The sequence below is a fragment of the Shewanella basaltis genome, assembly GCF_023283885.1.
Lineage (GTDB): Bacteria > Pseudomonadota > Gammaproteobacteria > Enterobacterales > Shewanellaceae > Shewanella > Shewanella basaltis.
This window is the reverse complement of record NZ_JAKILA010000006.1, coordinates 57,672-173,014: the sequence shown is the minus strand read 5'-3', so window position 1 is coordinate 173,014 and position 115,343 is coordinate 57,672. Positions and strand designations below refer to the sequence as shown.

Here is a 115,343-nt window from a genome sequence, read left to right as displayed (position 1 = left end):
AATATCTTTACTAAAGACGATGGCACCCAAAGCCAGTTGTTTTTAAATTACATTGCAGGCTTGCAGACTTATATTCCAGAATTATTGCCGCTGATGGCACCCAATGCTAACTCGTTCCGTCGTTTTTTACCGGGCACTTCAGCACCGGTTAACTTGGAGTGGGGCGTTGAAAACCGCACCTGCGGGCTGCGAATTCCTGAATCTTCGCCACAAAACCGTCGTATCGAAAACCGTATACCAGGTGCCGATGCTAACTGTTATTTAGCGATAGCAGCGAGTTTGTTATGTGGCTTTATTGGTATGGATAAAAATTTACGTCCATCGACACCTGTGAGTGGGCGTGCAAATGAAAGCCGTACCAATAACGAAAACTACTTACCTGTCACATTAGAAGAAGCGCTAATGGTCATGCAAGAAAGTGAAGCCTGTATTGAATATCTTGGTCAGTCGTTTACCACAGGATTTGTGGCAGTAAAACAAGCTGAGCTTGAGAATTTCCGTCGTGTTGTGAGCTCGTGGGAACGTGAGTTTTTGTTATTAACGGTGTAATCATCGTTTTGTATCAACACGTTATTGGCAATGTGAAATGTTAATGGGCCTATTTAAAACGATAGTGCTCTTGGTTGTGAATAAGCAGGTAACCATGATTTTGTTACCTGCTTAAAAGGAAACAAATATGTCGACTTCATTACTCACCCAACAGCAACAGCTTGCTGATTTACAAGCGGCTGATAAGCAACATTTTATTCACCCGTTTACTGACTCAAAAGGCTTAGCCGAAAAAGGCACTCGTGTTATTGAGCGAGCCCAAGGTGTGTATTTATGGGATGTGATGGGGCATAAGCTGCTTGATGCCATGGCAGGCCTGTGGTGTGTTAATGTGGGGTATGGCCGTCAATCTATTGTGGATGCCGTTGCTAAGCAAATGCAACAACTGCCGTTTTACAATAGTTTCTTTCAATGTTCACATCCGCCTGCAATTGAGTTAGCCCAAAAAATAGCATCACTTGCGCCACAACATATGAATAATGTGTTTTTTACTGGCTCAGGTTCTGAGTCAAATGACACCAATTTACGTATGGTTAGACGCTATTGGGACCTTAAAGGTAAACCAAACAAAAAAACCATTATTAGCCGAGTCAATGCATATCATGGCTCAACCGTTGCTGGCGCCAGTTTAGGTGGCATGTCGGGCATGCATGAACAAGGTGACTTGCCTATTCCAGGGATTGTGCATATTGCTCAACCCTATTGGTACGCTGAAAGTAAAGGGCTATCACCAGACGCCTTTGGGTTACAAGCTGCACAAGCACTGGAGGCCAAAATTCTTGAACTTGGCGAAGACAATGTCGCGGCATTTATCGCTGAGCCTTTTCAAGGCGCAGGTGGGGTGATTATTCCGCCATCGACATACTGGCCAGAAATTAAACGAATTCTAGCTAAATACGATATTTTATTTATTCTCGATGAAGTGATCAGCGGCTTTGGCCGCACGGGCAAATGGTTTGCTGCACAATATTTTGATTTACAGCCCGATTTAATCTCTATCGCCAAGGGCATGACCTCTGGTTATGTGCCAATGGGTGGCGTAATAGTGTCAGACAAAGTGGCTAATGTGATTAAGCAAGAATGTGGCGAATTTACCCATGGTTTTACTTACTCAGGGCATCCGGTTGCCGCTGCCGCAGCTTTAGAGAATATCCGCATTATTGAACAAGAAAAACTCGTTGAGCGCGTGGCAACAGACACATCACCTTATTTACAGTCGGCCTTGCAACAGTTAGCCGAACACCCATTAGTGGGGGAGGTGCGTGGCATTGGATTAGTCGCTGCGATTGAACTGGTTAAAGATAAGGCCACTCATCAACGGTTTGATTCGAATATGGCGGTGGGCATGTTTTGTCGCGATGCTTGTATTCATCATGGGTTGGTGATGCGTTCGGTAGGCGATACTATGATTATTTCGCCTCCATTAACCATTAGTCATGCCGAAATTGATGCGTTAGTGGCAATGGCCACCCAAGCATTAAACGACACTTATCAATATGTGCAAGCTAAATGACGCCGATGATGGTGAATGAATATTGTGAAATTGTGATTTTTTAACCAAAAACATTTCTACCATCTGGTAATCGAAAATGTTTTTGATAAAATCCGCAAAATTATGGGAGCGGATGCCGTTGCTGTAATCATACCGATGCATAGTTAAGTGGTAGCATTGGATAATTTCTTTCAGTAGAAGGAAGATTTTACACGCTGGTATTACAGCGAAAAAAACGAATGTCAGTGACAGTCTGACCATTATCCAAAAGGGAGAAAGTATGAAGCTACGAAACAAACTATCCACATTGGCCCTCATCACTGCAAGTGTGTTTTCGAGCACAGCGATTCAGGCCGAGGAAGTGGTCAAAATGTATAACTGGTCAGATTATATCGCCGAAGATACATTAGCTAATTTCGAAAAAGAAACTGGCATTAAAGTGATTTATGACGTGTTTGACAGCAACGAAGTGTTAGAAGCTAAGTTACTGTCTGGCCGTAGTGGCTACGACATTCTTGTGCCGTCAAACCACTTTTTAGCAAAACAGGTTATTGCTGGTGCATTTCAAAAATTAGACCGCAGCAAGTTGACTAATTATGCCAACTTAAAGCCTGATTTAATGAAGCAGCTGCAAAAAGCCGATCCTAACAATGAGCATGCAGTACCTTATTTATGGGGTACAAATGGTATTGGTTACAACGTTGATAAAGTCAAAGCGGTCATTGGCGAAGATGCCCCATTTGATTCTCTTGAGCTTATTTTCAACCCTAAATATGCAGAAAAAATTGGCTCTTGTGGCTTTGCAATGCTCGACTCTGCAGATGACATGTTGCCGCAAGCATTAATTTACTTAGGATTAGACCCTAACAGTAAAAATGCAGCTGACTATGAAAAAGCCGCAGAAGTATTGGCTAAAATCCGTCCTTACGTGACGTATTTCCATTCTTCTCGTTATATTTCAGACTTAGCAAACGGTGACATTTGTGTTGCATTTGGTTTCTCTGGTGACGTATTCCAAGCCGCAGCGCGTGCAGACGAAGCGGGTAACGGCAATAAAATTGGTTACTCTATCCCTAAAGAAGGTGCCAATTTATGGTTTGACATGTTAGCCATTCCACAAGATGCAACTAACATCGAAAACGCCCATAAACTGATTAACTACTTATTACGCCCAGACGTAATAGCACCTATCAGTAACTATGTTGCTTACGCTAACCCTAACGTACCAGCGCAAGAACTGGTAGACGAAGCCATTCGTAACGACCCTGCCATTTACCCACCACAAGCGGTAATTGACAATCTGTACATTGGTGACATTCGTCCGTTGAAGATTCAACGTGTGGTGACACGCGCTTGGACCAAAGTGAAGTCAGGCAAATAATCTGATGCACTAGGGCGAGGTAACTCGCCCTACTTTTTACACTTGTTTGTATACTTTATTTGGCTAATTTAGCCTATTTACAAAATGGTTAACTGTGTGCGTAACAACACTTTTTGATCGTTATGGTACACATACTCCAAAAGGCGGAGCAGTATTATGGGAAACACCTCGGGCGTCACTAATAAACCAAGCACAAAGACGCAAGAACAAGTCCTGGTTAAGATTGATCGTGTAAGCAAGCTATTTGACGATGTACGTGCAGTAGATGATGTTTCATTGACCATAAATAAAGGTGAAATTTTTGCCTTGTTAGGTGGTTCTGGATCAGGTAAATCTACTTTGTTACGCATGTTAGCAGGCTTTGAAAAACCGACCGCAGGGCGTATTTTTCTTGATGGTGTCGACATTACTGATATGCCACCGTACGAACGTCCTATTAACATGATGTTTCAATCTTATGCCTTGTTCCCGCACATGACGGTTGAGCAAAATATCGCATTTGGTCTTAAACAAGACAAAATGCCAAAAGCAGAGATTGAAGTGCGCGTAAAAGAAATGCTTAAACTGGTGCACATGGAAAAATTTGGCAAACGTAAGCCGCATCAGTTATCGGGTGGCCAGCGTCAGCGTGTGGCCTTAGCACGCTCACTTGCTAAGCGTCCTAAACTATTATTGCTTGACGAGCCAATGGGCGCGTTAGACAAAAAACTGCGTACCCAAATGCAATTAGAAGTGGTCGATATTTTAGAAGCCGTAGGCGTGACTTGCGTGATGGTTACCCATGACCAAGAAGAAGCCATGACCATGGCTGGTCGTATTTCAATTATGCATGAAGGTTGGATAGCGCAAACCGGTAGCCCAACAGACATTTACGAGTCACCAGCCAGCCGAATGGTTGCAGAGTTTATTGGTACGGTTAATTTATTTGAAGGTGAGATTATTGCCGATGAAGTTGACCACGCCATTATCAAATCAACCACGTTAGACCGTGAGTTTTATATTGGCCACGGTATTTCAACCAGCCTTGAAAATAAAAACGTCTTTTTGGCACTGCGCCCAGAAAAAACCATTATTACTCGTGAAAAACCAGCTAGCGAATACAACTGGGCTCACGGTGTTGTTCACGACATCGCCTATTTAGGTGGTTTGTCTGTGTATTACATTAAGCTTAAAAACAATCAAATAGTGCAATGCTCAATGATTAATCGCGAACGCCGCGCTGACCACCCAACGTGGGAAGAAGAGGTGTACATCAGTTGGGAAGACAGCAGCGGGGTTGTATTAAACTCATGAAGAATCCACTGAATATGATCAAAGGACGCCATTTGACCATGGGGGTGCCCTACCTGTGGTTATTGATGTTTTTTGCGTTGCCGTTTGCCATTGTGCTCAAGTTGAGTTTTTCTTCTGCCGCAATTGCGATTCCGCCTTACGAAGCAACATTTAGCTATGCAGATGAAATGCTCAATATTGCACTGAACTTGGGTAACTATTTGCTGTTACTGCAAGACTCAATGTACTACATGGCGTATCTCACCTCATTAAAAATGGCGTTTGTAGCAACGTTAGGGTGTTTAATTTTAGGGTTTCCGATGGCGTACGCCATTGCTAGAGCACCTGCACGTATACAAACGGTGTTATTGTTACTGGTAATGTTACCGTCTTGGACATCATTTTTAATCCGTATTTACGCCTGGATGGGGATTTTAAGCAACAATGGCTTAATTAATAATGCCTTAATGTGGTTAGGTGTTATTTCAGAGCCCATCCAAATGCTCAACACTAACTTTGCGGTATATATCGGGATTATTTACGCTTACTTGCCGTTTATGATATTGCCCTTGTACGCAACGTTAGTGAAATTAGATTTAAGCTTGATTGAGGCGGCGTCTGATTTAGGCTCAAGTAGCTTTAACACTTTTTGGAAGATCACCTTACCATTGTCAATGGGCGGTGTGATTGCAGGCTCTATGTTAGTGTTTATTCCTGCTGTTGGTGAGTTTGTTATCCCTGAGTTGTTAGGCGGCCCAGACTCATTAATGATTGGTAAAGTATTGTGGCAAGAGTTCTTTAACAACCGTGATTGGCCTGTAGCCTCGTCACTTGCCATTGTGATGTTAGCGCTGTTAATTATTCCAATCACCTTATTCCACCGTTATCAGTCACGTAACATGGAGAACGATGTATGAAGAAGTTAAGTTTCTCTAAAGTGATGTTGTGGTTTGGTTTACTGTTTTTATATGCGCCAATGTTTATTTTGGTCATTTACTCATTTAACGAATCAAAACTGGTGACAGTATGGAGTGGGTTTTCGCCAAAATGGTACGGTGAATTATTTCAAGATACGCAAATACTTGAAGCCGTGTGGACCAGCCTACGTATTGCTTTTTACAGTGCGACCATGGCTGTGATTATTGGCACCATGGCAGCTTTTGTGATGACACGCTTTCGTCGCTCTTGGGCCAAGCTAACCTTGTCTAATATGATCACCGCGCCTCTGGTTATGCCAGAGGTTATTACCGGTTTGTCGTTATTGCTGTTGTTTGTTGAAATGGCCGACTTACTTGGTTGGCCAGCCGAGCGTGGCATGTTAACCGTATGGATTGCTCATTCTACGTTTTGTGCGGCTTATGTTGCTGTGGTTGTGTCTTCACGTTTGCGCGAGTTGGACTTGTCAATTGAAGAGGCCGCAATGGACTTAGGTGCTACACGATTAAAAACCTTCTTTTTGATCACAGTGCCGATGATTTCACCCGCCCTTATTGCAGGGTGGTTTTTGTCGTTTAGCTTATCGTTAGATGACTTAGTGATTGCCAGCTTTGCATCAGGCCCAGGCTCGACTACGTTGCCTATGGTGGTGTTCTCGTCAGTGCGTTTAGGGGTATCACCTAAAATTAACGCCTTGGCAACGATTATCATTTTAAGTGTGTCTTTAGTCGCGTTCTTATCTTGGTATTTAGCAAGGCGTGCAGAGAAAAAGTCTAGAGAAGCGATGGAGTAATAGCGTTTATTACTTATACCAAGGCCACGCTCACAGAGTGTGGCTTTTTTTTAACATGTTCACCGCTCTGGGTGTTAAATATATTACACAAAGTGTCAATAATTATGTTTTATAAGCTAGTTTTTAAATAGGCTTAAGTGTACGATGAAGTAGTTATTTTTTGTTTTGAACCCACAAAGGAAGCGCTATGTCCGCCACACCTCACGCTAGTTCATATTATGCTGCGTCGGCTAATGATAAAGTCGAACGCCCTCGTTTAGAATCTTCAATAGAAACCGATGTTTGTATCATTGGTGCGGGATATACCGGGTTGTCATCGGCGCTGCATTTATTAGAAAGCGGCATGAAAGTGGTCATCCTTGAGGCTGCTCGTATTGGTTGGGGCGCATCGGGCCGAAACGGTGGGCAAATTGTTAACTCATTTAGCCGAGATATCGACACCATTGAAAACGTGGTTGGTAAAGAGCAAGGCAAATTATTTGGTCAAATGGCGTTTGAAGGCGGCCAAATTATTCGTGAGCGTATTGCCAAATATAATATTGACTGTGATTTAAAAGACGGTGGAGTGTTTGCCGCCCTGAATGCCAAGCAAATGGGCCATTTACAGTCACAGAAAAAACTGTGGGAAGCACACGGTCACCACAATCATCTAGAGATGCTCGATAAAGACGGCATTCGTAATGTGGTCAATACTGATTTATATGTCGGTGGATTGCTAGATAAAAGCGGCGGCCACATTCATCCGCTCAATTTAGCTTTAGGTGAAGCGCGCGCGGTTGAGTCATTAGGTGGTTTCATTTTTGAAGATTCCGCAGTGATTAAAGTTGATGACGGCGAATCGCCGATAGTTCACACCGCAAAAGGGCAAGTGAAATGTAAGTTTGTGGTGGTTGCTGGTAATGCCTATTTAGGTAAGTTATTACCCGAACTGCAAGCGAAATCAATGCCGTGCGGAACTCAGGTTATTACTACGGAGCCCTTGTCAGACGATGTGGCTGCCAGTTTACTGCCTCAAGATTACTGCGTAGAAGACTGTAACTATTTACTCGATTACTACCGCTTAAGTGGCGATAAGCGACTCATATTTGGTGGTGGGGTTGTTTATGGCGCCCGCGATCCGGCCAATGTTGAAGCGTTAATTATGCCCAAGTTGTTAAAAACCTTCCCTCAGCTCAAAGGGGTTAAAGTGGATTACGCCTGGACGGGTAACTTTTTAATGACACTGTCGCGTTTACCACAAGTGGGCCGTATTGGTCATAATATTTACTACTCACAAGGCTGTAGTGGTCATGGGGTCACTTATACCCATTTGGCAGGTAAGTTAATTGCAGAAATGCTTAATGGTCAAGCCACAAGGTTTGATGCTTTTGCGGCATTACCACATTACCCATTCCCAGGTGGGCACGCACTGAGAGTGCCGTTTAGTGCATTAGGTGCTTGGTATTACACCATGCGTGACAAGTTTGGTGTTTAGCCTTAATTCAGAGTAGATGCGGGTTTAAGGAACAGTTTTAATCGAATGAGTAGGAGAGCGCTGTGATTTTAAATGATCCAAGCTTATTGCATGAGCAATGCTATATCGACGGTGTTTGGGTTGGTGCCGACAGTGGTGAAACTGTGGCTATCCATAACCCTGCCAACCAAGAGTTAATTGGTCATGTGCCTGTGATGGGCGCAGCTGAAACTCAAGCCGCAATCACTGCAGCAAACCAAGCATTACCAGCCTGGCGAGCGCTAACAGCAAAAGAGCGCAGCCAAAAGTTGCGTCGTTGGTTTGAGTTAATGCACCAGCACGCAGATGACTTAGCGTTAATGATGACCACCGAGCAAGGTAAACCTTTGGCAGAAGCCAAAGGCGAGGTGACTTATGCCGCCTCATTTGTTGAATGGTTTGCTGAAGAAGCCAAGCGTATTTATGGCGACACGATTCCTGGGCATCAAGCCGATAAAAGGCTGACAGTGATTAAACAACCTGTTGGCGTGACAGCAGCAATAACGCCATGGAATTTCCCTGCGGCCATGATCACCCGTAAAGCCGCCCCCGCACTTGCAGCAGGTTGCACCATGATTGTTAAACCTGCGCCGCAAACGCCTTTTACCGCACTAGCATTAGCTGAACTTGCTCATCGTGCAGGTATTCCTGCTGGTGTGTTTAGTGTGGTCACAGGTGATGCTATTGCCATTGGCAATACACTTTGCAAAAGCCCGGTAGTGCGTAAGTTGTCGTTTACGGGCTCAACAGCTGTTGGCATAACATTAATGGAGCAATGCGCGCCAACGCTTAAAAAACTGTCGCTTGAGTTAGGCGGCAATGCACCGTTTATTGTATTTGACGATGCCGATATTGACGCCGCAGTTGAAGGCGCCATGATTGCTAAATATCGCAATGCTGGGCAAACCTGTGTATGTGCTAACCGTATCTATGTTCAGGCAGGCGTGTACGAGCAGTTTACGCAAAAATTTGCCGCCGCAGTGGCTAAGCTCAATGTGGGTATAGGCACAGATGACGGGGTGAATATTGGCCCGTTAATTAATCAAGCCGCAGTGGCAAAAGTACAAAGCCATTTAACCGATGCTTTGGCCAAAGGAGCCAGCGTTGTGGTTGGCGGCAAGCCCCACAGTTTAGGTGGTTTTTTCTTTGAGCCTACGATTCTACGTGATGTTGACAAGTCGATGCTGGTTGCTAAAGAGGAAACCTTTGGCCCATTAGCGCCGTTATTTAAATTTGACACGGTTGACGATGTTATCAAGCAGGCTAATGACACCGAGTTTGGCTTAGCGGCGTATTTTTATGGCCGAGACATTTCACTGGTCTACAAAGTTGCAGAAGCGCTTGAGTATGGCATGGTGGGCGTAAATACCGGATTAATCTCGACCGAAGTTGCGCCCTTTGGTGGTATTAAATCCTCTGGGTTGGGCCGAGAAGGGTCTAAGTTTGGTATTGAAGAATACCTAGAAATGAAATATATCTGCATGTCAGTGTAAGGGAGTGGGTTATGACTAAAACAAACGATGGACTAATGGCGCGTCGCCAAGCGGCTGTAGCGCAAGGTGTTGGGCAAATTCACCCTATTTTTACTGAACGTGCAGAAAATGCCACAGTGTGGGATGTTGAAGGCCGCGAATATATCGATTTTGCGGGTGGTATTGCCGTGCTTAATACGGGCCACTTACACCCTAAAGTGAAAGCCGCGGTTGCAGCACAGTTAGATGCTTTCTCACACACCTGTTTTATGGTGTTAGGCTACGAAAGTTACATCGCAGTATGTGAAAAACTCAACCATTTAGTGCCAGGTGATTTTGCGAAAAAAACAGCCCTATTTACCAGTGGTTCAGAAGCCGTTGAAAATGCGGTTAAGGTTGCACGAGCCTACACTAAGCGTGCAGGTGTGATCGCATTTACCTCGGGTTACCATGGGCGTACTATGGCGGCGTTAGCGTTAACCGGTAAAGTGGCTCCGTACAGTAAAGGCATGGGATTGATGTCGGCCAATGTGTTTCGTGCAGAGTTTCCGTGCGAAATGCATGGCGTATCTGAAGATGATGCGATTGAGTCAATTGAACGTATTTTTAAAAATGATGCAGAACCGAGTGATATCGCTGCCATTATTTTGGAACCTGTACAAGGTGAAGGCGGTTTTTATGCCGCGACACCTTCATTTATGAAGCGTTTGCGTGAACTGTGCGACAATCACGGTATTGTATTGATTGCTGACGAAGTGCAAACCGGTGCGGGTCGAACAGGCACATTCTTTGCGATGGAACAAATGGGCGTTGCAGCAGATATTACCACCTTTGCAAAGTCGATAGCGGGCGGTTTTCCATTATCAGGCATTACCGGTAAAGCTGAAGTGATGGACGCAATTACTGCAGGTGGCTTAGGTGGCACCTATGGTGGGAGTCCGTTAGCCTGCGCCGCTGCGCTTGCGGTGATTGAAGTGTTTGAACAAGAGCAGTTACTGACTCGTGCAAATGATGTTGGCCAAAAGCTCAAATCGGCATTAACAGGTATGCAAGCAAAATATCCGCACATTGCTGATGTTCGTGGTTTAGGCGCGATGATTGCCATCGAGTTAATGGAAGACGGCAAACCTGCGCCACAATATAGTGCAAAAATTTTGGCTGAAGCACGCAGCCGAGGTTTGATTTTATTGTCTTGTGGTACCTACGGTAATGTTATCCGCGTTTTGGTGCCGCTAACGGCGCCAGATGCGCAAATTGAGGCTGGATTAGCAATAATGGACAGCACATTTCAAACCGTGTTTACGTCTTAATGTGCTGTTTGAAAAACAATCAATTAAATCCCGCTTTTAGCGGGATTTTTTGTGTGTTTTACGATATGTTTTTAAAAGCTGACTACACTTAAAAAGTCGTGTAAACATTGGGAGTTTATTTAAATGAAAGCATTATCCATTCGATCAAAGTTGTTATGGATCACCTCGGCACTGTTTATTGCCACTGTCGTTTCACTCTCAATCAGTTTATGGATAGTGCTAAAAGATAAAAATAATACGCTAGCCGCCGAAGTTGAAGTGGCTTTACAGCAAGAAATTAACGATAAGTTATCGGCTAGAGCTGGTGAGTATGGGGAGCGCGTTGCAGGTTTTATCAACGAGGCGTATCGCATTCCGTACTCATTTACTGGGTTGATTGAACAAACATCAAAAACCGATCCGATAACCCGCGAACGACTCGAATTATCGCTTGCGGCAGTGCTACAAAAAAACGCCCAAGTTTCGTCTATGTATGCTCAGTTTGAACCTAATGGTTATGACAATCTGGACGATGTTTACCGTCAAGGTAGTAGTCACAGTGTGCCTAATGCCGGCACTTTAGAGATATATTACACCCGAAGCGATGACGGCACTGTTGAGCAGCAGTCGATTGATGATGCAGCCGAAAAGTATAACGATAACCTGAATGAATTTGGCGTACGGGAAGCCGAATGGTACTTGTGTGCCAAAGACAGCAAAAAACCGTGTTTAATGGAGCCCTACTTATACGAAATCTCACCGGGTAATAACGCCTTAATGACTTCGCTTACTGTACCTGTGTTGGTCGATAATCAGTTTAAAGGCTTGGTGGGTGTCGACATTAACTTACCGTTATTTCAAACCATGATTATGCAGTTGTCTAAAAGCCTGTATCAAGGACAGGCGAAAGTCACCCTAGTGAGCCAAAAAGGGTTTGTCGTGGCGGCAAGCCATTATAATAAATTTGCAAGGCCACTGAGTGAGTCGGTAAACCCTGTGTTGGCCAAAAAATTATTAGCATTAAATAACACCTCAGGTTTTGTTAACGAGCCAGACAGCATTGCTGTGGGATACCCTATTGCCATTCCAATTGCCAATGCAACCTGGTCACTGATTATTGAAGTGCCTAAAAGTCAGGCTTTTGTTGCGGTCAATAATATGAATGACGCCATGACCGAAATGGAAATGTCATTAGGCGGGCTTTTACTCATGATTGGTATTGCCGTGACCGTGATTGCTGTGGTGATTATTAGTCTGGTGATCCGCAGCATTATTGCGCCGCTAAACATGATCCAAACCAGAGTGGAAAATCTTGCCAGTGCTGAGGGGGACTTAACACAATCTGTTGATGTAACAGAGCATGCAGAATTAATTGCCCTAGGCCGTGGCATTAATGCCTTTATTGCAAAACTGCGTCACTTAATCTCAGAGTTAAAAATACTGGCAGACAGTTCACAGCAAGAAAGCATAAAGTCGGCCGATATTGCCAAACACACTCGTGAAAGTGTGAACCGTCAGTATAGCGAAATCGAAAGTGTGGTCACCGCTGTCAATCAAATGAGCGCAACAGCGCTTGAGGTTGCAAAAGCGTCAGAACAAACCGCGATGGAAACCGAGTCGATGACCATTAATGTCAAAGACGGTGAGTCTCGCCTCACCCAAGCAATGCTATTTGTTGAGGGGATGTCTAAAGAGTCAGAGCAGGCGCAGCATGCCGTTAATTTGGTGTCGCAAAGCAGTGCCAACATTAGCCGTATTTTAGAGGTCATCAGCGCCATTGCAGAGCAAACAAACCTATTGGCGTTAAATGCAGCCATTGAAGCGGCCCGTGCTGGAGAACAAGGTCGAGGTTTTGCGGTTGTCGCTGATGAGGTGAGAACATTAGCCTCTCGAACGCAAAAGTCTACTGATGAAATCAGCACCTTAATTGATGCACTGCAAAAAGAAGTAAAAAATGCCTCGAGTATTATTGATAAAGGGGCGCAGGGGGCAAGCAAAGCGGTTGAGCAAACTCAATTAGCTTTAGAGTCGTTAAATGCAATAGTGGCTAAAATTGATGAAATATCCAGTCAGGTCACGCATATTGCAACCGCCGCTGAACAGCAAAGTGCTGTTACTGAAGAAGTCAGCCGAAATATTACCGGTATTTCAGATTCGGCCTCAGAGCTTTCACAGCTTGCCGACGAAGCTCAACAAAGTAGTGACAGTTTGGCAGAACTTGTGCGTAAACAACACCAACAGCTTGGTCGTTTACGCACTTAAATTCATCTTTGTTTGCAAAAGTCAGCGCAGATGTCATGGGCTTTATAACGCGAACAAGTTGTTTTTATCTCAATAAGCCCATTAGTTAAGTGGGGTTAACATACAAAGGTGGCTAATGGGCCACCTTTGCTATTATTATCACGGCATACCTTACCGACTAAAATAGATCGACCCAAATCTAATGTCAGAATTTATCGCACCGCCCTGTCATGGTGTCATTGAGGTGTTATACCAAGATGAACATATCCTACTTATTAACAAACCGTCAGGTTTGCTAAGTTTGTCGGGTAAGCACCCGCTAAATAAAGACTCAGTACATTATCGATTAGTACAAGACTTTCCCAGTGCGACCTTATTGCATCGCCTTGATTTTGGTACCTCTGGCATTATGCTGGTGGCACTAAATAAACAGGTGAATGGCTTATTAACTCAGCAGTTTCAGCAACGCACTGTCAGTAAGTCTTATACTGCTGTGTTGCACGGAATGCTAGCCACAGACGAGGGCGAAATTGATTTACCTATCGCTAAAGATGACGGCAACTTTCCTTTGATGAAAATTTGTCACCAAACCGGAAAGCCTGCTCACAGCCACTATCGGGTGATAAGCCGAACCAACAGTGAGGAGCCGCAACAATCATCTACTAAGGTGGCGTTTAGCCCCATCACAGGACGCACGCATCAGTTACGTATTCATAGTCTTTTTTTAGGGCATCCTATATTGGGCTGCGATTTATACCGTAATGCAGTGTCACAGCAAATGTCAGCTCGATTGCTTTTGCATGCAACCACATTAACATTTACTCATCCTGTCACATTTGAGACCATGAAAGGGATTTGTCCAAGCCCTTTTTAATTAAAACAGATGCAAGCCTTAATAAAACTGGTGCATAATCAATCTATTAATTTAGTTGAGAAAGGAATATTAGCATGGTGATTTCATGGTCTGACTCATTAGCCTTGATTGTTTTTTTAATCAGTTGGGTTGGATACACCAGCTTTGCGAGACGAAAAGCTAAAACCACCAATTGTATTGCGAGGGTGATGCATCAACAGCGTATTTTATGGATGTCGCAGGTGATAGCCAAAGAGGTGAGGGTCGGTGAAGCTGCTTTACTGGCAAATCTGGAACGCAATATTGCTTTTTTCGCCTCGACAACGCTTTTAGTATTGGCCGGTGTGTTGACGTTATTTTCGCAAGTTGAAAAGCTGGAAACCGTCATTGCCTCTATTCCGTTTACCGCGCCACCTAATCACGCTTTGGTGCAAGTTAAGTTAGGCATGTTGGCGGGGATTTTTGTGTTAGCGTTTTTTCAATTTACCTGGTCTATGCGTCAATATGGTTTTGTTAACGTGATGATTGGGGCTGTGCCGCTTGATAAAACCGGTACAGATAAAAACTTACTTGCTTATGCTAGGCAAATGGCTGTAGTACAAGATCAGGCTGCTCATTCTTACAATTATGGCTTACGTTCTTATTACTATTCAATGGCTGCGTTGTGTTGGTTTATTCATCCATGGATGTTTATTTTTGCCAGTTTATTTGTTGTGTACACCCTATACCAACGAGAATTTAACTCTAAAGCGGTTATTGCGATAACCGCCGCACAAGCGCATTTAGAGAAAAATCCCCTGTATGTGCGTAAGGGGTAACTAGGGCCTGTTGATCTTTCAAGGTTATTTTTGCAGCGAATTGTTGGTCTTTTATACAAGGCAGAGACTTTGAAGTGTAGTTATTCTACATAAAAAGTCGATAACGCAGTAAAAATGACCAACAAACGCTGCCCACAGGGTTCGGCTAAAAACGTTTTACTCTTTGTTGAATAGATTTTGCTTAGGTGGCTAGGCTTCAATCCATTCGCCTCGATTAACACGTTTTTAACTCGAACAAAATTCAACCAGCAAAGATCAACAGGCCCTAGGCAAATCATTAACACCACGCCACATTAAACTTGGCGTGGTTTATTTTTTTGTAGTTTTTTTTGTAATGTTAACCCATGTATATAATGCCAAGTAAATGATGCGCATAAACTCACACCAAACAATGTGTGGAGTACACTAGCAAAGAGTTGACTGTCTTCTGAGCCTAAATAATATAAACCAACGCCAGTCAGTGCTAATAATAATAAACTCATGGACTGTATTACGCCGCTATAATGATTGCGTTTTTTTCGCCAACCAGCCCGGATGTGGCTGTGCCATAATGCCCCTAAAAGCATCAGCAATGTCCAACCCGTTAACACATGTATCACAGCGCCTGGTAACCGATATGAGTAAGACAATTCAATTGGGACTTGCCATTGTAATTTAAACTCTGCAACCCAAGGCAAAAGATAAAATCCGGAGAGTATGGCTGCAAACATAGCTGCCACTAATAACCAAAAAAACCAATTAGGGTAACCACTTAAATGCTTCATTGAGTAAAATCCGCTTGTTAAAATTGAATCACTTTTCCGCAAAGTTTATCAATCAAATGATAGGATTGCTTGGGTAACATTGCAGCGACTTTAGTCAGCGCATCTGCTCGCCAAGCGTATTTAGCCTGAACGGAGATGACAGTGGGCGTTGTCCATTGCGTATTAAGTTCGTTGTTGGCAATAATCTGGGCCGGATAGTCTTTATCAAAACAATTTGAAACTTGCGAGCTTGCCAACGCACTATTTATCAATAGTGTTGGTTCGCTAAGCCCATTGGCGGTGCGCTGCTTAACTGGTAGCTCAACAGAACCAAACACTTTTAAATCACCGCCGGCATTGACCCAGCCATGTTTGACTCCATAACGTTTTAATGTCGACACCGCCATATCAACGGCAAAACCTTTCGCAATACCATCTAATGTCACTAGTACAGGGCGAGACAGTTTGGCATATTGATGGCTAAGCTGAATGTCTTGCCAGGTGCCTTGCGGCAAAAAGGTATGTTCAACCAGGTGAGGTAACGCACCTGAGTTTACAAGTTCACCACCCACTGTACAGTTGAATCGATTATCAGTTAACCGACCTAAAACACGACTTAAATGAAGTATACGGATCCCATCACGACTGAATGCACACCATTGTCCCGGTGAACGGTTTAGCTGAGTTAGCTGACTCTCTAGCTGGTGAAAGCTAAGTTGTTGACTAATTGACTCAATACGTGAAAATGCTGCCATGATGGCAGCATTGCATTGTTGTGTATTTAAATCACTGGTGGTTTTATTATCTGGTACGATGGCGATTTCAACCAGGGTGCCCAGTAAAGGCTTTGCACGTCTTATCATGTTAGGCAGCAGATGATAAATAGAGTTTATGTATCACTAATAAACGCTTTACACCGTCTAACAAATTACGGCAGCTGAGGGTGGCACCACTGATGTTTGTTACATCTTCATCAAGTTTAAAAGGATCGGCTAAGGTTTTACCATTGAACTGACTTCTCCAGCTTTGCTCGCGAACTTGTCCACCGTGGGTTTCACGGTAACTTAACACTTCCATCCCCATGACTTCGCCTTGAGGATTAATGCTTACTGCATAGGTGATGTATTCATGCTTACCAATAACATCATCGACAATAAACCACCCTGCAAGTTCGCCATTTTGTTCTACACGCCAAATAGGTTGGTTGTCTTGGCGTTGTCGAGTGCCTGCAAGATCTTTAATTTCAGATTTAGCATCACTGCTAAATAAACGAGACTGGTCTTGGAACGTGGCTGAGTCTGAAAAGAGCAAAGCTTGTGCTTGGGGGATGGTTAAATAGTCTGCACTGTAAGCTGGAGCCATAACAACTGCCATAGGCACAAACCATAAACTATTTAGATAATTATTAGCCATAAACACCTACTTGTGTCACTAATGAATAGATAAAGGCTCATCTTAGATGAGCCTAAAATGGGCACATTGACTTAGAAGTTGAATGCCACTTTTAATCTAAATTCTTGCTCAGTTTTTTCAATTAGATGTAAATCGGTATCTTCTTGGCCTGCAAATTGTTCGCCACCGCCAGCAAGTTGCGGTAACCAGGTTAGCGTGGCCCACCAATCTTGATTTCCATAGTGAATAGAAGGGCCAGCAAACCAAGACCAGCGCTCTTGTCCTACTTCAGTTTCAAACTCTGTTTCGTATAGCACTTCAGCACTGACAAACCAGTTAGGAGCAAAACGATAGCTTAAGCCTGTACCAAACTTCAGTTCAATTTCCATCTCAGCGTCGGTAGGCCAATCAAAATCTTCTGGTAAATTGTCGATATAGGCGCGTTTTGCATAAGTACTTTCCATGCCCATATTGCCAACCCATATCAGTTCGCCTTCAAGGAAGTATTTTTGCGTTTGTAAGCCTAAATCAAGTGATAGCGTGTCTTTATCTTGGCCAGAATGCTTGTCAATCCAGTCGTAATCAAGGTTCATCGACATAGATAAACCAATATCATCTTTTGCTGGGCTTAAAAACATGTAGCTCGCACCTACTTCCATACCAGAAGAGGCAAATGAGATATCTTTTTCGGTAGGTAAGTAACCGTCAATAATTAACCCTGAGGTGTCTAATGACATGAACTTAATTGAACTAGACAGCGATAATTGATTGCTGTAGCCATATTCAAATTCAGTTTCATAATCTAATGCTTGATAACTACCTTGCTCTTTACCATCTCGAAATGTCAACTTTTGATATAACTCGATAGCATCTTTAGGCAAAGCCTCAGCTCCTTTTACATAGCCGAATAGATCTTCGCCAGCACTTGCTGTATTAACTGCACTTAAACCTAATATCACTAATGAAAGCTTACAGACTTTATTTGCTGAGACACGCATCATTTCCCAAATCTCCAAGAAAGGGTATTAATTTCGAGCAAATCTTATTTAATTAATATTATTAATGCAAACTAGTATCATTACTGCCTTTGCTCATAAAACGATATAAATAATCGTTAAAATAAGTTTATTTATATAAAACAAGTTGATAAAAAATTTAAATTTTAAGGTTAAATTAATCTAAGTGGTTATTTATTGAGCAGTTGGGTGCTTTGATTATGCTTTCGTAAGGTGTTTTGCCGAGTTTTCTAAAGGATAGTGCATGTTAATTTAACTGCTGGTGTTTGTAGCAAAGTCACTTTGTAGAGGGAAGACGTAAGGGGAAGAGGGGGTTATAAAGTCGCATTTACGAAAAAGCCGCAGCAATAAAACATTGCTGCGGCTTATCTGAATTGGTGGCCCCTCCCAGACTTGAACTGGGGACCTGACGATTATGAGTCGTATGCTCTAACCAACTGAGCTAAGGGGCCGACTTAAGATAGTCGTCACTATCGAAAGCGGGTGAAAGTATACGAAGTTTGTAAGCGCTTGTCACCCGTGTTTTGAGTACTATTTACTTATCTTGTTTCAATTGGTTATCTGTTAAGCAGTTTTGTTGCTATTAGCATGAGTTAAGCTGACTTTAGTACCAAACCTTAAACATTTTATCAATCCGCATTAATCTGTGATCATTTATTTATCTTGATTGATATACTTTTGCTATGACCAATAAAAAACCTGCCGAAGCAGGTTTTTTGTCACGTTTAATTCAAAAAGCTTATTCGTCTAGGAACGACTTTAAGATTTCTGAGCGAGAAGGGTGGCGTAACTTGCGTAACGCTTTGGCTTCAATTTGACGAATACGTTCACGTGTTACGTCAAACTGTTTACCCACTTCTTCTAATGTGTGGTCAGTGTTCATGTCGATACCAAAACGCATACGCAATACTTTTGCTTCACGGGCCGTTAAGCCTGCTAATACTTCATGAGTCGCGTTTTTTAGGCTTTCGCTAGTCGCTGAGTCTAATGGTAACTCGAGGGTTGTATCCTCGATAAAATCACCTAAATGCGAATCTTCATCGTCACCGATTGGGGTTTCCATTGAGATTGGCTCTTTAGCGATTTTGAGTACCTTACGGATTTTATCTTCAGGCATCATCATACGCTCAGCTAATTCTTCAGGAGACGGCTCGCGGCCCATTTCTTGAAGCATCTGGCGTGAAATACGGTTCAGCTTGTTGATGGTTTCGATCATGTGTACTGGAATACGGATCGTGCGTGCTTGGTCTGCAATCGAACGCGTAATCGCCTGACGGATCCACCAGGTTGCATACGTTGAGAACTTATAACCACGACGGTATTCAAACTTATCAACCGCTTTCATCAAACCAATGTTACCTTCTTGAATTAAGTCCAAGAACTGTAAACCACGGTTGGTGTATTTTTTAGCAATAGAGATAACCAAACGTAAGTTGGCTTCTACCATTTCTTTTTTCGCGCGACGTGCTTTCGCTTCACCGATTGACATACGACGGTTAATGTCTTTGATGCCAGCGATGGTTAAATCGGTTTCTTCTTCAATTGACGCGAGTTTACCAACACAACGTGCAACGTCTTCTTCGACCATGCGAAGACCTTCAGCGTATGGCTTGCTGCTGGCTTTTTCTGCGTTAAACCAATCTAGATTCGTTTCGTTGCCTGTAAATGCTTTAATGAAGTTTTTCTTCGGCATTTTGGCTTGTTCAACACACAATTTGATCACTAGACGTTCTTGAACACGAACACGATCCATCATGTTGCGCATGCTTTTTACTAGACGGTCAAACTGTTTCGGAACGAGACGAAATTCTTTAAATAGTTCACCGATAACAAACAATGAACCAATGGCTTCTGGGTGATCACGGCCTTTCTCTGCAATAATGGCAAGGCTTTTTTCGTAAGCTTCTCTCAGTTGAGTAAACTTCTCTTTAGCTTCTTCAGGATCAGGACCTTTGTTGCCTTCTTCCTCTTCATTATCGTCATCGTCGTCATCATCGTCATCATCGTCATCATCGTCATCACGATCATCGTCAGATAATTCTGAGCCAATGTTAGTTGCTGTTGGTGCAACATCTTCTTCGTCAGGATTGATAAATCCAGAGATAATATCAGACAAACGCAACTCGTCGGCTTCGTACTGGTCGAATTGCTCTAAAATCATAGCGATAGCTTGAGGGTATTCACTCACAGAACTTTGTACTGTGTTAATACCTTCTTCGATACGCTTTGCAATAACAATTTCGCCTTCGCGAGTCAGCAGTTCTACTGTACCCATTTCGCGCATGTACATACGTACAGGGTCTGTGGTACGGCCTAACTCACTTTCTACGGTTGCGAGCGCTGCAGCAGCTTCTTCTGCGGCATCTTCGTCTGTGTTGTCTTCCGACATCATCATGTCATCGGCATCTGGCGCTTCTTCAAAAACGCGGATACCCATGTCATTTATCATCTGGATAATATCTTCAATCTGATCAGAATCGACCATGTCTGCTGGTAAGTGGTCGTTCACTTCAGCATAGGTTAAGTAACCTTGCTCTTTACCTTTAGCGAGCAACAGTTTGAGTTGCGACTGCGGAGTGTGATCCATAGATATCATCCAAGTTTGGGTAACTGATAAAACGATAGGCCATTTAGCTATGCTAAGTGGCGCGCAAATCGTCAATTATAACTGTGCAGACTAATCTTAGCTAGTCCGTGGTACCGTTTTGTACGCAGATTATTAATTAATAACTGGGTACTATTTTGCAATGCCTTTCATTATCGCAATCAGCTTTGTCAGTTGAATTTTTTCAACTTTGGTCAAAGTCTGTTTAAGGCTTAGCTCTTGATATAGTTGTTCAATATATTGATTATTCAACCATACCAAGGTTTGCTTAAACTCGGGCAATACGTTCTCATCCGCCACTTGATGGTCCCATTGGGCTAACTTTGTTAGAGTGCTCTTTTGTTCATGCTCTCTATGTAGTTCAAGTAGTTGTGCGCTGTTTAACGATTGTTCTCGAGTCATTTCTAGCAAGTGTGCTAGTAATTCTATACCAGGCATTTGAAGCCGCTCTAATGCGGGTTGTTTTTGTAAACCAAAACCAAGACTCGGGTTTTGTACAAGCAGGGCGATGGCTAACCTTAAAGGGGTTCCACGGCCTTGTATGCCTTTTGCATTGAGCGGTTTTGCCTTGTTAACGGCAAAACCCAGTTTTTTCTTTAAATCTTCGCTACTGTTCATGCCCAATTTGTGTGCTAGGTTTTCTAACAATAAATTTTGCAGGACAGTGTCTTGTACCTTTTCTATTAGTGCAATGGCTTGCTTAGCCAATGCGCCTTTGTCTGAGCCATGGTTACTGCTTAATGTGTCGAACAAAAACTCGGGTAACAGCATGGCTTGTTGCATTAATGCTTCAAATGCGTCTTTGCCAATCTTTCTGACCATGGTGTCAGGATCTTCGCCTTGCGGCAAAAACATAAATTTAACCTGGTCACCGGGTTTGAGTAGCGGCAGGGCTGTTTCGAGTGCACGCCATGCAGCTTCGCGACCGGCTCTGTCGCCGTCATAACAACAAATGACTTGCTTTGCACTACGCACTAAAAGCTGAAATTGTTCAGCTGTGGTTGAGGTGCCTAATGACGCTACTGCGTAATCTACCCCAAACTGTGCCAGGGCGACTACATCCATGTATCCTTCAACAATTAAAACGTGTTGTGGATCGCGATGTTTCTGTTTGAGTTCATATAAACCGTAAAGCTCATTACCCTTATGAAATATGGGCGTTTCTGGAGAATTCAAGTATTTGGGGGTGCCTTCACCCAAAACCCTTCCACCAAATCCTACAACGCGGCCTCTGCGGTCACGGATCGGAAACATCAATCTGTCACGAAAACGGTCATAACGCTTGCCGTTGTCGTTGGCTATTAGCATGCCTGCTGTGAGCAATTTATCTTGTGCTGCTTGGTTTTGTCTGTAACGCCCGAGCAAACCATCCCAGCCATCTGGAGCAAACCCAATCCCAAATTGTGCAACTACGTCATTTGATAAACCACGAAATTCGAGGTAGTCGACGACCTTTTTCTTATCTGGATGCTGCCTTAACTGACTTTGATAAAAAAGGTTGGCCTCTTCCATCAGTTCATATAAGTCGCGGCTTAGCCCTTGGTCGGGCCTTTTACCTGTGCCTTGCTCTCTTGGAACGTCCAATCCAAGTTGTCCAGCAAGTTCTTCAATGGCATCAACAAATTCTAGTCGGTCATATTCCATGACAAAGTCAATTGCATTGCCATGGGCGCCACAACCAAAACAGTGATAAAACTGTTTGTCTCTACTGACGGTAAAAGAGGGTGATTTTTCGCTATGAAAAGGACAACAGGCCGAATGATTTTTGCCGGCTTTTTTCAACGGAACTTTGCGATCGATTAGATCGACAATGTCAATGCGAGCTATAAGCTCATTGATAAAATCACGAGGTATCGCCATTGATTGCTATTTTTCTCGAATTTACTTTATCAACTGATTTAAACAAACAAGCCGTGCAAGTGCACGGCTTATTCAACATTAAAAGGCGATTACTTCAATTTAGCGCGTATCATAGTGCCAATGGCACCTAAATCTGCACGACCTTGAACTTTCGATTTTAATGCTCCCATTACTTTACCCATGTCCGCCATGGTTGCTGCACCTACTTCAGTGATAGTCGCATCGATAATCGCTGCGACTTCGTCTTCTGTAAGTTGTTTTGGTAGAAAAGTCTCAATAACTTGAATCTCTTCTGCCTCCGCTGCGGCCAACTCCGGACGTCCGGCTGCTTCATATTGAGCAATCGAGTCACGGCGTTGTTTGACCATTTTGGTTAATACAGCTATTGCTTGGTCATCAGTTAGAGATTCGCGGGTGTCCACTTCAATCTGTTTGATGGCGGCAAGTGCCATACGAATTGTCCCCAAGCGCACTTTATCTTTAGCGCGCATGGCTTCTTTCATTTGGTCTTTTAGCTGTTCGGTTAAGTTCATAATGAGATTAGTATAAACGTACGCGACGTGCGTTTTCGCGAGAAAGCTTTTTAGCTAAACGCTTAACTGCAGCAGCTTTTGCACGCTTACGAGCAGTAGTTGGCTTCTCGTAGAATTCACGAGCACGCACGTCAGCTAAAATACCAGCTTTTTCACAAGAGCGCTTGAAACGACGAAGAGCTACGTCGAATGGTTCGTTTTCACGTACTTTAATAATTGGCATACGCCATCACCCCTTAGGTGTAGTTATGTTGGTTGGCTAAGTCTACGGTTTAATACTGTCTGCCATAGGTAAAACAAATAACAGCACATTAAACAGCAGCATCTCAACTCAAACCAAAGGCTATTTAAAATGGTGCGGAATTTTACACCGAGCGACGACCATTTGTAAACCCCTGATTGATTTTCTCTTTGCAACAAGGGTAAGGCTATCATTTTTTTATAATTATCGGCTTTAATACTGAAATGTTGGAGTATTTAAGCTGACGCGGGTAGAATTAGCGGCCATATTTTTAATGAAGACGAGAGATTATGCGGGTTATAGGTATAGAGACTTCTTGCGATGAAACTGGGATTGCAGTGTATGACGATAAGTTAGGCTTAATGTCGCATGTACTTTATAGCCAAGTTAAGTTGCACGCCGATTATGGTGGTGTGGTGCCTGAGCTCGCATCTCGTGATCATGTTCGAAAAATAGTGCCATTAATTAAACAGGCCTTAGCAAAAGCTAATTCGAGTTTAGATAATATTGATGGCATAGCTTACACAAAAGGCCCCGGGCTGATTGGCGCTTTACTTGTCGGTGCGTGCGTTGGTCGTTCATTAGCTTACGCTTGGAACAAACCGGCTGTAGGTGTGCATCACATGGAAGGTCATTTGCTGGCTCCAATGTTAGAAGACGATGCGCCAGAGTTTCCATTTATCGCGCTTTTAGTTTCTGGCGGTCATTCGATGTTGGTGCAAGTTGAAGGCATTGGCCGTTATCAGGTGTTAGGTGAGTCTGTTGATGATGCCGCTGGTGAGGCTTTTGACAAAACGGCTAAATTGATGGGACTTGATTATCCGGGGGGACCACGCTTAGCTAAGTTAGCCCAGCAAGGATTGCCAGCAGGGTATAAGTTTCCACGGCCTATGACAGATAGACCCGGTTTAGATTTTAGTTTTTCTGGATTAAAAACCTTCACAGCCAATACTATTGCGGCAGAGCCAGATGATCAGCAAACTCGGGCTAATATTGCTCGGGCGTTTGAAGAAGCGGTTGTTGATACATTAGCCATTAAGTGTAAGCGAGCCTTAAAACAAACCGGTTATAAACGGTTAGTGATAGCCGGCGGCGTGAGCGCCAATACACGCTTGCGTGAGTCTTTAGCAGAAATGATGACTAACTTAGGCGGTAAAGTGTATTACCCGCGTGGTGAGTTTTGCACCGATAATGGTGCCATGATTGCTTATGCAGGCTTACAACGTTTGCGGGCTGGGCAGATTGAACCATTGTCGGTTAAGGGGCAACCTCGCTGGCCTTTAGATACCTTACCCGCAGTTGATTAGCACCATTGTGAGCGGCAATAAAACCTAACTCTTTTTAGTTGAGTTAGGTTTTTTTATGGTTTTTTTTCGCGACACTTTAGACTCTTCGCCAATGCGTAACCGGCCAATATTGTCTTTATGACGGATTAAAATCAGTGTTGCTAACATGGCAACAGGCAGAATAAATCGGTCATCTAGCCACCAGGTGTAAAAGGGGGCTGAGGTCGCCGCGGCCATTGCTGCTACCGACGAATAGCGTGTAAGCAGTATGAATACAATCCAGGTGACTATGAGGCATAGGGCTAAATCGCCACCGATAGGGGCCATTGCTCCAAATGCTGTCGCGACCCCTTTACCGCCCTTAAAGCCAAAAAAAACAGGGAATATGTGCCCGAGGCAGGCGCTGACGGCAATAAAGCCTAGGGATGCCGCATCAAGTCCGATTTTATAACCAAGGTAAGATGGCAGAGCGCCTTTGAGCATGTCAAAAAAAAGCACTAATGCTGCCGAGCTACCACCACCGATGCGCAGCACATTGGTGGCACCAGGGTTACCAGAACCGCTGGTGCGTGGGTCGGGCAAACCTCTTATTTTACAAACCAATACGGCACTTGAGATCGAGCCGGCTAAATACGCGGCGATGATCATCAATATTGTGACAATAACGGTGTTCAAATTGGTTTCCTTACTCTTCTTGGGGTATCATCGCGCATGCTTTTATTAGACAGTGATGTTTTGCTATCTGTTGATACTGTCTTCACGTTAACATGGTTAGTTTATTCATGTTAATGGCACAACAGCGCCTATCCTACTGCTTTAATTCATTAGGAAAAAGGCCAAATGTGTATTATTAAGCATATAATCGACAATTAAGTTTGATTAGGATGATCTTAGGGTCTTTTTAACTGGTTTAAGGTGAATAGTTGCATGGATAAGGTGCTCATACGTCAGTTAGCCATAGAAACCGTCATCGGTATTTATGAGTGGGAAAAAAAGCTCAATCAAACATTGCTGATTGACTTAGACATGGCCTGGGACAATCGTCTCGCTGCTGCAAGCGATGCTTACGAACATGCGCTGTGTTACGAGACCGTTTCGAATCGATTGACGGCATTAATTACTGAAAAACCAATAGAGTTAATTGAAACCGTTGCTGAAATGATTGCGCAATGTTTACAAGAGGAATTTAATGTTCCTTGGGTTAACGTTGTCGTGATGAAACCAGGCGCTGTACCTAACGCTGCCTCAGTTGGTGTTGAAATTGAGCGTGGATATCGTTAAGTGTTTTCTTTTTATCGTATTAGCAACTAGGTCTGTCGATGGCACGCATTTACATTAGCTTAGGGACAAATATTTCTCCTGAGCAACACCTTAAAGCTGGTTTGCTTGATTTGCAGCACTATTTTGGCCGATTACAGTTATCGCGCGTTTTTGAAAGCGAGGCAGTTGGCTTTAAGGGGACTAATTTTTTAAACATGGTTGCCGCCGCACAGACCGAGTTAAGCATTGCCGAGGTGGTTGCTACGTTTAAACGTATTGAGCAAGCAAATGGTCGCATTAAAAGTGAGAAAAAGTTTAGCCCGCGAAGCCTAGATATCGATCTACTCCTGTACGACAATATGGTTTGTGACGAGCCTGTTGAATTGCCTCGTGGCGAGATTTTATTTAATGCGTTTGTGTTATGGCCCTTGGCTGAAATTGCCCCTAATGTAAACCATCCCGTAGTGCACAAAAGTTATCATGCTCTTTGGCAAGAATATGACAAGCAAAGTCAGCATTTGTGGCCGATTGATTTTGATTTTCCAAGTGAACTACAAACAACAGTGATTTTATAACCTTTTATAAGTGATTCTCCACAAGGACAAATATGGACACGCTTCAAGTTATTTTTTTGGCTTTAATTCAAGGATTAACTGAGTTTTTACCTATTTCTAGCTCGGCACATTTAATTTTACCGTCACAACTTTTGGGCTGGTCAGATCAAGGGCTTTCATTTGACGTTGCGGTTAACACTGGTTCACTGTTTGCGGTGGTGATTTACTTTCGACATGACATAGTGACCTTAACAAAATCTTGGTTTGGCAGTCTAGGTGGCACACAAAGCCAAGAAAGTAAGCTAGCTTGGTGGATTATTCTTGCAACCATTCCTGCAGTGATTGTCGGTTTTACTGCCAAAGATTTTATTGAAACCCACTTTAGAAACACATTGGTGATTGCCATCACAACCATAGTGTTTGGTTTATTACTGTGGGTGGCTGATCGTATGTCAAAAGCACAGTTAAATGAGTTTCAAATGGGCTGGAAAAAAGCGTTGTTAATTGGTTTTGCTCAAGCGCTGGCATTAATTCCTGGTACTTCACGCTCTGGTGCGACAATGACTGCGGCCCTAATGCTCGGTTTAACCCGTGAGGCAGCGGCACGGTTTTCGTTTTTAATGTCGATCCCTGTCAGTTTTGGTGCTGCAATATTAGTCACAAAAGATTTACTTGAAAGCCCTGCCGCAATTGATTATCAGGCTCTTGGATTAGGCATAGTGGTATCATTTATTGCTGCGTATGTATGTATTCATTACTTTTTAAAGTTTATTAGCCAAATCGGCATGACCCCCTTTGTGATTTACCGTCTATTATTAGGTGGCGTGTTACTGGCTATGCTTTATCTTTAAGACAACACGCTCTAGTACACTTTATTAACGGGTAGCAATACCCGTTTTTTGTTTTTATTATGGATAACGTTCAGTTATCTCGAGTTAAGGTTAACGATGACTCTTCCGCTTTTATGTCCGGTTTGCTCGGCTCCACTAACACAACACCTTGCATCGTGTGGCTTGTATTGTGCTAATAAACACCATTTTGACAAGCATGCACAAGGTTATTGGCCATTATTGAGTAATACCAAAACCAAACCTCAAGTATTGTCGCGTCAACAAATGCGGGCGCGACACTTTTTACTGGAATCTGGGATATTTGCTCCCTTAATGACACAATTACAGCAGATCTTATTGGATTTGTTAAAAACCTCAGAGCAACAGGATTTTGAGCATCTCGATTATCAATGTGCAGATGGCTATTATTTGCGTCAGTTAGTGCCTGCAATTGCTGGATCTGATATTGCTTGTCAGCATTGGGGCATAACCGATGCCGAAAACGCAATATTTGCAGCGGCTAAAGCACAAACGCCTGCAAAGTTAATTTTGGCTGCATTGAAAAAGTTACCTTTTGCGAGCCAGTCAATCGACTTGATCACCGTATTCGACTCAGCATTAAAAGGAAAAGAATGTATTCGAGTACTAAAAGACAATGGTCGAATGCTGATATTGCAGCCCGGGGTGCGTCATTTATGGCAAATAAAGCAGCAAGTCTATCCTGATTTGGTTGAAAAGCCGTTGCAACTCAATTTACCTAATGAGCTAGAGATTGCAGCGCAACATCAGGTTAGTTTTACGCAGCCCGTAGCAGGTGATCAGGCGTTAACGCTATTAGATATGTCTGTATTTGGGTGGCGAGCAAATGATGAGTTAAAGCATCGTATTAAGTCTACCGCGATACCTTCACTCGAGTTTGACTGGCAAGTGGTTGTGTTGAAAAAGCGCGAATAAAATAAAAACAGGAATACACCATTGCGCGTGAGTAAATGATGCCTTCGCGAGAATTTAACAGGACTTATACCAATTCCAGCAATTATCTGGTCATTCAGCGGGAATTCTGTGTCTTCTAGACAAGCAATAGGATTGTAGGCATAGTTGCTCTCGACAACCGCACCTGCGTTGTTCTACCTCCTGCGTCCATGCAGTCGTCGACAACTGCTCCTGCGTTGTTCTAGCTCCTGCGTCCATGCAGTCGTCGACAACTGCTCCTGCGTTGTTCTACCTCCTGCTTCCATGCAGTCGTCGACAACTGCTCCTGCGTTGTTCTACCTCCTGCGTCCATGCAGTCGTACGTCAAAATGCTATTAAGCAGTATAGAAGGCACTGAAACCCGCCTTGTAGGAGAAACTCAGACTTTCCATTTCTTTGTTGCATCGCCTTAAAAGGGAATAACCATTCCTTCAACAATGCGCCTCAAACTAAAAAGTCTGAGTGGCTCTGATTGGTCACATAATTAATGGAAATGGTATTAGACAAGGCAATGACTGAATGAGTCGTTATCCTCTTACGAAGTCATGCAACGCAGTGTAAGCCCTTTTAACACTCGCCATTTATTAATGCGCAATGGTATTACATTGCTTGATTATTTAGTGGGAGTGTTGTGTCTTTCAGTTAAATCATCGGGGTGCAGGCCAGACAAACAAGATGAGATTGGGTGTTTATATGGTAGGCTTTGACAGAGATGAAGTCTTATTGCAGTAAAGCGAGATATGACAGAAATAGATATGCTTTAAGCTTATAACTGTATTTTACACAAATAATTAAGGCTTGACGTTGATATCTACCTAGGTAGTAAGTCAACAATCAAGCCCTAATAATCAACCTATTAATATAAGCTAATTTTTAATAGCAATTCTTACTTTTTGTAAGAAGAAGCCATGTTGTCTAAACGGTCGTTAGCACGTTTAGCTTCGGCTTGTGCGTCCATAGAAGCTGCTTTAGCGCCTTTAACATCGGCAGATAGCTTGCTTTGCTCAGACTTTAAAGAACCAACTTCTGCTGATAGTTGATCAACTTTGTTACCTAGGTTTGCTACGCTTTCTTCTAAAGCGGTAGTGTTAGCACAACCACCTAATAAAGCAGTCATCGCAACACCAGCAATCATCAGTACTTTTTTGTTCATGGGTAAATCCCTTAATATATAGGTTGTTAAATAGTGCATCGGCGTGTGCCTTTGCAACGGCGTAATTATGTCACAGTTTTTTTTATTTGCTAGAGGCAAACAAAATAATATTCACTTAAAATAGCGAAAAAAATGAAAATTGCAAGTATGTAAGCTGTAAAGGACTATTATTTATCGATTTTATATAAATTTTAGTGATTTATTGCTTATATACCGTTAAAAAGGCATTTTTTCGTTTTTTATCGTAAACATCGAGATACCTTTTTAACATGTTTGATTGTTTAGGGCTAGTCGAAATTTTAACTCATTAACACATTGAATTCGTTTGAGTTGTAGTTGCTGTTTTATTTCAGCCCCTTGAAACCCAGCGGCAATAATCGTCTGTACGTCGACCTGTGCTGCTGTTTGGAAACATTGCTGTAAGTATTCCGCTTGGGGATATAGCGCCTGTTCAAATCCTGTACGGCCTCTAATATCGCCGTGGCAGCATACTAATAAATCTGTCAGCCGTTGTGGTTTTCGCCATAAATCAGCCTTGTCGAACAGTTTGATTATCGTCTCGGCTTTAAGTTCAAACGCATTATGAATATTTTGATGTTGGTCGCTAACAAGTAGTGCTAAATCTCGATATTCATTGGGTACTTTGATCCTAGCGCAAAGTTTTTTTATGAGAGGTAAGCCTTTTTGCCCGTGACCATAATGTTTTGGCCAATCTTGAACGGGGGTGAGTGCTTTACCTAAGTCATGGACGAGAGAGGCAAAACGGACGGCTTTATTACTTGTTAGTAAGCTTGTTTGCTGAAGCACCAATAACGTATGGATACCTGTGTCAATTTCTGGATGCCATTTCTCAGGTTGAGGAACACCAAACAGTGCATCAATTTCTGGAAATAACACTGTTAGCGCTTGGCATTGTCTTAATACTTCAAAAAAGACCTGCGGGCTTTGACTTGCTAACGCTTTGTCACATTCTTGCCAAACACGTTCAGGTGTAAGATGATCCAACTCACCACTAGCAGTAATGTCGGTCATTAATTGCATGGTTTCTGCGGCAATCGTAAAGCCTAAATGATGAAAACGAGCGGCAAACCGTGCAACACGTAACACCCGCAATGGATCTTCAACAAATGCCGCTGACACATGACGAAGTATTTTAGCGTTAATATCGGCTATGCCATTGTATGGGTCGAAAAGCGTGCCGTGTTCGTCTTGGGCTATGGCATTAATGGTTAAATCTCGGCGTAAGAGGTCATCTTCAAGAGTCACTGCTTTGCTGGCATCACAACTAAAGCCCTGATAACCATTACCTGTTTTACGCTCTGTTCTTGCTAATGCATATTCTTGCTGGGTTTGAGGGTGTAAAAATACCGGAAAGTCTTTGCCTACTTGCTGATAACCTTGAGCTAGCATTTCTTCAACACTGCTGCCCACAACCATATAGTCTTTATCGACAACAGTTTGATTAAGAAGGGTATCGCGTACGGCCCCGCCTACTAAATAAATCTTCATGGCGTACCACAACGTGTAATAATAAGTGGCTTAAATATTATCAGAGTTAGATTTTCACGGCTAACTTTTGACAAGTAATGACACAAGCATTAACGTGAGCCGTCAGTTACAAATAAGGATTTTTGGTCGAATGTATAAAGCCTTCTATGGATTAAATGATAATCCGTTTTCAATTGCGCCTAACCCACATTATATGTTCTTAAGCGATCGTCATCGTGAAGCGCTTGCGCATTTGACTTATGGCCTTGGGGAGACGGGCGGATTTGTTTTGTTAACGGGTGAGGTTGGTACCGGAAAAACGACCGTTTCTCGATGTTTATTGGAGCAAATACCAGACAATACCGACACCGCGTTTATTCTTAACCCTTCGCTCACAGAACTTGAGTTGCTGGCCACTTTATGTGATGAGTTAGAAATCGCTTATGGTGACAACCCCACCTTAAAACAGTTAACTGATTTAATCAGTATGTATTTACTGAATAATCATAAAAATGGCCGTAACACTGTGTTGATTATTGATGAAGCGCAACACTTACGTTCTGAGGTGCTAGAGCAACTGCGTTTACTGACTAATTTAGAAACCAATACCAAAAAATTATTACAGGTGATTTTGATTGGTCAGCCTGAGTTACAGCAATTACTTAAACGCCAAGACCTGCGCCAATTAGCACAGCGTATTACCGCCCGATATCACTTATTGCCACTTAATAAAGAAGAAATTGCCCTGTATGTTCAGCATCGCTTGCAGGTCGCCGGCCGACATGAGCCCTTATTTACGCGTAAAGCGATAGCGGCATTACATAAACATTCTGGCGGCATTCCGCGCTTAACCAATTTATTATGTGAGCGCGCATTAATGGCAGGGTACGGCCAAGTTAAGGTGCCAATAGATCATAAAATGGTGGATCAGGCTGCAGTTGAAGTACTCGGTGATATTGATGTCTCTCATGATAAGCGTTGGCCTTTTGTTGCCGCAACAGCACTTGTATTAGCATTTGGTTTATCTTTTTACTGGTTTAATCGCAGTAATATTGATGAAAATAGTAATGTTGCAACGCTATCGCCAAAAAACGATGAACAAATCATCACGCCAGCTAGTGAAGAGATAAAGGCTACGTCTCAGGTCGTCGCGCAAGCCAAACCGGCGGTTAATGCCCAACAGCAAATATTGCATCAGGCGATGTTACAAAGCCGCAGTATCGACAATGCGTTTGCAGGATTGTTTGGGTTATGGAATAAACAACCTATTATTGGATTATCGGCTTGCCAGGCTGCACAGCAGCAAGCGCTAGCCTGTTACCAGCAACAGGGTAATTGGCACAGTATTATGCGACTAAATTATCCAGCAGTTGTGTATTTACAGGATACGCAAGCCAATGTGTTTTATGGCGTAATTGTTGAGCGCCAAGCCGAACAGATTTTACTGCAATTGGGTGAACAACAATTTTGGGTAAATAAAGATTGGTTCGATCGCCACTTTAGCGGTACTTTCGAAATTTTGTGGCAACCTGACAGTGTATTGCCCCGAGAAATTGGCCAGTCATCGAGTTTGTCACAGGTGCAATGGCTTGAAAATAGCCTTGCACGGGTTAATCAACGACCGGCAAGATTATTGACTCGGTTTGATAACGAGTTAGAGCAACAACTGATGAGCTTTCAGCGTCAACACGGTTTAAAGCCGGACGGCATTGCTGGTAATCAAACCTTAATTCAGCTTAATTTGTATTTAAGTCAGCAAGGCCCAAGGCTAAATAGCGCTGAGGTAAACCGTTAATGTCTATTTTATTGGATGCCGTCAATCGTAAAAAACAGCAGCATGGCGAGGCGGTTGATTTACTGTCGCTCCCTCCCATTCAGTATTCTTCTCGTGCACCTAAAAACAGCCAATTAAATAAATACACACTACTCGTTGCTGCGATTGTTTTTGGCATTGGTGCCGCTTGGGGGATGAGTGTTCTATTACACACACCAGGGGCAACGCAGGTCATATCACCAACTCAAACCGAGTCTGAGCGGGTGGCGTCTCCTGCAGAAACCACAAGTGCTGTTACTGTCGCGGTCACTCCCGTTGCGGCAGTGGCATCGGCTAATGACGATATTCGTTTAGCGGGTAAAGTGGCATTGCCAATTGCAAAGCCATTTAATCATTTGGATAGCCAAGCAGAAACGGCGAATCGCAACAACGCCTTTGTTGAGCCTGTTGCAAACCCTAATGCCTATTCAAACGAGCTTGATGTGGCGGTTCAGTATAGTGAGCCTGACATGATCGCCGTAGAAGCAGAGTCGGTTCAACGCCAAGTAGCTAATGAGCAGGAAGAGGCCATAATATTGGGTGCCAATGCTAATCGCCGGGGCTTAGCTGAACTTGAGGCGTTGCGCTTACAGGTAAATGCCGCGGCAAAAGATGTTGATTTTGCTTCTGTAAAGCAGCCTTCAACTGATGATCGTAATAACTTGATTGCCGCATTTGAAACGGCACTAAAAGAGGTTGAGTTTGAGCAGTCTGCCAATCAACCAGTCACTGAAGAAAAACTGGATACTATTCCAAGGCCCGACAATCAGCAGTTGCCACGTTATGGTGACTTACCTGCAAGTGTGCAACTACAAGTGCCAGAGTTTAATATTGTCGCGCATGTCTATTCTACAGAACCCAGCAATCGTTGGTTAAATGTTGATGGGGTAGAGTTGCAGCAAGGTGATATGATTAAAAACAAACTCACCATTATTGAGATCCGTCCTCGAGATATTGTGCTGGATATCAATGGTGAACAATTTAGAGTACCGGCAATTTAGCTGATTAAAGTATAAGAAAAGTGTTGTATTGTCGCGCTAGCATGTTACCAAGCTCACTGTTAAGTTGCTTTTGGTGATGTGAATAAAACCAATTGAATAGTTTGAGTTTATGACTGTTAATTATATGTTTAATAAATAAAAAAGGCGCATAAAGCGCCTTTTTTATTGCCAAACTAGATTAGCCATAAATGCTATTGGCTAAAAACAAGGTTAAGCCGTACCCTATGCAATAACATAATAGTAATGCCGGGACATATTTTAAGTAGCTGACGAATGTCAGTTCTTCCACTTTACTCATGGCAATGATGCCAGCGGCCGAACCAATAATTAACAGCGAACCACCCACACCAACAGAATAGGTTAACCCTAGCCACTGGGCTGTAGTTAACACAGGCTCAGCTTTTAATAGTGCTGCAGTTAATGGTACGTTGTCTAATAAAGCAGAGCCGACACCGGTAAAGAAGTTAGAAATGCTTGGGTTATACATACTATACACTTCTGTTAATAGGTTTAATGTACCAATCTCTTTAAGCATACCAACCAGTAATAATATCCCTAGGAAGAAGAGTAAGGTATCGAATTCAACCTGGCGAATATACTCTAATATTTGCACTTCTTCTGTTTTGCTTTTGCTGGTGCGTCCGACTAAGAACATGACCGATAAACCAAATAAGAAGGTCAATACTGGCGGTATACCAAACAGGACATTCAATACCATGGTTAATATGATAGTGATGAAAAATATTAAGCCAATAACGATATCAACCGTATTATAGTTTTGCTCTATTGGCGAGGTACTGACGCGTCCTTCTGCTTTAAGTGAGAACAATATGGCTAATATTGTTACGCTAATTCCGGCCGGAATAAACAGGATAAGCAATTCAGAGATGTGTACTTTACCCGCAAGGAAAATCATTAATGTGGTTACATCACCTGTGATAAGTGCCACACCACCAGAGTTCACCGCAAAAATGATTAACACAGCCATACGGCGGCGCATTTGATTGTCTAGATTAAATGTGGTGAGTAACCCCAAAGACACTAAGGTTGCAGTCACGTTGTCACAAAATGTTGAAAGCACTAACGAGAACATCCCCACTTGTAGCATCAACATGCGCACTGACACTTGCTGAGGGAAGATTTTTTGCACTAAAACTTGGATCATTCCTTTGGCATTAAGGTATGCCACAAAGGTCATGGTAGACATTAAAAACAGCCATAACGTGGCAATTTCTAGTAAGTTTTCATTAAGTTCTTCACCAACCAATTTACTGTTTTCTGGACTACCTGAAGCCATAAATAGAGTGATCCAAGCAATACAGCCAAGGAACAAGGTGGTTTTTGCTTTGTTAATATGGGTTACTTCTTCGAGCACGATACTTAACAGTGCAAGCACCGCAAGTGAGATTAGAAAGGTATGTAGCATGACTGCAATTCCAACTTTGTGTTGTAGGTAATCAACCTCATTACCGCGAATTTTTGCTAACTTAAGTTAACCTGATTTTAAGGTTAAATTAAGCTTTGTTTTTGGCGGTGCGATCACATCACACCCTGAACTTTTTCGCAATATGGATCACAGTTTTTTCGTTAATTATCGACCAAAGTTGTGGGTAAAATAATGAACGCGTGAAAAGGGATAGGAATTTGTTAACACAAATAAAAATAGGATAAACAACTTGGTTGTTTATCCTATTTTTGTTATCAACTCTATGCTTAACGTAATATAACCTTAAGCCATAGTGGTGTTTATTTCATTGCTGCAAATACACGGTCAACCGCGGCTAGCGTGTATTCGATTTCCTCATCGCCATGAGCCATCGATAAGAAACCTGCTTCATAGGCGCTCGGCGCTAAATACACACCTTCATCTAACATGGCATGGTAAAAATGACGGAAATGCTCCATGTTGCATTGGGTTACTTGAGCAAAAGAGGTCATTGGTGCTGTGTCTTCAGTAAAGAAGAAACCAAACATACCACCTGCATAAGTAATGCTTAATGGAATACCGTGCTTGTCTGCTGCGGCTTTAAAACCTTGTGCGACACGTTTGGTTTTTTCAGCAAGCGCTTCGTATAAGCCTGGCTCACACAATGCATCCATTTGGGCAAGACCTGCCGACATCGCAATGGGGTTACCCGACAATGTGCCTGCCTGATAAACTGGGCCAGTAGGAGCAATAAATTGCATGACGTCTTTACGGCCACCAAAAGCACCAACCGGCATACCACCGCCAATCACTTTACCTAATGTGGTTAAGTCTGGGGTTACACCGTAAAAGCCTTGTGCGCCACTCATAGAGACACGGAAACCTGTCATGACTTCGTCGATAATTAATAACGCACCGAATTCATCACAAATAGCACGTAATCCTTGTAAAAAACCGTCTACAGGTGGAATGCAGTTCATGTTACCTGCAACAGGCTCAAGAATAATACAGGCGATATCTTCAGGGTATTGTTCGAAAATAGCACGTACAGAGGCAAGATCGTTGTAGGTTGCCGTTAGCGTGTGCTTTGCAAAATCTTCAGGAATACCCGGCGAGCTTGGCTGACCAAGGGTTAATGCACCAGAGCCTGCTTTAACTAATAAACAGTCCGCATGGCCGTGGTAGCAGCCTTCAAACTTTAAAATATTGTCGCGGTTGGTGAAGCCACGTGCTAAACGGATGGCACTCATGGTGGCTTCAGTACCTGAGCTGACCATGCGTACTTGTTCCATTGATGGCACCATAGAGATGACTTTTTCTGCCATTTTGACTTCTAACTCAGTCGGCGCACCAAATGACAACCCATTTTCAACCGCTTTTAATACGGCTTGACGAATTTTAGGGTGGTTATGGCCTAAAATCATCGGTCCCCATGAACCCACATAGTCGATATATTTTTTACCGTCAGCATCGAAAATATAAGCACCGTCAGCTTTTTCGATAAACAACGGAGAACCACCAACACCATTAAAGGCACGAACGGGTGAGTTAACACCACCTGGAATGGTCTTTTTAGCCTGTTCAAATAAGACTTCGGAACGGGTCATGTCTAATCCTTAATATAGAGCGCCGATTATCTATCGGCTTTACGTGAATACCAGTTTACTGGGCACTCATACTTTTCGAGTTGGTTTTCAACGCCAAGAGTTAATGCAAAAAGTGCCATGCGTATAAGTAAGCCGTTGTCGGCTTGTCTAAAAATTGCCAAACTTGGATGGCTGTTTAAATCATTGTCGAGTTCGTTTGCTTGTGCACGCGAATCTCGTGGTAACGGGTGCATAATCACGGTGTTTGACTTGCAATGCTGCGTGTAAATATTGTGATTTAAGCGAAATTTACCGCGATACTTGTTAGCTTCTTCTTGTGACGGAAAACGCTCTTCTTGAATGCGGGTTAAATACAAAATATCAGCCTGATGTAAATTACCTTCAAGCTGCTCAGTTATTGTGATCTTATGGCCAGCATTTTCAATGTCGGCGATCACATAGTCAGGCATTGCTAGTTCACTAGGTGATATCAATGTGAACTTAATGTCTTTATACATGCAAAGTAAGCGTGATAATGAATGTACTGTACGGCCATATTTTAAATCACCCACCATAGCGATGTGCATACCATCAATGGTCAAGCCTGAATGACTGAGTTCTTTTTTAATGGTAAATAAATCGAGTAATGCTTGCGTTGGATGTTCATTGGGGCCATCGCCACCATTAATAACGGGTACCCGGCTTCCTTCGGCGAACTCTTTAACTGAATAGGCGTCAGGGTGACGCATGGCAATGACATCTGAATAGGTCGATAGCACTCGTGCCGTGTCGTATAAAGACTCACCTTTTGATAATGACGATGAGGCCATTCCGGTTGTTTCACGAACATGACCACCCAGTAAATTAAACGCACAGCCAAAACTGACGCGAGTACGGGTGCTGGGTTCAAAAAACAGGTTACCCAAAATTGCTCCTTCTAACACCTTGGTACGTTTTTCACGTAAGGCGTAAGGAGTCATTTTGTTAGCAATGGTAAAAATAGTGTTTATTGAATCCAGATCTAACTGGTTTACGGAAAGGATATGTGAACCTTCGAACTGCATCATCAGCCTGATTTCCAGAGTTTAGGGTAAATTATGCACTTACAAGGTGCGCAATTTACCGTTATTTTGTAGGGTAATTATCGGTTTTTTATATTATGTGGCTGAGGCAAAATTGTAGCAGAAAATAAACAACAGATAAATATGCGCTATGGGATTCACTTGTTTAAAAATAGAACCTTAAGGGCGCCGATGATGAACAGAAACTTTTGCATTTACCACTGTATCTTTTGCTCTGCATTATTGCTATTTGAAAGCCAGCAACCATGCGTACATAGCGGTGCTTTAATCAAAAAACGCTGGGCGTATCCTCAGCGGTGACTTATTTTATATTTGCCCAGATCTGATTTCTTGAACCAGGTTAGCCCAGCTAATAACCCCAACCACTTTTTGACCGTTAGGGTTATTGGGGCTGTCGCGATAAATATAAACCTCACCTGAGCGCTTAGCGGCTAGAGCTTCATAGGCTTCATTAAGCGTGGCGTTATCTGGAAGCCCTGGCATAGGGTGGCGAGACAAGGTGGTAGAATCTTCAAAAGATTGCATTTCCAGGCGCAGCATTTCGATTTTACCTTCGCCATTTCGAACTAATACTGGTCGCCCTTCGGCACGTTTGAGTACCTCTAGTAGCAGTTCATCGTCGTCGTTAACAATAACAAAGCGTCGGTCCATTAATACTCTTACGCCCTTTTTTTGCAGGCCTTGGTTTAGCGGTGCAACTTTGTAACCTAGACCCATAATATCCAATTGCTTTAAAAATATAGAGCTGGTGTTAAAGCCCTGATAAGCGACCAAAAAGGCTGGGATTGTAATAAACATTGCCGGTAAAATAATTGATGCATCATTGGTCAGCTCAAGCAGCGCTACTAACGCAGCCAGTGGAGCGCTTAAGCAAACGCCCATCATCGCGGTCATTCCAATCACAGTGTATAAGCCGATATAGGGCGAAATTGATGGGAACAATAAACTGCTTAAAATTGCCAAAATAGCACCAACCAGTGCGCCAATGCCATAAAGTGGGCCGATTAACCCCCCAGGAACGCCAAAGCCAATCGCCGCCACAGTGGCTAGCATTTTTGCCAATAACAACCCGAGTAAAAATAGTAGGCTTGGGTGATCACTAATGGCTTCATGAATGGCAAAATCACCGGAACCTAAGGCTTGTGGTATGACTAAACCAATTAATGTAGTTATTGTGGCGGCAATCAATAAACGGTAAAAAAGCGGCCAGTGTTGGCCTTTTGCGGTGACACTTAACAATGAAAAGTTGAACAGCGCCGCCACACAACCCAGCACGACCCCGCCAATGAGTAAAATCGGGTAGTGGTCGAGCGGAATACGGATAACATTAATCAGTTCATATTCGTGCACATTACCAAACACCAACTGACTGGATACGGCGCCACAAATGGCCGACAGCATAATGGGGAAAAAGTAATGTATTTTGTATTCTCTAACAATGACTTCAAATACAAATAATACCGCAGCCAGGGGCGCGTTAAATGTGGCAGCAATCCCGGCTGCGATGCCACTGGCACACATAATACGCACGCTGTTGTCTGGCAGGCTGAATTTTTCGGCCATCACACTGGCACTTACTGCCCCAAGATGAATAGCGGGGCCTTCTTTACCCACTGAAAAATTTGACATCAGCGCGATCAGTGCCTGGAAAAACTGCCCAGCAGCAGATTGCAGCGGCACCTTACCATAATGGAGTTTAAATCGATGAAGTACATAGGCGATGCCCATACGACGATAGCGCTTTGAGCCGAGTAAAGACAATAACCAAATGAGCGCAGCGCCAATTAACGGTAAGTAGCTTCGCCAGTCAGATAAGGTTGAACTTATCGAATGAGTATCAGAAAGCAGGTATTGTTCAGCCCAGAGTAAACTTAAACGAAATAGAATGATCACCAATGAGGCAATTATCGCAAACAGTAGCGCGAGCGCACAAAGTTGCACACTGATTTTGGCTTGAGATAATTTATCTCTAAATTCGTTATGAAGATATTTGCGCGCCGCTCTTTTGGCATGAATAATAGCGACTTTATTTATCTTAAACTGCACTGTATAACTCTAAGTTGAGTGGCATTTGTATTTTTAAAAGGTTGTTACCTAATGTTAAATTATCACCGTTGGTTGGACAGACTGCAAGTTTTAGAACGTAAAAATCGGACTTCTAGCAAATACTTACTTGGCTTAATGCTAGTATCATTTTTGTTGGGCGCGGTTAGTTTTAATTTATGGTTGTCTTTTGCGCCAGAAGCGACACCCAATAGTGTTAGTGGCAAACGCAAATTAATGCAACAGCTAGAGGAACAAGCTCAAGAGTTAGCTAGCCGAAACCTCGCGTTAAGTGTTGCTGAACACGCCAATAAAGAGATGCAAGACATGTTTAGCAGCCAATTGGCCCAACAGAAAAAATTAGAAAAAGAGCTCGCATTTTACCGAAGTGTCATGGTTACCGATGCCGATGTAGATGGGGTGGCCATTAATACGGTTGAGCTTGCGCAAGGTGTGAGTGAGGAGCGATTTCAGTTACGTATTGTGCTGACTCAATTACAAAAACGTAAAGCCAAAGTAAAAGCGAATGCAGAAGTCACCCTGTTAGGCAGTCAACATGGTAAACCCAGCTCACTTTCATTAACTAAGCTACTCAATAAAAAGCTCGCTTTTGAATTTAATTATTTTCAAATTATGGACAGTGATATCGTTTTGCCGCCAGGTTTTAGTTTACAAAGGATTGCCGTTAAAGTGATAGTCAATCAAAGCCGTGGGGTTAAAGGGGGCACGATAGAACAAATCTATAATGTTCCAGAACTATTAATGGGCGAAAAAGAACTGCGGGTAATACTTGAACAAAATAGTCAGGTAAAGGATAATTCTCAGTAGAAACCGAAGTAAGAGGTAGTAATGACTGAACAAACTGATGCAGCAATGCCGATCCAATTTACCGATGCTGCAGCAACTAAGGTAAAAGGGCTGTTAGAAGAAGAACAGAATCCTGAATTAAAACTGCGTGTGTATGTTACCGGCGGTGGTTGCTCTGGTTTTCAGTATGGCTTTACGTTCGATGAAAAAGTCAACGAAGGTGACTTCACTATTGAAAAGCAAGGCGTGCAACTGGTTGTTGATCCGATGAGTCTTCAATATCTTATGGGAGGCGAAGTGGATTACACATCTGGGCTTGAAGGGTCTCGTTTTTTTGTTAAAAACCCAAATGCGACAACAACCTGTGGTTGTGGCGCAAGCTTCTCGGTGTAATACCAAGCCAATAAAAAAAGCCGTCGAGAGACGGCTTTTTTGTGTCATTGAAATATGAGTTAACCGCTGATAATATTAAAATTAATACGCGATTTAAACCACATTTTGACCTTAGCATTAAAGCTTATCCACACTTGCAACATCCCCACAGCGATAAGTACGCCATAAAGAAGCCAGTCAGGCACTACAGTTTGAAATACGCCAAAATCCATGGTGGTAGGACTGGTATCAAGATTATCAGGTTCGTACATAATAATCGGTAACATGCTGTATATCATTAGCTGTAGCAAGCAATAAACACGTAACAGATATAATGCTGCTTTTTGCTTCCCCATAATAGCAACAACCATCAACAGGGTTAAAATGCACAACATCGAACTGAGTTCAGACAATGACTGTGTTGCAATTAAGCCGCTAATTGACAGCAATGTATACACTAGCATTAACCCCATTAGCCGTTTGGGTAAGCGAGTGCTGGCAGTGTCGTTAGTGGTGGTAGATGGTGGGGGTACTTTAGCCATCGCTGATATTCAATTAATGCTTAGCTGGTGATTTTGGTGTTAGGCGCTCACTGACTTCGTAAGGTGGCACAACCACACCTAAATCTTCTTGTACTGGGAAAACCGCGATAAATAAATCGTCATCTTCCATGCCGCTAACCCAGCGCTCTTGAAATTCTGATAATGGGATAGCAAGTGGTTCGCACTCGTTCCATTCGTCAACAGCCCAAAGTGCAGCCGTTTCTTCTGATGGCCACATTGGAATGCAGTCTTCATCTTCGGTAGTTAGCATCACGCAACCATCTTGGTCTTGCAAAGTCCATATTGTTTTTTCTGCTTTAACTTGCTCAACCATATAATCGTAACGGCCTTCTGGCGTAAGATTCATTAACTCAGATACACTTTTGACTTTGTTGCTCATATAGACTCTCATTATTTAGTAAAGGCTTTGCATAAACCCAATCGGTTTAGCCAATTTGCGGTCATCATAACATTGAGGCACGCGTTGAAAAAGTTATCTTGCTCTAAAACGCCCACCCAACACTGCAGGACGTGATGCTCCGGTGACTGCGGGTAAGTTTGCTGGTAAATCATGATGATGTCTCATGGCGAGCCAGGCAAAGGCAATACTTTCTACCCATTTCGCCTCGACCCCCAGGGCTGCCGTGGTATCCATTTTATACCCAGGCACTAAGCGGGCTAAGCGCTGCATTAATTCGGTATTGAGCGCACCACCACCACAAACAAATAATTCTCCAGTGGGTGACAGTTTATTGATGTCGTTAGCAATACTATGGCAAGTGAGGTCGAGTAATGTTGACTGAATATCTTCTTGATCTAAGTGGCTAAAATCAGCGAGTTGCTGCTCAAGCCATGCTTGGTTGAACAGTTCTCTACCAGTGCTCTTTGGTGCAGACAATGCAAAATAGGAATGTGATAACAGCTGTTTCAGAAATTCTGGGTTGGTTTTTCCAGAGGCTGCCCATACACCGTTTTCATCAAATGCATGGCCTAGGCTTTGGTGAACAAAGTAATCAATTAAGGTGTTACCTGGGCCAGTATCAAAGCCCAGAACATCATCACTATTGCCCGGCAAATAAGTAATATTCGCAATTCCGCCAATATTTAAAATTAACCGTATTTGTCCTTGCTTAGCAAATACTTGCTGGTGGAATGCGGGGACTAAAGGGGCGCCCTGACCACCTAGTGCCACATCTTTGCGTCTAAAATCGGCAATGACATCTATGTTGGTTTCAATGGCAATGGTGTTTGGGTCGCCAATTTGCAGGGTAAAGCCCATTTCTAAGTTAGGCATGTGACGCACCGTTTGCCCATGAGAACCAATGGCGATGACTTGTTCTGCGCTGACATCGGTTTTGGCAAGTAAATGATTAACTGCTTGAGCAAACAACTTGCCGACACTACGGTCAAGGCGACCTAGGCGGTTTATTTCATCATCAACGGCGGGTTGGCATAAGCGCTGTAAGCCTTTGAGCAAATGACTGGGGATAGTTTCGGTATGCCCGGCGATAAGTCTTGGGTGCTCGCCGGCAAAATCAACCAACACGGCATCGACGCCGTCCATGCTTGTGCCCGACATCAGGCCGATAAAATATTCTGGCTTAGACATGAAATACTCTCTGTACTGAAGTCGCGAGCAATTTAATTACTTGCTAACTGCTGCTGTTGATTCGATTTTAGTTGCGCCATTAATTGCTTACTTAAAGACGTAAACTTGCCTTTTTCACTGCGATTAATTGGCATCGATTTAGGTAAATCTACCGTGCGAGGGTTACGGTGTACGCCATTAACAATAAATTCGTAGTGTAAATGAGCGCCAGTCACTCGCCCCGTTTTACCTAAGGTACCAATGACTTGACCTTGCTTAACGGTATCGCCACGATTTACTTTGCGTTTAGTTAAGTGTAAGTATTTTGTGGTGTAAGTTTCATTATGTTTAATAAATACATAGTTACCGTTGAACTGATTATAGCCCGACTCGATGACTTTACCTTTGCCCGCAGCTTTTATGGGCGTGCCAATAGCGGCCACATAATCAACACCTCGGTGGGCTTTGATTTGCCCTGTAACAGGGTGAAGGCGGCGCGGGTTAAAGTTAGAACTGACATATTTAAAATCAACTGGCGAGCGTAAAAACGCTTTACGCATGCTGTTGCCATTTTCAGAATAGTATTCTCCGTCGGTGTAACGCACTGCGGTATAGCGCTCGCCCTGGTTTACAAACTCGGCTGCTAAAATGTTGCCGTTACGCAAAAATTGGCCGTCAGCATATTCTTGATCAAACAATAATGAAAAATGATCGCCTTTACGAATATCTAAAGCAAAATCAACGTCCCAACCAAAAATATTGGCCAGTTCCATAATATGATTACCAGATAAGCCCGCGTCAGCTGCCGCATTCCAAAAATTACTTTTAATGGTTGCAGTAATAAACGAAGTACGGCTTTGTACTTTTTTGGTGTTAACGACTTCTTTATATTTATCGTCACTGTGGCTAATCACTAGGGTTGAAACTTTATCCATGCGATAGCTGAGTTCTTTTAATTCACCTAACTCATTTTTGCTTATGGCAATTTCTTCGCCGGGCATAATGGTGAGCAAGTTTTTCTTAGCCAGTGGTAATTGGGTGATGTCGTAAACATCTTTTGCGCTTAAACCTGCTCGGCTAAATAATCCACCTAAGGTGTCGCCTTTGGCAACTTCATAATATTCTACGGTGTAATCATCACTGCTCGCTTGCTGCGCTAATTTTTCTTTTTGTTTGATAAGTTGATTATCAAGCTCTTTAATCACACCATCCATACCTTCTGGGCGTGTTTGTAGCATCGCGATATGTTGAGCAAAAGCTTGATCATCGGCCGTTTCTGAAACCGCGTCATCTGACACGTTTCTTTTTTGTGGTGATAATGAACTGTTATCAAAAATATTGTCGGCAATCTCTTCAGTGTTATCGTCTTTAGCAATGGTGGGTGCTGTAGGTGTTCTAAATGCTAATGGAACAGAGTATTGGCTGTTAGTCTCAGTCGAATTTGTGTCGGTGGATGGATTGACCAATTGGGTTTGTTTTGAGGCTTGTGCGTCTTCCGATGGAAACATCAGAATAATAGTGGTCAACATCACCAATAAAGATAATGTGATTTGATGTGCTTTTGGCAACAATGTGAATAAAGTTAGAAGCTTTGCCATTGACTCAGGTACCAATTTCTCTCTAGTGTTGTTATCTGCTAAGTGTACACTCTTTCATTTGCCGTGGCTAACAAGTAACATAGACCTCTTTATTTTTTGTGCAAGCCCTAGGAGTTGCAGTAGAGATGGCGAATTTAGATCAAGTATTGGCAGAAATTAAGCGCGGTACCGATGAGATATTACTTGAAGCGGATTTGCTTGAGAAACTGAAAGAAGGGCGTCCATTACGCATCAAGCTAGGTGCAGATCCTACCGCTCCAGATATTCACTTAGGTCACACGGTGATTTTAAACAAAATGCGTACCTTTCAAGAGCTCGGTCACGAAGTGATTTTCTTGATTGGTGACTTTACTGGCATGGTCGGTGATCCTAGCGGTAAAAACAGTACTCGTCCTCCGCTGACTCGCGAGCAAGTACTTGCTAACGCAGAAACCTATAAAGAACAGGTTTATAAAATTTTAGACCCAGCTAAAACCCGAATTGAATTTAACTCAAGTTGGTTAGAGCCATTAGGTGCTGCTGGGATGATCCGTTTAGCCTCACAACAAACCGTTGCTCGTATGATGGAACGTGACGATTTTAAAAAGCGTTATTCATCAGGCCAGGCGATTGCTATCCACGAATTTATGTACCCATTATTGCAAGGTTACGACTCAGTCGCCTTAGAAGCAGACGTTGAACTAGGTGGTACAGATCAAAAATTCAACCTGTTAATGGGACGTGAGCTGCAAAAAGCGGAAGGGCAAAAGCCACAAGCCGTGATTATGATGCCACTGCTTGAAGGCTTGGACGGTGTTAAAAAAATGTCTAAGTCGGCGCATAACTACATTGGTGTGAGTGAGCCTGCTAATGAAATGTTTGGCAAAATCATGTCGATTTCAGATGATTTAATGTGGCGCTACCTTGAGCTATTATCTTTTCGCCCACTGGAAGAGCTTGCGCAGTTTAAGTTAGACGTTGAAAACGGTACTAACCCACGCGATATTAAGATTTTATTAGCAAAAGAAATCATCGCGCGTTTTCATGATGAAGCCCAAGCCCAAGCTGCACATCAGGCGTTTATTGATCGCTTTCAAAAAGGTGCGCTTCCTGATGACATCGAAGAAGTCGTCTTAGAGGCCGGTGATGGCTTAGCAATTGCTAACTTACTAAAAGATGCAGGTCTAGTTGGGTCTACATCTGACGGTATGCGTATGATTAAGCAAGGCGCGGTGAAGATGGACGGTGAAAAAGTAGAAGATAGCCGTCAAAGTTTTCACGCTGGCCTTGAAGCGATTTTTCAAGTAGGTAAACGTAAATTTGCCAAAGTGATTTTGAAATAATACCAATAACACAAATAAAAAAACGGCTTAAACTTAAGCCGTTTTTTTATGTCTGTAATTCAGGTGTTACTGCGACTCAAGTTGGTCTGACATGGTTTGATAATCCATTAAGTCCATCTGCTCAATGAGCCGTTCGGTATTATTATCAAACTTTAACGTCGTAACCCCAGGTACAGCTAGGTCAATTATTTTGCCTGGTTTGCCGAATTGATCTCCTGGGCCCCGTAAACGATAACTGCCTATAATCACCACCAGTGAACCAGTATTAAACATGTGTTCTATATTTAAACGGTATTCGAGTACACCTTCATGGGCACGTTGTAAAAAACCAATAATTTGTCGGCTGCCAGTGTAGGTGGTGTTGGCTGTTTTGTCGAAAAAGATGGTTTCTCGAGAGTAAAAACGGCGCAATGTTGGGTAGTCATGATCGGTCAATGCCTCCATGTATTTCATGGCAAGCTGCTGCTCTTTCGGCATATCACCAATATTGGCGCTGATTGAAAAACTGCATATTAAACAACACAATAGCAATATTATTCGCACGTTATATTCTCTTTGTTTTTAGATCGAAAGCCGGTAAAGATAAATGCCAGCGGATAGCGCTTAAACGGATGATTAAGGTGCTAATCATTGCGATAAACATCGATGTCATACTGTCCATGCCAACCGCCAAACTTAAGGTATAACATATCCCACCCACGATGGAAGCCGTTGCATAAATTTCGGTACGTAACACCATAGGTATTTGGCGGCATAATAAGTCACGAATAATGCCACCGCCGACACCAGTGATTAATCCCATCACTACTGCAACCATGCCAGATAGCCCCATTAACAAGGCTTTCTCTGCGCCGATCACCGTAAATAATGCCAAACCTAATGCATCGGCAACGGGCAAGGTAAGTGTTGGTAATTTATGTGGTTTACGCACCAAGACCAAACAGGCTAACACCGTTGCTAAAATCACGATGATGTAATTTGGGTCGCGGATCCAAAATACCGGTGTGGCACCAATTAATGCATCACGAATGCTACCGCCACCAATGGCAGTGACAGAGGCCAGTACAATTACCCCAAAGGGGTCCATGCGATGTTTACCAGCCGCGAGCGCACCTGAAAGTGCAAATACAGCGGTACCACACAAGTCGAAAATATAAATCCACTGGCTCATTTACTTAACTCTTTAAGGTGAATATTGAGTGCATCAACTGAGATGCGTATTTCAATCACCGATAAAATCAATGAGTAAAGTAACAGCAATAAACTTAAGCCAAAGACTATTGAGCCGGTTTGGTTAAATCCGGTGTAAATTAATATCATGCAAAGTACGCACAAGGCAAAACTGCTGACACCAGCTTCTTGCATTTTGCGGATAATAATAATCCGCTGGCGTAAGTTTTTAATTTGTTCATCTTGCACAGGTTTTTTATCGCTACTCAATTGACGGATTAATGCCGCCAGTGAGAAAAACCGGTTGGTATAGGCCAATAATAACAACGAAATAGCCGGAAAAAGCAAAGCCGGAGTGGTTAATGATACATGTAAATTGTTGAGTAACATGGTGTTCCTAAGCAGGTGTCAAGCAGGTAATAATCAACAGTCTAAGACAATGGAGGATATACAGTGGTATATGTGTAAGCCTTTGCCAGATGTTGATGTTAACGATCGATTATGACGTTTCGACTTAATCTGTCTGCAACAGCAAATGTAGGCATATTATCGCTAAATAATAGCGTGTTTAAAACAGGATTTGCACCTTTTAAATAAATCTTAATCCAGTCCAAATTAATGGCAGCAATAAGGTTAAGCTAATCCAAAATAGATTGGCTGTTTGTGTCACTGTGATTGCTTGCTTGATATGGCGATAGTCTGGTAATGGCCCCGCTTTGACTTTGGGTAGGTCAACACGAATAGTATGGCCATTATTGATAAACTGCTGCGGGCCGCCAAGTTCGATTTTAAGGAGTTTTGCAGCCAAATTATAACTGCCATAATGGTTATTCAAATGTTGTTTATCGCCTGGCGGTGGCTGCATAGACGATACAATAGAGGTTAGGCCCAGTTGCCCAAATTGAATCGCTAGCGAGCAATGCCATAGTAAGGTTGGAACAAAAAAGATGACCCGATTAAATTGGCCAACAAAGCTGGCAAACACATGAAAGTGGGGGTGATACGGTGGCCAACTATGCTCAAGTTGCCTTAGCATTCTCACTACCAATGCCATTATCGCCCCGCCTAAAGCAAAAAATAATACCGTGGCCAATGTGCCATAAATGGGTGTGGTAAAGAGCTTCTCAATGGTGGTTTTACTTAAGCCGACTTCAGAGAGTACTTGCGTGTTTTGACTTACCCATGGCGAGAGCAATTGCTTAGCATCTTGCTTGTTTCCAGACTTAATTGCGCTAACGACTTTTTCGGCGACAGGCTTAAATGCGGAGTCACATAAACAAAAATACAAAATAATCAGTTCAAAAAACCAAGGATAGGCTGCCAAATCCAGTAAAAAACTCACTATTATTGCGCAAGGAACGACAAGAAGGAGGGTTGCAAGAATACCAGCAGTAAGTTGTTGGCTTACCGCGCGTTCAGGGTGATTGACCTTGGTCGCAATCAAAACGGCTATACGATTAAACCAAAGCAGGGGTTGTAAATCTCTAGAAATCGGGGCAAATCGAGCTAATACTAATGCGCCAAATAAAATACAGCAGCTTTGTAACAGTCCACCGTCTTGGCTCAATAGTTGCGGATTGAATACTTGATTAATCATAACGGCTCGATATTTGGGCTACAAGAGCAAGCGGACAAGGCGCTGTTGTTTTTTAATGCTAAAGCCATGGGTTCAGCGGCGCTTTATTTCGACACTGAACCCATGTGAAACAATTATAACTGTTGTAACAGCGCTATCACCATCATAGCAGAATGCAAACCCGCCTTAATGATATACGAGTCAAAATCAACCGGTGAATCATTATTGGCATTGTCAGATAAAGAACGAATGACCACAAATGGCACGTTAAACTGATGACAAACCTGGGCAATGGCAGCCCCTTCCATTTCGCATGCTGCCATGGTTGGAAAGTTTTCGCGCATTACCTTGGTACGCACAGGATCGCAAATAAAGCTGTCACCAGTACAAATTAAGCCTTCGATGGCTTTTACTTCACCTAACGTTGCAACGGCTTTTTTAGCCGCATTGACCAATGTGTTGTCGGGTAAAAATGCGGCGGGTTGTTGTGCCATTTGGCCAATTTCATAACCAAACGCGGTCACATCAACATCGTGGTGACGTACTTCAGATGAAATAACGATATCGCCAATGGCGAGCTCATCGACAAAGCCGCCAGCTGAACCGGTATTAATCACATGAGTGACCGCAAATTTTTCAATCAGTAACGTGGTTGCAATACTGGCCGCGACCTTACCAATACCTGAACGTGTAACCACAATGTCCTTATCGGCAATGTTGCCACTAATAAATTCGATGCCAGCAACGGTGGTGTGAACAGGATTAACGATTGCTTGCACTAAATGAACAACTTCTGGCTCCATAGCGCCAATGATACCGATTTTCATGGATGAACCTTAACTGATTAAACAAATTTGAATAGGCGCTAATATAGCATGGGCGGGCAATTTTGTGAAAACTAGGCTAATTTAAGTCAGGTGTAAAAGCAATGTAATCGTTAGCGCTAAGGTGCCTTGCTTATGGATATTGTATGGCCAATAAATACAGTCGGTAGGGGGAGAAAACGTTTTACTCTTTGTTGAATAAAGCTTTAAGAATAAAGTGTAAAACGTTTTTAACTCAAACAGCATTTAACTTACAAAGATCAACAGTGCTTACTACTGTTGGCTTTGCGACAGTAAACTGTCAATAGCTTTTACCACACGGATACTGGCATCTTCCATGGTATCAAGATGAGTTAAAATAGCTGACTCATCACCCGATTGCATGGCGGCAACAGCGGCTTTACCGGCGCTGTGGACGCTTTTATGTGGCTGTTCGATTGCTTTGAAACTGGATAAACTGGCAAATTGCTGTCCTTCACCTTGGTAATACCATTTGCCTAATCGACATTCAGTATGGCTATTGACGTTTGCCGTGACATCTTTGTTGGCCAAAATACTGTATACGTTGCTCTTCCATACGCTATGGTCTAGTTTTACCGTCGTTAAAAATGCGGTCATTGACGCTTCACCAATAACACGCTTCATTACGCCAGAGTTTTGCAGTACTTGGGTAACGACTTGATCAATTTGTTCAGAAGAGGCGGCAATATCACTTGAGCATGTTTGGTTGGTGATGACGACTTGTTTAATTTGTTCGGTTTGCTCAATAACGGTAGCGACTAACTTTTCAATATTGGCACTGGCATCATGGGCGTTGCTGGCTAATTGCCTTACTTCGCTTGCGACTACGGCAAAGCCGCGTCCTGCGTCTCCAGCTCTTGCTGCTTCAATGGCGGCATTGAGTGCCAGCAGGTTAGTTTGTTCAGAAATCTGTTGAATTGACGACACTAAGTTGCTAATGCCATTTGCCGAACGGCTTAATTCTGCTGCAGTTGCCATGCTTTTTTCTGCATGGTCATTGAGGTGTCCCGCTCTGTCTTTTAAGTTACCGATGGCAGTACGAGTTTGAGTGAACAGTTTATCGACTTCAGACAACATCTTTTTCTCGTCGTCTAATTTAATTGAGTTAGCCAGTGTAGTATCACGAATGTCATTGAGCATCGTGGCACCTTGTAGCTGTAAGTTAGCGCGCGCAGCATCATAACCAGATTGGTTGTTAGCAAGACTTATTTGCAGCTTTAGCTCAGCAATAATCTGTTGTAATTGATTTGATTCGTCAGTATGTTGCTGTTGTGTCAGGACCAACTGTTTTTTTAAATCAGCAATTTCTTTTTTCAAACTTTGAGTAAAACCAATCATAACATCTCTATTTGTAATCACTACATTAGTTATATAGTGATTAGGTTTAGTCGAATAATCAAGATGTTCGTCTGCGGCATTTCACATAACGTAATAAAATAATTATTACTTTAAAACAAATTCATCTCTTTACCTTAAATTGAGGTAAGAGATGAAAATAAAATACTTAATATTACAGTATTGGGGGGGCAACTGTTTCAATCTCGCCATGTGAGTGTTGGGGGGGAGGTTAAGGCTTTTTATGCTTAAACGGCATCCACAGCAACCCTGTTAACCAGGCATTTTGTTTGACATTAGGGTAATCGGTCAATCCAATATCAATGCTGTCATCGGGCTTACTTGCAACGGCAGTGTAAGTACCAAATAATCGATCCCACCAAATAACACTAAAACCAAAGTTAGTATTACTTTCGGCCATAATCTGGCTGTGATGAATACGGTGCAGGGCCTGGGTCACTAACACATAGCGCGCTGCCTTTTCGATAGGTTGAGGCAAACGAATGTTGGCATGGTTAAAGATAGCAAAACCATTAAGTAATATTTCAAACAATATAACTGCTTCAGCGGGAATACCAATCACTATTATGGCTAAGGCTTTAATCCCTATGCTGGCAATGATTTCAATGGGATGAAATCGCAAAGCGGTACTGCTGTCGACATGACGGTCGGCGTGGTGCACTTTATGTAAGCGCCACAGTAAGGGAATACGATGAAACAACCTATGCTGCCAGTAAATTAGCATATCTAGTAGTAATACACTGACGCCGATAGTAAGCCAAAGTGGCAGTTCTAGGGTATGTAAAAATCCCCATTGCATTTGACTGGTGTACACAGCAAAACCTGTAAGGCCTAATGGTAAAAGTAATCGAGCCATAATCGAGGCAATAATTAATAAACCAAAATTACCTATCCAGCGAGTCAGCATGCTCGCAGTCTGAGGGTTTTTGGCTAATTGTCTTGCCGGAAACAGCGATTCTAGGCTGATCATCAACGCCAAAATGGTCAAAAATATCCCTAATCGGATAGCTGCTATGTCATCGATCATTTTGTGGCTCCTGAAGATCAACCTTGTGTGTAGCTGCTTTTTTACTATTTACATTATTGACGTTTTGACTTTTTAAGGTGTGATAGCCGCCATGTACCCGGGTAAAGATGGTAATTGCCCCTAAAAATGCAAAGCTATAGGCAAGTTCTGGGAAATAAGCCGGCCATAAACAAAAGGCCACAAAAAAGGCGATGGTCTCAGTGCCTTCTGTTAAGCCGTTTAAAAAGTAAAAACTCTTATTGGCAAACTGTGGTCGAGGCAAATTTAACTTTTGCGCGGGTATGGCAAAAGCAAGAAAGCTTGAGCCTGTGCCGATAAACACGGTTAGCAGCACCGCAGCGGCTAGGGCATTGTCAGCTGGGTTGGCTAAGGCGAACCCGAGCACAATGGCAGCATAAAACAGGAAGTCGAGGCAAATGTCTAAATAGCCACCCGCGTCGCTAGTGTGTTTTTGATGGCGAGCAAGGGCACCGTCAAGGCCATCGATAATCCGATTCAGTACAATAAAAACCAGCGCGCCATACCAAAGCTCTAATGCCAGTAATGGCACTGCGAGCATGCCGACACAAAAACCCACCAATGTGAGCTTATCTGGATGGACATGCTTTTTGTCTAATAGCAGCACAGCGGGGGTTAACAGTGGTTTTATTACTGGGGTGATAAATCTATCTAACATATGATTATTCCAATCAATCTATAACTGGTTTATTAAATTGCGCAAGTGAGATGATTTTCCCCTGCGCGGCATCGGCATCAGTTTGGTCGTGAGTAACCATAATGGCAGGTAGCTGATGCTCACGTATTTGATCAAAAACCAGTTGCCTGGTCTCGTGGCGTAATTGGCTGTCAAGCTTACTAAAAGGCTCATCTAATAATATGGCTTTAGGTTGGCTCAGTAACACCCGTAGCAATGCTACCCTGGCTTGCTGACCACCAGATAAGCTCTGTGGGCTACGCTGTTCTAATCCGCCAAGCCCCACTTGAACCAAGGCATCACTAATTGCGGCCTGTCGCTGGGCTTTAGGGCTTGGTGGCATGGCAAAGGCGATGTTGCCTGCAACAGATAAGTGCGGAAATAATAGTGGGTCTTGGTAAAGTAAACCTATGTGGCGTAAATGACTGGCCATTGTGGTGATATTGTGGCCGTTTAAATGCAATTGACCTTGTGCACTAAAGCCTACTGGTAACATTCCCGTTACCCAATTTAATAACGTTGACTTTCCGCTGCCAGACGGCCCCATAATGGTTAAGATTTCACCGCCACGAATAGTCGCACTTAATGATAGTAAGTGTTGCTGCTGGCGACACAAAATAAGCCCATCAATGGTCAGCGCTGATGTTGCGGCGGTATCTGAGTGATTAGCACTAATGGCTTGAGTGTGCATTATTGTCCTTGTTGGTGGCGCTAATGAATGTGTTGGTCATCATTTCTGTTAATTATTTTTGGTAATGGTTTGTGCTAATTAGTTTTGGCAAAAGCCAGGCCAGTAAAAAACCTAAAGCAGGAAGCATCATTTGCATTAATGCATATACAGCACTGATCCTGCGGCTGCCGCCATTGGCGAGTGAAACCGCTTCTGTGGTGATGGTATTAATACGCCCGCCGCCAGTAAGTAAAGTGGGTAAGTACTGGCTAAAACTAATGGCTAAACCCAGTGCACAAGCAATGAATATTGGCCCAATCAACATAGGCAGTTTTATTCTGAAAAAGATTTTAGCTTTGCTGGCTCCAAGGCTGGCCGCCACAATACTAAAGCGTGGGTCAAAACGGCGATAGCTACTGGCCAGCGATAAAAACACATAGGGCAATACAAACAACACATGGGCCAGTACCACATTGATAAAAGTATGCTGGCTGTTAATTTGCTCAAGTAACCACACTAAGCCAAATAAAAACGCGATGCTTGGGATCAGCAGCGGCAGGTAAATTAATACACTGCCCAGTAGCGACAGCGATTTTCCACTGTGTTGCTCTGCCTCTAGTGTAAGTAAGGTTAAGGTGATTGCCAGTGCGGTGGCGCACAGGGCAATCAATAGTGTGTCTATCAGTGGAGTGTGCATTTGTTGTAAGGCACTTTGCCAATGCAGTATCACAAATTGTTGCGGCAAAGCATCAGGAAAATACCAGAAACCAGCAAAAGACCACAACACTAATCCCACTAATGCCAATCCGATAACCGCTAGCATCAACGCTGTGATGACATGGGTGAACTGTTGAATGATGACGCCACCGTACTCTCGCTCGCCATTAGTTAACAGCGGTTTAGCGAACTTAATCACTAAGCGTTCGAGTAACCACCAGCAGGCTAAAACTAATAACGTTAGTTGTATTTGTACTATCGCCCCAGCCGAGGCTTTAATGCGCAGGCTTAAGTCGACATCATGAAACCACTGCATAATGGCCACGGCTAATGTTGGTGGGTTATTAGGGCCTAAAATTAACGGGATTTCGACACTGGCACTGGCGTAAGTCAATACTGCCAATATCGGTAGGCGTAAATGGGGGTAAAGGCTTGGTAACACCACTTTGAAAAATGCTGTCATTGGGCAATAACCTAAGCTTAATGCCACTTTATGCTGCGCCCGTAATGTTTGCCCAAGGTCGGGCTGTGCCAATACGCCTAGCGCCATTAATAATAAAAAAGGCAGTTCTTTTAAGGTGAGCCCTAAAATAATACTCAGCCCCAAGGCATCATGTGGGTATAGCCAATCGGGCGGCGCATCCCAACCACTTAACCAAGGGGATGCTAAACGAGACACCATGCCAGACGGGGTAATAAGAAATCCAATGGCAATGGCCGCCGCTGCATGGGGGATAACCAGAATGGGCCCTAAAAGCCGCTGAATATAACCCAACCACGGGCTAGTAAAGTAACTGGCTAGGATCAAAATAGTGATAATAAAAGCCAATAAAGTGCTCACCAGGCTGGTGGTGATGCTCAATAACGCCATATGACCTATGCCCGGTGTTTGCCATAATTGGCTAAATCCATTGAGGTTAAATTGGGTTTGGTCCAGTGCGGGGATCCAACCAAGCGCGGGCAGAATAACGCCAATTAACCCACCTAATACGGGGAACAGTAACAAGGCCATCATTATAAATGGACTGAAGCGCACCATTGGATTGAACAGCTTGGCTATGGTGCTCATGGCATCACTCCGTAGCGCTCTAACCAAAGCGCGCTAATGACCTTACTCCAACTTGGATCGGGTTCGCTTAATGCTGGGCTGATTGCCTGGTTAGCAATAGTGGCACTGGGATGTGATAGTTTAGGCGGAGCAAACCAAGCTTGCTGCTCACCCGTTAGCTTAGAAATGGCCAGTACACTGGCGTCGCCCCAAACGTTGGCTTGTTGTTTGTGTGCTTGCGCCTGTGGGCTGAGTAAAAAATTAGTCACTAATTTAGCACTGTCCCGATGAGCGGCATTATAAGGAATGGCAACAAAGTGAATATTGCTTAAACTGCCATCTAGCATACGATAACTACGGCTGCTGTTTGGTAGTTCAAAACGGGCAACCGCTGCGGGAATTTCAGCGGCTGAAAAGGTAAACGCTAGGGCAAGTTCGCCATCGCCAATTAAGCGGCGAAGCTCCATGCCACTGGCCATAAAGTGCTGCCCTTTGCGCCATAAATACGGATGTAACTCATCTAAATATTGCCACAATACCGGTAACAACAGCGCCTGGCTTTGTGTCGTTGCAGGTTGATAAAGCAAATGTTTAATTGCTTCAGGCTGTGAGTCGTTTAACACAATTAAGGCGTATTTTAAAAAGCTGGTGGCCAGAAAATCAGGCGGTTTAGGGTAGGTAAATCGCCCTGGATGTTGTTTGGCCCATGCACTTAATTGTTGCAAGGTTTGCGGCGCAGATAGTGTCGCTCGGCTGTCATAATAAAACGTCAATGCCGCTTTGCCCCAGGGCGCTTCCATGCCTTGAGTGGGTACGCCAAAATCGCGGCTCATGGCAGGGTTATTGTCTGGGTCGGTTAAGGCAAAGTTGGGCAATTGCGCTACCCAGTTCGGTGTTAATAATTGATGCTTTGCCATGGCGGCAAAGTTTTCGCCGTTAATCCACACTAAATCGACTTTGCCGTTATTATCGTTATTGGCTGATTTTTCTGCTAACACTCGGCTGACCGCTTCGCCTGTGTCGGTGAGTTTGACATGGTGTAAATTGATTTGATATTGCTGCTTAACTTGTTCGGCAACCCACTGAATATAGCGATTGATTTGCGGATCGCCGCCCCAGGCATGAAAGTACACATCTTGATTGCTGCCGCGAGATTCAATCTCTTCCCATGCGGAAAGCTCATTGGTTTGTGCATAGGCCACGCTCGTCCAAAGGCAAGCATATACACTAACACTCAATGTCAAAGCCGCCACAATATGCTGCATGATGTGATAGATTTTATTGAAAGATATTGGCTTATCGAACCGCATTTAACGACCAGTTATAATCAAGAAAATCGATATCTAATTGCTGTTTTATTGCCGCAGCTTGCTGCTCTGCATTAAGTTGTAATGCGTTAGGGTACAACAATAAAAACGTCTCAACAGAATCCGCCCCTGCAAAGCCTTGGGTAAAGTCATCACCATACCATTTAAAAATGGCAGACAAATATACCGTGTCACCTTTGGCATAATTACGGCTAGTGTCAGCTAAAAAACGTTTGGTTTGTGCATCAAGCTGTTGCTCAAGCTTAGTACCGGTGTAGGCTTCTTCAAGCAGAGCAGGGCAACCAATACTGGCACAATTTACCGCAAAGTGGATTCTAGGATCGTTATAACGATCACTACCACGGATAAGCTTATGTTCAATATCATTGAGACTGCGGTTTTTGCCGAGCAAAGGAATAACGCTTTTGTCCCAGGGGGAGCTAAACAATCCGCCGAGATCTTTAATTGATTCAATATCAGGATATTTGGTTAAGATGAGCTCAACCGTCCAGGCGTTGTAAGCATTGATTAAAAATGCCAATTGCGAGGCCTTATCCCATGCATCAAATTGCGTCTGGCTGATGCTACTGAGCTGCTTGAGGTAGCTTTGCAGTTGAGTGCGTTGCTGCTGCATTGCTGCATAATCTACCGCGCTACTGCTGCCATGATTAATCGGCTTTACGTGCTGACTCACGAGTGCTTGCCATTGTTGGTGCAAGGCCTGCTCTGTTTGAACGACCGCTGGCATGGTATCGGCAGCCACACTGATTTGACTAGACAGCAAGGTGCTACTGAGTAAGGGCGCAATAACCACACATTTGATAAATGCCTTGAATATGCTATTCATTTTTGGGTTCTCTGACTGCTATCGGCAGTATCCCTTGCCGAGCAGTTTACGATTGATTTACACGTGCATCATTTAATGGCTGGCAGTTAACTGCCAGCATTTTATGTCTTTTAAATGACTAGCCACGACGCCATGTGTGGTATTTCTCTAACCAACGAAGCACGGTTTCTGGCGCGTGGTTACGCTTCCATTCTCCCGCGGCGTACTTGTTACCTTCGGCCCATGTGGGGTAGCTGTGTATGGTGCCTAAAATCTTATTCAGTCCTAGGCCGTGTTTCATCGCTAATACAAACTCAGCAATTAAATCACCAGCGTGTTCTGACACCACGGTTACGCCTAAGATTTTATCTTTGCCTTTAGGGGTAATCACTTTAATAAAACCATCGGTGGCACTGTCGGTAATGGCACGGTCGAGCTCAGCAAAATCAAAGCGTGTGACTTCATACTCTATTCCTTGTTGCTGTGCTTCATATTCGTTTATACCCACGCGCGCCACTTCTGGATCGATAAAGGTGGTCCATGGAATAACCCGGTAATCGACTTTGAATTTTTTTAAATGACCAAACAGCGCGTTCACTGCCGCATACCAGCCCTGATGTGCGGCCACATGCGTAAATTGATATGGGCCAACAATGTCACCTGCCGCATAAATATTAGGGTATAGCGTTTCTAAATATTCATTGGTTTGAATGGTGCGATTGGTTTCAATGCCGAGTTCTTCTAAGCCGTAACCGCTTAGACGTGCGCTGCGACCGACGGCGCATAATAGTTGGTCGTACTCGATGGCGTGCTCTTGATCTTGATGCTTAACGATAAGGTATTTTTTACCGTTTCGTAGCTCGCAGCGCAGCGCTTGGTGTGAGGTTAAAACGTTAACGCCACTATTACGTAATGCCAGTGTTGCAAACTCAGACACTTCAAGATCTTCTTTAATCATGATGCGCTCAGCCATTTCAACTTGAGTGACTTGCGAGCCTAAACGGGCAAAACTTTGGGCTAATTCTGAGCCGATTGGGCCGCCACCCAGTACCACTAATTTTTGTGGTGCAGCATCGAGTTTGGCAAACTCGTCCCATAAGGTATCGCTGGTAACATAACCGACTTCTTCTATGCCCGGTAGTGGCGGCACAAATGGGCGAGCACCGGTGGCAATCACAATGCTGCGCGCGGTTAAGCGGCGAGTGCTGCCATCTGTGCAGGTTATTTCAACTGTCCATGGGTCGATTAATTTGCCGTAACCTTTTGCGACATCAACCCCTAAATTGGTATAACGCTCAACACTGTCGTGTGGGGCAATATCGGCTACCACTTGGTGTACACGTGCCATGACTTTTTTAAACGAAAACTCAGGTGTGCTGTCTTCTAGGCCGTAATGATGGGCATTGCGGATCTGCTCAGCTATTTTGGCACTTTTAATAATCGCTTTGCTGGGCACGCAGCCATAATTTAAGCAGTCGCCGCCCATTTCTCCGGCCTCAATTAAGGTCACTTTGGCTTTTACTGCTGCGGCAATATAACTGGTGACAAGACCACCCGCACCTGCACCAATCACAATCATATTGCGGTCAAATTTAGCGGGTTTAGTCCACTTGCTGTATACACGACGTTTTTTAATCATGTTAACGATGGCCTTAGCGATAAGTGGGAATAACCCTAATAGGGCAAATGACACAATCAGGTTAAATGATAAAATGTTCGACAGGCTGTCGATTTGCGCAAGTTGCGTACCAGCATTAACGTACACAAAGGTGCCCAAAAACATACCGACCTGGCTTACCCAATAGAATGTCCACGATTTAAATGCGGTCACGCCCATCAGTAAGTTGATTAAAAAGAATGGGAAAATAGGCACTAAACGCAAGGTAAATAAGTAAAAGCCGCCTTCTTTTTCAATGCCTGCGTCAATTGCCGCTAAGCGCTCTGGAAAACGTTGTTTAATCGTGTCTCGTAATAAATAACGCGACACTAAAAAGGCTAGCGTTGCCCCAATGCTTGAGGCAAATGAGGCAATAATTAACCCTTCGACAATACCAAATAACGCACCTGATGCGAGGGTGAGAATAGCCGCGCCGGGTAACGATAATGCCGTTACAGCCACATATAATGCAAAGAAACCACCGATGACTAATAACGGTGACTCTTGGCGTAGTTGGCTAAATTGCGCCATTGAGCCTTTTAGGCCATCAAGCGTGAGCAATTGATTTAAATCATAATGGAAAAATAGCCCCACCAGTGTTGCAGCAATCAGTAATAGAATAATTTTTTTAAACATGTTTTATCGCCTTAAAATGAATGCTGTAATGTGAGTGTGGCATTTACCGGGAGCTCAGGAAAAACCAAGGTTGATCCGAAATAACCGCCTTCAAACACCGGGCGCCAATTCTTTTGGTTAGTCACGTTATTGACGTCCAGTCTTAAACTTGTTTGCTCAGAAAAATCATAGCGAGTGTTGAGGTTAAGCGTGTATTGATCGCGAATATACACGGTCGCTAAATAGTCTAATGGGTAACTCTTTGTATAGAGACCGGAAAAACCCGCTTTCCATTTCTCAGTAATAGATAATCCGCCATTAAGTGTGAGCGATTGCTCTGGTAAACCTTGTACACGGCTATTTGATGGCGCAAATGAGGCAAAGTTTGGCGCGCCTATTCCCGTACCTGCAATGATATCTGGGCGTGAATTATCAAAGGCATCGGCCACTTGTACCGTATCTTGGCTGCTGGCAGAATTATCATAACGCGCATCTAAGTAACTGTAACCCGCGCTAAACCAATAAGGGTCGGCATCATAAAAGGCTTGCGCCTCAAAGCCTTTAGTTCTGATACCTGTATTGCTGCCATCACGATTTCGCAGACTGCGTTTTTGATCAAACACTGCTGCATCGACATACCAGGCACTATCACTTGGCGCATATTTAATGCCCACTTCGGTTAAGGTGTTTTCGGTAGCAAAGTTTTGGCTGCTAATTTGGTTATTGGCGCCTAATGTGGTGCCGCCTGCCATACTGTTTGAGGTCGATTCGTTATAACTGGCGCTGGCATAGGTGGTGATAAAATCGCTAAGCTGATAGCTAATGCTGATTTGTCCTGATTCGAGCATTTCATTAATGGCGTCACTGGCGGCGATTTGCCCTTGAGGGGCTATGGCATCGCGCGCCTTAACATCATAAAAATCGGCACGATAACCTACGCTGGTCGACAGCTTGTCGGTCCATTGGCTGTTGTGTTGGATCGCGATACCAGTTTGCCAACTGGTTGAGTCTGTCGTGTCAGACAATGAATAGTCGCCACTGCCGTCGCCATCAATGTCGTATTGTGCACCAGGTGACACAAACACCCCTGGGCGAAGTTCAACTAATCTAGCTTGTTGCTCTGCTGTGAGCGGAATACGACGGTTTTCAATGGGGCCGGTTAAATCGATGGGTAAATCTGCTTCGGTGGTAAATTGGCTGTAACCTAGTACTTTGTTGTAACGGATATCGGCGGCCACAATGGTGCTTTGAGCATCATTCCATTGATAGGCTAATTCAACTCTGTTTTGTGCAGTGTCAGCACCATCGATGATTTCAACAAAACTGTTTTGAGCAATTTCTTCACGCTCTAAATGCTGATAGTAGGTAATGTTTTTAACGGTGGCCTTATCGCTTAACTCACGCACGTAAGTACTGTGAACGATAAACGTTTGTGCGTTGTTGATGTTGTCTGGGTCGGTTAACACTTGGCTGCGATCTATTTTCACTAATCCGGTTGGCGACACAATGGCATTAGCGCCTGGTATGGTGCTGCCATTAGGCTGCACACCTTGACCGGTAACATATAAGCCATCATCAATTAATGCTTGGGTTGGGCGGTTAATCCCAGCGTTGTCGGTAAAATCGACATCATAGTATTCGATATTGATGTCCCAGGTACTGACATTATCTGGCAATAGGCGAAATGCCACGAATATGCTGTCGCTTTCAAAACCTGAGTAATCATAATAGCTGCCATTGTCGATATGTTCTGCGCTTAAACGTACGCCACTTTGGTTTTCTACAATGTCTGTGGCGACATCTATTTGAGCACGATAATGATCCCAACTGCCTGCTGAGGCTGTGAGGTTGGCAAACTTGTCATTAGTGGGGGCCACTTTTGAATGTACATTAACAAAGCCGCCATTGCGCTGGCTAGTACCTAGCAAGACAGGTGGCGCACCTTTTACTACATCAATTTGCTCTATGGCGTTAAACGACATTGGGATCCCAAAGCCATTATTACCTGCCTGACGGCGCACTCCGTCTTGGTATAACTCGCCTAACTGGCCACGAATCGTAGGTAAGCTTGATGCGCCAAAGCCGCTAGCTGAGTAGCTATTGGGACTGACTTTTTGAATATCAGATAGGTCGGTGATATTAAGCTGTTCAATCATTTCGCTGGTTATCGGAGTGACCGAACGAGCAATATCCTTTAATGCAACACCATCACCAAAGGGTCCATCCACAGTGCTGTTTTTAGGCGACAAGCCTTTATCATTAACGGTTTTGCCTGATACTTGGATGACTTCAATGGCTGAAGTGTCATCTGCGGCAACCGTTAACGAAGAGAATAAGGCTAAACCAACTGCTACGGCTGTCATGGAACGATTTGGGTAATGATAAATAGGCATGATTTTTTCTTCTGTGATGAACTTGGCCTAAAAGACCTCATGATTAACGACTTTCTTACAACAATCTTATGTCTATTTTTGTTTGTTTAGAACTTAATTGCATAAGTGGTTTTGCAACATAATCTTAGCTTACTCGGTCAATTGGCGGCTGATTAACTTTTTCAGTTAAATCAGTTTAGCCTATTAAAAGCTCATTAGAATGAGTTTTATTTATATTTTTTAAGGAATTATGATGCAAACAACACTTACCAGCGATGTTCAAAGCAAGTTACAGTGGTCGTTATTGTCTTTACGCTTGGGTGTATTTTTAGTGATGCTCGTGTGGACATTCGATAAATTTGTTAATCCCGGTCACAGCATGAAAATATTTGAGAAGTTTTACGGTATTGGTGGTGTGAATGAGATTGCGGCATACATCATGGGCGGTTTGCAATTGATATTAGTGATTGCCTTTGTGCTTGGGATTAAAAAACGCCTGACCTATGGCGTGATTTTTTTAATGCACGGCGCGTCAACTTTATCTGCATTTAACCAATATTTTGATGCGTTTAACAATTTACTGTTTTTTGCAGCATGGCCAATGTGGGCAGCATGTTTTGCCTTGTACTTATTAAGAGATCAAGATACTAAGTTTACGGTAAAATAATTACCCTGAGCTATGTACGTTAGGCTGGCATTGGCTGACCTAACGTACATAGGTTGGCTTGATGGCTATGGATAACTTCAGTTGCTTACAGTGGTGAATGGGCAGGGTTTGTTTATCTCTACGTGTTAACTTAGTATTGGATGATACTTTTGGATACAATACAGAGATGAAACAGGGTCTAACGCGGCCGGTAACATGGTAAAAGCTGAATGATAAAAAAACCAACAAGTGAGATAGTAGACGGTTTACGCTTAATTGATATTGGCATGGTGCTGTTTATTGAGATCCACTTTGCTAATGGTAAAAAATTACAATCTCGTTCAAGTTTGATTGGTTATCAAATTAATCGCTTCATATTAATTGAATTTCCGACAAAAGACTTTTCTGAAGCCTATCAACACATGCTTGCCAATGCTGAAATTGTGGTCAGAGCAATGACTAACAGTGATTTTAAAGACATCATTGCATTCAAGTCATCGATATTGTCTGTGGTTAATCAACCTGTGCGCATGCTAAGCCTGAGTGTGCCTAAATCCATCACCAAGAAAAAAATCAGAGAACAGCAACGCGTCAATATTGAGCAAAATGTGTTTCTTATGCATAACGACAATAAAATTAGCGCCAAAATGCTCGACTTTTCTGCTACAGGGTGCTTTGTCACTCTTGCGCCTAAAGCATTGAGTATTATGCAAGATGAAGACGTGCATGTTGCTATTTCGATTAATGACAGCCTGTCTGGCATATTAACGGGGAAGGCGGTTAAAGTTCAGCATCTTGACGACGAAATGACTCTGGGGATTAAATTTTCTGACGAGCATCCTGAGTTGAAAAACACCCTGTTTGGCCATTTTTTGGTGAGCTCTGTTAAAAAGTAGTGGCTGCATTTAGGGATTTTTAGACAAAAAAATGCGCATCAAATGATGCGCTAAAATTCACAAGCAAACTTGTTCGTCAGCATAAATAGTGTATTAATTAACCTCAGCTCTGGATAACAAACGCCTTTCAAGCAGTCATTTGCCTTCCTCACTGCGTTGAATTAACTTGCAATAGGCTAGCTATTGACGCGTTAATTCGCCTTGTTAGCAAAACAAATCACAAGCTTGACAGTGGATTTTAGTCAATCTATTGATTTATATCGTTATCAATACATCTCTTATCCAGAGTTGAGGTTAATTAGCCTGTCATTTATGACAGGCTATGCTGCATGCCACACGGTTAATCTAAATAGTTTAAAATTCCCATCGCGGCATCACGGCCTTCTGCAATCGCGGTGACGACCAAGTCAGATCCGCGCACCATATCACCACCAGCAAACACTTTAGGGTTAGTGGTTTGGAATGGGTTGTCATCAACTTTAGTTGCTTTAACTAGGCCCCATTCGTTGGTTTCAATACCAAAGTCGCTAAACCAGTCTGCTGGGCTTGCTTGGAAACCAAATGCAATAATTAGCGCATCGGCTTCTAACACTTGCTCGCTGCCTGGAATGACTTCAGCGCGTTGACGACCGCTGGCATCGGCTTCACCCATTTGGGTTTCCACACACTCAATGCCCACAACCACACCATTTTCAGCTTTAATGGCCACAGGTTGGCGATTAAATAAGAAATTCACGCCTTCTTCGCGCGCATTTTGCACTTCACGGCGTGAACCAGGCATGTTGGCTTCGTCACGACGATATGCACAAGTAACGCTTTTAGCGCCCTGACGCACGGCTGTACGCACACAGTCCATGGCCGTGTCACCACCGCCTAGTACCACTACGTTTTTGCCTTCAAGGCTTAAATAGGGCGTAGATTCATCTTGTGTACCCATTAAATGATGCGTGTTACCAATTAAGTAGGGCAGGGCTTGAATAACCCCTTGTGCATCTTCATTAGGTAGCTTGGCTTTCATTGCGGTATAGGTACCCATGCCAAGGAACACGGCATCGTATTCATCAAGTAGGCTTTGAAAACTGATGTCTTTACCTACGGTGACACCCATTTTAAATTGAATGCCCATACCTTCAAGCACTGAACGGCGCGTTGCCATGACAGCTTTATCAAGCTTAAATGACGGAATACCATAGGTGAGTAAGCCACCAATTTGCGGGTATTTGTCATACACCACGGCTTGTACGCCATTACGGGCTAAAATATCGGCACAGCCTAAACCCGCAGGACCAGCACCAACAATAGCCACACGTTCTTTACGTGGTGTGACTTTGGTCATGTCTGGGCGCCAACCTTGAGAGATTGCGGTGTCGGTAATGTATTTTTCTACATTACCAATGGTGACTGCACCAAAGTCATCATTTAGGGTACAGGCACCTTCACATAAACGGTCTTGAGGGCAAACGCGGCCGCAGATTTCTGGCAGGGTGTTGGTTTCGTGTACCAAATCTGCCGCTTCCATAATGCGACCTTGCTCAGCCAATTTTAACCAGTTTGGAATGTAGTTATGCAATGGGCACTTCCATTCACAATACGGGTTACCACAGTCAAGACAGCGATCAGCTTGTTCTTTAACTTCAGGTTGAGTGAACTGCTGATAAATCTCTATAAATTGTGTAGCACGCTTTTTAGCTTCATGTTTTACGGGGTCTGCACGACCCACTTCGATAAATTGAAAGTCATTGCTCATGATTATCCTGCCTTTACAACTAATTCCGGACTCTTCTGCTCAATTTTAAGCAGGTCAGCAACGGCAATATTTTTTGGTTTAACCAGTACGAAACAATCTAACCAGTTTTCAAAATCACTTAAAATCATATGGGCATGTTCACTGCCGGTTTCTGCGTAGTGAGTTTCGATAAGGCCTTTTAAGTGCTGCTGGTGGATAGTAGACTCAACTTTTTGCGTATCAACCATTTCAGTATTAACGCGGCGGTTAAAGCGACCAAATTGGTCAAACACGTAAGCAAAGCCACCTGTCATACCGGCGCCAAAGTTAACCCCAGTTTTACCCAAAATAACCACGATGCCACCGGTCATGTATTCACAGCCGTTATCACCCACACCTTCAACAACAGCGATAGCGCCCGAGTTACGCACGCCAAAACGCTCGCCAGCTTGACCTGCTGCAAACAATTTACCGCCGGTAGCACCATACAAGCAGGTATTACCCATGATGGCACTACGCTCACTTTGGAACGGGCTACCAATCGGTGGATGGATAACGATCTTACCGCCAGACATGCCTTTGCCAACATAGTCATTGGCATCGCCACAGAGTTTAAGTTCAAGTCCTGGGCTGTTCCACACGCCAAAGCTTTGACCCGCACTACCAGAAAATCCAAGGCTAATTGGCTCTTTTGTGCCTTTTACGCCAATTTTAGTGGCGATAAAACCAGACAGTGCAGCACCAACAGAGCGATCAGTATTATTAATTGTATACTGATATGAATACGCTTCACCCGCTTCAATGGCAGCTGAGCAGTCGGCCAATAACGTTTGGTTTAGCTGGCCAACATCAGACGGAGGATTAACCTCTTTCCATGTCAACCCTGAGTTTGGCTTAACTGTCGGCTTATACAAAATAGGTGCTAGATCTAAACCGCGTTGTTTATCGGTTTGTCCTTCAATTGCGTGCAACCAATCGCTACGACCTACTAAGTCTTCAAATTTACTGACACCTAATGCTGCCATCCATTCACGCACTTCTTGAGCCACAAACTCAAAGTATGTCATGACGCGTTCAGGCAAACCGTGATAGTGGTTATCGCGTAGGTTTTTGTCTTGTGTTGCCACACCAGTTGCACAGTTGTTTAAATGACAAATACGTAAGTATTTACAACCTAGTGCAATCATAGGCACAGTTCCAAAACCAAAGCTTTCGGCACCAAGAAGTGCTGCTTTAATCACGTCAGTTCCGGTTTTTAAACCACCATCTACTTGTAAGCGGATTTTATGACGTAGACCATTTTCAACTAGCGATTGATGCACTTCAGCTAAACCAAGCTCCCATGGAGAACCGGCATATTTAACTGACGTAATAGGGCTTGCGCCGGTACCGCCATCGTAACCAGAAATGGTGATCATGTCGGCATAGGCTTTTGCCACACCAGTTGCAATAGTACCAACGCCTGGCTCTGAAACCAGTTTTACCGATACAAGCGCTTTTGGATTGATCTGTTTTAAATCGAAAATCAGCTGGGCTAAATCTTCAATTGAGTATATGTCGTGATGTGGTGGTGGAGAAATTAAGGTCACACCAGGACGAGCATGACGTAGGCCCGCGATTTCAACACTGACTTTGTGGCCGGGTAACTGACCACCTTCACCAGGTTTTGCACCTTGAGCCACTTTAATTTGCAGCACATCAGCGTTAACAAGGTAATGAGCGGTAACGCCAAAGCGACCCGATGCAATTTGTTTAATGGCTGAGTTACGTTCGGTGTTAAAACGTCTTGCGTCTTCTCCACCTTCACCTGAGTTAGAGCGGCCACCCAAACGGTTCATGGCAATCGCCAATGCTTCGTGGGCTTCTGGGCTTAATGCACCAATACTCATGGCTGCACTGTCAAAGCGAGGGTACAAGGTTTCTGGACCTTCAACCTTGGCAGTGTCGATAGCCTCTAATTGGCCTTTAATGCCAATCAAATCGCGCAACGTTGCCACTGGACGGTCATCCACTAAGCGAGCAAACTTTTTGTACTCAGCATAGTCTTGGTTTTTAAGTGAGGCTTGTAAGGTATTGACTACGTCAGGGTTAAAGGCATGGTATTCGCCGCCCTCAACGTATTTCAGTAAGCCACCTTGTGGCAATGGCACGTGTGCACGATAAGCGGCGGTGTGCAGGATCTTTTGATCGTTTGCGATATGTTCAAAGCTGACACCTTCAATACGGCTTATCACGCCTTTAAAGCATAAATCGATCACGTCACGCGCAAGCCCAACGGCTTCAAACTGTTGGCTACAACGGTAAGAGCCAACGGTGCTGATGCCCATTTTAGACATGATTTTACGCAAGCCTTTTTCAATGCCGTAACGGAAGTTAAGCATTAATGGGGTCACGTCTTCTATTTGGTGTAATTTGGCCATTGCAGAAATCGACTCATACGCAAGGTATGGGTAAATGGCTGTTGCGCCAAAACCAAGTAACACAGCAAAATGATGTGGGTCACGTGCAGAGGCAGTTTCAACAATAATGTTGGTGTCGCAGCGAAGGCTTTTATCAACTAAACGGGTTTGCACCGCGCCAACCGCCATCGCAGCAGGGATCACTTGAGCATTTTGTGCAACAGCGCGGTCAGACAATACTAATAGCGTTGTACCACTGCGTGCTAGGCGCTCTGCTTCATCGGTAATGCGATGAATGGCTTGTTCTAGACTTTCGTTGGTGTCGTAATTTAAATCAACGGTATTGGCACGGTAATTTGTGCTGTCTAAACCGAGTAGCTGGTTAAAGTCGCTAAACAGTAGTATCGGTGAGTTAAACATCACTCGGTAAGCGTTACCCGTGGTTTCGCTAAAGAGGTTTTGTTCACGTCCCACACAGGTGGCTAACGACATAACGTGTTTTTCACGTAATGGGTCGATAGGCGGGTTGGTGACCTGGGCAAATTTTTGACGGAAATAGTCATACAAGGAGCGTGACTTTTTCGACAATACTGCCATAGGCGTATCGTCACCCATAGAACCGATTGCTTCTTCACCTTGGCTTGCTAATACCCAAATAACTTGTTCTAACTCTTCCCGAGTAAAACCAAATTGCTTTTGGTATTGCAATAATGTTTTTGAATCAAAACCACTAGCGCCTAATTTAGCCGCTGGCATTTGCTCTGCTGGAATTAAGGTTTGGCTGTTTTTAGCCATCCATTCTTTGTATGGATGACGACGTTTTAAGTCATTGTCGATTTCAAATGACTGATATAAACGACCATTGACGGTGTCAAGTACGAGCAGTTCACCCGGACCGACACGGCCTTTTTCTATCACTTCGTCAGCGGCATAATCCCAAATACCGACTTCGGAGGCTAAAGTTAAAATACGATCTTTAGTGATCACATAACGCGAAGGACGCAAACCATTACGGTCAACGGCGCAGGCGGCATGACGACCATTGGTCATTACAATACCTGCTGGGCCATCCCAAGGTTCCATGTGCATTGAGTTAAAGTCATAAAAGGCTTTAAGTTCATCGTCCATTTCTGGGTTTGATTGCCACGCAGGTGGAATAAGCAGACGCATGGCGCGGTATAAGTCCATACCACCAGATAACAACATCTCTAGCATGTTATCGAGTGACGATGAATCGGAACCTGTTTCGTTCACAAATGGCGCCGCTTGCTGTAAGTCGGGTAGCAGCGGTGAATTAAATTTGTAGGCGCGTGCGCGTGCCCATTGACGGTTACCCGTAATGGTATTGATTTCACCGTTGTGTGCTAAGTAGCGGAACGGTTGCGCTAGTGGCCATTTTGGCGATGTATTGGTAGAAAAGCGCTGATGAAATAAGCAAATCGCACTCTTCAAGCGAATGTCGGCAAGGTCGGTGTAAAATGAAGGCAAGTCTGCCGGCATCATTAACCCTTTATAGACAATCACCTGGCCAGATAAGCTGGCGACATAAAAATCTTTATCGTCGGTAATTTGTTGCTCAAGACGACGACGTGCCATATATAGGCGACGTTCTAGATCTTTTTCACGCCACCCCACAGGCGCGTTGATCAGAACCTGATAAATTTGTGGCAAACTTGCACGGCCAATCTCCCCCAGAACATCTGGATTAACCGGTACTTTACGCCAACCTGCAACACTCAGTGTTTCTCTTTGTAATTCTTTTTCTAAAATGAATTTAGCTTCGTCAGCACGTTGTTCGTCTTGACTGAGAAACAGCATGCCAACGGCAAACTTTCGGCTTAAATGCCAATCGTTTTCTGCTGCAATAGCTTCAAAGAAAGCAGTAGGCATTTGCATTAATAAACCACAGCCATCACCTGTGCGTCCGTCAGCTGCAATACCACCACGATGCTTCATTCGATCGAGACCATGAATTGCGGTACGCACAATGCGATGACTGGCGTCACCGTCCATTTGTGCTATTAATCCAAATCCGCAATTGTCACGCTCAAAACTGGGATGATACAAGCTCATACAAAAAACCCCCTAAACCTCTACTGGATACGACTCGGGGTAAATGTGAAACATTCCATAGATATGCACCCGAACCATTCAAATTAAACTGAGAATGCATAAAGGTCAAACCAAAAAAATGCAACAAACTGAAATATAATTACCAAAAATGTCGTGCAACCCACAAAGTTAACGTTAACGTAAACTGTGGTTTTGCACCTATAACCTTATGAATAAAAACAATTTTAGAAATAATTCAAACAAATGATTACCTTTTTGTAACAATTGTGTAGAATTGTTTTTGAAATAAAAATAGTGAATTTTATTTCAAATACAGTTATTGGGTAAAAAATTAATCTAAATGAGTAAATATTCATTTTTAGGTGTTGGTGATTAACATGCAATGTTTTAAACGTGTTTGCCCAACGCTCGCCAGTCGTTAGCATACTTGACTCTTTCGAACATTTTATTGATTTAGCACCAAGACAGACGTTTAACTGCTCTCTAAAATGCGCCCTTTCGAGCGATATTTGGGGGTAATGTGAGCTTAGATAATTACGTTAATACTTTTGGTGCCTACTGCAAAGCTCGTTATGGTCAACGTATTAAAAAACTCACCATAGATGCTCAATTTACTTGCCCTAACCGAGATGGCACTTTGGGGGTGGGCGGCTGTACTTTTTGTAATGTCGCATCTTTTAGTGCTCAACAAGGTCTTGAACAACCCATCTCAATTCAGCTTGCTGAGGGCAAGTTACGCGCTCATGCGCGCCCAACCGACAAGACTCATTCACCAAGATCTAAGGTAGCAAGTGACAAATATATCGCCTATTTTCAAGCTTATACAAGCACATACGATGAGTTTAGTCAGCTAAAAATTAAATACGATCAGGCCGTGGCGGACAAGGACATTGTGGGGCTGCACATAGGTACACGCCCCGATTGCGTCTCAAATGAGGTGATCGATTTACTGGTTCGGTATCAACGACAAGGTTTAGATGTCTGGCTAGAACTTGGTTTACAAACCAGTAACGTATTAACGTTAAAAAGAATCAATCGTGGCCATCATTTAAATGAGTACCGCAAGACAGTCAATGCGGCTCGATCTCGAGGGATCAAAGTGTGTACTCATTTGATTTTAGGTTTACCCGGTGAAACAACCGTAGATTACTTTAATAGTTTACAAACGGTATTAGGCATTGGCGTGGATGGCATAAAACTGCACCCTTTGCATATTGTCGAAGGCAGCACCATGGCAAAGCAGTGGCGATACAAGTCAATGCCATTGCTGACTTTAGAGGAATACGCTTGTGCTGCTGCAACATTAATTCGTCACACACCTCAACATGTTATTTATCATCGTGTTACCGCCTATGCAAAAAAACCAATATTGCTTGCTCCAGACTGGTGTGCATATCGTTGGCAAGGTTTAGTGGCAATTGTTGATGAACTGCGTGAATACGGTGGGCAAGGCAGTGCTTTGGCTAGCTTTGGTAAAATGGCTTGATGCTAACAGCTTTTAGATTGCGGTTTTTATCACTTATTTGAAGCAATTAGTGTCAAATTGAGTTTTTTTTAAACATTGGTAATGCCGCTGGTACAGTGTTGTTAATAAGTTGTTGTCATTTTAAAGAAAAGTGGGCCGATTGATTAGCAAATCTTGCATAGGGTATTTTACTCGGTATTATGAACGTAATTTTATAAAGCTAGATTTTTTTAGAGGTACCTCGATGGCCACAACGCAGTTAGACTCAATATTGGATCTCAATACGCTTGAGCAATATATCAGTGCCATTGGTGCTGGCACCTTATTAAAAAGCGTCGTGTTATTTGAGCAGTTAATGCCTGAATATGTTAGTAGTCTGGTTAAAGCAAATGAGGCGAGCGACAAAGAAACATTGTGTGCTGAAGCACATAAGTTCAAAGGCGCAGCAGGTTCAGTTGGTTTAAAGCGCATTCAGCAATTTGCTCAGCTATTGCAACACAGTGAAGAGGCCAATTGGGATGCTGAACATAAAACTTGGCTGAACCAAATTGTTGAGCATGCAGCTAAAGATTTACAGCAATTAAAAGAGTACTTAGAAGCGAAGGCTTAATCAGTATTACGCTGTTATTTGTATACCCAAAATGCCTCATTTTATGAGGCATTTTTTGTGGGCGTTTGTCATGTAATCATTATCATTGACTTGTTATTTGACCTTATTTAATTCATTATTTGAATCAACATAGCTAAGGGCAATCGCTTACATGAAAAACCTTCCAAGCCTTAAAAATCTTTACTATTTGGTGCATCTGCATCAAGAGCAAAACTTCAATCGTGCCGCCAAAATGTGTTTTGTGAGCCAATCCACGCTGTCTAGTGGCATTCAAAACCTTGAAGAACAACTGGGCTATCAGCTTATTGAGCGTGATCATAAATCGTTTATGTTCACTGCCATTGGAGAAGAAGTTGTTGAGCGTGCCCGCAACATTTTAACCAATGTTGATGATTTAGTTGAGTTAGTCAAAAACCAAGGGGAGCCAATGACGGGTGAGATCCGTTTAGGCTGTATCCCAACTATTGCGCCATTTTTGCTCAGTCGGGTGGTTAAACTGTGTCAGAAAGACTATCCGAAATTAAGTTTGTTGCTAAAAGAAGACACCACAGAGCGTCTTTTGGATGCCCTCGCTAAGGGCGAACTTGATTTATTAATCTTAGCATTGCCCGTAGATACAAATGGGTTTCACAGCATGAAAGTGGGCATCGATCCCTTTAAAATGGTGATGCATAAAGAGCTGTCTGAGGGGGTTGTTCAGCCCATTGATTATCAGAAAATGCCAGACGAAAGTATCTTTTTACTGCAAGCTGAACATTGTATTACGGGCCATGCAATAACCGCTTGCCAGTTAGGTGACAGTGCCAAGGTTAATCCATTTGCTGCTACGAGTTTACATACGCTTGTGCAAATGGTGAACAGTAAATTAGGCACGACTTTTTTACCGCAGATGGCGATAGATACCGGTATTTTAAATGATACGGATTTAATTGCTATCGACCCACCCGGTGAAGCACCTTACCGAGATATTGGTTTGGTTTGGCGTCAAACGACTAGCCGTATTTCGACCTTTAGAACGTTAGGCTTAGCGATTCAAAAAACATTATTAGCCCAAGAGTTACCCAGGGCCTGTTGACCTTTCAAGGTTGTTTTTGCAGCGAATTGTTGGCCATTACTCATATACAAGTGCGCGGCAGAGACTTTGAGGTGTAGTTATTCTACATAAAAAGTCGATAACGCAGTAAAAATGACCAACAAACGCTGCCCACAGGGTTCGGCTAAAAACGTTTTACTCTTTGTTGAACAGATTTTGCTTAGGTGACTAGGCTACAATCCATTCGCCTCGATTAAAACGTTTTTAACTCGAACAAAATTCAACCAGCAAAGATCAACAGGCCCTAAATAACCACAGTATTTTTATCAAGAATAGGGTTCTAAGCAGATGATGTTGGTTTAAGGGGGGCAGCACCAAATACTTCAATTGGGTGTTGTTTTCCTTTTAAGGTAATTGGGCCTAGGTCTGTCAATTGATACTGGCTATTTTGCTGTTCTAATCGATGTACCACATCCCCCGATAACAACATTCGCTGACCCAAGGGATTACATTGATCTTGTAGTCTGGCCAAGGTATTTAACACGTCACTAAAGAAACTGATTTCTTGCTTGTGTACGCCTACGACTGCGGCCACTACCTGACCGCAATGGGCTGCGGCCTTAAACTTAGGTACAAAACCATACTGCTGCTCAAAATAATGACTCTGCCATTTAAGCTGTTGGCAAAATTCAAAATAAATATTCATACAACGGTCGTGTTTTATTCCTTGATCTAAGGGCCAATGGATTAAAACGGCATCGCCCATATAACGGTATATTTCAGCGTCATTGTCTGAAACGGTATCAGCTAACATACTAAAACTATCTTGGATTAAGCGACTAAATCTGTAATCGCCTAGGGTTTCGGCGTGAGAGGTTGATGAAACCATATCAATAAATAAAAATAATTGATGCTCATATCTTGGCTTATGATATTTGCCCAATCCTATGTTGAGTAAGACTTTTGGGCCGACTAAAAGTGCCATTTGTTCAATAAAAGCCAAACTGACGCGCACTACCACTAGGTATACCACCAAGGCTTGAAAAGACGGACTGTAAATGATGTGAATACTGAGCATTTGCCTTAATGTCACCATGTGGTTGTCTATGGCCCACATGTTTAAAAATTGAGTGACGTAGGCCAAAGTGGTGGCACCGAGCATTAAGAATAAACCTTTAAACACTACAGAGAACAAATAGGGCAGACGGCTAATTGCACTAAAATCGGCGATAAGGTTTGACATCCAATGCAATCCACCAAAAACAAACCCCATGAAAATGGCAAGGGTTGCTAAGTCAGCATTACTAATGGCCCAGTCTGGTAGTTGTGCTGATTGTGAATAGCGAAAAAAAACAAATGACGCCATTGCGACGCTCCAAGCAAACACAGCGAATAATAATTTTTGAGTTTGACGGCGTGCTTTCACTTGTTATCTAGATGCCCGAATGGTTGAGTGATAAGCGCTGTAGTTTATAGAAGAACGGCGCTATTGGGATAGTTTATTTGTGATTTAGATCAAGAGATGTGCAGAAAAATGTGCCCCTGCGTAAACTTTTGTCATTTTTATGGAACTTACTTTTACAGCAGGCCCTGATTATTTAGCCAAATGCATTGGTTAAAATTTGCTGAGTAAATTCAATTTTTAAATAGAAACCTCTTGGGTTTGATAACTGTATGCTGCCATCTTCTGCAATGCTTTCTGTTAATGCGTGGCTGTTTGCTGCTTTGGGCCTTAACTGCAGTACTTCTCCATGTCTTGCGGTTATTTTGTCGACTTTGCCAAGCGCAATTAACTCCATTATCTCTTCCCAATCCTGTTGGAGTTGTTGTGCTTGAATGGCATTGGGTTGCCACAGTATGGGGGTTCCCACACGTCGCTCTGCGACTGGGATGCTACGTTCTCCTTCTACTGGTACCCACAAAACGTGTTGTAACTTATGAAACACAACGCTGTCCTGCCATGTGAGCCCTTGGATATTGACTAAAGGGGCTACGGTGACATAAGTGGTTTCAAGTGGTTTGCCTTTATGATCAATTGGGATCGTTTTTAATTCGACACCAAGGTGGATAAAGTCAGGTTGTGGCTTAGATCCTGCCAATGCGCCCAGTTCGGATTCGATTAATTGACCAACCCAGCCTTTATCGCGCCTTAGATGTTCTGGTACCGATATATTGTTATCAAAAGCAATATCAGCAAGTCGGATCCCAGCCATATTGTTTGCTCTTTGCATTAACTCATTAAGGTCTTTTGGAGGGGATTTAGCCATGGACGAATGAAAACCCTTACGGTATTGGTGTGGGTGAATAGTATACCAAACAAAGGCCAACAATTAACCTCAAGTGCATGGTCGGTTTAGGGTTAATAGTGGATAAGATGACTTGTTATAGTGTGTAATTTAGCGGGCATTATGCTAACAAGTATTGATCTAAAATGACAAATATCGTGACAGTATTAATGCTGATTAAAAAACACACACCTTGATGGCGTGTATAATTAAATGAACTATTTATTATTTAATGCATTGTTTTTAAAGGGGTTAAATCTATATTGTTTACATGTCTATTAGTTTGTCCCAAGTTACTCTCCTTTTTCCCTAGTATTTCACACACAGTTATCCACAGATTTAATGGATAACTGTATAAATCGATGCCTTTAACTGATTAAAAAGGCCAAGTCAACGCAATAAAATCGCTTTTTTAGCCGTTTTATTTAAAATAAGTCTTGTTATTTGTGCATAACTTGATTGTGAGTCTAAGCTGTTGTACTACTTTTTTGTGGCTGTTTGTTTTTTGTGCGATCTTGTCGATCGATAATTTTCATACACTATGAAAATATTTAAATATTTGTTTTTTAATGTTTAATTTTGATTATCCGTGCTGTTCAAAAAAAACAGTATTTGCTGTTTTTTATGCAGTTATTAAGGTTTACCAAAGTTTCGAACAGAGATATCCACAGATTTTGTGGATAATCTACAGTTGCGTTCATCTCTCCTGTTGATAAATATTATGTGTTAACGAGGTTATTCAATTATCCACAATTGAATCTAATCATTGTGGCAGTTTACTTTATGGCTACATCTTGTCGGTAAATCTAGCATCTGATGTTTTTTCAAGGTTGCTTTGTTGCCAATGATGGCCATGACACACATATACAACCGCGCGGCAAAGACGTTGAGGTGTCTTGATTTTACGTAGAAATTTGATAACCCAGTAAAAATGGCCAACAAACGCCGCCAGTATTGTTCGGCTAAAAATGTGTTACTTTTTGTTCAATGGCACTTTGCAAATACCGCGTTGCTTAGTTGACTGGGCATTGATCCATTTGCCTCGATGAACACGTTTTAACTCGACTAAAATTCAACCAGCAAAAATATACAGGCCATAGTAACGGCGATTTTGTGCGCAATTTCCTGATTTTAGTTTACTTATTCTACTTATTAGTCTGGATTGAAGCTAAATAGAAGTTTGCCGATAGGCATGCTTTGTGAAACAATCAGACGATATAAAATTTGTTAATTTTGGAGTCCATGTGATTGATAGCGACGGCTTTCGCGCAAATGTGGGCATCATTATCTGTAATAAGTTTGGACAAGTAATGTGGGCTAGGCGTTTTGGTCAGCATTCATGGCAGTTTCCACAAGGTGGGTTAGACGATGGCGAGTCGGCTGAAGAAGCCATGTATCGTGAGCTTTACGAAGAAGTGGGACTGAGACCTGAACACGTTCAAATTTTAACATCCACACGATCTTGGTTACGTTATCGTTTGCCCAAGCGTTTGGTTCGCCAAGAGAGCAAGCCTGTTTGTATTGGCCAAAAACAGAAATGGTTTTTACTACAATTAAAAGGTCACGATAACACCATTAATTTGAATTCTTCAGGTCATCCAGAATTCGATGATTGGCGTTGGGTCAGTTATTGGTACCCTGTACGTCAGGTAGTGTCTTTTAAGCGCGATGTATATAGAAAAGTGATGAAAGAGTTCGCATCGACGACATTAGCGCTGCAAACGCGCGAATTCAGTAAGAAACGAAGCAAACAACGGAGTTAACTGATTTCATAGAGGGTTGGAACAGTGTTAAATATGCTCAGGGATATTACCCAGGCTGTTGCTAGAGCAAATAGCTTGGAGAGTGCATTAAATATTTTAGTGGCGCAAACTCGGATTGCCATGGCAACCCATTGCTGTTCTATTTATATCCTTGAACAACAAAACCTTGTGTTGTCTGCTACAGAAGGGCTCGAAAAATCAGCCGTGGGTCGTGTGAGTATGCCATTGAGCGAAGGCTTAGTGGGGTTAGTTGCTCAACGTGAAGAACCTATTAACCTTGCTGATGCCCGCATTCATCCTCGTTTTAAATTATTCCCCGAAGCGGCAGAAGAAGAATATCGAGCCTTTTTAGCTGTGCCGATCATTTTTCAAAAATTGGTTGTTGGCGTTATTGTGGTGCAACAACCCGAAGCAAGACAATTTAGTGAGAGCGAAGAAGCGTTTTTAATGACCTTGGCAGCCCAACTCGCCGTTGTCGTCAGAAGCCTTAAACATAAAGCTGCAGTGACTAATGTTCAACACCAAGTCGTGTTTAATGGCGTAACAGCCTCCAGCGGTATTGCTATTGCCCATGGTTTGGTGTTGGGCGGCATGATCTCCCTAGAACAACCTCAACGACATTGTGACGATATTGACAGCGAATTAATGCGGCTTAAGCAAGCAATGCAACGTTGTAGTGATATGTTGTCGACGATATCTCAGCGTTTTGAACGTGAAAAGTCAGGTGATGTCGCCTCCATTTTTACAGCCTTTAAATTGCTACTTGATGATTCTAGTTTGGGTGGCGAGTATGCCAGAGAAGTGACATTAGGATGGCAATCTGAATCTGCGGTAAGCCGTGTATCTCTTCGCTACATTGAACAGTTTTTAGCGATGGAAGACCCTTACTTAAAAGAGCGTGCTAGCGACATTCGCGAGCTGGGTCAAAAAGTATTGCGTCAGTTGATTGAGCCTGGTCGCTTAGAGGTTGATCCTGACAAACCTGTGATTTTAGTGGCCAAAGAAGTTGACGCTACTTTGCTGGCAGAATTTCCACGACAAAAACTGGCAGGTATTGTCACTGAGCGCGGTGGGGTTAATGCCCATGCAGCCATTTTAGCGCGTGCTTTAGGTGTGCCTGCCATTGTTGGTACAGAAGACATTTTGTCGACAGATATCGATAAGAAGTTATTAGTTCTTAATGCAACTCGTGGGCAATTACTGGTTTCTCCTTCTCCTGCGGTTATTGAAGAATATCAGTTGCTGCTTGATGCCGATGTTGAAAAACAAAAGCAATTTTCTGCTGAACTCAGCTTGCCGTCGATTACCACAGACGGCCAACGGATCCATTTGTATTTAAATGCGGGTTTGTTAAGTGGTATTTCATCTGAAATAGCTGAAGGGGCCGACGGTATCGGGTTATATCGCACTGAAATTCCGTTTATGTTGCATCAACGTTTTCCGAGTGAAAGTGAGCAAATCAGTGTTTATCGTAAAGTGCTTAATGCGGCGGGTGATAGGCCTGTCGTGATGCGTACCCTTGACGTGGGTGGCGACAAACCTTTGCCTTATTTTCCGATTAAAGAAGATAACCCTTTTTTAGGGTGGCGTGGTATTCGTTTGTCGCTCGATCATCCTGAATTATTTTTAGTGCAGTTGCGAGCAATGTTACAGGCTGGCGGTCAAGGTCATCAATTACAAATACTGTTACCTATGGTGAGTACCCTGGATGAAATCGATCAAACCTTGGTGTACCTTGAGCAAGCATTTACTGAGTTAAATCAAGAGCTCACATTTGAGCTAGTGAGGCCAAAAATTGGTGTCATGCTTGAAGTGCCGGTATTGCTGTATCAACTGCAGGAAGTGGCAAAACGAGTCGATTTTGTGTCTGTTGGCAGTAACGACTTAACCCAATATTTGTTAGCGGTTGATCGTAATAACCCGAGTGTGAGTTCGTTATTTGACAGCTACCACCCAGGTATTTTACGTGCGCTGAAACTGGCTGTCGATGAGTGTGAACAATATGATCTCGATGTCAGTGTTTGTGGTGAATTAGCGGGCGAGCCTTATGGCGCTTTAGTGCTTGTAGCAATGGGGTATCGTAAATTAAGTATGAACCAGGCGAGTTTAGCCAGAATTAACTACATTTTACGACGTGTATCTCAACAAGATTTATCTGAGTTACTGACACTGTTATTGATGCAGTCTAATGGACAGCAAGTGCGTACTTTATTGGGCAGTTTTGTTGAGAATAATGGTTTAGATGATCTGATAAATCCATAACATACTCGTTATAACGCGATGATATGAAGCACTGATTAATCAAGGGTATTTTTTATGGATAGTATGCTGCAGGTTTTTATTATTTGTTTGTTTTTAGGCTCCATTGTTGGGTTTTTGGCTGGATTGCTTGGTATTGGTGGTGGGCTTATCATTGTACCTGCGTTAATTTATATCTTGCCGTCAGTTGGCGTTAGTGTTGCTCAACTCACTCATGTCGCCATTGCGACCTCATTGGCTTCAATTATTTTAACCTCGATGTCATCCGCTACAGCGCACCAGAAGCGTGGAAATGTCCCCTGGGAGTTGTTTAAACCCATTATGCCTGGAATTGTGCTGGGGTCATTGGCCTCTGCCTTTGTGTCTGAACAAATATCATCTGAAGATTTACAACAAACCTTTGCTGTGTTTGTCGTGTTAATGGCAATACAAATGGCATTTCCATTTAAAGTTAAAACAGGTGATAACCTCCCTCAATTTGCAGTGCTATTTTCTGTTTCTATTGTTATCGCATTAATTGCAGGCTTGATGGGGATTGGCGGTGGTGTATTGTTGGTGCCCTTTTTAAGTTACTGTGGTTTACAAATGCGCCAGGCTGTGGGGTTTTCGTCGGTTACAGGTATGTTTATTGCGATATCTGGTACTGTCGGTTATGTCATAGCAGGCTTTGATGCCCCAGATTTACCTGAAGGTGCGGTTGGCTTTATTTATTTACCCGCGTTATGCGGCATCATTATCACCTCGATATTGTGTGCCCCTTTAGGCGTCAAAGCCGCAAGTGTCTGGCCGACCCCGGTATTAAAAAAAATCTTTGCTTGCTTGTTGGTGGTTGTTGGCTTAAAACTGTTATTAAGTTAAGGTTTTAATAAGTAAATGCGAATTTCTAGATCGTTGATAAATCAGCATATCTCAGCTCAACGATGTATTCATTGCATACCCAAATAAAAACGCCCGTCTAAGTAATTTATCAGGGCGTTTATTTAAGACTATTTATACGGCAAATGGGTACTGAATGGCGTCATGGTGTTGATAACCTTCAACGCTAAAATCGTCTAATGTGACCCAAGTTTCAATGTCTTTTAAGCTCTTTATCTCTGGGTTGATAATTAACTTGGGTGAATCAAATGGCTCTCGGGTTAGCTGTATATCACGCATTGGGGCGAGTTGATCTTCATAAATGTGCGCATTGACTATTTTATGGTAGGCCTTACCCGGTTTATGACCGGTTATTTGAGCCATTAATGCTAATAGTACATACACTTGCACCATATTAAAGTTTAACCCTAAAGGTACATCACAGCTGCGTTGAGTGCTGTTTAGGTATAAGGTGTCACCAAGAAGCGAGAAATGATGCTCATACATACAAGGACGTAAACAGCCAAGTTCGAATGCACCAGGATGGTAAAAGGTTAAAATTTCGCCACGATTGTCAATGCCGTTACTGAGATCATCCACGATTTGTTGTAACAAATCCACATGGCCACCAGTCGGCTTTGGGAATGCACGACCAAGCGCACCATATATAAGCCCCATATCGTCATGACCTTTGCGGTTTGGGTTATTTAGCCAAGCTTGGTTTTCGTTGGCGTTGGCATCCCATGTTTTGGTGCCTAGGGCTCTAAAGTCGGCTGCATTTTGATAACCTCGTAAGTAACCAAGGATTTCAGCAATTGCCGATTTCCAAAAGCTCTTACGTGTGGTGACGAGCGGGAATTGGTTGTTAGCAACATCGTAAACTAAATCGGCATTGATGACCGTAAGGCATTTTTTGTTAGTTCGGGTATTATTAACCCATTCGCCTTCATCGACTATGCGTTTGCACAGATCTAAATATTGTTTCATTTTGGTTCAATTCCTTTTTGTACTTTTAGCGATTATACCTAATCAATGGATTCAGATCTTTATCCGCTAAAATTTAAAGGAATTTAATTGCTCACTACAGCAACAGATACCTCGGAAATACCGAGTTAAGTAGTAGAAAGAATCGATTATTATTGTTTTACAGGTTTAGGTAGACTCAATATATTGTTTATAAAGGAGTGCAATATGGAACGTGCAATTAGAAACTTTTTAAGTCAAGAGTCTGCCGGTGGCATTTTGTTGATGGTCGCCGTGGCCTTGGCAATGTTATTAGCTAATTCGCCATTAGCGAGTTTGTATCAGGGCTTCTTGAGCACTGGAGTGCAATTGCGTGTTGGTGAACTGGATATCAACAAACCATTATTACTTTGGATTAATGATGGCCTAATGGCGTTATTCTTTTTATTGATTGGACTTGAAGTTAAACGTGAGTTGCTAGAAGGCGCATTGTCGAGTGTGGCTAAAGCATCTTTACCGAGTTTTGCTGCAGTTGGCGGTATGTTATTCCCCGCGTTATTTTATCTGGTGTTTAATTATTCAAACCCTGAAACTCAAGTGGGTTGGGCTATCCCTGCCGCGACAGATATCGCCTTTGCCCTAGGTATTATGGCATTGCTTGGTAATCGTGTGCCTGTGGCGCTGAAGGTATTTTTATTAGCCTTGGCTATTATTGATGACTTGGGCGTGATTGTGATTATTGCGCTGTTTTATAGCACTGACTTATCGATGGCCAGTTTGATTATTGCTGCGGTGTCTATTGTGTTGATGGTAGCGCTGAACCGAAAAGGGATTACCTCTATAACCCCATATGCACTTGTTGGCTTTATGTTGTGGGTCGCGGTATTAAAGTCTGGTGTACATGCCACATTAGCAGGTGTCATCATTGCATTTTGTATCCCGTTACGGGCTAAAGATGGTACCTCACCGTCAGGGCATTTAGAACATAAGTTACATCCGTGGAGTACGTTCTTAATATTACCCGTATTCGCATTTGCAAACGCTGGATTGTCATTAACCAATATGTCACTCGAATCGTTCGCAGAACCCATTACACTTGGCATTATGATGGGGCTCATATTAGGTAAACCCGTTGGGGTCTTGTTGTTCAGCTACGTTGCAGTAAAACTGAAGTTAGCTGAGTTGCCACCGGGCATTGGCTGGAAGCATATTATGCCTGTTGCGGTGATGTGTGGTATTGGGTTTACTATGTCGGTGTTTATTTCTTCATTAGCATTTGAACATTCACCTGCAGCATTTGGTGATTATGCAAGGTTAGGTATTTTAACAGGTTCGTTATTTGCAGCACTGATTGGTTATTTTTGGTTAGCCAAAGTACTGCCTAATTCAGGAGGAAGCCATGAAACTAATTAAATTAACCCTAGGATTGTTGCTCAGTGTTTTGGTTATGCCAGCGTCGGCAAACTCGTTTGATGTTTGTTTAACATCATCTGAGTCTGCAACCTGTCAAAGTTATCTTGAAGGTGTGGTTGATGGCGCTATGATGTATCGCGACAATCAGGCCAAAAAGCGCATTAATCCAAATAACTATGAGTCGCGAGCATTAAAGTATCGTGCTGGTAAACGCTATCAAACAGCCAATATAAACTACTGCGCGAATCATATTTTGAATAAAGAAGAAGTGGTGTCTGCGCTGACAGAACAAGTGTCATTAAACAATGTAAGCAATAGTGATGAGTTGGAAATTGTCATCACCAGTTTAATGGATTGTCCAAGACCTAAATAACCTCAACTCTGGTTAATAAATGCATTTCAAACAGCTCGTTGCGCTGATAACGTTGTTAATTTTACTTGCAATAGACGAGCTATTGATGCGTAAATTACAAGTTTCAATATATCGTATGGGGCTGTGGGTCGATCAAGGTTATTGATTCATCTCTTAACCAGAGCTGGAGTTATGTAAAGTTTTTCATTTTAACGCAACCTTATGGTTGCGTTTTTTTATGTCAATGGTTAGCGTTAATCAGATGGTATTAGCTCATTATTTTTTAGGTATCTGAATGACATGCAGCATTTAAATTATAACCATCTGTATTATTTTTGGATGGTGCAAAAAAAAGGTTCTGTGACCAAAGCTGCTGAAGCATTGTGTCTTGCTCCTCAAACAATTACGGGACAGATCCGTGCATTGGAGGATCGTTTAAAGGGGGCGCTATTTAAGCGGGTTGGGCGAAATTTGGAAGCCACAGAATTAGGTGAGTTGGTGTTTCGTTACGCAGACAAAATGTTCAGTCTCAGTTATGAAATGCTCGACTTACTCAATTATCAAAAAGATAATTCATTGCTTTTTGAGGTGGGTATTGCTGATGCGTTGTCTAAAGCACTTGTTAGTAGAGTATTATTAACGGTAATTCCCAATGATGGTTCAGTGCATTTAGCATGTTACGAGTCGACCCATGAAAGCTTAATAGAACGATTACGTGAACATAAATTAGATATGATTTTATCTGATTGTGCTGGCGGTTCGTTGAAATATCCTGAGATTTTGTCAAAAAAGTTAGGTGAATGTGGCATCAGTTTTTTTGCTGCCGAAGCTTCGTCATTACCATTTCCTGCGTGTTTAGAAGAGAGTAAGTTACTTATTCCTGGAAAGCGCACCTCGCTTGGACAGCAATTGCATCGATGGTTTGCTGAGAAAAATCTTAATGTGAGCATTTTAGGTGAGTTTGACGATGCAGAAATGATGAAAGCATTTGGCTATTTTAATCGTGGCATATTTGTCGCACCGTCTATTTACCGTCATGATATACTGTCTCAAGGAATGGTTTTGCTTGGCGAAACAGCTGACATAAAAGAAGAATACCATGTAATGTTCGCAGAACGTATGATCCAACATCCGGCCGTTAAATCATTATTGGCCACAGATTTTGGTGATTTGTTTGCTGGCCGAGATCAACAAGTTCAAGATTTTGAGTATCGTTTAGGGTAGCTTTTTAGGAGAGTTGTGTTGGAATTAATGAATATCGCCCGTGTACGATGGGCATGCCGTCGTGGGATGCTTGAGTTAGATGTCTTGTTTCAACCTTTTGTTGAAGCTCAATATGAAGGGTTATCTGATACAGACAAACAAACATTTATCCGACTATTAGAGTGTGAAGATCCCGAGCTGTTTGCTTGGTTTATGGGGCACGAACAATGCCCTGATCCGTTACTTGCTGAGATGGTCGTTACCGTTCGTGGACGAGCAGCACCTTAAGGGGGCGGGGGGTTCCACTGCTTCTTTTAGCACTCATTTGCATCAATTTGCATTGAGTGCTTCATTGTTTTCTCGATTGGCCTTAGTGTGTGCATTTGCAATCTTGTTGTGCAGTTTTTTAGCCTGGCCAATATCAACCTTAACACTATATCAAGTCATCAAATTGTTACTTATTTTGGTTACCATGGGGGTATTAGTGCATTGCTGGCGTTTGTTGAGTGCCTGGCATTGTGTATTGGGTTTAGATAATCAGGGGCATGTGACTGTGTCGGCCCCTGATACCGGGGTCTGCCAAATGGGGTTTAGTCGCCCACCTGTAGTGAATCCATTACTGTGTATTGTATACTTGCAAGACATTGACACCGGTGAGAATCGTTTACTTTGTATATGGCAAGATATGTTAACCGACACAGAGTATCGGTCTCTGTGTCGGTTATTGCTTCGAACTCGAACGGTGCTTTAACGGCTCGGTTGTAAAATGGTTGGCTTAGGGTTATCGATTTGCTCTGGGTAATCGATATTGTAATGTAAGCCTCTGCTTTCTTTACGATCCATGGCACAACGAATGATAAGCTCAGCCACTTGCACTAAATTACGCAGTTCCAGTAAATTATTGCTGACTCTAAAGTTTGAATAATACTCTTCAATTTCTTGTTGTAGCATCAAACAACGTCTTAATGCGCGCTCTAAGCGCTTATCGGTTCGTACAATGCCAACATAATCCCACATAAAGAGACGTAGCTCATGCCAGTTATGGGCAATAACAACCTCTTCATCTGAGTTACAGACTTTGCTTTCATCCCAAACGGGTAATGGACACGGCATGGCAATTTTATGCAGCTGGCTTTCGATATCCTGAGCGGCAGCCCTTGCAAAGACTAAGCATTCTAATAGTGAATTACTGGCTAAACGGTTCGCGCCATGTAAGCCGGTATAAGCGACTTCGCCTATGGCGTATAAACCGTTAATGTCGGTTTGACCATGCAGATCTGTCATTACGCCACCACAAGTGTAATGGGCGGCAGGTACTGCTGGAATAGGATCTTTAGTGATATCTATCCCAAGCTCAAGACAGCGCTGATAAATAGTTGGAAAGTGTTTAATAATAAAGTCAGCAGGTTTGTGGCTAATATCTAAATACACACAATCTGCACCAAGACGCTTCATTTCGTAGTCTATTGCCCGCGCCACAATATCCCGTGGTGCCAACTCTGCACGTTCGTCAAAGTCGGGCATAAAACGGCTACCATCTGGGCGGCGTAAATAAGCCCCTTCACCACGTAATGCTTCAGTGAGCAAAAAGTTTTTAGCATTAGGATGAAATAAACAGGTTGGGTGGAATTGATTAAACTCCATATTAGCAACCCGACATCCTGCACGCCAAGCCATGGCAATTCCGTCACCACTGGCAACATCAGGGTTTGAAGTGTATTGGTATACTTTAGAACTGCCACCTGTTGCTAATGCAACAAACTTTGCCTTAACGGTTTCAACATGCTCTTGATCGCGGTTCCATACATATGCGCCAAGCACTCTGTTTCCTGGGCGGTTTAATTTTCGTGTGGTAATTAAATCAATGGCATTGTAGCGTTCGAGCACCGTAATATTAGGGTGTGCAAGAGCACATTCTTGTAATGTGGTTTGTACCGCTTTACCTGTTGCATCGGCTGAATGTAAAATACGTCGATGGCTATGACCGCCTTCACGGGTAAGGTGATATGGCATGTTATCGGTATTATCACCGTTGTGAGTTTCTTCTTTATCAAACGCGACACCACAGTTAATTAACCATTGCATTGCACTTTTTGCATTTTGAGCTGTGTAGGTAACAACCGATTTATCACACAGCCCCGCACCGGCGATTAAGGTATCACTAACATGAGACTCAATAGTGTCACCTTCATCAAATACAGATGCGATTCCACCTTGGGCATATAACGTTGAACCTTCGGATAAAGGCCCTTTTGAAAGAAGAATTACTTTTGATTTTTCAGCTAGATGTAATGCTAAAGTCAGTCCTGCAGCGCCGCTGCCGATGACCAAAATGTCAGATTGGTGTTCAACTGCTTGTTTCATCAGGTATCATGGTGTGGACAAGTGGTTTGATTATAGTAAATCAAATTATCTAGGCTGGGTACTTTTACAGCGTGTTTTATTGCGGTTTTACTGAGTTATTTTATTTATATCTTAAAATAATTAACTTTTTTTAATTCAACATCGAACTTTTTTCATATCAGTGAGTCTACTTATATGAGCGGGATTCGAGCGACTGAGAAATCAGTATTACAGATTTAGGAGTAGTCGGCTCGGATGAGTGGACAATATAGTGATCAACAATTAGTTGAGCGAGTACAACAAGGCGATAAAAACGCTTTTAACCTGTTAGTGCTAAAGTATCAAAATAAAGTGATGAGTTTAATTTCTCGATACATTCGTAACCAAGCGGATGTTCAAGATGTAACACAAGAAGCCTTTATTAAAGCCTATAGGGCGTTAGCAAATTTTCGTGGTGAGAGTGCATTTTATACTTGGTTGTACCGTATTGCGGTCAATACCGCAAAAAACCATCTTACATCACAAGGGCGCAGGGCTCCTGCAAACGATGTTGATGTTGAAGATGCAGAATATTATGAAGGTAGCGATGCATTAAAAGAGTTTGCATCACCTGAGCGTTTATTGATGAAAGATCAAATGAGTAAAGTGATCTTTGACACGCTCGATACCTTGCCTGAAGAGTTAAAAATGGCGATATCGCTTAGAGAATTAGACGGTATGAGTTATGAGGATATTGCCAATATCATGGATTGTCCTGTCGGGACTGTAAGATCACGTATCTTTCGTGCTCGAGAAGCAATCGATAAACAGCTCCAGCCTTTGCTGGAAAAGTAACTGCCTTAACGTTAAATAGGTGAACAATGCTTAAATCAAGTCAAGAGTGGGTGTCTGCAGCAGTTGATGGTGAAGCCGATGAAAGCACGTTGGCACAACTTTCTGCTGACGTTGATTCACATGCACAATGGCAACGTTATCACATAATAGGTGATACGATGCGCGGCGAACTGCCTGCGACCATTGACTTAGACCTCTCAGCTAGCATCATGGCGGCTATTGAGCTTGAACCGACAATTATGGCGCCTAAAGCACAGCTTAAAGAGTCGACAGAGCAAGTGGCTTCAAGCCCAGCTCGAGCAAGTAATGTGGTGCCATTTTTCAAACAATTTGGCCAATATGCCATTGCGGCTACGGTTGCGATGGTCGCGATTGTCGGTGTGCAGTCTTATAATCAAAGTAATGATGCTGAGTCGCCATTACCAGTATTAACAACTCGTCCGTTAGTGGGTACCGTGTCGCCTGTAAGCTACCAAACGGGTGCTGTGCAGAGCCAACAAAATTACTCTAACGATCAAATGATTGAACAACGTCGTCGTATTAATGCTTACATTCAGGATCACATGTTGCAACAACGCTTGAATCCTGGTGTAGTTGTAGACGAAAATAGCAATCAAGATGCTGCGATTAAGCCTTAATTCGTAGCGAAACCTTGCCTTATCATTCTTAGGAGTTAGCTTGCGCCTTATCCTGCTAGCACTGTTAGTCGTTACCTTTTCAACATACGCTGAAGATGATTTATCTGCAAAAGCTTGGCTTAAAAACATGAGTCAAGCTTTGCATGAGAAGCAATTCAAAGTATCTATTATTCAACTGCAAACGGATCATATCCGACCTTTAGTCTACATACACGGGATTGTAGATAATCAAGAAATTGCTCTACTTGAATACCTCAATGGCCCACCTAAAAATGCTGTTAGAGTTGGCAATCGAGTGACATTTATTGAACATGACCAACCTCCTTATAGCGTTACCGCTCCACGTATACAAGGAGTCTGGCCTGCGGCTTTAGCAGGTGATATCAGCCAGCTGGAAAAAGGCTATCAGTTTGTGATCGGCGGCAGAAGTCGTATTGCAGGGCGTCCAGGACAAATGATCCGTTTACTGGCCAATGACGAAAATCGTTATGATGCGCAAGTCTGGATTGACATGGACACCTATTTGCCACTTCGCTTTGACACTATTAACAAAGACAAGCAATTGCTTGAGCAAACCATGGTGGTTGAGTTAATAGAGCTTTCTGAACCCGCTAATATTTTAATTGAAGCGGCTAAACAGGATTGGCCTGCAGTCATTAATCAAGCAGAGCGAACGGATGGTAAAAACTGGCAGTTTACTTGGTTACCGCAAGGGTTTGATGTGGTGGTGCGAGACCATCATCGCCTCATTGGGATCCACGAACCTGTAGAGTACATTGCGTTAACTGATGGACTGGCTAACATCTCAGTGTATGTTGCCCGTGCTGGAGAGAATCCACTGCCAAATGAATTATTAACCCGCAATGGTTTATCTATGGTGGTGGTTAAAGTAGGTACCTTAGAGGTTGTGGCTATTGGTAAAGTGCCTTCTGAAACTCTTGAGCGAATAGCAAACAGCCTAGTGTTAAAATAATCAGTACAGAGGCTAATATCAATCAGTACAAAATGTGATCATGTTTACTGGTTAACATTGCTTATAACCTCGTTAGACATGTTAAAGGCAGAACAACTGGCTCGCTGCAATTTCTGCCTTGTGCAGAGCGATTTTTCCTATGTAATCTTTGATACAGTTATTTATTCTGATTGGTATAGTGTGTTGGTTTGATGCTTTAGCCTTAATTTTTGTGCTGTTTATTGGCTTTGCCTTCGTGTTTTTGAGCGAGTTTGTCATTGTGTCAAACAGGCAATCCATTACGCTATACAGCGTCATTTAACTTTATGCTAAAATATCAGCCTGTCGTGGTTATGGGTTTAATTTATGCATCAAGCAACAAAATCAGAATCATCAATGATGGAAGAGATTGCCCGTGTGGTGGACTGCCAACAAGGTTGGGTAACGGTTGAGGTTGAATTAAAAAGTGCCTGTAATCATTGTGCAAGTAGTGAAAACTGCGGAACATCAACCATCGCTAAAGCGTTTTCAGTGAAAACTCAACGTTTTTCATTACCAACAGATAAACCATGTCGCGAAGGGGATTTACTCAAGGTAGGTTTGCCAGAAAGTGTGATATTAAAAGCTGCGGCGCTGGTGTACTTGTTACCTTTATTTGGCTTGTTTGTTTTTGCTGTTTTGGGGCATCTGCTTGCAACTGGTTTAGACCTAAACGCTAACGCCTTTTCAATGATAATGGCTGCCGTAGGTGCTTTTGTAACTTGGTATATTGGCAAACGTTTCGCAATTGAGCTCGAAAGAGAGGCATCTCCAGTGATTATTGCCTATTTAGGGCAAGAAGTCGGTGTTATTAGTGCTAAACATGGCTAATTCATAGGTGACTTTGTGCTGAAATGTAAAAACCTTTCGGTATCAGTTCTCCATTATGGCTATAATTACCCCCCTAAACTTGGCATTTTGACCTATCTTAGAGGCAAAATAGCGACTATTGCTTAATCTGATTGGTATTGCCCCCCTAATCAGGTACAATTTGCCACCTTAATTTTAATCAAATTTAGTAGTAGTCATTGCAGCATAATGAAACACATTAGAAACTTCTCGATTATTGCCCATATCGACCATGGTAAATCAACTTTATCCGATCGCCTTATTCAGGTATGTGGCGGCTTAACTGACCGTGAAATGGCTGCACAGGTTCTAGATTCTATGGATCTAGAGCGTGAGCGTGGCATTACGATTAAAGCCCAAAGCGTAACCCTTGATTACCTAGCCAAAGACGGTAATACCTATCAATTAAACTTTATTGACACGCCAGGTCACGTTGACTTCTCTTATGAAGTATCGCGTTCACTTGCTGCCTGTGAAGGTGCATTATTAGTCGTAGATGCGGGTCAAGGCGTAGAAGCACAAACACTTGCAAACTGTTACACCGCATTAGATATGAATCTAGACGTTGTGCCGGTATTGAATAAAATTGACTTACCGCAAGCTGAACCTGAGCGTGTTGCTGCAGAAATTGAAGACATTGTTGGTATTGATGCAAAAGATGCTGTGCGCTGTTCTGCTAAAACGGGTGTCGGTGTTGACCTTGTATTAGAAGAAATTATTGCCAAAATTCCACCACCAGAGGGTGATGAGAATGCACCATTACAGGCATTGATTATTGACTCATGGTTTGATGCTTATCTTGGTGTTGTTTCATTAGTGCGGATTAAGCATGGCGTATTAAAGAAAGGCGACAAGTTTAAGGTGATGTCGACTGGCCAGAACTACAACGCTGACCGAGTAGGTATTTTCACTCCGAAAGAAAAAGACGAACCTGAACTGCGCGCGGGTGAAGTAGGTTATGTGATTTCGGGCATTAAAGAAATTCATGGCGCCCCAGTAGGTGACACCTTAACACACGCCAAAAATGGTGCTGAGAAACCATTACCTGGATTCCAAAAAGTGACACCGCAGGTTTATGCCGGTGTGTTCCCTATTTCGACAGACGAATATGAGAACTTCCGTGATGCGTTAAACAAGCTTAGTTTGAACGATGCGTCATTATTTTTTGAACCTGAAACCTCGAGTGCGTTAGGGTTTGGTTTCCGTATTGGTTACTTGGGCTTACTCCACATGGAGATTGTTCAAGAGCGTTTAGAGCGTGAATACAACCTGGATTTGATCACCACCGCGCCAACGGTAGTGTATGAAGTTGTGATGACCAACGGCGATGTTGTGTATGTTGATAATCCATCCGATTTACCACCACTAAACAACATTGAAGAACTGCGTGAGCCGATAGTTGAAGCCAACATTTTAGTGCCGAAAGAATACCTAGGTAATGTGATTACACTTTGTATCGAAAAGCGTGGCTCACAAACCAATATGGTGTATCACGGTAATCAAGTGGCTGTTACATATCACTTACCAATGGCTGAGGTAGTGATGGACTTCTTTGACCGCCTAAAATCAACCAGCCGTGGTTACGCTTCACTTGAGTATAACTTTATTCGTTTCGATACCGCCGATATGGTGCGTTTAGATATCTTAATCAACGGCGATCGCGTTGATGCGTTAGCGATGATTATTCACCGCTCTAACATTCGTCATCGTGGTTTAGCATTAGTTGAAAAGATGAAAGATCTTATTCCACGCCAAATGTTTGATATCGCTATTCAGGCCGCTGTAGGTAGCCAGATTATTGCGCGTTCTACGATTAAAGCGTTGCGTAAAGACGTTACAGCTAAATGTTATGGTGGTGACGTATCGCGTAAGAAGAAACTGCTTAACAAGCAGAAAGAAGGTAAAAAGCGCATGAAGCAAGTCGGTAACGTTGAAGTGCCACAAGAGGCATTTTTAGCCGTACTGAAACTAAATGATTAATCATAATTAATGGTTTTATTTAGCTTAATAACGCCGCGTATTGCGGCGTTATCGTTATGCTTACTATATATTTTGTAACACTCAACTGAGTGAATGTTGTATAGCTAATCATCATACTAGAATGAGTACATTGATTAATTTACTCAATGTAAACAATTACATTATTTTGCAGGAGATAAATCAGTAATGGCAGCCTATTTTTCGCTTATTCTAGTGCTTGTAACCATAGGTAGTGGTCTCATCTGGTTGATTGACGTTATTTTTTTCGCACCCAAACGTCGTGAAAAATTGGCTTTAGCGCAAGCGAACTCAAATCAACTGAGTGCTGATGCAATCGAAAGTATCGTACGAGAGCCCATTTTAGTCGAAACCGCACACTCAATTTTTCCTGTAATCGCATTTGTGATGATTTTACGCTCATTTATTTACGAGCCATTTCAAATTCCTTCAGGTTCAATGATGCCTACGTTGCTTGATGGCGATTTTATCTTGGTTGAAAAGTTTAGTTATGGTTTACGCGACCCAGTTTGGCGCAGTAAATTAGTTGAAACTGGCGAGCCTGAGCGCGGCGATGTGTTTGTGTTTAAATACCCAGAAAATCCGAAAATTGATTACATTAAACGTGTGATTGGCTTGCCTGGTGATAAAATTATTTACCGCAATAAACAGTTAATGATTCAAGAAGCCTGTGCAGACAACGCAGATTGTCCAGCGCCAAAAGTGATTGAGCATACAGAGCTCAATCGTGGTGAGTATAGCCAAAATGATGTGCCATTAATCCGTCTAAAAGAGCAACTAGGTGATGTTGAACACGACATTTTAATCAATCCATCGCGCCCTGATTTTAGACAACATTTTTATCCTCAACCTGGGTTAACCGCAGGGGAGTTTGTTGTACCTGAAGGCATGTACTTTGCCATGGGTGACAACCGTGATAACAGTACCGACAGTCGTTTTTGGGGCTTTGTACCTGAAGATAACTTGGTGGGTAAAGCTGTTGCAATTTGGATTAGTTTTGAATTTGATCGCAGCCCTAACGATTGGCTACCAACTTGGGTACCTACAGGCGTGCGTTTTGATAGAGTAGGTGGAATACATTGATGGAACCCATTAAAAATTTGCCGCGGTTATGTCGTACTTTAGGGTACGAGTTTACTAATATTGAGTTACTCACTCAGGCATTAACCCATCGTAGCGCAGCAAATAAACATAATGAACGGTTAGAGTTTTTAGGCGACTCGATTTTATCTATCGTGATTTCTGACGCCTTGTATCATCAATTTCCCAAAGTCACTGAAGGTGACTTAAGCCGTATGCGCGCAACATTAGTGAAAGGCGACACGCTCACTTTAATTGCAAAAGAATTTAAACTTGGCGATTACCTTTACTTAGGGCCTGGCGAGTTAAAAAGTGGCGGTTTTAGACGTGAATCAATTTTAGCTGATGCCGTAGAGGCCATTATTGGTGCTATCTACCTTGATGCCAACCTTGATGTATGCCGAAATTTATTATTGAAATGGTACGAAGAGCGATTAGCCAAAATTAAACCTGGTATTAATCAAAAAGACCCTAAAACAATTTTACAAGAGCACTTACAAGGGTTTAAAAAGCCATTACCTGATTACCAGGTTGTTGCGATAGAAGGTGAAGCGCATGATCAGACGTTCACCGTTGAATGTAAAATTAGCGAATTAGATGAAGTTGTCACCGGTGTGGCAGGTTCAAGAAGAAAAGCTGAACAGCTTGCCGCTGCTCAGGTATTGGAGTTACTGAATAAATGACCAAAAAAACAGACTTGCCGGCAGCTGCTAATCAAGAGCCTAGCTTAGACGAACTGTTAGCAAGGATGAACCAAGCTGCACCAGCCGCGGCTGCCCAGTTTGATATTACGTATTGCGGCATGGTTGCGATTGTTGGCCGCCCAAACGTGGGTAAATCGACACTGTTGAACAAGTTGCTTGGTCAAAAAGTCAGTATTACCTCTAAAAAGCCGCAAACTACCCGGCATCGTATTATGGGGATCCACACGGACGGGCCGAGTCAAATTGTATTTATCGACACCCCAGGTTTACATATTGAAGAAAAACGTGCCATTAACCGTTTAATGAACCGCGCGGCTGCGAGTTCGTTAGCCGATGTCGCCATGGTTATTTTTGTCGTTGATGGCATGACGTGGACTGCAGACGATGAAATGGTGTTAAAAAAATTACAACACCGCAATGATGATCGAAAAATTATCTTAGCCATCAACAAAGTTGATAACATTAAAGATAAAGAAGCCTTGTTCCCATACTTAACTGAGTTAGCGCAAAAATTTGATTTTGACGAAATATTGCCTATTTCAGCGAGTAAAGGGACTAACGTTCAACGTATTTTAGACATGGCTCGCGAGTCACTACCTGAAGCGCCTTTTTATTTCCCAGAAGATTACGTTACCGATCGCTCGCAACGTTTTATGGCCTCTGAAATTGTCCGTGAAAAACTGATGCGCTTTTTAGGCGATGAATTGCCTTACGATGCGACAGTTGAGATTGAGCAGTTTAAAATGATGGACAACGGTGTCTATCAAATCAACGCTCTGATCCTCGTGGAACGAGAAGGCCAAAAACGCATGGTGATTGGCAATAAAGGTGAGCGTATTCGTACCATTGCGACTCAGTCAAGACTTGATATGGAAACCTTATTTGACAATAAAGTGTTTCTTGAGGTGTGGGTTAAAGTGAAATCAGGCTGGGCTGATGATGAGCGAGCCTTAAGAAGCTTAGGTTATGGCGAAGATTAAGTCATTGATTTTGTATACGACCTTGATAGGTTAGGCATGGCCACTATGAAACGTGGCTATGTGTTACATCACCGTCCTTTTCGCGAGTCCAGTGTGATTGTCAATTTGTTGATAGAAGGTATTGGCCGCGTCGACGCCATTACCCGAGTTGGCTCAGGTAAACGTTCAATCAAAAGTATTTTACAGCCCTTTCAACCACTGATTATTCAATTTAGTCTGCAATCTGAAATCAAAAATCTTGGTTTAAAAACGATTACTCACATCGAGTCTGCTGCACCAGCGATACCGTTAGCAGGTAACAGTTTGTATTCTGGTTTCTACCTAAATGAACTGTTAGTGAGATTATTATCGGTAGATCACCAAGCTGAAGGGCTTTTTTTAGCCTATCACCGAGCATTAATGTCGCTGGCTAAAGGTTTTTGTTCGAGCCATTTACGTTATTTTGAAATGGCATTATTGCTTGAGCTCGGTGCTTTCCCATCATTGAATTATGATGCAACAGGGAACGCATTAGCGGCCGATTGTCATTATCGATTTATCGCCGAAAGCGGTTTTTTGCCAGTTGCATTGAGCAATGAGTCGCATTTCTCCCATGGCAAAGGCTATTTGTCTGGTGCAATGTTGCTAGCACTTGCTTCACAAAGCTTACAAGCAGATCAACTTAATCAGGCCAAAGGCTTGATGCGTTATTTGTTAACTCCATTATTGGGAAGCAAACCATTATTAAGTCGGCAATTATTTGCTAAAAATGCACAATAAAGTTTTACGTATTATAGCGTGAACCAAGTACAATTTGGTTCGTACAAGTTTAACGGTCAGTCCCATTCTTCGTTTATTACTATTAAGGAGCTCGGTGTGAGCGGAATTTTATTAGGCATTAACATCGATCATATCGCCACATTACGACAAGCTCGTGGTACAAACTATCCCGACCCTGTTCATGCCGCAGCTGTTGCTGAGCATGCTGGTGCCGATGGCATTACGATACATTTGCGTGAAGACCGCCGTCATATTCAAGACCGCGACGTTTATTTATTAGCAAAAACCCTTAAAACTCGCATGAATTTTGAGTTTGCAGTCACTGAAGAAATGATTGCGATTGCTTGTGATGTCAAGCCGGCATATGCCTGTTTAGTTCCCGAAAAACGCGAAGAGCTCACCACTGAAGGCGGCCTAGATGTCGCAGGGCAGTTAGATAAAATAACTTCTGCGGTTACACGTTTAGCGGCAGAAGGGATTAAAGTTTCGTTGTTTATTGATGCCGATAAAACCCAAATTGATGCAGCGGTGGCTAGCGGTGCACCTTACATTGAAATCCACACAGGCTGTTATGCTGACGCAGAAACCGACGCTGAACAAGTTCAAGAACTTGCGCGTATTCGCGAAATGGCGAGTTATGCTCACAGCAAAGGCTTAATTGTGAATGCAGGGCATGGTTTGCATTACCATAACGTAAAAGCCATTGCGGCCATTCCACATTTGTATGAACTTAATATAGGTCATGCTGTTGTGGCTCGTGCAGCCATCGATGGCCTCGACACTGCTGTACGTGATATGAAAAAACTGATGTTAGAAGGCCGCAGAGGCGATTAATGGCTATTGTGGGAATAGGTACCGATATTGTTGAGATAGCCCGCATACACGAGCTGTGTGAACGATTAGGTGATAAATTAGCTAAACGTGTACTCACCGAGTCGGAACTTGCAATATACACACAAAGTCACCAAGCAGTGCGTTTTCTCGCAAAGCGGTTTGCTGCAAAAGAAGCTGCTGCCAAAGCTTTAGGCACGGGTATTGGCCGAGGGGTTTCTTTTCAGCATATTCATATTGATAATGATGCCAATGGCGCACCAATGATACGTTTTACTGAAGGCGCCGCAGTGCGGTTAGCACAACTTGGTGGTATTAACGGTTTTATTAGTATTGCCGACGAGCAACATTATGCTGTTGCTACCGTGATTCTAGAGCGTTAAACACATTTGTTATGTTTGTCAAAGGCGCTCATGCGCCTTTTTTTGTGCCTTTTAAAAGCAATTAAACTAGGTTAAATTAACAAGATAACAACAACGAATAGAACGAGACTGAAAATGAAATCTGCGGTAGAGCAATTATCAACGTATAAAAGTGTACATTTAAACCCTAAAAATATACGCACTCATTTTGTTGGGGTTCCGATGATCATTTGGTCGGCATTTTTGATGCTAGGAACGCTTCGTTTTGCTTGGCAAGATCATCAAGTGAGCGCGGCAATGATATTAACATTGTTAGTATTAGCTTATTACATGATGTTACATGTAAGGTTAGCGATAGGGCTTGTGTTGTTTATTATACCGGTACTTTTTACTACTGAACTGGTGGTACATACTGAACACCCTATGTTAATTGCGTTAGCGGTGTTTGTAGTAGGTTGGGTGATTCAGTTTGTTGGTCACAAATATGAGAAAGCCAAACCTGCTTTTATGGATGATTTAAATCAACTGCTCATTGGCCCCTTTTTCTTGATGGCGGAAATCTATTTTATGCTTGGCTGGGAGAAAGACCTCGCAGCAGAAATTACACCTCTTGCCAGAGATAAACGACGGGCTTTAGAAGCTAAATTGCGTGGGAAGTCGTAAGGCGTTAGTACGGGTATTGATTAACAACATCAATATGCGTAGCCTAAAATGATTTTTTAAATGACCCAATTCCAGATACACAAAAGGCGCTTAGTGCGCCTTTTGTTTACCTGTTATTCACATCATAGGGTTATTCGTCATCATCTTCTGTGGTAATAAGGTCTAAATTACTGGGTAATACTCTTACCGCTTTAATCATGTTGTCAGCAACTTCAACCACTTCGATTTGGTAACCTGCGATACGTAAACTGGTATTGGCTGCTGGAATATCTTCAAGAAATTCAATGATAAGTCCGTTTAACGTTTTAGGGCCATCAATCGGGAAGTTCCATTTCATTTCTTTATTTAAGTCACGAATGTTAATCGTGGCATCAATAAGAAAGCTGCCATCTTGTTGAATATTAATGTCTTCACTTGGTGTGGTGATCATTGAGGTTGTAAAATCACCAACAATCTCTTCAAGAATATCTTCTAGTGTTACTAAGCCCTGTATATCACCGTATTCGTCTACTACTAGGCCAATGCGCTCTTTATTCTGTTGGAAGTTACTCAGTTGTACGTTTAGCGGAGTGCCTTCTGGGATAAAGTACAATTCTTTAACTGCTCGTAATAAAGATGATTTACTGAACTGCTCTTTTGATTGTAAGCGCAAAGCATCTCGTAAATGGATAAAACCGACAGCATCATCAATATTGTCGCGATACACCAATACACGAGTATGTGGGCTTTGAATCACCAATTTATTGATGAGTTTAAAGTCGTCATTAACGTTAATGGCATAAATATCTGCACGAGAGATCATGATGTCTTCAACGGTGACTTTTTCTAAATCAAGAATAGACAACAACATTTCTTGGTGACGCTGTGGGATCAGCGCTCCCGCTTCATGAACCACAGTACGTAATTCTTCCTGACTTAATGCGTCACTGGTTTTAACCGTTTTAATTCCCATTAAACGTAAAAATCCAGAGGTGATTAAGTTTATCGCCTTGACTAATGGCGATAGCAATATGAGTAACCAACCGAGCAAAATACTTGACGGAAAAGCAATGCGCTCAGGGTGCAAAGCTGCAAATGTTTTTGGGGTGACTTCAGCAAACACTAAGACAACAATGGTTAATACACCGGTTGCAATAGCAACACCGAGATCGCCAAATAATCGCATACCAATAATGGTCGCAATAGCAGAAGCCAAAATGTTAACAAGGTTGTTACCGATTAAGATTAACCCTATGAGTCGGTCAGGTCTATCAAGCATTTTTAGCGCACGCTGGGCACCTTTATGACCATTTCCAGCGAGGTGTCGTAAACGATAACGGTTTAAGCTCATCATTGCCGTTTCTGAACCTGAGAAATAGGCAGAGATGACAATCAAAACCAGAAGGAAGATTAGGAGTGCGCTGGTAGATATAGCGTCCAAAAAGGGGGCCCCATTAAATACAGTAAAGTTGGCATACAGCCAATATACAAAAAATTAACAGCCATTATTGATTAATCGCTGTTTGTGTCAAGTTATCTTATTGATGTTTCGGCAAGCGTTGGCGTTTTATTCAATGTATAAATAATAAAACTAATTTAATATCAACTCTTTAACAATCCTTGCACCAAAATAGGCTAAAGACAGTAAACCTGCACCGGTTAAACTATAGATAACTGCGGTGCGAATTCTACAGCCTACTGTGTATTGTTGCCACAACATAATGGCATAAACGACCCAAGCCATAATAGAAAGTATCGCTTTATGGCCTTTGCCATCGACAAACATATCATCTAAAAAAACAAAACCTGTGACTAACGATAAACTTAACAAGATAAAACCAATAATGACGAGGTGGTATAACTGCCTTTCAACCGTCATTAATGGCGGCATGGCTGGGCTCATCATCATTTGCTTCTTTTTCAGTTTATTTTGAATAAATGACAGTTGAATAGCGTACAACGCAGCAATCATTAACGCACTGTATGCCATTAATGACAGTACAACATGGGCTAATATTTCGGGATGAAGTTCAAAGTGAGTGATAAATTGTGGTGGCAGTAACCAAAGTAATGCCACTGACAATATTGAGCAGGCATAGACCACAGGCACAACAATAATCACTTTTAAGCGTGGCATGGTAATGGTAAAGGTGAGGGCAATAATCCAATTCACCAGTGAAATTACATTCGTTAAACTAAAGTTTTGACCATCAATCGTAAAGATGGCTTTTGAAAGTGCTAGCCCATGCAAAATAACGGCAATACTTGACATCAGCATTACTGCTTTGCGATTGGGTCCTTTAGCATGAAACAGCCTACTGGTGACCAGTACTAAAGCAATACAATAAAACAGCATGGCCGCAGCTGAGAAAATAACCATTTGAGATCAACCTATCAAAGTAGTAGTGAATGCGTGACTAAAAGTGATTCTTAACCAAGTGAATGCCAGAATGTAGTGTTTAACAATCACATTTTCATTATTTGTCTTAGATTAACATGATCATGGCCTAATATGGCAGTGACCTGAAGCTCAAAATTTAACAGTATCTTACCCTTAGCGGCAAATAATTTACCTAAACACAATAAGTGCTCATTGCAAGTATCGTAATTTAGAGTGGCTTGGGTATAATAGCCTCAATTATCGATATGCTTAAAAGAGCTGATCAATGTTTGAAAATTTATCCGACAGACTGTCACGCACACTTAAAAATATTAGTGGTCGTGGTCGCTTAACAGAAGACAACATTAAAGAAACCCTGCGCGAAGTGCGTATGGCGCTGCTTGAAGCAGATGTCGCTTTACCTGTTGTTAGAGAATTTGTTAACAGCGTAAAAGAACGCGCTGTAGGGCAAGAAGTCTCAAAAAGCTTAAGCCCAGGCCAGGCTTTCATTAAAATCGTCCAGGGTGAACTTGAAAAAGCCATGGGCGAGTCTAACGAAGCACTAGATCTTGCGGCCACGCCACCTGCTGTGATTATGATGGCAGGTTTACAAGGGGCGGGTAAAACCACTTCTGTGGCTAAATTAGCTAAATTGTTGCGCACTCGTCATAAAAAATCAGTGTTAGTTGTTAGTGCTGACGTTTATCGCCCTGCGGCAATTAAACAGCTAGAGACGTTAGCGGCAGAGGTTGATGTTGCCTTTTTCCCATCTGATGTGAGCCAAAAGCCTGTTGATATTGCTAAGGCTGCAATAAGCCACGCTAAGCTTAAATTTATTGATGTTGTGATAGTCGATACTGCAGGCCGTTTGCACGTTGATGAAGCCATGATGGATGAAATCAAGGCGCTTCATGCAACGGTTAAACCTGTTGAAACCTTGTTTGTGGTTGACGCCATGACGGGGCAGGATGCGGCGAACACAGCAAAAGCCTTTAACGAAGCACTGCCGTTAACTGGGGTCATTCTTACTAAGGTAGACGGTGATGCCCGAGGTGGTGCGGCGCTTTCTATTCGTAATATTACCGGAAAGCCAATTAAGTTTTTAGGTGTGGGTGAAAAAACCGATGCATTAGAACCTTTCCATCCAGACCGAATAGCGTCGCGCATCTTAGGCATGGGCGATGTATTGTCATTGATTGAAGAAGTTGAACGTGGCGTCGATAAAGACAAAGCCATGAAGCTTGCTTCTAAAGTAAAGTCTGGTGGCAGCTTTGACCTTGAAGATTTTCGCGAGCAATTACAGCAAATGAAAAACATGGGTGGCATGATGAGCATGCTAGAGAAGCTTCCTGGTGTAGGACAGTTACCTCCAGAAGCGTTAGCTCAAGTTCAAGACGGTAAAATGACCCGCCAAATGGAAGCCATTATTAATTCGATGACGGCCAAAGAGCGTAAAAACCCAGATTTAATCAAGGGCTCACGTAAACGCCGAATCGCGTTAGGTTCTGGCACTCAAATCCAAGATGTTAACCGCTTATTAAAGCAGTTTACCCAAATGCAGAAAATGATGAAAAAGATGTCTGCAAAGGGTGGCATGAAGAAGATGATGCGCGGAATGAGTGGCATGTTACCTCCTGGGATGAAGTTTCCTGGGCGATAAATCCGTCTTCTTTTAAGTATAAACTCAGTTAATTAATACACACATCAGTTGGTTAGGTTCTCGCTTTAACATTACAGCCACAAAATCGATGAGTTAAAAAACATCAGATTTGGTTGCAATAGTTCAAAAGTCAGGTAAAATCTTCCGGCTTTCTTTCTGGGACTCTTCGCGAACACGGAGTTCCAGTTTTTATTTTTGCTTCTAGCAAATCATTAGAGGAATAAAACGCATGGTTACCATTCGTTTAGCTCGTGGCGGCGCAAAAAAGCGTCCATTTTACAATATCGTTGTTGCTGATAGCCGCAATGCTCGTGACGGTCGTTTCATCGAACGTGTTGGTTTCTTCAATCCATTGGCTCGTGGCCAAGAAGAAACGTTACGTTTAGATCTTGATCGTGTTGAGCACTGGGTTGCTACTGGCGCTGCAACATCTGAGCGTGTTGCAAAACTGATCAAAGACGCACGTAAAGCTGCTGCTTAATTGCGTATTAAAAAGGTATAGATAGATGAGCAACAACCAACAGCCAATCGTACTGGGTAAATTAGGCTCCAGTCATGGTATTAAAGGTTGGCTAAAAATCACTTCCTATGCCGATTCTGTAGAAGGTATTTTCGATTATTCGCCTTGGCTGATTTACGATCAAGGCGTGTGGCGTGAAGTTAAGGTTGCGCAGTGGCGTTTTCAGGGTAAGGCACTTGTTGCTGAACTTGACGGTGTGACTACACGAGAGCAAGCGCAAATGCTCACAAATTGTGAGATTGCGATTTTGCCGGAACAAATGAAAGAACTCGCTGATGATGAATTTTATCACCGTGATCTTATCGGCTGTGAAGTAACCAATATAAACGGCTATAACATGGGTATTGTTGACCAGATCGTGGAAACAGGATCAAACGACGTACTATTAGTTAAAGCTAACGCCAAAGATGCCTTCGGCAAAGCGGAACGTATGATCCCCTTTGTCCCCGAGCAATTCGTCAAACAGGTGGATGTGCAAGGGAAACAGATTTTAGTGGATTGGGATCCTGACTTCTAAGTCGAGGTACAACATATGTGGTTAGGGGTAATCACCCTGTTTCCAGAGATGTTTCGTGCCGTTACAGACTTTGGTGTTACGGGTCGAGCCGTCAAAAGCGGCCTGCTCGAGGTGCAAACGTGGAATCCTCGTGATTTCACCCATGATCGACACAGTACTGTGGACGACCGCCCTTACGGTGGTGGACCTGGTATGTTGATGATGGTGCAACCTTTACGCGATGCCATTCATGCAGCAAAAGCTGCTGCAGGTGATGGGGCAAAGGTGATTTATTTGTCGCCTCAGGGACGCAAGCTGGATCAGCGTGGCGTGACTGAGTTGGCTAAATCAGACCGAATGATTTTAGTGTGTGGTCGATACGAAGGTGTTGATGAGCGCATTATTCAAACGGAAGTGGATGAAGAATGGTCTATCGGTGATTACGTGCTTTCGGGTGGCGAATTACCGGCAATGACGTTAATTGATTCAGTGGCTCGCTTAGTACCTGGTGTACTTGGCAAGCAAGCATCAGCAGAGCAAGATTCTTTCTCTGACGGTTTACTGGATTGTCCTCATTACACACGCCCTGAACAATTGGATGGTATGGATGTACCGGCAGTGCTGTTAAGCGGTGACCACGAAAAAATTAGACTCTGGCGTTTACAGCAAAGTATCGGAAGAACTTTTTTGAGACGACCAGAATTATTTGAAAATCTAGCTCTGACTGACGAACAAACGACTTTATTAGCGCAGTTCGTGAATGAAACGGACAAGTCCGCATAGTCAATGCTCAGTTAATTCTAGAACGGAGTAGTTATGAACAATATCATTAAAATGCTCAACGATGAGCAAATGAAAACAGACGTACCTGAGTTCGGTGCTGGTGATACAGTAGTGGTTCAAGTTCGTGTTAAAGAAGGTGATAAAGAGCGTCTTCAGGCTTTTGAAGGTCTTGTTATCGCTAAGCGTAACCGTGGTTTGCACTCTGCATTCACAGTACGTAAAATCTCTAATGGTGAAGGTGTTGAGCGTGCTTTCCAGACGCACAGCCCATTAATTGCTAGCATCGAAGTTAAGCGTCGCGGCCGTGTACGTCGTGCTAAGCTGTACTATTTACGTGAGCGTTCAGGTAAGTCTGCACGTATCCGTGAAAAATTGGCAACTAAATAATAGTTACCGATACACAATAAAGATGCAGTGTTCGCACAACAACCCGCCGAAAGGCGGGTTTTTGTTTTTGGGCCTAATACCGTTACGTATTAGTGCTTCCCCCAGGCCAGACATTGAAGACTGGTATTATAAGCAGATATTTTTCATTTTAATCAAATAAGCCTTGATCTCAGGCGCTTACACAGGCATAGTGACGTTCAATGTGTAATGGTGTAGCGTTACAAAATTACACTTGTTGATTAATATAGTAATACATCATTTATTAGTGGCTTTGGCCTGTTGTCAAGAGAGAGTAATAAGCATGCAACAAGATACGATTAACAACGTGCACATTAGTTCGGAGCAAGTATTAGTGACTCCAGCAGAATTGAAACAAGAATTACCGTTATCTACCCATGCTTATCAATACATCCTTAATGCACGTAAGCAAGTGGCTGACATTGTTCATAAGCGTGATAGCAGGGTATTAGTTGTTGCTGGTCCATGCTCAATCCATGACATTGATGCTGCTAAAGAATATGCATTAAAACTAAAAAAACTGCATGATGAACTCAGTGATGATTTTTACATTTTAATGCGTGTTTACTTTGAAAAGCCTCGCACAACCGTGGGCTGGAAAGGCCTGATTAATGACCCTGATATGGACGAGTCATTTGATGTTGAAAAAGGCTTAAGAATGGCGCGAGAACTAATGATTTGGTTAGCTGAGCTTGAATTGCCCATTGCCACAGAGGCGTTAGATCCTATTAGTCCACAATACTTGTCTGAGCTGGTGACATGGTCAGCTATTGGTGCACGTACAACAGAGTCACAAACTCACCGTGAGATGGCTTCTGGTTTGTCTATGCCTGTGGGCTTTAAAAATGGCACAGACGGAAAGCTTGATGTCGCGATTAATGCGTTGAAATCTGCAGCAAGTAGTCATCGTTTTATGGGGATTAATCAAGAAGGCCAGGTTGCACTATTGCAGACGGCGGGTAATCCAGATGGACATATTATTTTACGTGGTGGCTCAACCCCAAATTATGATGCGGCGAGTGTGGCGCAATGCGAAGCGCAAATTCACCACGCCAAACTGAGTGCACGCCTAGTAGTTGACTGTAGCCATGGTAATTCTTCAAAAGACCATTCACGTCAAAAAAATGTGTGTGAAGATGTATTTAACCAAATTGAAGCAGGTAATAAGTCGATTATCGGTGTTATGCTTGAAAGCAACCTCAATGAAGGTAATCAGAGTTCAGACAAACCACTATCAGAGCTAAAATACGGTGTTTCTGTCACTGATGCCTGCATTGATTGGGAAACCACTGAAACCATTTTAAGACAAGGTGCGAACCAGTTGTCAGCAGTATTGCCGACTCGATTTGAGTTGCTGCAGGTTGCCAACGGTTAATGGATATAACTATGAACGAAAAAACGACCGCTGATTTAGAGCATTTGCGGGATTTAATTGATGGTGTTGACCAGCAACTGTTACATTTGTTACGGAAGCGTCTTGATTTAGTTGCTCAAGTTGGTGCGGTTAAGCATTCTGCCGGCGTGCCAATTTATGCGCCTCAACGGGAAGCCTCTATGTTGGCTAAACGGCGTGCTGAAGCCCAAAGTATGAATGTTTCGCCACAATTAATTGAAGATATCTTACGTCGATTAATGCGTGAGTCTTACTTAAATGAAAAAGATGTCGGTTTTAAGCAAGTAAAGCAAGACTTAGGGCATGCAGTAGTAGTTGGCGGGCAGGGTAAGCTTGGCCAATTATTTACTCAAATGCTGACCTTATCTGGTTATAAAGTCAAAAGTCTCGACAAAAGCGATTGGCAAGATGCCAATGCTATTTTTGATGGTGCAGGTTTGGTGATTGTCACAGTACCGATAAATGTTACCTGTGATGTGATCCGTGAAAAATTAACCCAGTTACCATCTAATTGTATTTTGGCTGATTTAACCTCGATTAAAGAGAAGCCTCTGGCAGCAATGCTCGCAGCGCATCAAGGCCCCGTGGTGGGCTTGCACCCCATGTTTGGACCAGATGTGGGCAGCCTTGCTAAGCAGGTGGTAGTGGTGTGCCATGGCCGTCAACCTGATGCATATCAATGGTTGTTGCAACAAATTGAAATTTGGGGCGCTCGTATTGTGGAAGCGGATGCAGTACGACATGATAATGCGATGCAACTTGTGCAGGCAATGCGCCATTTTTCGACCTTTGTTTACGGTTTAAACCTTTGTAAAGAAGAAGCCGACATTGATAATTTGTTGCAGTTTAGTTCGCCTATTTATCGTTTAGAATTGGCTATGGTTGGTCGGTTGTTTGCTCAAGATCCTGAGCTTTATGCCGATATAATCTTTGCCCAGCAAGGTAGCCAGCATGCGATAAGTGATTATTTAGATAATTATCGCGATGCACTTGCCATGCTAAAGTCGGGCAATCGCCAAGAGTTTGTGACGCAATTTCAGCGTGTGGCAAAATGGTTTGGTGATTTTGCACCTCAGTTTCAACATGAAAGCCGTGCCATGTTGCAATCGGTAAATGATATGAAGACAGGTTAAGCATTTTTAATCGATCAAATCATTGCCAAACAGTAACACAAGGCTTATGTTTAACTTAGTGTGTTGTTAGCCAGCATCTAGAATATTTGCCTTTGGAGGAAACCCATGTCGATGACACCATCGGATATGCTACCTGCACAACAGGTTGAAGATAATTCCCTTGGGCATTTTCTTTATGGTTTAATGAGTGCTTTTCCACTATTTTTTGTGCCTGTGCTATTAAGTTTGTGGCTCAACTTAATCCAAAAAAATGTGCAGCCTAATTCTGTGCTTGGCAGCCATTTACGTTGGCAACGTATGAGTATTATCGGTTTGTGCCCATTTTTTATTGCCGGATACTGGATTAGCCCGTTATGGCTAAGTTTACCTATGTATCTTGGTGGGGTGTGTTGGTTTAGTTATCGCATCTTTAAAGGATGGATTAGCCTCAATGATGGCTTAGCTGTTTAGTTTGCTGCTTTAATCTAGTTGTAAATAGTTGAGCTGATTAGCCCGTTAACATAAAAAATGCCGAGAATTATCTCGGCATTTTTTATGGTTAGCTCAGTTGGACAAGTGCTGCGAAGCAACATTATGCCTGATACAGGCTATGAATCAGATCGGCCTGGGTTACGCCGTCTTGCTGCGGTAACACAATGCCATCAGCCTTGAGTTGTTTAGCTGCTTTTGCATGCTGAGTTAATAAATCCTTGTTTACGCAAAAACTGGTATTAACGATGACGGGTAAATGACTGCGTGATTTCACTTCCACTAAACCGGTTAAGTCTAGACTTAACTGCTCAGGATGAGTAAAGCTCCTTATCCCCGATTCACATAAGCCTAACTGTTGATTGCCTGAACTCAGTACTGTGTCGGCGGCCTGTAGCCAATCGTCAATACTGGCCATGGTGTTACGCTCCAATATTACGGGTAAATTTACCGATCCTATAAGAGCTAGCATGTCAGGATTATACATTTGCTTACCGGCTAACATCAGCATATTGGCTAACTGGCTTGCGATCACAAACTCTTGCTCTTGTTCTATTTGCATAATGCAGATAAGACCTGCTTGCTCAATCACTTGAGCATGTTGCTTTAACTGTGGTTCATTGAGTTGATTTTTTAAATCATTAAGCAGTATTGCCTGAAAACCGGATTCTTTTATCAATTTAGCTTGTGTTGCCAGAACGGTATTATCTATTGGTAAGTTAATTTGTTGCAGTGCACCAAATTGACCGGCACCTAGTTGAATGTGCTGACAAACAAGTTGAGTATCTTCGGCTTTATAAGCTCTGGTGTGCTTGGCTTGGGCATTAGGCTGAACCTTTGTGGCCGGTTGTTTTGAGCTGTCTGGCTCTATTAACAGCTGTGCTTGAGACAACTGTGTTGGCTTAACCGTTTCACATGGGTAACAACCAAGCACTTTAACAAAGCGCGTTAACCGCTCTAGTTCTTTAATTGCCTGTTGTACTTCTGTGGTGGCAATGTTGCCATCAATGTCTAAATAAAACATTTCTTCCCACGGTGTACCTGGAATAGGGCGAGACTCAAGTTTACTCATGTTTAGGTTATGTGCTTTTAACACTAATAATGCTTCTACTAGTGCGCCAGGTTTTTGACCTGTTGCCATAATCAACGTTGTTTTAGCCGGTAGTTGTGACGGCACTGCAGAAGCTTTTCTGGCTACAACAATAAAACGACTTTGATTTATTTTTTGGTTAGCAAGGCCTTTCTCTAAGGCGACTAATTGATAAAGTGCGCCACCTTCTGCACTGCCAATTGCTGCGACTGAGTTGTTTTCTGCCTCGATCACTTTGGTCATTGCTTCAGCACTGCTTGAGCAGTATTCGAGCTTAATATTTGGATGTTGGCTTAAATAACGGCTGCATTGACTGATGGGTTGAGGATGGGCATAAATTGTTTTGATATCTGCAATGTTACTGTCTGGTTTTGTCAGTAAGCAGTGACCCACTTCAATTGTGGTTTCACCAACAATGGACAGAGTGGTATGTTGTAAAACATCATACACTTCGTTAATTGAACCCGAAGAGGTATTTTCTATCGGTAAAAAACCATAATCGGCATGCCCTGATTCTACTGCATTGACAATATCATCAAAACTTTGGCAGCCAAAATCGATCATTTCAACTTGGCGGCGTGAACAATAACGCGTCGCGGCTAAATATGAATAAGAGCCTCTAGCGCCTAAATAGGCCACGGTATAATGCTGTTTTTGTGTATCAGGATTTGCACGGCCGTGGAGATAGGTTTGTTGAAACAACACAGAGTCTTCAATGATGCTTTGATAAAGCGATATCACAAAATGCGCATCTAAACCTTGCTCGCGCCCTTGTTGTACTAAGCGCTCCAGTAGTTCTTTTTCTCGTTGGGTATCACGTATTGGTCTGACATCAATTTCTTTACTACGTGCTACATTTAAACTTAATTGACGACGTTTGGATAACAATTCTAACAGCGACTTGTCTAATGCTGTTATTTGTTCACGAGTTTGACTTAACTCTGGTGGTTTTTGCATATTGACCTCAACGTTACCCTATTTACTAGCGTATCTAATAATACTGCCGTGCTTATAAGACAAAAAAGCCTCCCAGTTGGGAGGCTTTAGAATTTTCATTTTCGTTTTTACACAGAAAATCCGCCTCCTAAGGTGGGCTGAATAAAAAAGAAAATAAAAAGGCTGAATATTTTTGTGTTCATGGGTTAAAACTAAAGCTATGAGCTTCACCTGTCAATGTAATTCTGCTCATGAAGTTTGATTGTAGGCAAAAGAAAGCGCACCCGAAGGTGCGCAGGTGAAAGATAATAAACATCAAGCTGCGTTTTCCTCCTTATAGACATACTCAAATTCGCTTTCGGTGTCATTGGTTAATGAAACGTGGCGTTGAGCCTGGGGTTTGTGAGTCAGGCGGTTTAGCTGTTTTTCCAGCTTTTGTCCCATTGCAGTAATTGCAGTATATAGGTTTTCACTTTTCGCCTGGGCAAATAAATCTCCACTAGGTAATCCAACTGAGGCCTCAATTTTAAACAATTGCTTTTCTTGAGTGATAATGACGTGCGGATTAATTAACTGAATATCGTGTCGAGAGAGTTTTTCTAATCTTCCTTCAATACGTTCGCGGATGAGGGCAGTGACTTCAAGTTGTTTGCTAGTGATTTTCAGCATATTTAGTACCTTCTTGTTGTTTGCTTAAGTTCAGATTACCAAGTTTAGTGATAAAAAGTGTGATTTAGATCACATTTTTTCGACTGTTTTATGTCGAGTGATGCATATTTGATCGCTTAGACATTTTTGATGAAAATCAGTTAAAATTGACTTGTTTTAGTATGGTGATTAGCGCATATTTGAATAGATAAGTAGGCGCTAAAATATTATTTTTGCTTTTTTTATCGTCTAAAATAGCGTTCTGTCTTTTCGCTCACTTCCCTTTACTTTTTTGTTTATCTTTGTTGTGTTAGCTAGAGCTTGTTGATTTGCTGCAATTTCTGCCTTGTGCTAAGCGATTTCCGCTACTCAATCTTTGATCACTTATTTATCCTGATTGGTATAAAACCGTCTTGAAAGACCAATTTGCGAAGCATGTATAAATGGTATTAAATCTGTTTTACTTGATTTAATGCCTGCTTGATTAGCTTATAATCGAGTTAAGCAGATGATATGAGAGATTTATAATGAGTATAGAACAACGTAAAGTTAAGGTATGGGATTTTCCCACTCGCCTATTTCATTGGGCGATGGTGTCTTTACTTGCAAGTTTATGGTGGACGGCAGATATTGGTGAAATGCAGTGGCATCAAGTGTTAGCTTATGTGCTGATGGTGCTCATTGTATTCAGAATTGTTTGGGGATTTGTCGGGAGCGAGACTTCACAGTTCCGTCAGTTTTTTGTGTCACCTAAAAAAGTGATTGATTACACCTTAACTGAGCCTAAACCTAGGTCACTTGGCCATAATCCTTTAGGGGGTTATATGGTAGTCGCCTTGCTCAGTTTGTTGTTAGTACAATTGACTACAGGTTTGTTCGCAACGGATGAAATTTTTACAGAAGGGCCGCTGATCTATCTAGTGTCTGCTGATACAGCTTCTTGGTTAACATGGTTGCATAAAACAAATTTTAACATCATTTTAGCGTTTGCTGCTATCCATGTACTTGCGGTAATTGTGCACGTGATCAAAGGGGATAACATTTTAAAAGCCATGTTTAGTGGCTACAAACAAGTTAATGAGCCCGTTGTTGCGCCTCGATTACGGCCAATTTGGTTGGCGTTTATCTTAGGTGTGGCGATTTTTGCGTTAATTTGGTGGTTACTTCTTGAACCCGTAGTAAGGTTTTTATAATACTAAGTGATGGGCGCGTTATCGCGTTATTTTGGCTAAATTCTAGATATTGTCTTTCATGTTAAATAATAAAGCCCATCATCAATGGGCTTTATGTTACGTGTAATATCATCGACTATCGTAAATGCTAATCTTTTTTGTATACGTCGTGACAGCCTTTACAGCTTTTACCAGTGTTAGCAAACGCTTGCTTGATTTGATTTTGGTCGCTTGATTTTGCCGCGATGGCTAATGCTGCAGCATGATCTTGAAACGCCGTCATCTTGCTGTCGAAGTCTGCTTTGTCTTGCCAAACTTTTGCCAGCGCTTCAGTGTCTCCTTGATCTGATCCCGCGATAAAACCTTCATGAGGTAATTTAGCCAGTGCTGCAACGTTATCTGCACGGCTGCTAAATACGCTCGCATCAAATGGTTTTTTACCTTTTAGCATCGCACCCATATCGCCAAAATTGTATGCGATTAAGCTAAATGCAGATTGACGGTATTTAATCGCATCTGCGGGTTCTTCGAAGTTATTTGCTATTGCAGCAGGAATGATTATTGCTGTTGCGAGCATTGCAAGTAATGTCTTTTTCATCGTGATCCTTCTCTTCTTTCTTGTAATAGCAAGGGTTCCATAAGCACTCATTGATACCTGTTACACATATTTAGCATCGGTAAATATGTGTAACAAGTCACAGTTTATTCTACACAATTTTATTGTCAGTATGCGATATGTTTTCTCAATCGTTACCACAATAGTACTTTTGCAAAGTACAGAGGTTAATTGATACACTTGTACTGTTTCGGCATTACTACAAAGAGAATAAAAAATTATGCGTGCCAACTGGAATTTAGTTGTAGATAAAATATTGTCTCATGCAAATGAAGACGATTTATCGGTATTATTTCAATTATTACTAACAGAAGAAGAACGCAGCGCTGTATCAGGTCGTTTGCAGGTGTTTCAGACACTTTTGCAGGGGGAGTTAAGCCAGCGACAAATCGCATCTGAGCATCAAGTGAGTATTGCAACGATTACGCGCTGCTCAAATTATTTAAAGAATATGTCTGCCAGTCAGCGAGAAAAAGTCAGAAAGTTAATTCTTGACTAATACCAACCTACATTAGCATTGCTATCTTGTTGCGAAGATAGTCAGTGCGCTTTCGCGGTGTTTTTGAGGGGATAATGCATTATATACCCGCTTCTGCTTTGTTCTACTTCTTACATCTATGCAGTTATAGGTTAAGAAAGTGAGTAAAGAATAGCGCTTTTATAGGTTAAGAAAGTGAGTAAAGAATAGCGCTTTGGGCTTTATAACTGACCCCATTACAGCGTTACATAATTGTATAGGGCTTGCTATGCTGCGCTAAATAGTACTCTTTTAACTAAATTACTGATTTAATTAAACAACTGATTTAATTAAACAACTGATTTAATTAAACAACTGATTTAATTAAATCTCTGGGTAACAAACCCCTTTTAAATTGCCTTTTGTCTTTTTCACCGCGCTAATGCAATTTTAGCGAGAGTAAGCATTTTGCCGATGCCTAATCAACCTCAGCTCTGGATAACAAACGCCTTTCAAGCAGTCCTTTGCCTTCCTCACTGCGTTGAATTAACTTGCAATAGGCTAGCTATTGACGCGTTAATTCGCCTTGTTAGCAAAACAAATCACAAGCTTGACAGTGGATTTTAGTCAATCTATTGATTTATATCATTATCAATACATCTCTTATCCAGAGTTGAGGTTAATCAAAAAACGTTAGACGCATTTTGAGTGGTCACCTATATGAGTGCTCATCTATGAATGCAGATTAGCATAACATATTGATTTCTCGCACTATCAATACATCTCTTGTCCCACGCTCAGGCATGTAACATTTGCAGTGTATTTTCTATTGCCTGATCCCTTTAGGGTACTTGTGATGTCGGAAGCTTGAACGTCGCATTAATAAATATGCGCCATAAGTTGCTAAACATAATGCAAACAAAGTACTAGAGTCTCTAGGATAAAACCGATAAAGACTGAGCGCTGAAAATACATATATAAATGGCATCAAGCCGTAGAGTAACTCAGGCATCGACCCGACCTTACGTTTTCGTTTAGGGTCGGTACGACGGTTTTTTGAGCGTAAGTTATAGATGTGTGCACCGTATAAGTACACTACAATTGACACGACTAACGTATAACTTGGTTCGAGTAAAAAAATACTTGTAATACCCACAACCATATAGCTATAAGGTAGTAATTCGTATACAGGTTTAATTAACATAAGCACTCCGTCGCTATGTATTAATTATTATATGAGAAGGCAATTAGCGAGGATCTTCATAACCTTGTTGTCCATTACGGTTGATGAGGATAAGTCTGACTAATTGCGATTAATTGCAAGTAAAGTATAACGTAAATAAAAAGGCACTGCCTAGCATTTAGACAGTGCCTTGATATTTTTTCAGACTTTCTTATGACTCAGCTGACAATCTTGTTAGCGTAATTAATGACAGCCGCAGCCACCATTTCCGTCACAACCTGGTTTTTCAGAGCCACACGAACCGTGTTCATGATCGTGCCCATGACTGCCACAGCCGCCTTCGGCATGAATATGTCCGTGAGCAAGCTCTTCTGGTGTTGCCTCTCTTACTGCAACGATTTCTACACTAAAATGTAATGCCTGTCCTGCTAAAGGATGGTTACCGTCTACCACAATTACATCATCTTTTACTTCGGTAACTTGTACTGGACGTTGGCCTAATTCGGTTTCTGCGATAAATCGCATACCTGGGATAATATCTTCGATATCGCCAAATGCACTGATGGGTACTTCTTGTTTAAGGCCTGGGTGATATTCACCGTAACCTTGAGCGGCAGGGATATTCGCTTCTACTTTTTCGCCAGCGGTTTTGCCTTCTAATACTGATTCAAGTCCTGGGATCAGATTTTCTGTACCGTGAAGGTAAACCATAGGTTCGCTTTCAAAAGAACTTTCGATCAATTCACCTTGCTCATCAGATAAGCGGTAATGAATCGTAACCGCTGCATGTTTTGTAATTTTCATATCGCCTCCAATTCGTGATGTGCGCATCATAACGTATTTTTACAGTAGTCTGCGACGGTAAACATCAGTTTTTGCTTATTCAATCACAGCTTTTTTATTTTTGTTGCCTAGTTGTAAAAAACGATTGGAGGTATCTTGAAAATAAATCACGTTATTTGGGATGGGCATTAATTTTTTCACAAGTTACGTCAAAAGCTTGGTTGTATGTACGGCCTGCGATCAACTTGGTGTCGAGCAGTTGACTTGTATGCTTTATAAAACAATGGATTATGATTTGTGTGTCGTGGGATTACGTTAACGTAAACACGGGATGTATAAACATTTTTGGGTTTTAATGTCGTTATTTTTAAATTGTGAAATTCATAATTAATTTAAATCAACTAAATTTTAAAAATAACTTACAAATAAACTGTAAGCAGGGGTTGACAAGTCTAGGCAAAAAAAGCAATTCTGTTAGCCAATGTGGATCAGCTATTTGAGCAACATACTTGTGTGTTAGCCAAATGAAAATAAGAGATTATTCAATGTTTACCCTTTTGCTCGTTGTAATTACTACCATTACAACCACCACTATTACCATAGTGGGGGCGGGCTGATTACACCCTAAAAGATTTGCACAACAAGCCCGCTTCCCACAATAGAAGCGGGCTTTTTTGTTTTAATTCAGGTTATTAAATTAAAGTTGCCATCATGGTATGGCAGGGAGATGTTGATGAAAGTAATGAAATTTGGCGGAACTTCGCTGGCGAATTGGTCTCGTTTTTCAATGGCAGCAGACATTATTGCTGAGTCTTCTGTGACAGAGCCTGTAGCAACGGTACTTTCAGCTCCTGCAACGATTACTAATGCATTGCTTGAAATGGTTGATTTAGCCGTGAGTCAGCAAAATTATCAGTCAGTGCTAGATCATATCAATCAGGTGTTTAACAGTTTGTTTAGCGAAGCATCTGCTTCGTTGCTCAGTGTTGAACAATATGAATTGTTGTCAGGCAAGCTCGCTGCGCAAATGTCGGTTTGGCAAGGCAAATTAAACGGCATTACATTACTTGGTGAATGCCCTGATAGCGTTAGAGCGCAAATTGTTGTCACTGGTGAGCGTTTGTCTGCGGCATTAATGGAGCAAGTGATGTTAGCAAAAGGGCTTACATCTGCACAATTAGACCCTGTTGCTTTATTTTTAGGCCAAGGGCAGCCGTTGGAGTCCGTGGTTGATATTGGTGTGAGTAAGCCGCGTTTTGCGCTATTACCATTAGATAAGCACCGTGTATGGGTTATGCCTGGTTTTACTGCCGCTGATGCTCATGGCAATGTGGTGACGTTAGGGCGTAATGGTTCAGACTATTCTGCCGCGGTGTTAGCTGCGTGTTTAGATGCATCATGTTGTGAGATTTGGACTGACGTTGACGGTGTTTATAACACTGACCCTCGCGTGGTTGCAGATGCCAAGCTTTTGTCTCAGTTGAGTTATCAAGAAGCGATGGAGCTGTCTTATTTTGGTGCAAAAGTATTGCATCCTAAAACGATTGCTCCTATTGCCCAGTATCACATTCCTTGCTACATAAAAAATAGCTTTAATCCTTCAGCTCCTGGTACGTTGGTATCTAATGAGGCAGATAAAACAGGCTTACAAGTTAAGGCTATTTCTAATCTCGATAATCAAACCATGTTTAACGTATCTGGCCCTGGGATGAAAGGCATGGTGGGTATGGCGAGCCGTACATTGGCTGCTATTTCTCGTAGTGGTATTTCTGTGTCGCTAATTACGCAAAGCTCGTCTGAATACAGTATCAGTTTTTGTGTGGCGACTCATGAGGCGAATAAAGCTAAGTGGGCATTAGAGCAAGAGTTTGAGCTTGAAATAAAAAATGAGTTGTTAGAACCCATTGAGCAACGTCAAGACCTGTCGATTGTATCGCTCATTGGTGACGGTATGAAAACCCATAAAGGGGTTGCCGCTAAGTTTTTCAGCGCTCTAGCTAAAGCGAGTGTGAATATTGTGGCAATTGCTCAGGGCTCATCTGAACGGTCAATTTCGACAGTGATCCAGCAGAAGAAGACTAAGCATGCAATTGGTGCCTGCCATCAGGCCTTTTTTGATGTACAGCAATATTTGGACGTGTTTTTAGTTGGAAGTGGCAATGTAGGTGCAGGTTTGTTGGATCAAATTAAACAACAAGCTGCCATGCTCAAAGAGTTGCATATTAGTATTCGAGTTTGCGGTATTGCCAACTCGCGCCAGATGCTTCTCAATAGCCAGGGAATAGACTTAAATGACTGGCAATCATTACTGGCTGAACAAGGCCAGGATTATGATTTGGCAAAATTACTTGAATGGGGGCAGGAGCAACAATTATTGAATCCTGTTCTTGTTGATTGTACTTCAAGTGAACTGGTTTCTGACTGTTATATTGACGTGATGAATGCTGGGTTCCATGTGGTGACTCCAAATAAAAAATCGAATACTCGTGACTATGCTTATTATCAAGCATTACGCCAAACCGCTTTGGCACAGCGTCGTCAATTTTTATATGAAACAACAGTCGGTGCGGGCTTACCTGTTATCGATAATTTGAAAAAGCTGCTTTATGCAGGTGATAAGTTACATAAGTTTAACGGCATTTTGTCGGGTTCTTTATCGTATATCTTTGGCATGTTAGATGAAGGGA

At 42.6% G+C, this 115,343-nt stretch carries 104 protein-coding genes, 1 tRNA gene, 1 pseudogene and 1 other annotated feature (2 of these 107 cut by a window edge); of the genes and pseudogenes, 58 read left to right on the top strand and 48 right to left on the bottom strand.

The annotated features are described in order from the left end of the window. The 12 genes from L2703_RS06935 to L2703_RS06880 all read left to right on the top strand — a co-directional run. A protein-coding gene (locus tag L2703_RS06935) for a glutamine synthetase family protein (RefSeq protein ID WP_248970386.1) crosses the window boundary here: on the top strand, window positions 1–549 show its 3' portion. 807 nt of this gene lie to the left of the window's left edge; the window shows 549 of its 1,356 coding nt (coding positions 808–1,356); its start codon lies beyond the left edge, outside the window; it ends in the stop codon at window positions 547–549. Window positions 550–676: 127 nt separating this feature from the next. Then, entirely contained in the window at window positions 677–2,062 is a 1,386-nt protein-coding gene (locus tag L2703_RS06930; RefSeq protein WP_248970385.1) for an aspartate aminotransferase family protein, read from the top strand. A 259-nt stretch (window positions 2,063–2,321) separates the two neighbouring features. Beyond that, on the top strand, window positions 2,322–3,422 hold the full coding sequence (locus L2703_RS06925) for a polyamine ABC transporter substrate-binding protein (RefSeq protein WP_248970384.1): 1,101 nt from the start codon (window positions 2,322–2,324) through the stop codon (window positions 3,420–3,422). A gap of 156 nt (window positions 3,423–3,578) precedes the next feature. After that, on the top strand, window positions 3,579–4,715 hold the full coding sequence (potA, locus tag L2703_RS06920) for a polyamine ABC transporter ATP-binding protein (protein WP_248970383.1): 1,137 nt from the start codon (window positions 3,579–3,581) through the stop codon (window positions 4,713–4,715). After that, entirely contained in the window at window positions 4,712–5,611 is a 900-nt protein-coding gene (locus tag L2703_RS06915) for an ABC transporter permease subunit (RefSeq protein WP_248970382.1), read from the top strand. The genes potA and L2703_RS06915 overlap by 4 nt, the downstream gene beginning before the upstream one ends. Continuing rightward, window positions 5,608–6,423 carry an ABC transporter permease subunit gene (locus L2703_RS06910; protein ID WP_248970381.1) on the top strand — a complete coding sequence of 272 codons (816 nt, stop codon included), beginning with the start codon at window positions 5,608–5,610 and terminating at the stop codon, window positions 6,421–6,423. Before L2703_RS06915 ends, L2703_RS06910 begins: the two co-directional genes overlap by 4 nt. Window positions 6,424–6,610: 187 nt before the next feature. Then, complete coding sequence (locus L2703_RS06905) at window positions 6,611–7,897, top strand: NAD(P)/FAD-dependent oxidoreductase (protein WP_248970380.1); 1,287 nt, start codon at window positions 6,611–6,613, stop codon at window positions 7,895–7,897. A 62-nt stretch (window positions 7,898–7,959) separates the two neighbouring features. Next, entirely contained in the window at window positions 7,960–9,408 is a 1,449-nt protein-coding gene (gene gabD / locus L2703_RS06900) for an NADP-dependent succinate-semialdehyde dehydrogenase (protein ID WP_248970379.1), read from the top strand. Between the two features lie 11 nt (window positions 9,409–9,419). Further along, window positions 9,420–10,697: a 4-aminobutyrate--2-oxoglutarate transaminase gene (gene gabT / locus L2703_RS06895; RefSeq protein WP_248970378.1), complete on the top strand. Its 1,278-nt coding sequence runs from the start codon at window positions 9,420–9,422 to the stop codon at window positions 10,695–10,697. A 123-nt stretch (window positions 10,698–10,820) separates the two neighbouring features. Further along, complete coding sequence (locus L2703_RS06890) at window positions 10,821–12,938, top strand: methyl-accepting chemotaxis protein (RefSeq protein WP_248970377.1); 2,118 nt, start codon at window positions 10,821–10,823, stop codon at window positions 12,936–12,938. Between the two features lie 181 nt (window positions 12,939–13,119). After that, entirely contained in the window at window positions 13,120–13,791 is a 672-nt protein-coding gene (locus L2703_RS06885; protein ID WP_248970376.1) for an RluA family pseudouridine synthase, read from the top strand. A gap of 74 nt (window positions 13,792–13,865) precedes the next feature. Next, a complete protein-coding gene (locus tag L2703_RS06880) occupies window positions 13,866–14,588 on the top strand; it encodes a DUF599 domain-containing protein (protein WP_248970375.1) in 723 nt (240 codons plus the stop codon). Here the strand turns inward: L2703_RS06880 and L2703_RS06875 are convergent. The 10 genes and pseudogenes from L2703_RS06875 to rpsU all read right to left on the bottom strand — a co-directional run. Further along, a pseudogene (locus L2703_RS06875) lies at window positions 14,588–14,788 on the bottom strand (hypothetical protein); the annotation flags it as partial. The gene L2703_RS06880 and the pseudogene L2703_RS06875 overlap by 1 nt on opposite strands. Window positions 14,789–14,881: 93 nt before the next feature. Further along, window positions 14,882–15,352 carry a hypothetical protein gene (locus L2703_RS06870; protein ID WP_248970374.1) on the bottom strand — a complete coding sequence of 157 codons (471 nt, stop codon included), beginning with the start codon at window positions 15,350–15,352 and terminating at the stop codon, window positions 14,882–14,884. A 17-nt stretch (window positions 15,353–15,369) separates the two neighbouring features. Next, window positions 15,370–16,194, bottom strand: a complete 825-nt coding sequence (locus L2703_RS06865) for an FAD:protein FMN transferase (protein WP_248970373.1) — start codon at window positions 16,192–16,194, stop codon at window positions 15,370–15,372. A gap of 1 nt (window position 16,195) precedes the next feature. Next, window positions 16,196–16,744 (bottom strand): FMN-binding protein, encoded by a 549-nt coding sequence (locus L2703_RS06860; RefSeq protein ID WP_248970372.1) that lies wholly within the window; start codon window positions 16,742–16,744, stop codon window positions 16,196–16,198. 71 nt (window positions 16,745–16,815) lie between these two features. Next, window positions 16,816–17,724 carry a DUF6662 family protein gene (locus tag L2703_RS06855; protein ID WP_248970371.1) on the bottom strand — a complete coding sequence of 303 codons (909 nt, stop codon included), beginning with the start codon at window positions 17,722–17,724 and terminating at the stop codon, window positions 16,816–16,818. Between the two features lie 390 nt (window positions 17,725–18,114). After that, window positions 18,115–18,191: transfer RNA gene (locus tag L2703_RS06850), tRNA-Ile, on the bottom strand. Between the two features lie 287 nt (window positions 18,192–18,478). Beyond that, complete coding sequence (rpoD, locus tag L2703_RS06845) at window positions 18,479–20,326, bottom strand: RNA polymerase sigma factor RpoD (RefSeq protein WP_248970370.1); 1,848 nt, start codon at window positions 20,324–20,326, stop codon at window positions 18,479–18,481. A 150-nt stretch (window positions 20,327–20,476) separates the two neighbouring features. Continuing rightward, window positions 20,477–22,204: a DNA primase gene (dnaG, locus tag L2703_RS06840; RefSeq protein WP_248970369.1), complete on the bottom strand. Its 1,728-nt coding sequence runs from the start codon at window positions 22,202–22,204 to the stop codon at window positions 20,477–20,479. Between the two features lie 89 nt (window positions 22,205–22,293). Next, window positions 22,294–22,737, bottom strand: coding sequence for a GatB/YqeY domain-containing protein (locus L2703_RS06835; RefSeq protein ID WP_248970368.1), 444 nt, complete (start codon window positions 22,735–22,737; stop codon window positions 22,294–22,296). Window positions 22,738–22,744: 7 nt separating this feature from the next. Further along, window positions 22,745–22,960, bottom strand: coding sequence for a 30S ribosomal protein S21 (gene rpsU, locus L2703_RS06830; RefSeq protein ID WP_006080725.1), 216 nt, complete (start codon window positions 22,958–22,960; stop codon window positions 22,745–22,747). A gap of 308 nt (window positions 22,961–23,268) precedes the next feature. On the opposite strand from rpsU, the gene tsaD reads away from it, so the two are divergent. Then, window positions 23,269–24,285, top strand: coding sequence for a tRNA (adenosine(37)-N6)-threonylcarbamoyltransferase complex transferase subunit TsaD (tsaD, locus tag L2703_RS06825; protein ID WP_248970367.1), 1,017 nt, complete (start codon window positions 23,269–23,271; stop codon window positions 24,283–24,285). 24 nt (window positions 24,286–24,309) lie between these two features. On the opposite strand, the gene plsY is transcribed toward tsaD, so the two are convergent. Continuing rightward, window positions 24,310–24,939, bottom strand: coding sequence for a glycerol-3-phosphate 1-O-acyltransferase PlsY (gene plsY / locus L2703_RS06820; protein ID WP_248970366.1), 630 nt, complete (start codon window positions 24,937–24,939; stop codon window positions 24,310–24,312). Window positions 24,940–25,191: 252 nt separating this feature from the next. On the opposite strand from plsY, the gene folB reads away from it, so the two are divergent. The 4 genes from folB (at window position 25,192) to L2703_RS06800 (ending at window position 27,862) form a co-directional block, all read left to right on the top strand. Continuing rightward, window positions 25,192–25,545 carry a dihydroneopterin aldolase gene (gene folB / locus L2703_RS06815; RefSeq protein ID WP_248970365.1) on the top strand — a complete coding sequence of 118 codons (354 nt, stop codon included), beginning with the start codon at window positions 25,192–25,194 and terminating at the stop codon, window positions 25,543–25,545. 38 nt (window positions 25,546–25,583) lie between these two features. Continuing rightward, on the top strand, window positions 25,584–26,099 hold the full coding sequence (gene folK / locus L2703_RS06810; RefSeq protein ID WP_248970364.1) for a 2-amino-4-hydroxy-6-hydroxymethyldihydropteridine diphosphokinase: 516 nt from the start codon (window positions 25,584–25,586) through the stop codon (window positions 26,097–26,099). A 32-nt stretch (window positions 26,100–26,131) separates the two neighbouring features. Further along, complete coding sequence (locus L2703_RS06805; RefSeq protein WP_248970363.1) at window positions 26,132–26,929, top strand: undecaprenyl-diphosphate phosphatase; 798 nt, start codon at window positions 26,132–26,134, stop codon at window positions 26,927–26,929. A 96-nt stretch (window positions 26,930–27,025) separates the two neighbouring features. Next, window positions 27,026–27,862, top strand: coding sequence for a putative RNA methyltransferase (locus L2703_RS06800; RefSeq protein WP_248970362.1), 837 nt, complete (start codon window positions 27,026–27,028; stop codon window positions 27,860–27,862). A gap of 904 nt (window positions 27,863–28,766) precedes the next feature. Here the strand turns inward: L2703_RS06800 and L2703_RS06795 are convergent. Both L2703_RS06795 and L2703_RS06790 read right to left on the bottom strand, forming a co-directional pair. Then, window positions 28,767–29,033 (bottom strand): Lpp/OprI family alanine-zipper lipoprotein, encoded by a 267-nt coding sequence (locus L2703_RS06795; protein ID WP_124017059.1) that lies wholly within the window; start codon window positions 29,031–29,033, stop codon window positions 28,767–28,769. 264 nt (window positions 29,034–29,297) lie between these two features. Further along, window positions 29,298–30,542, bottom strand: a complete 1,245-nt coding sequence (locus L2703_RS06790) for a multifunctional CCA addition/repair protein (protein WP_248970361.1) — start codon at window positions 30,540–30,542, stop codon at window positions 29,298–29,300. A gap of 130 nt (window positions 30,543–30,672) precedes the next feature. Between L2703_RS06790 and L2703_RS06785 the strand changes: the two genes are divergently transcribed. Further along, the gene (locus L2703_RS06785; protein ID WP_248970360.1) at window positions 30,673–32,316 is read left to right on the top strand and encodes an ExeA family protein; all 1,644 of its coding nucleotides are present in this window, start codon (window positions 30,673–30,675) and stop codon (window positions 32,314–32,316) included. Continuing rightward, window positions 32,316–33,335, top strand: a complete 1,020-nt coding sequence (locus tag L2703_RS06780; protein WP_248970359.1) for a general secretion pathway protein GspB — start codon at window positions 32,316–32,318, stop codon at window positions 33,333–33,335. Before L2703_RS06785 ends, L2703_RS06780 begins: the two co-directional genes overlap by 1 nt. A 178-nt stretch (window positions 33,336–33,513) precedes the next feature. Here L2703_RS06780 and nhaD read toward each other — a convergent pair whose 3' ends face one another. From nhaD to L2703_RS06760, 4 genes are all read right to left on the bottom strand, one after another. Next, a complete protein-coding gene (nhaD, locus tag L2703_RS06775) occupies window positions 33,514–34,761 on the bottom strand; it encodes a sodium:proton antiporter NhaD (RefSeq protein WP_248970358.1) in 1,248 nt (415 codons plus the stop codon). A 320-nt stretch (window positions 34,762–35,081) separates the two neighbouring features. Beyond that, window positions 35,082–36,368, bottom strand: coding sequence for a glutamate-1-semialdehyde 2,1-aminomutase (gene hemL, locus L2703_RS06770; RefSeq protein ID WP_248970357.1), 1,287 nt, complete (start codon window positions 36,366–36,368; stop codon window positions 35,082–35,084). Between the two features lie 26 nt (window positions 36,369–36,394). Next, window positions 36,395–37,414 carry an aspartate carbamoyltransferase gene (locus L2703_RS06765; RefSeq protein WP_248970356.1) on the bottom strand — a complete coding sequence of 340 codons (1,020 nt, stop codon included), beginning with the start codon at window positions 37,412–37,414 and terminating at the stop codon, window positions 36,395–36,397. 321 nt (window positions 37,415–37,735) lie between these two features. After that, window positions 37,736–39,475 (bottom strand): chloride channel protein, encoded by a 1,740-nt coding sequence (locus tag L2703_RS06760; protein ID WP_248970355.1) that lies wholly within the window; start codon window positions 39,473–39,475, stop codon window positions 37,736–37,738. A gap of 51 nt (window positions 39,476–39,526) precedes the next feature. Here L2703_RS06760 and L2703_RS06755 point away from each other — a divergent pair, with 51 nt between their 5' ends. Both L2703_RS06755 and erpA read left to right on the top strand, forming a co-directional pair. Next, window positions 39,527–40,300 carry a DUF6776 family protein gene (locus L2703_RS06755; protein ID WP_248970354.1) on the top strand — a complete coding sequence of 258 codons (774 nt, stop codon included), beginning with the start codon at window positions 39,527–39,529 and terminating at the stop codon, window positions 40,298–40,300. Window positions 40,301–40,321: 21 nt separating this feature from the next. Continuing rightward, on the top strand, window positions 40,322–40,672 hold the full coding sequence (erpA, locus tag L2703_RS06750) for an iron-sulfur cluster insertion protein ErpA (protein ID WP_160053015.1): 351 nt from the start codon (window positions 40,322–40,324) through the stop codon (window positions 40,670–40,672). A 59-nt stretch (window positions 40,673–40,731) separates the two neighbouring features. On the opposite strand, the gene L2703_RS06745 is transcribed toward erpA, so the two are convergent. From L2703_RS06745 to L2703_RS06730, 4 genes are all read right to left on the bottom strand, one after another. Further along, window positions 40,732–41,193, bottom strand: coding sequence for a hypothetical protein (locus L2703_RS06745; protein ID WP_248970353.1), 462 nt, complete (start codon window positions 41,191–41,193; stop codon window positions 40,732–40,734). Between the two features lie 13 nt (window positions 41,194–41,206). Then, complete coding sequence (locus L2703_RS06740) at window positions 41,207–41,593, bottom strand: DUF2750 domain-containing protein (RefSeq protein ID WP_248970352.1); 387 nt, start codon at window positions 41,591–41,593, stop codon at window positions 41,207–41,209. Window positions 41,594–41,686: 93 nt separating this feature from the next. Then, window positions 41,687–42,802: an anhydro-N-acetylmuramic acid kinase gene (locus L2703_RS06735; RefSeq protein WP_248970351.1), complete on the bottom strand. Its 1,116-nt coding sequence runs from the start codon at window positions 42,800–42,802 to the stop codon at window positions 41,687–41,689. Between the two features lie 32 nt (window positions 42,803–42,834). Then, window positions 42,835–44,379 (bottom strand): peptidoglycan DD-metalloendopeptidase family protein, encoded by a 1,545-nt coding sequence (locus L2703_RS06730; RefSeq protein ID WP_248970350.1) that lies wholly within the window; start codon window positions 44,377–44,379, stop codon window positions 42,835–42,837. 125 nt (window positions 44,380–44,504) lie between these two features. Between L2703_RS06730 and tyrS the strand changes: the two genes are divergently transcribed. After that, window positions 44,505–45,701: a tyrosine--tRNA ligase gene (gene tyrS / locus L2703_RS06725; protein ID WP_248970349.1), complete on the top strand. Its 1,197-nt coding sequence runs from the start codon at window positions 44,505–44,507 to the stop codon at window positions 45,699–45,701. Between the two features lie 66 nt (window positions 45,702–45,767). Here the strand turns inward: tyrS and L2703_RS06720 are convergent, their stop codons facing one another. From L2703_RS06720 to L2703_RS06655, 14 genes are all read right to left on the bottom strand, one after another. Next, window positions 45,768–46,244, bottom strand: coding sequence for a nuclear transport factor 2 family protein (locus L2703_RS06720; protein WP_248970348.1), 477 nt, complete (start codon window positions 46,242–46,244; stop codon window positions 45,768–45,770). A 1-nt stretch (window position 46,245) separates the two neighbouring features. Continuing rightward, a complete protein-coding gene (locus tag L2703_RS06715; protein WP_248970347.1) occupies window positions 46,246–46,872 on the bottom strand; it encodes a trimeric intracellular cation channel family protein in 627 nt (208 codons plus the stop codon). Then, a complete protein-coding gene (locus tag L2703_RS06710; protein WP_248970346.1) occupies window positions 46,869–47,261 on the bottom strand; it encodes a DUF2721 domain-containing protein in 393 nt (130 codons plus the stop codon). The genes L2703_RS06715 and L2703_RS06710 overlap by 4 nt, the downstream gene beginning before the upstream one ends. A 199-nt stretch (window positions 47,262–47,460) precedes the next feature. Beyond that, on the bottom strand, window positions 47,461–48,468 hold the full coding sequence (locus L2703_RS06705) for a cobalamin biosynthesis protein CobD/CbiB (protein WP_248970345.1): 1,008 nt from the start codon (window positions 48,466–48,468) through the stop codon (window positions 47,461–47,463). Window positions 48,469–48,581: 113 nt separating this feature from the next. Beyond that, a complete protein-coding gene (locus L2703_RS06700; RefSeq protein ID WP_248970344.1) occupies window positions 48,582–49,274 on the bottom strand; it encodes a 5'-methylthioadenosine/adenosylhomocysteine nucleosidase in 693 nt (230 codons plus the stop codon). Window positions 49,275–49,544: 270 nt separating this feature from the next. Beyond that, a complete protein-coding gene (locus L2703_RS06695; protein WP_248970343.1) occupies window positions 49,545–50,630 on the bottom strand; it encodes a methyl-accepting chemotaxis protein in 1,086 nt (361 codons plus the stop codon). Between the two features lie 229 nt (window positions 50,631–50,859). Beyond that, window positions 50,860–51,675 carry a sterol desaturase family protein gene (locus L2703_RS06690; protein ID WP_248970342.1) on the bottom strand — a complete coding sequence of 272 codons (816 nt, stop codon included), beginning with the start codon at window positions 51,673–51,675 and terminating at the stop codon, window positions 50,860–50,862. Further along, complete coding sequence (locus L2703_RS06685; RefSeq protein ID WP_248970341.1) at window positions 51,665–52,351, bottom strand: CDP-alcohol phosphatidyltransferase family protein; 687 nt, start codon at window positions 52,349–52,351, stop codon at window positions 51,665–51,667. Before L2703_RS06685 ends, L2703_RS06690 begins: the two co-directional genes overlap by 11 nt. Window positions 52,352–52,364: 13 nt before the next feature. Then, on the bottom strand, window positions 52,365–53,060 hold the full coding sequence (locus L2703_RS06680) for an ATP-binding cassette domain-containing protein (RefSeq protein WP_248970340.1): 696 nt from the start codon (window positions 53,058–53,060) through the stop codon (window positions 52,365–52,367). Window positions 53,061–53,112: 52 nt separating this feature from the next. Next, complete coding sequence (locus L2703_RS06675) at window positions 53,113–54,825, bottom strand: ABC transporter permease (protein WP_248970339.1); 1,713 nt, start codon at window positions 54,823–54,825, stop codon at window positions 53,113–53,115. Then, complete coding sequence (locus L2703_RS06670) at window positions 54,822–56,006, bottom strand: ABC transporter substrate-binding protein (RefSeq protein WP_248970338.1); 1,185 nt, start codon at window positions 56,004–56,006, stop codon at window positions 54,822–54,824. The genes L2703_RS06675 and L2703_RS06670 overlap by 4 nt, the downstream gene beginning before the upstream one ends. Window positions 56,007–56,100: 94 nt before the next feature. After that, window positions 56,101–56,958 (bottom strand): DUF547 domain-containing protein, encoded by an 858-nt coding sequence (locus tag L2703_RS06665; protein WP_428848650.1) that lies wholly within the window; start codon window positions 56,956–56,958, stop codon window positions 56,101–56,103. A gap of 118 nt (window positions 56,959–57,076) precedes the next feature. After that, the gene (locus tag L2703_RS06660) at window positions 57,077–59,230 is read right to left on the bottom strand and encodes a dihydrolipoyl dehydrogenase family protein (RefSeq protein WP_248970337.1); all 2,154 of its coding nucleotides are present in this window, start codon (window positions 59,228–59,230) and stop codon (window positions 57,077–57,079) included. Window positions 59,231–59,241: 11 nt separating this feature from the next. Then, complete coding sequence (locus tag L2703_RS06655) at window positions 59,242–61,602, bottom strand: TonB-dependent receptor (RefSeq protein WP_248970336.1); 2,361 nt, start codon at window positions 61,600–61,602, stop codon at window positions 59,242–59,244. A 232-nt stretch (window positions 61,603–61,834) separates the two neighbouring features. Between L2703_RS06655 and L2703_RS06650 the strand changes: the two genes are divergently transcribed. After that, complete coding sequence (locus tag L2703_RS06650) at window positions 61,835–62,248, top strand: hypothetical protein (protein ID WP_248970335.1); 414 nt, start codon at window positions 61,835–61,837, stop codon at window positions 62,246–62,248. A 209-nt stretch (window positions 62,249–62,457) separates the two neighbouring features. Continuing rightward, on the top strand, window positions 62,458–63,123 hold the full coding sequence (locus L2703_RS06645; protein ID WP_248970334.1) for a flagellar brake domain-containing protein: 666 nt from the start codon (window positions 62,458–62,460) through the stop codon (window positions 63,121–63,123). A 340-nt stretch (window positions 63,124–63,463) separates the two neighbouring features. On the opposite strand, the gene L2703_RS06640 is transcribed toward L2703_RS06645, so the two are convergent. Both L2703_RS06640 and gltB read right to left on the bottom strand, forming a co-directional pair. Then, a complete protein-coding gene (locus L2703_RS06640) occupies window positions 63,464–64,870 on the bottom strand; it encodes an FAD-dependent oxidoreductase (protein ID WP_248970333.1) in 1,407 nt (468 codons plus the stop codon). A gap of 2 nt (window positions 64,871–64,872) precedes the next feature. After that, window positions 64,873–69,321, bottom strand: a complete 4,449-nt coding sequence (gene gltB, locus L2703_RS06635; RefSeq protein ID WP_248970332.1) for a glutamate synthase large subunit — start codon at window positions 69,319–69,321, stop codon at window positions 64,873–64,875. A gap of 520 nt (window positions 69,322–69,841) precedes the next feature. Between gltB and mnmL the strand changes: the two genes are divergently transcribed. The 3 genes from mnmL (at window position 69,842) to oxyR (ending at window position 72,471) form a co-directional block, all read left to right on the top strand. Then, on the top strand, window positions 69,842–70,807 hold the full coding sequence (gene mnmL, locus L2703_RS06630; protein ID WP_248970331.1) for a tRNA modification radical SAM protein MnmL/YtqA: 966 nt from the start codon (window positions 69,842–69,844) through the stop codon (window positions 70,805–70,807). A 223-nt stretch (window positions 70,808–71,030) separates the two neighbouring features. Then, a complete protein-coding gene (locus tag L2703_RS06625; RefSeq protein WP_248970330.1) occupies window positions 71,031–71,396 on the top strand; it encodes an Hpt domain-containing protein in 366 nt (121 codons plus the stop codon). Between the two features lie 151 nt (window positions 71,397–71,547). After that, a complete protein-coding gene (gene oxyR / locus L2703_RS06620) occupies window positions 71,548–72,471 on the top strand; it encodes a hydrogen peroxide-inducible genes transcriptional activator OxyR (RefSeq protein ID WP_248970329.1) in 924 nt (307 codons plus the stop codon). A gap of 298 nt (window positions 72,472–72,769) precedes the next feature. Here the strand turns inward: oxyR and L2703_RS06615 are convergent, their stop codons facing one another. Together L2703_RS06615 and mutH are read right to left on the bottom strand one after the other, a co-directional pair. After that, entirely contained in the window at window positions 72,770–73,795 is a 1,026-nt protein-coding gene (locus L2703_RS06615) for an adenylate/guanylate cyclase domain-containing protein (protein WP_248970328.1), read from the bottom strand. 232 nt (window positions 73,796–74,027) lie between these two features. Next, window positions 74,028–74,696, bottom strand: coding sequence for a DNA mismatch repair endonuclease MutH (gene mutH / locus L2703_RS06610; protein ID WP_248970327.1), 669 nt, complete (start codon window positions 74,694–74,696; stop codon window positions 74,028–74,030). Window positions 74,697–75,958: 1,262 nt separating this feature from the next. Here mutH and rppH point away from each other — a divergent pair. Genes rppH through L2703_RS06595 form a run of 3 tightly spaced genes read left to right on the top strand, consistent with a single transcriptional unit; the run spans window position 75,959 to window position 79,594 of the window. Further along, a complete protein-coding gene (rppH, locus tag L2703_RS06605) occupies window positions 75,959–76,477 on the top strand; it encodes an RNA pyrophosphohydrolase (RefSeq protein ID WP_124017220.1) in 519 nt (172 codons plus the stop codon). 24 nt (window positions 76,478–76,501) lie between these two features. Further along, a complete protein-coding gene (gene ptsP / locus L2703_RS06600; protein WP_248970326.1) occupies window positions 76,502–78,739 on the top strand; it encodes a phosphoenolpyruvate--protein phosphotransferase in 2,238 nt (745 codons plus the stop codon). A 54-nt stretch (window positions 78,740–78,793) separates the two neighbouring features. Continuing rightward, window positions 78,794–79,594 (top strand): sulfite exporter TauE/SafE family protein, encoded by an 801-nt coding sequence (locus L2703_RS06595; RefSeq protein ID WP_248970325.1) that lies wholly within the window; start codon window positions 78,794–78,796, stop codon window positions 79,592–79,594. Between the two features lie 132 nt (window positions 79,595–79,726). On the opposite strand, the gene L2703_RS06590 is transcribed toward L2703_RS06595, so the two are convergent. Then, the gene (locus tag L2703_RS06590; RefSeq protein ID WP_248970324.1) at window positions 79,727–80,578 is read right to left on the bottom strand and encodes a thymidylate synthase; all 852 of its coding nucleotides are present in this window, start codon (window positions 80,576–80,578) and stop codon (window positions 79,727–79,729) included. Between the two features lie 204 nt (window positions 80,579–80,782). Between L2703_RS06590 and nhaA the strand changes: the two genes are divergently transcribed. From nhaA to L2703_RS06565, 5 genes are all read left to right on the top strand, one after another. Next, window positions 80,783–81,967 carry a Na+/H+ antiporter NhaA gene (nhaA, locus tag L2703_RS06585; protein WP_248970323.1) on the top strand — a complete coding sequence of 395 codons (1,185 nt, stop codon included), beginning with the start codon at window positions 80,783–80,785 and terminating at the stop codon, window positions 81,965–81,967. Continuing rightward, window positions 81,954–82,340 carry a hypothetical protein gene (locus tag L2703_RS06580; protein ID WP_248970322.1) on the top strand — a complete coding sequence of 129 codons (387 nt, stop codon included), beginning with the start codon at window positions 81,954–81,956 and terminating at the stop codon, window positions 82,338–82,340. The genes nhaA and L2703_RS06580 overlap by 14 nt, the downstream gene beginning before the upstream one ends. 279 nt (window positions 82,341–82,619) lie before the next feature. Further along, the gene (gene nhaR, locus L2703_RS06575; protein WP_248970321.1) at window positions 82,620–83,543 is read left to right on the top strand and encodes a transcriptional activator NhaR; all 924 of its coding nucleotides are present in this window, start codon (window positions 82,620–82,622) and stop codon (window positions 83,541–83,543) included. 18 nt (window positions 83,544–83,561) lie between these two features. Beyond that, window positions 83,562–83,810 (top strand): FAD assembly factor SdhE, encoded by a 249-nt coding sequence (locus L2703_RS06570; protein WP_248970406.1) that lies wholly within the window; start codon window positions 83,562–83,564, stop codon window positions 83,808–83,810. Then, window positions 83,707–84,273 carry a protein YgfX gene (locus L2703_RS06565; protein WP_346347544.1) on the top strand — a complete coding sequence of 189 codons (567 nt, stop codon included), beginning with the start codon at window positions 83,707–83,709 and terminating at the stop codon, window positions 84,271–84,273. Before L2703_RS06570 ends, L2703_RS06565 begins: the two co-directional genes overlap by 104 nt. On the opposite strand, the gene nadB is transcribed toward L2703_RS06565, so the two are convergent. Then, window positions 84,270–85,886: an L-aspartate oxidase gene (gene nadB, locus L2703_RS06560; protein WP_248970319.1), complete on the bottom strand. Its 1,617-nt coding sequence runs from the start codon at window positions 85,884–85,886 to the stop codon at window positions 84,270–84,272. The genes L2703_RS06565 and nadB overlap by 4 nt on opposite strands. 234 nt (window positions 85,887–86,120) lie before the next feature. Here nadB and rpoE point away from each other — a divergent pair, with 234 nt between their 5' ends. From rpoE to L2703_RS06500, 12 genes are all read left to right on the top strand, one after another. Continuing rightward, window positions 86,121–86,699, top strand: a complete 579-nt coding sequence (gene rpoE / locus L2703_RS06555; protein WP_160053050.1) for an RNA polymerase sigma factor RpoE — start codon at window positions 86,121–86,123, stop codon at window positions 86,697–86,699. A gap of 26 nt (window positions 86,700–86,725) precedes the next feature. Then, entirely contained in the window at window positions 86,726–87,337 is a 612-nt protein-coding gene (locus tag L2703_RS06550) for a sigma-E factor negative regulatory protein (RefSeq protein WP_248970318.1), read from the top strand. 40 nt (window positions 87,338–87,377) lie between these two features. Further along, window positions 87,378–88,310 carry a MucB/RseB C-terminal domain-containing protein gene (locus L2703_RS06545; protein ID WP_248970317.1) on the top strand — a complete coding sequence of 311 codons (933 nt, stop codon included), beginning with the start codon at window positions 87,378–87,380 and terminating at the stop codon, window positions 88,308–88,310. Window positions 88,311–88,685: 375 nt separating this feature from the next. Then, window positions 88,686–89,159: a SoxR reducing system RseC family protein gene (locus tag L2703_RS06540; protein ID WP_248970405.1), complete on the top strand. Its 474-nt coding sequence runs from the start codon at window positions 88,686–88,688 to the stop codon at window positions 89,157–89,159. Window positions 89,160–89,366: 207 nt separating this feature from the next. Beyond that, the gene (gene lepA, locus L2703_RS06535) at window positions 89,367–91,157 is read left to right on the top strand and encodes a translation elongation factor 4 (protein ID WP_248970316.1); all 1,791 of its coding nucleotides are present in this window, start codon (window positions 89,367–89,369) and stop codon (window positions 91,155–91,157) included. A 186-nt stretch (window positions 91,158–91,343) separates the two neighbouring features. After that, the gene (lepB, locus tag L2703_RS06530) at window positions 91,344–92,258 is read left to right on the top strand and encodes a signal peptidase I (protein WP_248970315.1); all 915 of its coding nucleotides are present in this window, start codon (window positions 91,344–91,346) and stop codon (window positions 92,256–92,258) included. Next, window positions 92,258–92,938 (top strand): ribonuclease III, encoded by a 681-nt coding sequence (gene rnc, locus L2703_RS06525; RefSeq protein ID WP_248970314.1) that lies wholly within the window; start codon window positions 92,258–92,260, stop codon window positions 92,936–92,938. Before lepB ends, rnc begins: the two co-directional genes overlap by 1 nt. After that, a complete protein-coding gene (gene era / locus L2703_RS06520; RefSeq protein WP_248970313.1) occupies window positions 92,935–93,939 on the top strand; it encodes a GTPase Era in 1,005 nt (334 codons plus the stop codon). Before rnc ends, era begins: the two co-directional genes overlap by 4 nt. A gap of 45 nt (window positions 93,940–93,984) precedes the next feature. Continuing rightward, window positions 93,985–94,698, top strand: coding sequence for a DNA repair protein RecO (gene recO, locus L2703_RS06515; RefSeq protein ID WP_248970404.1), 714 nt, complete (start codon window positions 93,985–93,987; stop codon window positions 94,696–94,698). Between the two features lie 96 nt (window positions 94,699–94,794). Continuing rightward, entirely contained in the window at window positions 94,795–95,532 is a 738-nt protein-coding gene (pdxJ, locus tag L2703_RS06510) for a pyridoxine 5'-phosphate synthase (RefSeq protein WP_248970312.1), read from the top strand. Next, window positions 95,532–95,912, top strand: a complete 381-nt coding sequence (acpS, locus tag L2703_RS06505) for a holo-ACP synthase (RefSeq protein WP_248970311.1) — start codon at window positions 95,532–95,534, stop codon at window positions 95,910–95,912. Before pdxJ ends, acpS begins: the two co-directional genes overlap by 1 nt. A gap of 114 nt (window positions 95,913–96,026) precedes the next feature. Continuing rightward, on the top strand, window positions 96,027–96,554 hold the full coding sequence (locus L2703_RS06500) for an Mpo1 family 2-hydroxy fatty acid dioxygenase (protein ID WP_248970310.1): 528 nt from the start codon (window positions 96,027–96,029) through the stop codon (window positions 96,552–96,554). A gap of 130 nt (window positions 96,555–96,684) precedes the next feature. Here L2703_RS06500 and L2703_RS06495 read toward each other — a convergent pair whose 3' ends face one another. Further along, window positions 96,685–97,974 (bottom strand): HlyC/CorC family transporter, encoded by a 1,290-nt coding sequence (locus L2703_RS06495; RefSeq protein ID WP_248970309.1) that lies wholly within the window; start codon window positions 97,972–97,974, stop codon window positions 96,685–96,687. A 150-nt stretch (window positions 97,975–98,124) separates the two neighbouring features. Next, complete coding sequence (locus tag L2703_RS06490) at window positions 98,125–98,913, bottom strand: cytochrome C assembly family protein (RefSeq protein ID WP_248970308.1); 789 nt, start codon at window positions 98,911–98,913, stop codon at window positions 98,125–98,127. 286 nt (window positions 98,914–99,199) lie between these two features. Here L2703_RS06490 and ffh point away from each other — a divergent pair, with 286 nt between their 5' ends. The 8 genes from ffh to L2703_RS06450 all read left to right on the top strand — a co-directional run bounded on the left by ffh (window position 99,200) and on the right by L2703_RS06450 (window position 105,753). Further along, a complete protein-coding gene (gene ffh / locus L2703_RS06485) occupies window positions 99,200–100,573 on the top strand; it encodes a signal recognition particle protein (protein WP_248970307.1) in 1,374 nt (457 codons plus the stop codon). A gap of 229 nt (window positions 100,574–100,802) precedes the next feature. Next, the gene (gene rpsP, locus L2703_RS06480; protein WP_160053063.1) at window positions 100,803–101,054 is read left to right on the top strand and encodes a 30S ribosomal protein S16; all 252 of its coding nucleotides are present in this window, start codon (window positions 100,803–100,805) and stop codon (window positions 101,052–101,054) included. A gap of 25 nt (window positions 101,055–101,079) precedes the next feature. Then, the gene (rimM, locus tag L2703_RS06475; protein ID WP_248970306.1) at window positions 101,080–101,610 is read left to right on the top strand and encodes a ribosome maturation factor RimM; all 531 of its coding nucleotides are present in this window, start codon (window positions 101,080–101,082) and stop codon (window positions 101,608–101,610) included. 15 nt (window positions 101,611–101,625) lie between these two features. Beyond that, window positions 101,626–102,372, top strand: coding sequence for a tRNA (guanosine(37)-N1)-methyltransferase TrmD (gene trmD / locus L2703_RS06470; protein ID WP_248970305.1), 747 nt, complete (start codon window positions 101,626–101,628; stop codon window positions 102,370–102,372). Window positions 102,373–102,405: 33 nt separating this feature from the next. Then, window positions 102,406–102,759: a 50S ribosomal protein L19 gene (gene rplS, locus L2703_RS06465; protein ID WP_248970304.1), complete on the top strand. Its 354-nt coding sequence runs from the start codon at window positions 102,406–102,408 to the stop codon at window positions 102,757–102,759. A gap of 301 nt (window positions 102,760–103,060) precedes the next feature. Beyond that, entirely contained in the window at window positions 103,061–104,152 is a 1,092-nt protein-coding gene (locus tag L2703_RS06460; protein ID WP_248970303.1) for a 3-deoxy-7-phosphoheptulonate synthase, read from the top strand. An 11-nt stretch (window positions 104,153–104,163) separates the two neighbouring features. Then, window positions 104,164–105,303, top strand: a complete 1,140-nt coding sequence (gene tyrA / locus L2703_RS06455; RefSeq protein WP_248970302.1) for a bifunctional chorismate mutase/prephenate dehydrogenase — start codon at window positions 104,164–104,166, stop codon at window positions 105,301–105,303. 105 nt (window positions 105,304–105,408) lie between these two features. Then, on the top strand, window positions 105,409–105,753 hold the full coding sequence (locus L2703_RS06450) for a hypothetical protein (RefSeq protein WP_248970301.1): 345 nt from the start codon (window positions 105,409–105,411) through the stop codon (window positions 105,751–105,753). Window positions 105,754–105,874: 121 nt separating this feature from the next. Here L2703_RS06450 and pheA read toward each other — a convergent pair whose 3' ends face one another. Both pheA and hpf read right to left on the bottom strand, forming a co-directional pair. After that, window positions 105,875–107,818, bottom strand: a complete 1,944-nt coding sequence (gene pheA / locus L2703_RS06445; RefSeq protein WP_248970300.1) for a prephenate dehydratase — start codon at window positions 107,816–107,818, stop codon at window positions 105,875–105,877. A 58-nt stretch (window positions 107,819–107,876) separates the two neighbouring features. Next, window positions 107,877–107,998: a sequence feature (Phe leader region), on the bottom strand. Between the two features lie 114 nt (window positions 107,999–108,112). Then, the gene (hpf, locus tag L2703_RS06440; RefSeq protein ID WP_248970299.1) at window positions 108,113–108,466 is read right to left on the bottom strand and encodes a ribosome hibernation-promoting factor, HPF/YfiA family; all 354 of its coding nucleotides are present in this window, start codon (window positions 108,464–108,466) and stop codon (window positions 108,113–108,115) included. A 506-nt stretch (window positions 108,467–108,972) separates the two neighbouring features. Between hpf and L2703_RS06435 the strand changes: the two genes are divergently transcribed. Continuing rightward, a complete protein-coding gene (locus L2703_RS06435; RefSeq protein WP_248970298.1) occupies window positions 108,973–109,638 on the top strand; it encodes a cytochrome b/b6 domain-containing protein in 666 nt (221 codons plus the stop codon). Between the two features lie 127 nt (window positions 109,639–109,765). Here the strand turns inward: L2703_RS06435 and L2703_RS06430 are convergent, their stop codons facing one another. Next, window positions 109,766–110,215: a c-type cytochrome gene (locus L2703_RS06430; protein WP_248970297.1), complete on the bottom strand. Its 450-nt coding sequence runs from the start codon at window positions 110,213–110,215 to the stop codon at window positions 109,766–109,768. 238 nt (window positions 110,216–110,453) lie between these two features. On the opposite strand from L2703_RS06430, the gene trpR reads away from it, so the two are divergent. Beyond that, window positions 110,454–110,732 carry a trp operon repressor gene (gene trpR, locus L2703_RS06425; RefSeq protein WP_248970296.1) on the top strand — a complete coding sequence of 93 codons (279 nt, stop codon included), beginning with the start codon at window positions 110,454–110,456 and terminating at the stop codon, window positions 110,730–110,732. Window positions 110,733–111,516: 784 nt separating this feature from the next. Here the strand turns inward: trpR and L2703_RS06420 are convergent. Beyond that, window positions 111,517–111,894, bottom strand: a complete 378-nt coding sequence (locus L2703_RS06420) for a hypothetical protein (RefSeq protein ID WP_248970295.1) — start codon at window positions 111,892–111,894, stop codon at window positions 111,517–111,519. A gap of 222 nt (window positions 111,895–112,116) precedes the next feature. Further along, a complete protein-coding gene (gene slyD, locus L2703_RS06415; protein ID WP_248970294.1) occupies window positions 112,117–112,677 on the bottom strand; it encodes a peptidylprolyl isomerase in 561 nt (186 codons plus the stop codon). A 712-nt stretch (window positions 112,678–113,389) separates the two neighbouring features. Between slyD and thrA the strand changes: the two genes are divergently transcribed. Then, on the top strand, window positions 113,390–115,343 hold the 5' portion of the coding sequence (gene thrA, locus L2703_RS06410; protein WP_248970293.1) for a bifunctional aspartate kinase/homoserine dehydrogenase I. Its footprint extends 515 nt past the window's final position; the window shows 1,954 of its 2,469 coding nt (coding positions 1–1,954); it begins with the start codon at window positions 113,390–113,392; its stop codon lies off the right edge, out of view.

Coding starts and splice junctions, on each gene's coding strand:
- L2703_RS06685 (WP_248970341.1), bottom strand. CDS start 52,351: ATGTTAGATAGATTTATCACCCCAGTAATAAAACCACTGTTAACCCCC.
- L2703_RS06755 (WP_248970354.1), top strand. CDS start 39,527: ATGTTAAATTATCACCGTTGGTTGGACAGACTGCAAGTTTTAGAACGT.
- lepB (WP_248970315.1), top strand. CDS start 91,344: ATGGCAGCCTATTTTTCGCTTATTCTAGTGCTTGTAACCATAGGTAGT.
- L2703_RS06910 (WP_248970381.1), top strand. CDS start 5,608: ATGAAGAAGTTAAGTTTCTCTAAAGTGATGTTGTGGTTTGGTTTACTG.
- nhaA (WP_248970323.1), top strand. CDS start 80,783: ATGGAACGTGCAATTAGAAACTTTTTAAGTCAAGAGTCTGCCGGTGGC.
- pheA (WP_248970300.1), bottom strand. CDS start 107,818: ATGCAAAAACCACCAGAGTTAAGTCAAACTCGTGAACAAATAACAGCA.
- L2703_RS06450 (WP_248970301.1), top strand. CDS start 105,409: ATGTCGATGACACCATCGGATATGCTACCTGCACAACAGGTTGAAGAT.
- L2703_RS06730 (WP_248970350.1), bottom strand. CDS start 44,379: ATGGCAAAGCTTCTAACTTTATTCACATTGTTGCCAAAAGCACATCAA.
- nadB (WP_248970319.1), bottom strand. CDS start 85,886: ATGAAACAAGCAGTTGAACACCAATCTGACATTTTGGTCATCGGCAGC.
- recO (WP_248970404.1), top strand. CDS start 93,985: ATGAAACGTGGCTATGTGTTACATCACCGTCCTTTTCGCGAGTCCAGT.
- rimM (WP_248970306.1), top strand. CDS start 101,080: ATGAGCAACAACCAACAGCCAATCGTACTGGGTAAATTAGGCTCCAGT.
- L2703_RS06615 (WP_248970328.1), bottom strand. CDS start 73,795: ATGGCGTCATTTGTTTTTTTTCGCTATTCACAATCAGCACAACTACCA.
- dnaG (WP_248970369.1), bottom strand. CDS start 22,204: ATGGCGATACCTCGTGATTTTATCAATGAGCTTATAGCTCGCATTGAC.
- L2703_RS06700 (WP_248970344.1), bottom strand. CDS start 49,274: ATGAAAATCGGTATCATTGGCGCTATGGAGCCAGAAGTTGTTCATTTA.
- rnc (WP_248970314.1), top strand. CDS start 92,258: ATGGAACCCATTAAAAATTTGCCGCGGTTATGTCGTACTTTAGGGTAC.
- L2703_RS06660 (WP_248970337.1), bottom strand. CDS start 59,230: ATGTTTAAAAAAATTATTCTATTACTGATTGCTGCAACACTGGTGGGG.
- L2703_RS06435 (WP_248970298.1), top strand. CDS start 108,973: ATGAGTATAGAACAACGTAAAGTTAAGGTATGGGATTTTCCCACTCGC.
- L2703_RS06795 (WP_124017059.1), bottom strand. CDS start 29,033: ATGAACAAAAAAGTACTGATGATTGCTGGTGTTGCGATGACTGCTTTA.
- L2703_RS06650 (WP_248970335.1), top strand. CDS start 61,835: ATGCAAACAACACTTACCAGCGATGTTCAAAGCAAGTTACAGTGGTCG.
- L2703_RS06550 (WP_248970318.1), top strand. CDS start 86,726: ATGCTTAAATCAAGTCAAGAGTGGGTGTCTGCAGCAGTTGATGGTGAA.
- gabT (WP_248970378.1), top strand. CDS start 9,420: ATGACTAAAACAAACGATGGACTAATGGCGCGTCGCCAAGCGGCTGTA.
- L2703_RS06680 (WP_248970340.1), bottom strand. CDS start 53,060: ATGCACACTCAAGCCATTAGTGCTAATCACTCAGATACCGCCGCAACA.
- L2703_RS06705 (WP_248970345.1), bottom strand. CDS start 48,468: ATGATTAATCAAGTATTCAATCCGCAACTATTGAGCCAAGACGGTGGA.
- rpsU (WP_006080725.1), bottom strand. CDS start 22,960: ATGCCAATTATTAAAGTACGTGAAAACGAACCATTCGACGTAGCTCTT.
- L2703_RS06885 (WP_248970376.1), top strand. CDS start 13,120: ATGTCAGAATTTATCGCACCGCCCTGTCATGGTGTCATTGAGGTGTTA.
- ffh (WP_248970307.1), top strand. CDS start 99,200: ATGTTTGAAAATTTATCCGACAGACTGTCACGCACACTTAAAAATATT.
- L2703_RS06925 (WP_248970384.1), top strand. CDS start 2,322: ATGAAGCTACGAAACAAACTATCCACATTGGCCCTCATCACTGCAAGT.
- L2703_RS06420 (WP_248970295.1), bottom strand. CDS start 111,894: ATGTTAATTAAACCTGTATACGAATTACTACCTTATAGCTATATGGTT.
- era (WP_248970313.1), top strand. CDS start 92,935: ATGACCAAAAAAACAGACTTGCCGGCAGCTGCTAATCAAGAGCCTAGC.
- L2703_RS06835 (WP_248970368.1), bottom strand. CDS start 22,737: ATGAACTTAACCGAACAGCTAAAAGACCAAATGAAAGAAGCCATGCGC.
- lepA (WP_248970316.1), top strand. CDS start 89,367: ATGAAACACATTAGAAACTTCTCGATTATTGCCCATATCGACCATGGT.
- rpoD (WP_248970370.1), bottom strand. CDS start 20,326: ATGGATCACACTCCGCAGTCGCAACTCAAACTGTTGCTCGCTAAAGGT.
- tsaD (WP_248970367.1), top strand. CDS start 23,269: ATGCGGGTTATAGGTATAGAGACTTCTTGCGATGAAACTGGGATTGCA.
- L2703_RS06655 (WP_248970336.1), bottom strand. CDS start 61,602: ATGCCTATTTATCATTACCCAAATCGTTCCATGACAGCCGTAGCAGTT.
- slyD (WP_248970294.1), bottom strand. CDS start 112,677: ATGAAAATTACAAAACATGCAGCGGTTACGATTCATTACCGCTTATCT.
- L2703_RS06590 (WP_248970324.1), bottom strand. CDS start 80,578: ATGAAACAATATTTAGATCTGTGCAAACGCATAGTCGATGAAGGCGAA.
- L2703_RS06740 (WP_248970352.1), bottom strand. CDS start 41,593: ATGAGCAACAAAGTCAAAAGTGTATCTGAGTTAATGAATCTTACGCCA.
- L2703_RS06745 (WP_248970353.1), bottom strand. CDS start 41,193: ATGGCTAAAGTACCCCCACCATCTACCACCACTAACGACACTGCCAGC.
- rplS (WP_248970304.1), top strand. CDS start 102,406: ATGAACAATATCATTAAAATGCTCAACGATGAGCAAATGAAAACAGAC.
- L2703_RS06915 (WP_248970382.1), top strand. CDS start 4,712: ATGAAGAATCCACTGAATATGATCAAAGGACGCCATTTGACCATGGGG.
- L2703_RS06805 (WP_248970363.1), top strand. CDS start 26,132: ATGGACACGCTTCAAGTTATTTTTTTGGCTTTAATTCAAGGATTAACT.
- trmD (WP_248970305.1), top strand. CDS start 101,626: ATGTGGTTAGGGGTAATCACCCTGTTTCCAGAGATGTTTCGTGCCGTT.
- L2703_RS06625 (WP_248970330.1), top strand. CDS start 71,031: ATGGCCACAACGCAGTTAGACTCAATATTGGATCTCAATACGCTTGAG.
- L2703_RS06905 (WP_248970380.1), top strand. CDS start 6,611: ATGTCCGCCACACCTCACGCTAGTTCATATTATGCTGCGTCGGCTAAT.
- trpR (WP_248970296.1), top strand. CDS start 110,454: ATGCGTGCCAACTGGAATTTAGTTGTAGATAAAATATTGTCTCATGCA.
- mutH (WP_248970327.1), bottom strand. CDS start 74,696: ATGGCTAAATCCCCTCCAAAAGACCTTAATGAGTTAATGCAAAGAGCA.
- hemL (WP_248970357.1), bottom strand. CDS start 36,368: ATGACCCGTTCCGAAGTCTTATTTGAACAGGCTAAAAAGACCATTCCA.
- L2703_RS06595 (WP_248970325.1), top strand. CDS start 78,794: ATGGATAGTATGCTGCAGGTTTTTATTATTTGTTTGTTTTTAGGCTCC.
- L2703_RS06460 (WP_248970303.1), top strand. CDS start 103,061: ATGCAACAAGATACGATTAACAACGTGCACATTAGTTCGGAGCAAGTA.
- L2703_RS06855 (WP_248970371.1), bottom strand. CDS start 17,724: ATGATGCGTGTCTCAGCAAATAAAGTCTGTAAGCTTTCATTAGTGATA.
- hpf (WP_248970299.1), bottom strand. CDS start 108,466: ATGCTGAAAATCACTAGCAAACAACTTGAAGTCACTGCCCTCATCCGC.
- L2703_RS06930 (WP_248970385.1), top strand. CDS start 677: ATGTCGACTTCATTACTCACCCAACAGCAACAGCTTGCTGATTTACAA.
- L2703_RS06675 (WP_248970339.1), bottom strand. CDS start 54,825: ATGAGCACCATAGCCAAGCTGTTCAATCCAATGGTGCGCTTCAGTCCA.
- L2703_RS06880 (WP_248970375.1), top strand. CDS start 13,866: ATGGTGATTTCATGGTCTGACTCATTAGCCTTGATTGTTTTTTTAATC.
- L2703_RS06690 (WP_248970342.1), bottom strand. CDS start 51,675: ATGATCGATGACATAGCAGCTATCCGATTAGGGATATTTTTGACCATT.
- L2703_RS06665 (WP_428848650.1), bottom strand. CDS start 56,958: ATGAATAGCATATTCAAGGCATTTATCAAATGTGTGGTTATTGCGCCC.
- L2703_RS06640 (WP_248970333.1), bottom strand. CDS start 64,870: ATGAGCAATGACTTTCAATTTATCGAAGTGGGTCGTGCAGACCCCGTA.
- L2703_RS06870 (WP_248970374.1), bottom strand. CDS start 15,352: ATGAAGCATTTAAGTGGTTACCCTAATTGGTTTTTTTGGTTATTAGTG.
- L2703_RS06780 (WP_248970359.1), top strand. CDS start 32,316: ATGTCTATTTTATTGGATGCCGTCAATCGTAAAAAACAGCAGCATGGC.
- L2703_RS06785 (WP_248970360.1), top strand. CDS start 30,673: ATGTATAAAGCCTTCTATGGATTAAATGATAATCCGTTTTCAATTGCG.
- L2703_RS06695 (WP_248970343.1), bottom strand. CDS start 50,630: ATGATTGGTTTTACTCAAAGTTTGAAAAAAGAAATTGCTGATTTAAAA.
- L2703_RS06490 (WP_248970308.1), bottom strand. CDS start 98,913: ATGGTTATTTTCTCAGCTGCGGCCATGCTGTTTTATTGTATTGCTTTA.
- L2703_RS06580 (WP_248970322.1), top strand. CDS start 81,954: ATGAAACTAATTAAATTAACCCTAGGATTGTTGCTCAGTGTTTTGGTT.
- L2703_RS06500 (WP_248970310.1), top strand. CDS start 96,027: ATGAAATCTGCGGTAGAGCAATTATCAACGTATAAAAGTGTACATTTA.
- tyrS (WP_248970349.1), top strand. CDS start 44,505: ATGGCGAATTTAGATCAAGTATTGGCAGAAATTAAGCGCGGTACCGAT.
- rpoE (WP_160053050.1), top strand. CDS start 86,121: ATGAGTGGACAATATAGTGATCAACAATTAGTTGAGCGAGTACAACAA.
- L2703_RS06735 (WP_248970351.1), bottom strand. CDS start 42,802: ATGTCTAAGCCAGAATATTTTATCGGCCTGATGTCGGGCACAAGCATG.
- L2703_RS06430 (WP_248970297.1), bottom strand. CDS start 110,215: ATGAAAAAGACATTACTTGCAATGCTCGCAACAGCAATAATCATTCCT.
- L2703_RS06790 (WP_248970361.1), bottom strand. CDS start 30,542: ATGAAGATTTATTTAGTAGGCGGGGCCGTACGCGATACCCTTCTTAAT.
- folK (WP_248970364.1), top strand. CDS start 25,584: ATGGCACGCATTTACATTAGCTTAGGGACAAATATTTCTCCTGAGCAA.
- tyrA (WP_248970302.1), top strand. CDS start 104,164: ATGAACGAAAAAACGACCGCTGATTTAGAGCATTTGCGGGATTTAATT.
- oxyR (WP_248970329.1), top strand. CDS start 71,548: ATGAAAAACCTTCCAAGCCTTAAAAATCTTTACTATTTGGTGCATCTG.
- nhaR (WP_248970321.1), top strand. CDS start 82,620: ATGCAGCATTTAAATTATAACCATCTGTATTATTTTTGGATGGTGCAA.
- L2703_RS06540 (WP_248970405.1), top strand. CDS start 88,686: ATGATGGAAGAGATTGCCCGTGTGGTGGACTGCCAACAAGGTTGGGTA.
- nhaD (WP_248970358.1), bottom strand. CDS start 34,761: ATGCTACATACCTTTCTAATCTCACTTGCGGTGCTTGCACTGTTAAGT.
- L2703_RS06800 (WP_248970362.1), top strand. CDS start 27,026: ATGACTCTTCCGCTTTTATGTCCGGTTTGCTCGGCTCCACTAACACAA.
- L2703_RS06710 (WP_248970346.1), bottom strand. CDS start 47,261: ATGTTACTCAACAATTTACATGTATCATTAACCACTCCGGCTTTGCTT.
- acpS (WP_248970311.1), top strand. CDS start 95,532: ATGGCTATTGTGGGAATAGGTACCGATATTGTTGAGATAGCCCGCATA.
- L2703_RS06890 (WP_248970377.1), top strand. CDS start 10,821: ATGAAAGCATTATCCATTCGATCAAAGTTGTTATGGATCACCTCGGCA.
- L2703_RS06860 (WP_248970372.1), bottom strand. CDS start 16,744: ATGGCTAATAATTATCTAAATAGTTTATGGTTTGTGCCTATGGCAGTT.
- potA (WP_248970383.1), top strand. CDS start 3,579: ATGGGAAACACCTCGGGCGTCACTAATAAACCAAGCACAAAGACGCAA.
- L2703_RS06715 (WP_248970347.1), bottom strand. CDS start 46,872: ATGAGCCAGTGGATTTATATTTTCGACTTGTGTGGTACCGCTGTATTT.
- gltB (WP_248970332.1), bottom strand. CDS start 69,321: ATGAGCTTGTATCATCCCAGTTTTGAGCGTGACAATTGCGGATTTGGA.
- L2703_RS06865 (WP_248970373.1), bottom strand. CDS start 16,194: ATGATAAGACGTGCAAAGCCTTTACTGGGCACCCTGGTTGAAATCGCC.
- rpsP (WP_160053063.1), top strand. CDS start 100,803: ATGGTTACCATTCGTTTAGCTCGTGGCGGCGCAAAAAAGCGTCCATTT.
- L2703_RS06765 (WP_248970356.1), bottom strand. CDS start 37,414: ATGATGCAGTTCGAAGGTTCACATATCCTTTCCGTAAACCAGTTAGAT.
- L2703_RS06645 (WP_248970334.1), top strand. CDS start 62,458: ATGATAAAAAAACCAACAAGTGAGATAGTAGACGGTTTACGCTTAATT.
- folB (WP_248970365.1), top strand. CDS start 25,192: ATGGATAAGGTGCTCATACGTCAGTTAGCCATAGAAACCGTCATCGGT.
- erpA (WP_160053015.1), top strand. CDS start 40,322: ATGACTGAACAAACTGATGCAGCAATGCCGATCCAATTTACCGATGCT.